The 115,070-nt window shown below is 63.4% G+C and carries 100 protein-coding genes and 2 pseudogenes (1 of these 102 cut by a window edge); 53 read left to right on the top strand and 49 right to left on the bottom strand.

Annotated features, from left to right (window positions below; all coding sequences use genetic code 11):
• Positions 1-35 precede the first annotated feature (35 nt).
• Positions 36-518 (top strand): protein-export chaperone SecB, encoded by a 483-nt coding sequence (secB, locus tag AC07Y9_RS07650; protein WP_007930826.1) that lies wholly within the window; start codon positions 36-38, stop codon positions 516-518.
• Here the strand turns inward: secB and AC07Y9_RS07645 are convergent.
• Both AC07Y9_RS07645 and trmL read right to left on the bottom strand, forming a co-directional pair.
• A complete protein-coding gene (locus tag AC07Y9_RS07645; RefSeq protein ID WP_155500330.1) occupies positions 512-661 on the bottom strand; it encodes a hypothetical protein in 150 nt (49 codons plus the stop codon). The genes secB and AC07Y9_RS07645 overlap by 7 nt on opposite strands.
• A 9-nt stretch (positions 662-670) precedes the next feature.
• Complete coding sequence (gene trmL, locus AC07Y9_RS07640) at positions 671-1,126, bottom strand: tRNA (uridine(34)/cytosine(34)/5-carboxymethylaminomethyluridine(34)-2'-O)-methyltransferase TrmL (RefSeq protein WP_102680687.1); 456 nt, start codon at positions 1,124-1,126, stop codon at positions 671-673.
• On the opposite strand from trmL, the gene AC07Y9_RS07635 reads away from it, so the two are divergent.
• A complete protein-coding gene (locus tag AC07Y9_RS07635; RefSeq protein ID WP_102680686.1) occupies positions 1,125-1,565 on the top strand; it encodes a hypothetical protein in 441 nt (146 codons plus the stop codon). The two genes, trmL and AC07Y9_RS07635, sit on opposite strands and share 2 nt — an antisense overlap.
• 810 nt (positions 1,566-2,375) lie before the next feature.
• Here AC07Y9_RS07635 and ntrC read toward each other — a convergent pair.
• The 4 genes from ntrC to AC07Y9_RS07615 form a co-directional block, all read right to left on the bottom strand.
• A complete protein-coding gene (gene ntrC / locus AC07Y9_RS07630) occupies positions 2,376-3,812 on the bottom strand; it encodes a nitrogen regulation protein NR(I) (protein ID WP_007929941.1) in 1,437 nt (478 codons plus the stop codon).
• Entirely contained in the window at positions 3,809-4,894 is a 1,086-nt protein-coding gene (glnL, locus tag AC07Y9_RS07625; RefSeq protein WP_009041766.1) for a nitrogen regulation protein NR(II), read from the bottom strand. The genes ntrC and glnL overlap by 4 nt, the downstream gene beginning before the upstream one ends.
• A gap of 358 nt (positions 4,895-5,252) precedes the next feature.
• Complete coding sequence (locus AC07Y9_RS07620; RefSeq protein WP_102680685.1) at positions 5,253-6,665, bottom strand: MFS transporter; 1,413 nt, start codon at positions 6,663-6,665, stop codon at positions 5,253-5,255.
• Between the two features lie 196 nt (positions 6,666-6,861).
• Positions 6,862-7,761: a LysR family transcriptional regulator gene (locus AC07Y9_RS07615; protein ID WP_102680684.1), complete on the bottom strand. Its 900-nt coding sequence runs from the start codon at positions 7,759-7,761 to the stop codon at positions 6,862-6,864.
• A gap of 112 nt (positions 7,762-7,873) precedes the next feature.
• On the opposite strand from AC07Y9_RS07615, the gene AC07Y9_RS07610 reads away from it, so the two are divergent.
• The 6 genes and pseudogenes from AC07Y9_RS07610 to AC07Y9_RS07585 form a co-directional block, all read left to right on the top strand.
• Positions 7,874-9,595 (top strand): acyl-CoA dehydrogenase family protein, encoded by a 1,722-nt coding sequence (locus tag AC07Y9_RS07610; protein ID WP_102680683.1) that lies wholly within the window; start codon positions 7,874-7,876, stop codon positions 9,593-9,595.
• Between the two features lie 32 nt (positions 9,596-9,627).
• Positions 9,628-10,815 (top strand): CaiB/BaiF CoA transferase family protein, encoded by a 1,188-nt coding sequence (locus AC07Y9_RS07605; protein WP_102680682.1) that lies wholly within the window; start codon positions 9,628-9,630, stop codon positions 10,813-10,815.
• Positions 10,816-10,886: 71 nt separating this feature from the next.
• Positions 10,887-11,681 carry an enoyl-CoA hydratase gene (locus tag AC07Y9_RS07600; RefSeq protein WP_102680681.1) on the top strand — a complete coding sequence of 265 codons (795 nt, stop codon included), beginning with the start codon at positions 10,887-10,889 and terminating at the stop codon, positions 11,679-11,681.
• Positions 11,678-13,204, top strand: a complete 1,527-nt coding sequence (locus AC07Y9_RS07595) for a 3-hydroxyacyl-CoA dehydrogenase (protein ID WP_102680680.1) — start codon at positions 11,678-11,680, stop codon at positions 13,202-13,204. Before AC07Y9_RS07600 ends, AC07Y9_RS07595 begins: the two co-directional genes overlap by 4 nt.
• 35 nt (positions 13,205-13,239) lie before the next feature.
• Entirely contained in the window at positions 13,240-14,442 is a 1,203-nt protein-coding gene (locus tag AC07Y9_RS07590) for a 3-oxoadipyl-CoA thiolase (protein WP_102680679.1), read from the top strand.
• Positions 14,443-14,475: 33 nt separating this feature from the next.
• Positions 14,476-14,733: pseudogene (locus AC07Y9_RS07585) on the top strand (methylated-DNA--[protein]-cysteine S-methyltransferase); the annotation flags it as partial.
• On the opposite strand, the gene AC07Y9_RS07580 reads toward AC07Y9_RS07585, so the two are convergent.
• The 4 genes from AC07Y9_RS07580 to glnA form a co-directional block, all read right to left on the bottom strand.
• Entirely contained in the window at positions 14,705-15,220 is a 516-nt protein-coding gene (locus AC07Y9_RS07580) for a DUF4124 domain-containing protein (protein ID WP_102680678.1), read from the bottom strand. The pseudogene AC07Y9_RS07585 and the gene AC07Y9_RS07580 sit on opposite strands and share 29 nt — an antisense overlap.
• A gap of 88 nt (positions 15,221-15,308) precedes the next feature.
• Positions 15,309-15,851, bottom strand: coding sequence for a chorismate mutase (locus AC07Y9_RS07575; RefSeq protein ID WP_102680677.1), 543 nt, complete (start codon positions 15,849-15,851; stop codon positions 15,309-15,311).
• An 86-nt stretch (positions 15,852-15,937) separates the two neighbouring features.
• Positions 15,938-17,974: a toxin-antitoxin system YwqK family antitoxin gene (locus AC07Y9_RS07570; protein WP_102680676.1), complete on the bottom strand. Its 2,037-nt coding sequence runs from the start codon at positions 17,972-17,974 to the stop codon at positions 15,938-15,940.
• A gap of 175 nt (positions 17,975-18,149) precedes the next feature.
• Entirely contained in the window at positions 18,150-19,556 is a 1,407-nt protein-coding gene (gene glnA / locus AC07Y9_RS07565) for a glutamate--ammonia ligase (protein WP_102680675.1), read from the bottom strand.
• 330 nt (positions 19,557-19,886) lie between these two features.
• On the opposite strand from glnA, the gene thiI reads away from it, so the two are divergent.
• Entirely contained in the window at positions 19,887-21,341 is a 1,455-nt protein-coding gene (gene thiI, locus AC07Y9_RS07560; protein WP_007929954.1) for a tRNA uracil 4-sulfurtransferase ThiI, read from the top strand.
• 139 nt (positions 21,342-21,480) lie between these two features.
• Positions 21,481-23,301 carry a translational GTPase TypA gene (typA, locus tag AC07Y9_RS07555; protein WP_009041779.1) on the top strand — a complete coding sequence of 607 codons (1,821 nt, stop codon included), beginning with the start codon at positions 21,481-21,483 and terminating at the stop codon, positions 23,299-23,301.
• Between the two features lie 259 nt (positions 23,302-23,560).
• Here the strand turns inward: typA and AC07Y9_RS07550 are convergent, their stop codons facing one another.
• Positions 23,561-24,004 carry a YkgJ family cysteine cluster protein gene (locus AC07Y9_RS07550; RefSeq protein ID WP_023970087.1) on the bottom strand — a complete coding sequence of 148 codons (444 nt, stop codon included), beginning with the start codon at positions 24,002-24,004 and terminating at the stop codon, positions 23,561-23,563.
• A 265-nt stretch (positions 24,005-24,269) separates the two neighbouring features.
• Here AC07Y9_RS07550 and AC07Y9_RS07545 point away from each other — a divergent pair, with 265 nt between their 5' ends.
• From AC07Y9_RS07545 to AC07Y9_RS07535, 3 genes are all read left to right on the top strand, one after another.
• On the top strand, positions 24,270-26,720 hold the full coding sequence (locus AC07Y9_RS07545) for a glycogen/starch/alpha-glucan phosphorylase (protein ID WP_102680673.1): 2,451 nt from the start codon (positions 24,270-24,272) through the stop codon (positions 26,718-26,720).
• A 197-nt stretch (positions 26,721-26,917) separates the two neighbouring features.
• A complete protein-coding gene (locus tag AC07Y9_RS07540; RefSeq protein ID WP_007925933.1) occupies positions 26,918-27,928 on the top strand; it encodes a class 1 fructose-bisphosphatase in 1,011 nt (336 codons plus the stop codon).
• Between the two features lie 3 nt (positions 27,929-27,931).
• On the top strand, positions 27,932-28,534 hold the full coding sequence (locus AC07Y9_RS07535) for a DUF924 family protein (protein WP_053259326.1): 603 nt from the start codon (positions 27,932-27,934) through the stop codon (positions 28,532-28,534).
• A gap of 124 nt (positions 28,535-28,658) precedes the next feature.
• Here AC07Y9_RS07535 and AC07Y9_RS07530 read toward each other — a convergent pair whose 3' ends face one another.
• The 3 genes from AC07Y9_RS07530 to AC07Y9_RS07520 all read right to left on the bottom strand — a co-directional run bounded on the left by AC07Y9_RS07530 (position 28,659) and on the right by AC07Y9_RS07520 (position 31,243).
• The gene (locus tag AC07Y9_RS07530) at positions 28,659-28,991 is read right to left on the bottom strand and encodes a type II toxin-antitoxin system RelE/ParE family toxin (protein ID WP_102680672.1); all 333 of its coding nucleotides are present in this window, start codon (positions 28,989-28,991) and stop codon (positions 28,659-28,661) included.
• Positions 28,988-29,260, bottom strand: a complete 273-nt coding sequence (locus AC07Y9_RS07525) for a type II toxin-antitoxin system Phd/YefM family antitoxin (RefSeq protein ID WP_007925927.1) — start codon at positions 29,258-29,260, stop codon at positions 28,988-28,990. Before AC07Y9_RS07525 ends, AC07Y9_RS07530 begins: the two co-directional genes overlap by 4 nt.
• 90 nt (positions 29,261-29,350) lie before the next feature.
• Positions 29,351-31,243 carry a methyl-accepting chemotaxis protein gene (locus tag AC07Y9_RS07520; protein WP_207240225.1) on the bottom strand — a complete coding sequence of 631 codons (1,893 nt, stop codon included), beginning with the start codon at positions 31,241-31,243 and terminating at the stop codon, positions 29,351-29,353.
• 283 nt (positions 31,244-31,526) lie between these two features.
• Here AC07Y9_RS07520 and AC07Y9_RS07515 point away from each other — a divergent pair, with 283 nt between their 5' ends.
• Together AC07Y9_RS07515 and AC07Y9_RS07510 are read left to right on the top strand one after the other, a co-directional pair.
• Positions 31,527-31,781 (top strand): hypothetical protein, encoded by a 255-nt coding sequence (locus AC07Y9_RS07515; RefSeq protein WP_007925924.1) that lies wholly within the window; start codon positions 31,527-31,529, stop codon positions 31,779-31,781.
• 35 nt (positions 31,782-31,816) lie between these two features.
• Positions 31,817-32,386 (top strand): lipocalin family protein, encoded by a 570-nt coding sequence (locus AC07Y9_RS07510; protein WP_007925922.1) that lies wholly within the window; start codon positions 31,817-31,819, stop codon positions 32,384-32,386.
• 43 nt (positions 32,387-32,429) lie between these two features.
• Here the strand turns inward: AC07Y9_RS07510 and AC07Y9_RS07505 are convergent, their stop codons facing one another.
• Positions 32,430-33,794 (bottom strand): formimidoylglutamate deiminase, encoded by a 1,365-nt coding sequence (locus AC07Y9_RS07505; protein WP_087089734.1) that lies wholly within the window; start codon positions 33,792-33,794, stop codon positions 32,430-32,432.
• Positions 33,795-33,982: 188 nt separating this feature from the next.
• On the opposite strand from AC07Y9_RS07505, the gene hutC reads away from it, so the two are divergent.
• The 19 genes from hutC to AC07Y9_RS07410 all read left to right on the top strand — a co-directional run bounded on the left by hutC (position 33,983) and on the right by AC07Y9_RS07410 (position 57,855).
• Complete coding sequence (hutC, locus tag AC07Y9_RS07500; protein WP_238437480.1) at positions 33,983-34,651, top strand: histidine utilization transcriptional repressor HutC; 669 nt, start codon at positions 33,983-33,985, stop codon at positions 34,649-34,651.
• A gap of 9 nt (positions 34,652-34,660) precedes the next feature.
• Positions 34,661-35,233, top strand: a complete 573-nt coding sequence (locus AC07Y9_RS07495) for a HutD/Ves family protein (RefSeq protein ID WP_102678386.1) — start codon at positions 34,661-34,663, stop codon at positions 35,231-35,233.
• Positions 35,234-35,726: 493 nt separating this feature from the next.
• Positions 35,727-37,409 (top strand): urocanate hydratase, encoded by a 1,683-nt coding sequence (gene hutU, locus AC07Y9_RS07490; protein WP_007925917.1) that lies wholly within the window; start codon positions 35,727-35,729, stop codon positions 37,407-37,409.
• A 117-nt stretch (positions 37,410-37,526) separates the two neighbouring features.
• Positions 37,527-38,990: a purine-cytosine permease family protein gene (locus tag AC07Y9_RS07485; protein ID WP_092418990.1), complete on the top strand. Its 1,464-nt coding sequence runs from the start codon at positions 37,527-37,529 to the stop codon at positions 38,988-38,990.
• Positions 38,991-39,064: 74 nt separating this feature from the next.
• Positions 39,065-40,033: an ABC transporter substrate-binding protein gene (locus AC07Y9_RS07480; RefSeq protein ID WP_102678385.1), complete on the top strand. Its 969-nt coding sequence runs from the start codon at positions 39,065-39,067 to the stop codon at positions 40,031-40,033.
• 71 nt (positions 40,034-40,104) lie between these two features.
• Positions 40,105-40,956 carry an ABC transporter permease gene (locus AC07Y9_RS07475; RefSeq protein WP_102678384.1) on the top strand — a complete coding sequence of 284 codons (852 nt, stop codon included), beginning with the start codon at positions 40,105-40,107 and terminating at the stop codon, positions 40,954-40,956.
• The gene (locus AC07Y9_RS07470) at positions 40,953-41,783 is read left to right on the top strand and encodes a quaternary amine ABC transporter ATP-binding protein (protein WP_007925912.1); all 831 of its coding nucleotides are present in this window, start codon (positions 40,953-40,955) and stop codon (positions 41,781-41,783) included. The genes AC07Y9_RS07475 and AC07Y9_RS07470 overlap by 4 nt, the downstream gene beginning before the upstream one ends.
• Positions 41,784-41,882: 99 nt before the next feature.
• A complete protein-coding gene (gene hutH, locus AC07Y9_RS07465; RefSeq protein ID WP_102678383.1) occupies positions 41,883-43,406 on the top strand; it encodes a histidine ammonia-lyase in 1,524 nt (507 codons plus the stop codon).
• A 152-nt stretch (positions 43,407-43,558) separates the two neighbouring features.
• Positions 43,559-45,097 (top strand): histidine ammonia-lyase, encoded by a 1,539-nt coding sequence (gene hutH / locus AC07Y9_RS07460; protein ID WP_102678382.1) that lies wholly within the window; start codon positions 43,559-43,561, stop codon positions 45,095-45,097.
• 146 nt (positions 45,098-45,243) lie between these two features.
• Entirely contained in the window at positions 45,244-46,653 is a 1,410-nt protein-coding gene (locus tag AC07Y9_RS07455; RefSeq protein ID WP_007925907.1) for an amino acid permease, read from the top strand.
• 16 nt (positions 46,654-46,669) lie between these two features.
• Entirely contained in the window at positions 46,670-47,875 is a 1,206-nt protein-coding gene (hutI, locus tag AC07Y9_RS07450; protein WP_102678381.1) for an imidazolonepropionase, read from the top strand.
• A 10-nt stretch (positions 47,876-47,885) separates the two neighbouring features.
• Positions 47,886-48,689, top strand: a complete 804-nt coding sequence (gene hutG, locus AC07Y9_RS07445; RefSeq protein WP_007925902.1) for an N-formylglutamate deformylase — start codon at positions 47,886-47,888, stop codon at positions 48,687-48,689.
• 255 nt (positions 48,690-48,944) lie between these two features.
• The gene (pip, locus tag AC07Y9_RS07440; RefSeq protein ID WP_007925901.1) at positions 48,945-49,916 is read left to right on the top strand and encodes a prolyl aminopeptidase; all 972 of its coding nucleotides are present in this window, start codon (positions 48,945-48,947) and stop codon (positions 49,914-49,916) included.
• Entirely contained in the window at positions 49,913-50,350 is a 438-nt protein-coding gene (gene dtd / locus AC07Y9_RS07435) for a D-aminoacyl-tRNA deacylase (RefSeq protein WP_007925900.1), read from the top strand. The genes pip and dtd overlap by 4 nt, the downstream gene beginning before the upstream one ends.
• A 277-nt stretch (positions 50,351-50,627) precedes the next feature.
• The gene (locus AC07Y9_RS07430) at positions 50,628-52,421 is read left to right on the top strand and encodes a glucan biosynthesis protein G (protein ID WP_007925899.1); all 1,794 of its coding nucleotides are present in this window, start codon (positions 50,628-50,630) and stop codon (positions 52,419-52,421) included.
• Positions 52,414-54,984 carry a glucans biosynthesis glucosyltransferase MdoH gene (mdoH, locus tag AC07Y9_RS07425; RefSeq protein WP_037034706.1) on the top strand — a complete coding sequence of 857 codons (2,571 nt, stop codon included), beginning with the start codon at positions 52,414-52,416 and terminating at the stop codon, positions 54,982-54,984. Before AC07Y9_RS07430 ends, mdoH begins: the two co-directional genes overlap by 8 nt.
• 233 nt (positions 54,985-55,217) lie before the next feature.
• Complete coding sequence (locus AC07Y9_RS07420; RefSeq protein WP_102678380.1) at positions 55,218-56,015, top strand: transporter substrate-binding domain-containing protein; 798 nt, start codon at positions 55,218-55,220, stop codon at positions 56,013-56,015.
• A gap of 153 nt (positions 56,016-56,168) precedes the next feature.
• Positions 56,169-57,128: an amino acid ABC transporter permease gene (locus AC07Y9_RS07415; protein ID WP_371858164.1), complete on the top strand. Its 960-nt coding sequence runs from the start codon at positions 56,169-56,171 to the stop codon at positions 57,126-57,128.
• Positions 57,121-57,855: an amino acid ABC transporter ATP-binding protein gene (locus tag AC07Y9_RS07410; RefSeq protein WP_087089752.1), complete on the top strand. Its 735-nt coding sequence runs from the start codon at positions 57,121-57,123 to the stop codon at positions 57,853-57,855. The genes AC07Y9_RS07415 and AC07Y9_RS07410 overlap by 8 nt, the downstream gene beginning before the upstream one ends.
• A gap of 119 nt (positions 57,856-57,974) precedes the next feature.
• On the opposite strand, the gene AC07Y9_RS07405 is transcribed toward AC07Y9_RS07410, so the two are convergent.
• From AC07Y9_RS07405 to ubiE, 11 genes and pseudogenes are all read right to left on the bottom strand, one after another.
• Positions 57,975-58,688 carry a methyl-accepting chemotaxis protein gene (locus AC07Y9_RS07405; protein ID WP_371858163.1) on the bottom strand — a complete coding sequence of 238 codons (714 nt, stop codon included), beginning with the start codon at positions 58,686-58,688 and terminating at the stop codon, positions 57,975-57,977.
• Positions 58,689-58,829: 141 nt separating this feature from the next.
• A pseudogene (locus AC07Y9_RS07400) lies at positions 58,830-59,891 on the bottom strand (methyl-accepting chemotaxis protein); the annotation flags it as partial.
• 167 nt (positions 59,892-60,058) lie between these two features.
• Positions 60,059-60,766 (bottom strand): 16S rRNA (uracil(1498)-N(3))-methyltransferase, encoded by a 708-nt coding sequence (locus AC07Y9_RS07395; RefSeq protein WP_102678379.1) that lies wholly within the window; start codon positions 60,764-60,766, stop codon positions 60,059-60,061.
• Positions 60,763-61,557: a twin-arginine translocase subunit TatC gene (gene tatC / locus AC07Y9_RS07390; RefSeq protein ID WP_053259344.1), complete on the bottom strand. Its 795-nt coding sequence runs from the start codon at positions 61,555-61,557 to the stop codon at positions 60,763-60,765. The genes AC07Y9_RS07395 and tatC overlap by 4 nt, the downstream gene beginning before the upstream one ends.
• Complete coding sequence (gene tatB, locus AC07Y9_RS07385; protein ID WP_009041805.1) at positions 61,554-61,994, bottom strand: Sec-independent protein translocase protein TatB; 441 nt, start codon at positions 61,992-61,994, stop codon at positions 61,554-61,556. Before tatB ends, tatC begins: the two co-directional genes overlap by 4 nt.
• 10 nt (positions 61,995-62,004) lie before the next feature.
• Positions 62,005-62,283: a twin-arginine translocase TatA/TatE family subunit gene (locus AC07Y9_RS07380; protein WP_007925884.1), complete on the bottom strand. Its 279-nt coding sequence runs from the start codon at positions 62,281-62,283 to the stop codon at positions 62,005-62,007.
• 25 nt (positions 62,284-62,308) lie between these two features.
• The gene (locus AC07Y9_RS07375; protein WP_007925883.1) at positions 62,309-62,641 is read right to left on the bottom strand and encodes a phosphoribosyl-ATP diphosphatase; all 333 of its coding nucleotides are present in this window, start codon (positions 62,639-62,641) and stop codon (positions 62,309-62,311) included.
• A 2-nt stretch (positions 62,642-62,643) separates the two neighbouring features.
• Complete coding sequence (gene hisI / locus AC07Y9_RS07370) at positions 62,644-63,036, bottom strand: phosphoribosyl-AMP cyclohydrolase (RefSeq protein ID WP_007925882.1); 393 nt, start codon at positions 63,034-63,036, stop codon at positions 62,644-62,646.
• Positions 63,037-63,120: 84 nt separating this feature from the next.
• Positions 63,121-64,722 (bottom strand): ubiquinone biosynthesis regulatory protein kinase UbiB, encoded by a 1,602-nt coding sequence (gene ubiB, locus AC07Y9_RS07365; protein ID WP_102678378.1) that lies wholly within the window; start codon positions 64,720-64,722, stop codon positions 63,121-63,123.
• Entirely contained in the window at positions 64,719-65,342 is a 624-nt protein-coding gene (locus AC07Y9_RS07360; RefSeq protein ID WP_102678377.1) for a ubiquinone biosynthesis accessory factor UbiJ, read from the bottom strand. Before AC07Y9_RS07360 ends, ubiB begins: the two co-directional genes overlap by 4 nt.
• Positions 65,342-66,112, bottom strand: coding sequence for a bifunctional demethylmenaquinone methyltransferase/2-methoxy-6-polyprenyl-1,4-benzoquinol methylase UbiE (gene ubiE, locus AC07Y9_RS07355; RefSeq protein WP_007925879.1), 771 nt, complete (start codon positions 66,110-66,112; stop codon positions 65,342-65,344). Before ubiE ends, AC07Y9_RS07360 begins: the two co-directional genes overlap by 1 nt.
• Positions 66,113-66,267: 155 nt before the next feature.
• Here ubiE and AC07Y9_RS07350 point away from each other — a divergent pair, with 155 nt between their 5' ends.
• The 3 genes from AC07Y9_RS07350 (at position 66,268) to AC07Y9_RS07340 (ending at position 67,999) form a co-directional block, all read left to right on the top strand.
• Positions 66,268-66,543, top strand: a complete 276-nt coding sequence (locus tag AC07Y9_RS07350; protein ID WP_101336615.1) for a polyhydroxyalkanoic acid system family protein — start codon at positions 66,268-66,270, stop codon at positions 66,541-66,543.
• A 207-nt stretch (positions 66,544-66,750) separates the two neighbouring features.
• On the top strand, positions 66,751-67,173 hold the full coding sequence (locus tag AC07Y9_RS07345; protein WP_007925877.1) for a phasin family protein: 423 nt from the start codon (positions 66,751-66,753) through the stop codon (positions 67,171-67,173).
• Between the two features lie 10 nt (positions 67,174-67,183).
• Positions 67,184-67,999: a phasin family protein gene (locus AC07Y9_RS07340; protein ID WP_102678376.1), complete on the top strand. Its 816-nt coding sequence runs from the start codon at positions 67,184-67,186 to the stop codon at positions 67,997-67,999.
• 75 nt (positions 68,000-68,074) lie between these two features.
• Here AC07Y9_RS07340 and AC07Y9_RS07335 read toward each other — a convergent pair whose 3' ends face one another.
• The 10 genes from AC07Y9_RS07335 to AC07Y9_RS07290 form a co-directional block, all read right to left on the bottom strand.
• On the bottom strand, positions 68,075-68,695 hold the full coding sequence (locus tag AC07Y9_RS07335) for a TetR/AcrR family transcriptional regulator (RefSeq protein WP_102678375.1): 621 nt from the start codon (positions 68,693-68,695) through the stop codon (positions 68,075-68,077).
• 57 nt (positions 68,696-68,752) lie between these two features.
• Positions 68,753-70,435: a class II poly(R)-hydroxyalkanoic acid synthase gene (gene phaC, locus AC07Y9_RS07330; protein WP_102678374.1), complete on the bottom strand. Its 1,683-nt coding sequence runs from the start codon at positions 70,433-70,435 to the stop codon at positions 68,753-68,755.
• 108 nt (positions 70,436-70,543) lie between these two features.
• A complete protein-coding gene (gene phaZ, locus AC07Y9_RS07325) occupies positions 70,544-71,401 on the bottom strand; it encodes a poly(3-hydroxyalkanoate) depolymerase (RefSeq protein WP_007925872.1) in 858 nt (285 codons plus the stop codon).
• A 96-nt stretch (positions 71,402-71,497) separates the two neighbouring features.
• Positions 71,498-73,177, bottom strand: coding sequence for a class II poly(R)-hydroxyalkanoic acid synthase (gene phaC / locus AC07Y9_RS07320; RefSeq protein WP_087089764.1), 1,680 nt, complete (start codon positions 73,175-73,177; stop codon positions 71,498-71,500).
• Positions 73,178-73,435: 258 nt separating this feature from the next.
• On the bottom strand, positions 73,436-73,813 hold the full coding sequence (locus AC07Y9_RS07315) for a gamma-butyrobetaine hydroxylase family protein (RefSeq protein WP_007925870.1): 378 nt from the start codon (positions 73,811-73,813) through the stop codon (positions 73,436-73,438).
• Positions 73,814-73,892: 79 nt separating this feature from the next.
• Positions 73,893-75,233, bottom strand: coding sequence for an ATP-dependent protease ATPase subunit HslU (gene hslU, locus AC07Y9_RS07310; RefSeq protein WP_007925868.1), 1,341 nt, complete (start codon positions 75,231-75,233; stop codon positions 73,893-73,895).
• A 57-nt stretch (positions 75,234-75,290) separates the two neighbouring features.
• A complete protein-coding gene (hslV, locus tag AC07Y9_RS07305) occupies positions 75,291-75,821 on the bottom strand; it encodes an ATP-dependent protease subunit HslV (protein ID WP_003186641.1) in 531 nt (176 codons plus the stop codon).
• A 209-nt stretch (positions 75,822-76,030) separates the two neighbouring features.
• Positions 76,031-76,750, bottom strand: coding sequence for an SPOR domain-containing protein (locus tag AC07Y9_RS07300; protein WP_007925864.1), 720 nt, complete (start codon positions 76,748-76,750; stop codon positions 76,031-76,033).
• A 1-nt stretch (position 76,751) separates the two neighbouring features.
• Positions 76,752-78,488 carry an arginine--tRNA ligase gene (gene argS, locus AC07Y9_RS07295; RefSeq protein WP_102678373.1) on the bottom strand — a complete coding sequence of 579 codons (1,737 nt, stop codon included), beginning with the start codon at positions 78,486-78,488 and terminating at the stop codon, positions 76,752-76,754.
• A 195-nt stretch (positions 78,489-78,683) separates the two neighbouring features.
• A complete protein-coding gene (locus tag AC07Y9_RS07290; RefSeq protein ID WP_102678372.1) occupies positions 78,684-80,903 on the bottom strand; it encodes a primosomal protein N' in 2,220 nt (739 codons plus the stop codon).
• A 169-nt stretch (positions 80,904-81,072) separates the two neighbouring features.
• On the opposite strand from AC07Y9_RS07290, the gene rpmE reads away from it, so the two are divergent.
• The 3 genes from rpmE to AC07Y9_RS07275 all read left to right on the top strand — a co-directional run bounded on the left by rpmE (position 81,073) and on the right by AC07Y9_RS07275 (position 83,568).
• A complete protein-coding gene (gene rpmE / locus AC07Y9_RS07285) occupies positions 81,073-81,291 on the top strand; it encodes a 50S ribosomal protein L31 (RefSeq protein WP_007925855.1) in 219 nt (72 codons plus the stop codon).
• A 41-nt stretch (positions 81,292-81,332) separates the two neighbouring features.
• Positions 81,333-82,115, top strand: a complete 783-nt coding sequence (locus tag AC07Y9_RS07280; RefSeq protein ID WP_102678371.1) for a thermonuclease family protein — start codon at positions 81,333-81,335, stop codon at positions 82,113-82,115.
• Positions 82,116-82,299: 184 nt separating this feature from the next.
• The gene (locus AC07Y9_RS07275; protein ID WP_007925851.1) at positions 82,300-83,568 is read left to right on the top strand and encodes a malic enzyme-like NAD(P)-binding protein; all 1,269 of its coding nucleotides are present in this window, start codon (positions 82,300-82,302) and stop codon (positions 83,566-83,568) included.
• A 142-nt stretch (positions 83,569-83,710) separates the two neighbouring features.
• Here AC07Y9_RS07275 and AC07Y9_RS07270 read toward each other — a convergent pair whose 3' ends face one another.
• Positions 83,711-86,146 (bottom strand): penicillin-binding protein 1A, encoded by a 2,436-nt coding sequence (locus AC07Y9_RS07270; protein WP_172963018.1) that lies wholly within the window; start codon positions 86,144-86,146, stop codon positions 83,711-83,713.
• A gap of 216 nt (positions 86,147-86,362) precedes the next feature.
• Here AC07Y9_RS07270 and AC07Y9_RS07265 point away from each other — a divergent pair, with 216 nt between their 5' ends.
• The 12 genes from AC07Y9_RS07265 to AC07Y9_RS07210 all read left to right on the top strand — a co-directional run bounded on the left by AC07Y9_RS07265 (position 86,363) and on the right by AC07Y9_RS07210 (position 102,610).
• Complete coding sequence (locus AC07Y9_RS07265; protein ID WP_102678370.1) at positions 86,363-87,415, top strand: pilus assembly protein PilM; 1,053 nt, start codon at positions 86,363-86,365, stop codon at positions 87,413-87,415.
• Complete coding sequence (locus tag AC07Y9_RS07260) at positions 87,415-87,981, top strand: PilN domain-containing protein (protein ID WP_102678369.1); 567 nt, start codon at positions 87,415-87,417, stop codon at positions 87,979-87,981. Before AC07Y9_RS07265 ends, AC07Y9_RS07260 begins: the two co-directional genes overlap by 1 nt.
• A complete protein-coding gene (locus AC07Y9_RS07255) occupies positions 87,978-88,595 on the top strand; it encodes a type IV pilus inner membrane component PilO (protein WP_087089778.1) in 618 nt (205 codons plus the stop codon). The genes AC07Y9_RS07260 and AC07Y9_RS07255 overlap by 4 nt, the downstream gene beginning before the upstream one ends.
• Positions 88,592-89,119 carry a pilus assembly protein PilP gene (locus tag AC07Y9_RS07250; RefSeq protein WP_087089780.1) on the top strand — a complete coding sequence of 176 codons (528 nt, stop codon included), beginning with the start codon at positions 88,592-88,594 and terminating at the stop codon, positions 89,117-89,119. The genes AC07Y9_RS07255 and AC07Y9_RS07250 overlap by 4 nt, the downstream gene beginning before the upstream one ends.
• Positions 89,120-89,132: 13 nt before the next feature.
• Positions 89,133-91,205, top strand: a complete 2,073-nt coding sequence (locus AC07Y9_RS07245; protein WP_087089782.1) for a type IV pilus secretin PilQ — start codon at positions 89,133-89,135, stop codon at positions 91,203-91,205.
• 4 nt (positions 91,206-91,209) lie between these two features.
• The gene (gene aroK, locus AC07Y9_RS07240) at positions 91,210-91,728 is read left to right on the top strand and encodes a shikimate kinase AroK (RefSeq protein ID WP_009041824.1); all 519 of its coding nucleotides are present in this window, start codon (positions 91,210-91,212) and stop codon (positions 91,726-91,728) included.
• Positions 91,729-91,876: 148 nt separating this feature from the next.
• Positions 91,877-92,977, top strand: a complete 1,101-nt coding sequence (gene aroB / locus AC07Y9_RS07235) for a 3-dehydroquinate synthase (RefSeq protein ID WP_102678368.1) — start codon at positions 91,877-91,879, stop codon at positions 92,975-92,977.
• A 10-nt stretch (positions 92,978-92,987) separates the two neighbouring features.
• Complete coding sequence (locus AC07Y9_RS07230; RefSeq protein WP_053259362.1) at positions 92,988-94,574, top strand: SPOR domain-containing protein; 1,587 nt, start codon at positions 92,988-92,990, stop codon at positions 94,572-94,574.
• A 350-nt stretch (positions 94,575-94,924) separates the two neighbouring features.
• On the top strand, positions 94,925-99,370 hold the full coding sequence (gene gltB, locus AC07Y9_RS07225) for a glutamate synthase large subunit (protein ID WP_102678367.1): 4,446 nt from the start codon (positions 94,925-94,927) through the stop codon (positions 99,368-99,370).
• Between the two features lie 33 nt (positions 99,371-99,403).
• A complete protein-coding gene (locus AC07Y9_RS07220) occupies positions 99,404-100,822 on the top strand; it encodes an FAD-dependent oxidoreductase (protein ID WP_007925837.1) in 1,419 nt (472 codons plus the stop codon).
• Between the two features lie 227 nt (positions 100,823-101,049).
• Positions 101,050-102,117 carry a uroporphyrinogen decarboxylase gene (hemE, locus tag AC07Y9_RS07215; RefSeq protein WP_102678366.1) on the top strand — a complete coding sequence of 356 codons (1,068 nt, stop codon included), beginning with the start codon at positions 101,050-101,052 and terminating at the stop codon, positions 102,115-102,117.
• Positions 102,118-102,262: 145 nt separating this feature from the next.
• Complete coding sequence (locus tag AC07Y9_RS07210) at positions 102,263-102,610, top strand: YgiW/YdeI family stress tolerance OB fold protein (protein WP_007925834.1); 348 nt, start codon at positions 102,263-102,265, stop codon at positions 102,608-102,610.
• Between the two features lie 90 nt (positions 102,611-102,700).
• On the opposite strand, the gene AC07Y9_RS07205 is transcribed toward AC07Y9_RS07210, so the two are convergent.
• Entirely contained in the window at positions 102,701-103,969 is a 1,269-nt protein-coding gene (locus AC07Y9_RS07205; RefSeq protein WP_102678365.1) for an MFS transporter, read from the bottom strand.
• A gap of 121 nt (positions 103,970-104,090) precedes the next feature.
• Here AC07Y9_RS07205 and AC07Y9_RS07200 point away from each other — a divergent pair, with 121 nt between their 5' ends.
• The gene (locus AC07Y9_RS07200; RefSeq protein WP_102678364.1) at positions 104,091-104,984 is read left to right on the top strand and encodes a LysR family transcriptional regulator; all 894 of its coding nucleotides are present in this window, start codon (positions 104,091-104,093) and stop codon (positions 104,982-104,984) included.
• Positions 104,985-105,070: 86 nt separating this feature from the next.
• On the opposite strand, the gene AC07Y9_RS07195 is transcribed toward AC07Y9_RS07200, so the two are convergent.
• The 11 genes in view from AC07Y9_RS07195 to AC07Y9_RS07145 are tightly spaced (at most 41 nt apart) and all read right to left on the bottom strand, a layout consistent with a single transcriptional unit that may run on beyond the window.
• Positions 105,071-105,517, bottom strand: coding sequence for a hypothetical protein (locus AC07Y9_RS07195; RefSeq protein ID WP_007925830.1), 447 nt, complete (start codon positions 105,515-105,517; stop codon positions 105,071-105,073).
• A gap of 41 nt (positions 105,518-105,558) precedes the next feature.
• On the bottom strand, positions 105,559-106,005 hold the full coding sequence (locus AC07Y9_RS07190; RefSeq protein WP_102678363.1) for a hypothetical protein: 447 nt from the start codon (positions 106,003-106,005) through the stop codon (positions 105,559-105,561).
• 23 nt (positions 106,006-106,028) lie between these two features.
• Positions 106,029-107,258: a beta-ketoacyl-ACP synthase gene (locus AC07Y9_RS07185; protein WP_009041833.1), complete on the bottom strand. Its 1,230-nt coding sequence runs from the start codon at positions 107,256-107,258 to the stop codon at positions 106,029-106,031.
• Entirely contained in the window at positions 107,258-107,986 is a 729-nt protein-coding gene (gene fabG / locus AC07Y9_RS07180) for a 3-oxoacyl-ACP reductase FabG (protein ID WP_007925825.1), read from the bottom strand. The genes AC07Y9_RS07185 and fabG overlap by 1 nt, the downstream gene beginning before the upstream one ends.
• Positions 107,983-108,456: a hotdog family protein gene (locus AC07Y9_RS07175; RefSeq protein WP_053259367.1), complete on the bottom strand. Its 474-nt coding sequence runs from the start codon at positions 108,454-108,456 to the stop codon at positions 107,983-107,985. The genes fabG and AC07Y9_RS07175 overlap by 4 nt, the downstream gene beginning before the upstream one ends.
• On the bottom strand, positions 108,453-109,649 hold the full coding sequence (locus AC07Y9_RS07170) for a beta-ketoacyl-[acyl-carrier-protein] synthase family protein (protein WP_102678362.1): 1,197 nt from the start codon (positions 109,647-109,649) through the stop codon (positions 108,453-108,455). The genes AC07Y9_RS07175 and AC07Y9_RS07170 overlap by 4 nt, the downstream gene beginning before the upstream one ends.
• Positions 109,646-110,131 carry a DUF3261 domain-containing protein gene (locus AC07Y9_RS07165; RefSeq protein ID WP_007925820.1) on the bottom strand — a complete coding sequence of 162 codons (486 nt, stop codon included), beginning with the start codon at positions 110,129-110,131 and terminating at the stop codon, positions 109,646-109,648. The genes AC07Y9_RS07170 and AC07Y9_RS07165 overlap by 4 nt, the downstream gene beginning before the upstream one ends.
• Entirely contained in the window at positions 110,128-110,874 is a 747-nt protein-coding gene (locus AC07Y9_RS07160) for a class I SAM-dependent methyltransferase (RefSeq protein WP_102678361.1), read from the bottom strand. The genes AC07Y9_RS07165 and AC07Y9_RS07160 overlap by 4 nt, the downstream gene beginning before the upstream one ends.
• The gene (locus AC07Y9_RS07155; RefSeq protein WP_102678360.1) at positions 110,871-112,118 is read right to left on the bottom strand and encodes an NAD(P)/FAD-dependent oxidoreductase; all 1,248 of its coding nucleotides are present in this window, start codon (positions 112,116-112,118) and stop codon (positions 110,871-110,873) included. The genes AC07Y9_RS07160 and AC07Y9_RS07155 overlap by 4 nt, the downstream gene beginning before the upstream one ends.
• Positions 112,105-113,280, bottom strand: coding sequence for a cation:proton antiporter (locus AC07Y9_RS07150; protein WP_102678359.1), 1,176 nt, complete (start codon positions 113,278-113,280; stop codon positions 112,105-112,107). The genes AC07Y9_RS07155 and AC07Y9_RS07150 overlap by 14 nt, the downstream gene beginning before the upstream one ends.
• Positions 113,277-115,070, bottom strand: the 3' portion of a protein-coding gene (locus AC07Y9_RS07145; protein ID WP_102678358.1) for an MMPL family transporter. It continues 546 nt past the right edge of the window; only the last 1,794 of its 2,340 coding nucleotides appear in the window; the start codon falls outside the window, past its right edge; it ends in the stop codon at positions 113,277-113,279. The genes AC07Y9_RS07150 and AC07Y9_RS07145 overlap by 4 nt, the downstream gene beginning before the upstream one ends.

Below are 115,070 nucleotides of genomic sequence, written 5' to 3'. Positions count from 1 at the left end.
ACCCTACATGACCCCGAGATCAAGAAGGATCTGAGATGACTGACCAACAGAACACCGCTGCGACCGAAGACGAATCCGCACCGCAATTCTCGCTGCAGCGTATCTATGTGCGTGACCTGTCTTTCGAAGCTCCGAAAAGCCCGGCGATCTTCCGCCAGCAGTGGGAGCCGAGCGTCGGCCTGGACCTGAACACCCGTCAGAAGGCGCTGGAAGAAGGTTTCCACGAAGTCGTGCTGACCCTGTCGGTCACCGTGAAGAACGGCGACGAAGTGGCGTTCATCGCCGAAGTGCAACAGGCCGGTATCTTCCTGATCAAGAACCTGGACGACGCTTCGATGAGCCACACCCTGGGCGCGTTCTGCCCGAACATCCTGTTCCCGTACGCTCGCGAAGCGCTGGACAGCCTGGTGACCCGCGGTTCGTTCCCGGCCCTGATGCTGGCTCCGGTGAACTTCGACGCGCTGTACGCGCAAGAGCTGCAACGCCTGCAGGCGGCCGGTGAAGGCACCGTTCAGTAAGAGCTTTGCCCGAGCATGAAAAAAGCGCCGTTAAAGGCGCTTTTTTCATGCTCGGGCGAAACATTCGGGTAGGAGCGAGGCTTGCCCGCGATGGGGCCGACGCGAAACGTCTGAAGCACTGCGTTATCGTTCATCGCGAGCAAGCTTCGCTCCTACTTGAACCCCAGCTGGCGCCAGGCTTCGTAGACGGCCACCGCCACGGTGTTGGACAGGTTCAGGCTGCGGCAGCCTTCGCGCATGGGCAGGCGCAGGCGTTGTTCGGCGGGCAGGGCGTCCAGTACCTCGGCGGGTAGGCCACGGCTTTCCGGGCCGAACAGGAAGGCATCGCCCTCGGCGAAGCTGGCGTCGTGGAAAGGTCGCGAGCCCTTGGTGGTGAAGGCGAACAGGCGCGGATGGCCTAGGCTTTCAAGACAGCTGGCGAGGTCGGTATGGCGCTGCAGGGTGGCGTACTCGTGGTAGTCGAGGCCGGCCCGGCGCAGGCGCTTGTCGTCCATTTCGAAACCCAGCGGTTCGATCAAATGCAGGTGGCAGCCGCTATTGGCGCACAGCCTGATTACGTTGCCGGTATTCGGCGGAATTTCTGGTTGAAAAAGGATGACGTGAAACATGCACGGCTCCGAAGAAAAAGACAGGCCGCATTCTACGCCTGAAGCGGACGTCCGGCCGAAGCTAATGCTGCGGGTATTCGGCTCGCTGGCGATCTTTGGCTTGATGGTCGGGTTGATGATCGGTCGCCTCACCACGCCGGACCCCACCGAATTGCAGGAAGTGCAGGCTCGGCCCAATGCCCTGGTGGTGTGGTTCAACAACGAGCCCAAGGTTCATGGCGAGCACATCGACGGGGCCGTGGCGCTGTTGTTCGAAGCCGAGGGGCGAGCGCAGAAGGGTCAGTTGAAGATCAACGACAAGGATGCCAACTGGCGGGTGCGGGCGGCTGAGGAAGGGTTGCTGCTGAACGTGGTCGCAGCAAGAGCGCTGCACGCCGAGTGGTCGGGCAGCGAGGTCGACGGGCGCTGGCGCCTGGAGATCCGGCTGCGCGAGGAATAAAAGAGGGGATTCCCGGCCTGCCTGTACCAAGGTCCCCAAAAGCGTGAGGGCTGGGCGCTGATTGCGCCGGGCCTGGTGTAAAGAGGGGAAGCCCCGGCCTGCCTGTACCAAGGTTCCCAAAAGCGTGAGGGCCGCGCTGATTGCGCTGGGCCCGGTGTAAAGAGGGAATCCCCGGCCTGCCTGTACCAAGGTTCCCGAAACGGGTGGGGCTCGTCGCTGTGAGCGTGATGAGCCCGGGTGTTAAAGAGGGAATCCCTGGCCTGCCTGTACCAGGGTTCCCCAAACCGGGTGGAACCCGTCGCTGCGAGCGGTATGGGTTCCGGGTGTAAAGAAGGGGATTCTCGGCCTGCCTGTACCAAGGTCCCCAAAACGGGTGAGTGACTGCACTCATGATCTTGTCTTTGCAGGGGGCGTGCCAATTTCGGCTTAAACGGTTAAGCGAATTTTCAAGAAAAGCTGAAAGCCCCGGTTTACGGGGCTTTCGCCGTTTTGCGGATATGTTTTTGCGAGAAAAAAAGAGATCGCCCATGGGGAAATCCCAGGTCCAGCCGCGCATTCGGGCAGTGCAGGCTCACCATTGCGGTGCACAAAAAGCTTCGCGGGCAAGCCTCGCTCCTACAGAACACCTTCATCTGTAGGAGCGAGGCTTGCCCGCGATTGGATCTGTCATTCGGCACAGCTCGAATGCCTTGCACTGTAGCCGCTGCCGAAGGCTGCGCTCGCGACCGAAGGGCGCGCAGGATCTCAAGATCGCTGAAGGCCTTCGGCCTTATCGCAGCCTGCGGCAGCGGCTACAGGGGGTTACGCGGCTCAGCCCTCGTCGCTGTCGTCGTCATCCCCGCCGTCGACCTTCATCCCCAACTCCTTGATCTTGCGCGTCAGGGTGTTGCGGCCCCAGCCCAGCAGCACGGCGGCGTCGCGGCGGCGGCCGGCGGTGTGCTTGAGGGCGGTCTCGATCATGATCCGCTCGAAACTCGGCACCGCGCTGTCCAGCAGGCTCGACTGGCCGCGTGCCAGGGCCTGGTCGGCCCACTGGCGCAGGGCCTGCTCCCAGTTGGTCACCGGTGCCGAATCCTGGGGCAGGCTCAGCAGCTCCGGCGGCAGGTCGCTGATGTGCACCTCGCGACCCGAAGCCATCACGGTGATCCAGCGGCAGGTGTTCTCCAGCTGGCGCACGTTGCCGGGCCACGGCAGGTTCTTCAGGTATTCCTCGGTCTCGCTTTTCAGCAGCTTGGGCTCGACGGCCAGCTCCTGGGCGGCGCGGCTGAGGAAGTGCTTGGCCAGGGTCGGGATGTCTTCGCGACGGTCCGACAGGCGCGGGATATGGATGCGGATCACGTTCAGGCGGTGGAACAGGTCCTCGCGGAACTTGCCGGCGTGCACCAGGGTTTCCAGGTTCTGGTGGGTCGCGGCGATGATGCGCACGTCGACCTTGACCGGCGTATGCCCGCCAACCCGGTAGAACTCGCCGTCGGCCAGCACCCGCAGCAGGCGGGTCTGGGTGTCGGCCGGCATGTCGCCGATCTCGTCGAGGAACAGGGTGCCGCCGTCGGCCTGTTCGAAGCGCCCGCGCCGCAGGTTGGCCGCGCCGGTGAAGGCGCCTTTTTCATGGCCGAACAGCTCGGATTCCATCAGGTCCTTGGGGATCGCCGCCATGTTCAGCGCGATGAACGGCGAAGCCGCTCGCGGGCTGTGGCGGTGCAGGGCGTGGGCCACCAGCTCTTTACCGGTACCGGACTCACCGTTGATCAGCACGGTGATGTTGGAGTGGCTGAGGCGACCGATGGCGCGGAACACCTCCTGCATCGCCGGCGCTTCACCGATGATTTCCGGGGTGCGGGCCAGCGCCGGGATCACTTCCAGGCCCTGCTGCTCCTGGGCGTGCTGGTTGGCGCGCTTGACCAGGGACACCGCTTCGTCGACATCGAACGGCTTGGGCAGGTACTCGAAGGCGCCGCCCTGATAGGAGGCGACAGCGCTGTCCAGGTCGGAGTGCGCAGTCATGATGATCACCGGCAGGCGCGGGTGCTGCTCGCGGATCCGCGCCAGCAGGTCCAGGCCACTGGCGCCGGGCATGCGGATGTCGGAGATGATCACGTCCGGTTGCTGGCGGGCCAGGCGACTCATCACACCATCGGCGCTATCGAAGCTCTGGGTGGTCATGCCTTCCTGTTGCAAGGCTTTCTCCAGAACCCAACGGATAGAACGGTCGTCATCGACGATCCACACGGTTTCACTACGGCTCATGTCGATGGGGCTCCTTGTTCCAGTGGCAGAAAGATCGAGAACGTGGTGTGGCCGGGATGGCTGTCACACTCGATCAGGCCCTGGTGCTGGCTGATGATGTTCTGGGTAATGGCCAGGCCCAGCCCGGTACCGTCCGGACGGCCGCTGACCATGGGGAAGAAGATGGTTTCCTGGAGTTCCGCGGGGATCCCCGGGCCGTTGTCGATGATCTCGATCTTGGTCACCAGGCGGTGGCGCACATGGCCGATGGTGAACTGGCGCATGGTGCGGGTGCGCAGGCTGATGCGGCCCAGGCGCAGCTCGTTCTGGCTGCTGATGGCCTGCATCGCGTTGCGCACGATGTTCAGCACCGCCTGGATCATCTGCTCGCGGTCGATCAACACATCGGGAATGCTCGGGTCGTAGTCGCGCACCAGGGTGATGCAGCCCTGGCTTTCGGCTTCCACCAGGCTGCTCACGCGCTCCAGCACTTCGTGCACGTTGCACATCGCCAGCGACGGCAGCTTGTTGGAGCCGAGCATGCGGTCCACCAGGTTCCGCAGGCGGTCGGCCTCTTCGATGATGACGTTGGTGTAGTCCTTGAGGTTCTCGTCCGGCAGTTCGCGGGCCAGCAACTGGGCGGCGCCGCGAATCCCGCCGAGGGGGTTCTTGATCTCGTGGGCCAGGCCGCGCACCAGCATCTTGCTGGTTTCCTGCTTGGACAGCTGGGCCTCTTCCTTGGTGATCCGCAGCAGGCGGTCACGGGGGTGGACTTCCAGCAACAGCAGGGTGTCGCCATTGCTCAGGATCGGCGTCACCGCGTAGTCCACGGTCAGGGTCTGGCCGGTCAGCGCGGTGAGCATGGCTTCGCGCTTGGTGAACGGGTGCGCCTGTTCCACCGCCTGGCGCAGGGAACTCAGGGCTTCGGCCGACTCGGTGAACAGTTCGCTGATGAATTGCCCATGGCTGCGCTGGCCACTGATGGCCAACAACATCTCCGCCGCCGGGTTCATGTACTCAAGGCGCAGGTCGGCGTTGAGCAGGATGGTCGCGGTGGTCAGGTTGTCGAGTAGCAAGCGGTGCAGTTGATCGCTGATGGTCATGGGTAAATGTTGACCTCTTTTGAAACAAGGCAATCCCGGGCCGGCCCAGGATTGCGCGCGCGAATAAGGCGCTGGTATCGAGAAAATGCAAAAACCAAACCAAGGCTCCGAAAAGAAGCGCTCGAGCCCTGAAACGGACGTTTAAAGTTCTATTTCGCAGCGTTTTGCCGGCTGCGCTGGGTACTTTCGAACCAAAATGGGCTGCGGATGGGTGCAGGTGCAGCTTGATGCACCAATATAGTGCGATTTATCCGAGGCTGCGCTAAAGAATGGCTAGCCGCGCGCTGGTCCAGAATTCGCCGCGCACGCAAAAAGGCCCGCGTGCTGGCGGACCTGGAAGTGTGCGGCGGATAGCGTCTCAGTGGGCGGGATGTGGGGCCTTGTCGATAGCCTGCTGCGTCGCGATCGGCTCCTCGTCCGGTAGCGTGGCGCGGGGTTCCCGGGCCAGTTCGTCGGCGTCCGCCTGCTCGGCGGTGGACAGGTCGGCGGCGTTGTGGCCGATGCGCTTGAGCAGCAGGAGCATGCACACCAGGGACACCAGGGCATAGCCAGCGGAGGCGACGGCCACGCCGAGAATGCTCCCGGTGTTGTTGAGAATGCCCTGGGCCAGGACCGGCGTGGCGCCGCCCACCAGCAAGGAACAGAGCTGGTAGGAAATCGACAGGCCGCTGTAGCGCACCCTGGTCGGAAAGGCGCGGGCCAGGATGCCGCCGACGGCGCCATAGAACATCGAGTGCGGCACGGTGGCCAGGCACATGCCGAGCACGGCAATCCAGTAGACGCCGGTTTCCACGGCGAAGAACATCGCCGGCATCAGGAAGAACTCCGGCAGCAGCATCAGCACCACGGCCTTGCGCATGTCCATCCTCGATACCAGCACCGCGCCCAGGGGCTGGGTGATGAACTGCACCACCAGGGCGATGACGATCACGCTGAGAAAGGTGCTCTGGCTGTAGCCCAGCTCCTTGGTGGCCCAGGATAGGGCAAAGGTGCTCTTGAAGTAGGTGACATGGATGATCGGCAGCACGCCGGCCCCCAGCAGCACGATCTGCCAGTGTTTGCGCAGGACCTCCAGGATCGGCAGCTTGACGGTCTTTTTCTGCTGGATCAGGCGTTTCATGTCGTCCGACTCTTCAAGCTTGAGGCGAATCACCATGCCCACCAGGACCAGTGCCGCCGAGAGCAGGAACGGAATGCGCCAGCCCCACAGCAAAAAGTCCGGCGCGGGCAGGGCACTGAGGCCGAAGAACACCAGGGTCGCCAGCAGGTTGCCAGCCGGCGAGCCCTGCTGGGCGAAGGCCGCATACAGAATGCCTTTGCCCTTGGGCGCGCTTTCGCTGGCGATGAGGATGGCGCCGCCCCATTCGCCGCCCACCGCGATGCCCTGGATGATGCGCAGCACCACCAGGGCAATCGGCGCCCAGATACCGATCTGCAGGTAGGTCGGCAGCAGGCCGATGCAGGTGGTGGCCACGCCCATCATGATCAGGGTGATTACCAGGGTGGTCTTGCGCCCGATCTTGTCGCCCAGGTGGCCGAAGATGATGCCGCCGATGGGGCGGGCGATGAAGCCGGCCCAGAGGGTCAAAAACGACAGCAGGGTGGCGGTGCCCGCAGGCAAGTCGGCGGGGAAGAACACCTTGCCGAAGACCAGCGCGGCGGCGATTCCGTAGGCGTAGAAGTCATACCATTCGATGGTCGTGCCGATGAACGAAGCGATTCCCGCCTTGCGGGCTTTCTTGTGCGCGGCAGCGTGCTGGGCGGCATTCATATTCAATTCCTGCATGTTGTTATTGTTATTTGCGCCGCGGGAGGTTCGTCTGACGACGGCTCCGGATACTCATTGCACGAATGGGCGCATCACGTACTTGCAAGGTCCGACGGCACGGAGCCTATACAGGCAGGAATGAAAAAAATAATGATTAAATCTTATTGTGTGATACGGGATTTCGTATGGTCGACAGCCCTCAAAGTCCCGGCGCCACTGGCTTTTGCAGGGCCTTGAGGACACTCAGAAAACTCTCCGCGGCGGCCGACGGTTTGTCGGCATGGCGGATAGCGTGGACCTCGGACAACGCCCCGTCGCCGCTGATTTCGCAGTAATGCACACCCTCTTTCCAGGTGCCGGCCAGGGTCTGCGGTACCAGGGCCACGCCCATTTCATACGCCACCATCGTCACCACCGTTTGCCACAGCCGGGTTTCGTGGCGGATACGCGGGCTGAACCCGGCCGCCACGCAGCGCGCGATGATCAGGTCGTGGTAGTGTGGCGAGACATTGCGTGGGAACAGGATGAAGTCGTCGTTGGCCAGCTCCGCCAGATCGATGCGCGACTTGCCCGCCAGCCGGTGGCCCTGGGGCATGCAGCAGAGGAAGGGCTCGGCGAGGACCGGCTCGCCGCGGATGCTCTCGGGAAAGTGGCTCCAGTGCACGAAGCCGATATCGATCTGCCCGCGCTGCAGCGCCTGGGCCTGCTCGGCGCTGTTCATCTCCATCAGCACGATCTCGGTGTCCGGATGATCCTGCTCGAAGGTCCTCACCGCCTGCGGCAGGCCGCGATGCAGGATCGAGTTGACGAAACCGATGCTCAGCCGACCGACGAAACCCTGGGCCGAACGCAGGGTCAGGCGCCGCGCCTGCTCGGCCCGCAGCAGCAGGTAGCGGGCTTCGTCGAGCAGCACCTGGCCGGCGTTGGTCAGGCTCACCGACTTGTTGTTGCGGCTCAGCAACTGCACGTCCAGCTGGCTCTCGAGCTTCTTGATGTCGAAGCTCAGGGCCGGCTGGGAGATGAACAGGCGAGCGGCGGCCCGACCGAAATGCAGCTCTTCGGCGACCGCGACGAAGTAACGAAGCTGTTTGAGATCCATGCTGGCGTCCTCGCTTTACGATCTGGTTTTCTTATCGTAGTGGATTGATTTTGTATTAGATACTTATCGATGGCGGCTCTAGTCTCGGGGCACAAGAGCCTGGAGAGACGCCATGACTGCCCTGCCTGAACCCGCCCAAGACACCTTGAATATCCCCGATAGCCGGGGCCTGAACCTGTTCGATTGCGACGCCGGGCTGGCGGCCCTGCTCAAGGTCTACCTGGCGCCGCAACTGTACGCCCAGTGGTTGCCGAGCTTGCGCCAGCTCGGTGCGCGGGCCGGTGGCGAGCTGGATGTGCTGGCGCTCTCGGCGGACAAGAACCCGCCGCAACTGCGGCCGCGCACCCGCCGTGGCGAAGACCTGCAGAGCATTTACAAGCACCCGGATTTCATCGCCCTGGAGCGCGCGGCGTATGCCGAGCTGGGCCTGGCCTCCATGAGTCATTGCGCCGAGCCGGTGCTGCCGCTGGTCAAGTACGCCCTGACCTTCCTTTTCGTGCAGGCCGAGTTCGGCCTGTGCTGCCCGGTGAGCATGACCGACTCGCTGACCCGCACCCTGCGCAAGTTCGGCTCGCCGGAGTTGGTGGCGCGCTACCTGCCGTCCCTGGCTTCGCGGGATTTCGACCGCTTGTTCCAGGGCGCGATGTTCATGACCGAACAGGCGGCCGGCTCCGACGTGTCGCGCACCGAAACCCGCGCGCGCCTGGAGAACGGCGAATGGCGGCTGTTCGGCGACAAGTGGTTCTGCTCCAACCCGGACGCCGACCTGGCCATGGTCCTGGCCCGTCCGGAAGATGCGCCGGAAGGCATGAAGGGGGTCAGCCTGTTCCTGCTGCCGAAGGTCCGCCTCGATGGCTCGCGCAACGCCTACCGGATCCTGCGCCTGAAGGACAAGCTGGGCAGCCGCTCCATGGCCAGCGGTGAAATCAGCCTGGACGGAGCCACCGCCTACCTGATCGGCGAAGTCGGCCGCGGCTTCCAGCAGATGGCCGACATGATCAACATGTCGCGCCTGTCCAACGGGGTGCGGGCCGCCGGGCTGATGCGTCGCGGGATCAATGAGGCGCTGTATGTCGCCCGCCAGCGCCGGGCCTTTGGCCGCCATCTGATCGAGATGCCGCTGATGCAGCGCCAGCTGCTGAAAATGATGCTGCCCGCCGAGCAGGCCCGTTCGATGTTCATGCAGATCGCCACGCTGCTGCCCAAGGCCGATGCCGGCGACGAGGCGGCGCGCAAGTGCGTGCGCATCCTCACCCCGCTGATCAAGTTCCGCGCCTGCCGCGATGCGCGTCGGGTCACCGGGGACGCCATGGAAGTACGCGGCGGGGTTGGCTACATCGAGGAGTGGAGCGATGCGCGGCTGGTGCGCGATGCCCACCTGGGCTCGATCTGGGAGGGCACCAGCAACATCGTCGCGCTGGATATCGCCCGCGCCGTGACCCGCGAGCAGGCCCTGGAGCCGCTGCGGCACTACCTCGCCGGCCTGCTCGCCGAGGCCGACCTGCCGGCGGCCAGCCAGCGCCTGTTCGAGACGGTCCTGCAGCGTGCGGTCGCGGCTATCGAAAAGGTCGCGCAAGAGCGCCGCGACGACCAGGTGCGCCTGGCTGGCAGTGCCCTTTATCACACCGCCACGGCGATTTTCATGGCCTGGGAAGCGAGCCGCCAGGCCCCCGATTACCGGCGCCTGGCCCTGGCCCATCTGCTGCTCCAGCACAAGCTGCTGCCCCGTGATCCGCTGCGTCCGGAGGTATCGATTGAGCCTGAGCTGCTGGCGCTCCTGGCCCAGGAAAGCGCGCTGTCGAAAGCCGATGCGATGCAGCTGTTGCCGGCCTGAGCGGCCCTGTCCATTTTTGTCAGAGAACTGCCATGAACCATTCAAAAGGGGCCCTGGCCGGCCTGAAAGTCATCGACCTCAGCCGCGTGCTGGGTGGGCCCTACTGCTCCCAGGCCTTGGCCGATCACGGCGCCGAAGTGATCAAGCTGGAGCCCCTGAACGGTGACGAGACCCGCGGCTGGGGCCCGCCTTTCGAAGGCGCCGACGCTTCGTATTTCAGGGGCGTGAACCGCAACAAACAGGGGATCGCCGTGGACCTGTCCCGACCCGCGGGCATCCAGCTGCTGATGCGCCTGCTGGAAGACGCCGACGTGCTGATGGAGAACTTCAAGCCCGGCACCCTGGAGCGTTGGGGCATCGGTTATGCCGAGGTGCTGAGCCAGCGTTTCCCGACGCTGATCCACTGCGCGGTTTCCGGTTTTGGCAGTGACGGCCCGCTGGGCGGGCTGCCCGGCTACGACGCGGTGATCCAGGCAATGGCCGGGCTGATGAGCGTGAACGGCGAAGCCGACAGCGGCCCGCTGCGCATCGGCCTGCCGATCGTCGATATGGTCACCGGGCTCAATGCCCTGGCGGGGATTCTCCTGGCACTCAACGAACGCCACCGCAGCGGCCTGGGGCAGTCCCTCGACATCACCCTGTACGACTGCGGCGTGTCCCTGCTGCACCCGCATCTGGCCAACTATTTCGCCGCCGGCAAGACCCCGCAGCGCACCGGCAACGCCCATCCGAATATCGCCCCCTACGACAGTTACCGCACCGGCACCGAGCCGATCTTCCTGGCGGTCGGCAATGACCGGCAGTTCGCCAAGTTGTGCGAACAGCTGGACGCCGGCGCCTTGCTGGACGACCCGCGCTTTGCCGACAACGGCTGCCGCTCGGTCAACCGCGAGGCGCTGAAGCAGGCGCTGGAGGCGCGCCTGGCCGAGCACGACGGCACGGCCCTGGCGCAACGGCTGATCCGCCTGGGCGTGCCCTGCGGCTCGATTGCCTCCATCGACAAGGTGGTCGAGCACCCGCATACCCGGCATCGCGGCCTGTTGGTGGAGATCGGCGACTACCGCGGCGTCGGCTCGCCGGTGAAGCTGTCGCGGACCCCGGCCAGCTATCGCAGTGCTCCGCCGGCATTGGGCGCGAATACCCGCGAGGTTCTTGAAGGCCTGGGCCTCGACAACCAGACGATCGAAAACCTGTTCGAGCACGGCATCGTCCGCGAGTGAAGGGCTGCGCCCAGAGTCCCGGCCGGGCCTCTGGCGCACTTCTCAGGTTCCTATCTGCATCAGGAGACTCCATGAATTCCGAGTCCGTTAGCCCTCAACCCCTGGTCCTGCTGGAGCGCCCCGCGCCGGGCGTGGCGCTGCTGCGGCTGAACCGCCCGCAGGCCCTCAACGCGCTGAACATGGCGCTGCGCGAGGAGTTGGCCGAGCACTTTCGCCGTCTGGATAGCTGCCCGGATACCCGGGTCGTGGTGCTCACCGGCGGCGATACGGTGTTTGCCGCCGGCGCCGACCTCAGCGAGCTGGTGAACGCCAGCGCGCTGCAACTCTATGCCCGGCATGCCGAGCGCCACTGGCAAGCCATCTCGGCGTGCCGCAAGCCGGTCATCGCCGCGGTGAATGGCTACGCCCTGGGCGGTGGCTGCGAGTTGGCGATGCATTGCGACCTGATCGTCGCCGGCCACTCGGCGCGTTTTGCCCAGCCGGAAATCAAGGTCGGGGTGATGCCCGGGGCAGGGGGCACCCAGCGCCTGCTGCGCGCCATCGGCAAGTTCCAGGCGCTGCGCCTGCTGCTCACCGGCTGCCAGGTCCCGGCCGACGAGGCGCTGCGCCTGGGCCTAGTCAGCGAGGTGGTGGCGGACAGCGAAACCCTGCCGCGAGCCCTGGCCCTGGCCGCCAGAATCGCCGGCATGCCGCCGCTGGCCGTGGCGCAGATCAAGGAGGTGGTGCTGGCCGGCATGGACCTGCCGTTGGAGCAGGCGTTGGTGCTGGAGCGCAAGGCTTTCCAGCTGCTGTTCGGCTCCCATGACCAACGCGAAGGCATGCAGGCCTTTCTTGAGAAACGCAAACCGGAGTACCAGGGGAAATGACCACACAACCATTGCAACGCATCGGCCTGGTCGGCACCGGAGCCATGGGCCGGGGTATCGCCCAGGTCCTGGCCATGGCCGGGCTCAAGGTATTTTTGTTCGATGCGCGCCCGGGGGCCGCGGGCACGGCCCGGGAACAGCTGGCGACGATCTTCGCCCAGCAGATCGAGAAGGCCCGCATCACCCCGCAGGACGCCGCGGCGGCCATGCTCAACCTGGAAGTGGTCGACAGCCTGCAAGCGCTGCATGACTGCCAACTGGTGATCGAGGCGATAGTCGAGGACCTGGAGGCCAAGCAGCAGCTGTTTCGGCAACTGGAAGAGGTGCTGGCGCCGAGCGCGATCCTGGCGAGCAATACCTCGTCGCTGTCGATCACCGCGATTGCCTCGGTTTGCCGCCATCCAGAGCGCGTCGCCGGCCTGCACTTTTTCAATCCAGTGCCGCGGATGCGCATTGTCGAGGTGATCGACGGCCTTGCCACCAGCGTCGGCGCTCGCTTGCAGGAACTGGTGCGCGCCATCGGCTACTACCCGGCGCGGGCCAAGGATTCTCCCGGTTTTATCGTCAACCATGCCGGGCGGGCGTTTGGCACCGAGGCGCTGCGCATCCTCAGCGAGGGCGTGGCCCCGGCGTGGCTGATCGATACGCTGCTGCGCGACAGCGCCGGTTTCGCCATGGGGCCGTTCGAGCTGCTCGACCTGATCGGCCTGGATGTCAGCGTGCCGGTGATGGAGTCGGTCTACCGGCAGTTCTATGAGGAGCCGCGTTATCGGCCGCATCCCGTGCTGCGGCTGATGCTGGCGGGTGGGCACCTGGGGCGCAAGAGCGGGCAGGGCTTCTACCTCTACGACGAGCCAGGCGATACGCGGCGCCCGCCACAGGCGGTGCCCCACTGCGTGGCACTGCCGCCGGTGTGGATCGTTGCCGACGACGAGGTCGGCCGGCTGCGTCTGCTGGACCTGCTCGAACGCCTGGGGGCCCAGGTCGAGAACGGCCTGCGACCTTCCACCTCGGCCTTGTGCCTGGTGGCGCCACTGGGCGATGACGCCACCGAGGCGGCCCTGCGCCATGCCACGGACCCGTCGCGCACCGTGGCGATCGACACCCTGACCGCGCTCGACAGCCAGCGCTGCCTGATGCTCAACCCGGCGACCCGCGAAGACATGCAGCACGCCGCCCACGCGCTGTTCAGCGCCGATGGCGGCACGGTGACGATGATCCGCGACAGCTGCGGCTTCATCGTCCAGCGCACCCTGGCGTCGATCGTCAACCTGGCCTGCGATATCGCCCAGCAGGGCATCGCCTCGGTGGCCGATATCGACGCGGCGGTACGCCTGGGTCTCGGCTATCCGCTGGGGCCGCTGGAGTGGGGCGACCAACTGGGCCCCGAGCGCCTGCTGCATATCCTCGAGCGCCTGCACGCACTCACGGGCGACCCGCGTTATCGCCCCAGCGGCTGGTTGCGCCGTCGGGCCCTGCTGGGCCTGTCCCTGCGCCAGCCGGAAAACCCGCTGCCGGCCTGAGGCCTGCCGATCCCTACTGCTGCGAGAGTCCTTTCATGCTCGATGCCTATATCTACAGCGGCTTGCGCACCCCCTTCGGCCGGCATGGCGGCAGCCTCGCCAGCGTGCGCCCGGACGACCTGGTGGGGCCGTTGCTGGTGCGTTTGCTGGAAACCTCGGGGCTACCGGCCGAGGCGCTGGAAGAGGTGATCCTCGGGTGTACCAACCAGGCCGGCGAGGACAGCCGCAACCTGGCGCGCAATGCCTTGCTCAGCGCCGGGCTGCCTTGGCGCGTACCCGGGCAGACGGTCAACCGCCTGTGTGCCAGCGGCCTGTCGGCGGTGATCGACGCGGCCCGGGCGATCACCTGCGGCGAAGGCCGGCTGTACCTGGCCGGCGGGGTCGAGAGCATGTCCCGGGCGCCCTTCATCATGGCCAAGGCCGAGAGTGCCTACAGCCGAAGCCTGGACGTGGCCGACAGCACCATCGGCGCGCGTTTCGCCAACCCGCGGCTGGTGGAGCGCTATGGCAACCACAGCATGCCCGAGACCGGCGATAACCTGGCCCGACTCTATGCCATCAGCCGCGAGGACGCCGATCGCTTCGCCGCCGCTTCCCAGGCGCGTTACCAGGCAGCCTTGCTGGCCGGGGTGCTGGACGGCGAGATCATGGCCGTCGAGGTGACGGCCGGGCGCAAGGGCCCGGCCTCGACCGTCTGTGATGACGAACATCCGCGCCCCGGCTCCGACCTGGCGGCCCTGTCGCGCTTGCCGACGCTGTTCGCGGAGGGCGTGGTGACCGCCGGCAACGCTTCAGGGATCAACGATGGCGCGGCGGTGTTGCTGCTCGGCAGCCGTGAGATCGGGAGGCAACATGGGGTCGCGCCCATGGCGCGAATCCTCTCGTCGGCCTCGGTCGGCGTGGAGCCGCAGTTTATGGGCATCGGCCCGCACAGGGCGATTCTGCTGGCGCTGCAGCGCGCCCGCATCGGCCTGGAGCAGCTCGACCTGGTCGAGATCAACGAGGCATTCGCGCCACAGGTGCTGGCTTGCCTCAAGGCCCTGGACCTGGATTTCGACGATCCGCGGGTCAACCCCAATGGCGGCGCCATCGCCATCGGCCACCCACTGGGTGCGTCCGGCGCCCGGCTGGTGTTGAGCGCCTGCCGCACCTTGCAACGCAACAACCAGCGTTACGCCGTGGTCAGCCTGTGCGTGGGCGTGGGCCAAGGCGTGGCCATGGTGATCGAGCGCGCCTGAGGCGGATCTACCGCTCGGCGTTGTTGCGCGCCGGGCACTAGCCGTAGTTATGCCGAGGTGGCTAGCAGTATCGGCTCGGCCTCCGCCGTGCGGGCCATGGCCCGGGCCAATGGCGCCAACCAGATCGCCATCGTGATTGCCTGTCACCGGGTGATAGGTGCCGACGGTTCGCTCACCGGTTATGGCGGCGGGCTCTGGCGCAAACGCTGGCTGCTCGAGCATGAGCGGCGCCTGTACGCGCAGATTTCGGCGCGACAACACCTCAGGGTCGATGAACCCGTTGCAGGGTGAAGGTCAGCGTCGGGCTTTGCTGGGTCACCCGCTCGCCATCGAGCACCTGCACCGCCAGGCGGTGTTCGCCGCGATCGATATTCACCAGTTGCAGGCTTGGCTGGTTGCCGGGTTGGCCATAGGGTTGGTCGTCCAGCAGCAGGCGCAGGCGATGCTCGTTGTGCAGGGACGGTTGCAGACGGACCTCGATATTGAAGGTGCCGTTGTTGGCGCGGATCACGCCGCCGTTCGGTACGCCGCTCAGCTCCAGGGTGGTATAGGTCGGTGCGTTGGAGGGTGGCGTCTGTTCAGGCTCGACGCCGGGCGGTGTGAGCGGCCGGGGTGCCTCGATGCGATTCAGCGGCGCCAGCTCGACGGCCTGGCCGGACACGCCGGCCGGCGGCTGGTCGCTGTAGGCGGTATTGCCGTGGGCGTCGGTGTAGCGGTAGATCTGCGCGGCGGCCGGCAGGGCGGCCAGCAACAGCAGGTAGAGACAGTGCACACGCATGGCGGCTTTCCTGGGCGCTGGGGTCGGCGGCTTCAAGGATGAAAGTGCCTTCAGCATAGAGCCGCGGACCGGGCCCAGGTTCGCCGCTTTAACCTTTGAACACACAAAGCTCGGCGGTGGCGCGGACCAGCGCCAGTTGGCGCAGTGGTGCCCGATCACCTTCGTGGGTGGCCTGGGCCAGCCATTGTGGGCACTGCGGGTCATTGCGGTGGGGGCTGAAATCCGCCAGTTGCTGCAGCAGGCGTTTTTGTAACCGATCAAGTTGCGGGCGGATCTGCCCCACCAGATCCGGGCGCGGGGCGTCCGGTGCCTGGCCTTGCAGGGTCCATTCGGACAGGTGGGCGTACTGCACCAGCTTGTTGGCTTCGATCTGCGCGGCGAAGAACTGTTCCACCGCCGCGCCGTCGAGCTTGTAGGTCGGCGCCAGGGCCACCGCGCCGGCAATCACCTCGCGCTCGCGCGGGCGGTCTTCCACCGGTTTGTGGCTGTCCCATTTGCTCAGGGCCACCTGGTCGGCGATGGCCAGGCGTTCTTCGATGCTGGCCAACAGAGGGCTGAGGGTGGCAGGGGCGGCGCAGGCATTGCCGGCCAGCAACAGGGTCAACAGGGCAAGGCAGAATCGCGAAGTCATGGGCAGTCTCGGCTTCTTGGGGACAAATCGGCGGCCATGATGCACGCAAAACCGCAGTGCCTGGCAAGCGTCGGGCACAAGATGGGTCATTGGCCGGCCGCGACAGTCGCGGGCGCCCCGCAATTGGTTGGACTGGAAGACAGTCGCTGGCCGCTTTCGTCATAGACGATCCGGCAGGCGCTCAAGCCGTTGTCGATCAGCTCGCGGCTCTTGACCGCGCCGTTGCGGTGATAGCACAGCTGTTCGCCGACCAGTTGGCCGTTGGACTCATGACTTTTCACCTGTTGCTGGTTGATGGTCATCCAGGTGAAACCCACCGAGTTTTTCTGGCACTCGACCTGCCCATTGTCGTAGTAGGTGCGCTGAGTGATCTGGTCATTGTCGCCGATGATCTTCTCGCGGGTCTTTTGGCCTGTTTCATAGTTGTACTCGATGGAGCCTTGGGGGCTGCCAAAGAGAAAGTCCGTTTCCCAGGACAGCTTTCCGTGGGTGAACCGCCGTTGTTTTCCACAGCGTTCGACGGTTGAGCCGAACTTGTCGAAGCGGCACCAGTTGGCTTCCTCATAAAGCACTCCGTCCTGATCGTATTGTTTCATCAGGCCGACAAAGCGCCCTCCCTCGAAGCGCCCGACCGTGGCCGGCGTCCCGTCACGCAGGAAGGTCAGGTGAGGGCCTTCGTACCGATCGTTGTGCCAGGAAATATCGCTGATCAGCTTGCCGTCTTCGCTGTAACCCAGTGAGTGGCCTTCCCGTTTGCCATTCTCATATTGCTGCGAGTACTGCAGGTTGCCGCTGGGGCTATAGCCTTCGCGGGTGCCGGACAGCACATCTGCCTGGTAATGCTCGATCAGGACCAGCACGCCGTTGGCGTCGGTTTCGCGCAACTCGCCCTCTTTTTTATCGGCGACGAAGTTCACGCTCTGGCTATGACCCTTGTCTGTCTTGAGTATCCACGGGCCGCTTTTCAGGCCGTTCTCGAAGTTGCCGCGACCTGCTTGGGTAACCCATGGTCCTTCGCGTTTGTTGTCGCGGTAGCTGCCGCTTTCGGTGAAACCGTCTACCTTCTCTTCGCTCGGGCCGTTGAGCACGCTATGGACATAGGTCTGGAAGCCAGTGACAGCGGGGGGCTCGCCTCCTTCGTCGTAGGACAGCACCCAGCGTCCCTCACGCAGATCGTCCCGATACTCGCCCGTTACGGATTGCCAGCGGTAGGTTTCGGTCCACTGTCCCTGGCGCTTGCCATCGACAAAACGGCCGTGGGTCCAGCCTCCGTCCGGGCTGGAAAAACTCCATTCGCCGGTGCGTTGGCCGTGGGCATAGGCACCCTGGGCGGTGACGGCTCCGCCGGAGTCGGAGTATTCCACATAGGCCCCGTCCTCACTGCCAGTGAAACGCTGCGGTTCGGTCTCCCAGGCAATGCGGCTGGCCCGGTAGTTGTACAGCAGGGGCTCGCCCTCCAGCGCAGGCGTTTCGCCGCACCAGTAGGTGGCGGTGAGAAAGCGTCCGTCCTTTTCGGCGAAGGTCTTTTTGTAGCTGTACTGCTCAGCTCCGGGCGGATGGGCGGTGATGGGCTGCCCGTTCTGGTCGAAGTAACCCACCAGGGTGCCGGCCGAATGGTCGAGCCGGTCGAATTCCTCGATACCCGAGTCTTCGTAGAAGACGCTGTAGTTCAGCGGTGTCAGTTGGCGCAGGGCCTGTTTCACCGTCGGGGCATCGAGTTTCTTGCGGTCTTTGGCGATGCGCTCCAGGGCGGGTTGCAGTTTTTCCAGGCGCTGGTAGAGGTGGTCGCTTTCGTTATAGCGATAGGCATGCAGGCGGTACTGGCCGCGCTGTTTGAACAGCACCAGGCGGGTCAGGGACTCATCATCCAGGGCGATGTTGAACACCGACTCGATGGTTGCATCGCCGAAGTCGTCCAGCAGCTGCGGCTGGCTCTCGTCCGGGTCGACCGAGTAATAACCTTTGACGCCGCCACCCTGCTTGATAAAGGCCAGGGTCGCCGAGCTTTCCGCCAGGCCGGTGATCAGCGGGTGGGCCAGTGACTTGCCGGCATAGAAAGGCGCCGCCTGGGTGCTGCCGAACGCCAGGCAGGCGATCAGGCCGAGAGAACGAGTCCACTGCATACGAATCCCTTCGTCGAGGCGCCGGACAGAGGGCGCGAGAGGCGCGGATTATCCATGGATGAATAACCCGGGGGAATGCTCCGGGGCTATGGGCGGGCAATAAAAAAGGCCTCCCGAGGGAGGCCTTTTTTCTTGTTACGTAGCATGTCGCGCCGCGTGGGGCGGCGCTACCGGATCAGCAGCTGTAGTACAGCTCGTATTCCAGTGGGTGTACGAAGGTACGGACCTTGACTTCTTCTTCGCTTTTCAGGGCGATGTAAGCGTCGATGAAGTCGTCGCTGAAAACGCCGCCTTTGGTCAGGAACGCACGACCTTTGTCCAGCTCTTCCAGGGCTTCTTTCAGGCTGCCGCAAACTTGTGGGATCTCTTTCGCCTCTTCAGGCGGCAGGTCGTACAGGTTTTTGTCAGCCGCGTCGCCAGGGTGGATCTTGTTCTGGATACCGTCCAGGCCGGCCATCAGCAGGGCAGCGAAGGCCAGGTATGGGTTGGCAGCCGGATCCGGGAAGCGTGCTTCGATACGGCGGGCTTTAGGGCTCGACACGTAAGGGATACGGATCGAAGCGGAACGGTTGCGAGCCGAGTAGGCCAGCATGACCGGAGCTTCGAAGCCTGGGACCAGACGCTTGTAGGAGTTGGTCGAAGGGTTGGTGAAACCGTTCAGGGCCTTACCGTGCTTGATGATGCCGCCGATGAAGTACAGGGCGGTGTCGGACAGGCCGGCATAACCTTCGCCAGCGAAGGTGTTCTTGCCATCTTTGGAGATGGACATGTGCACGTGCATACCCGAGCCGTTGTCGCCGTACAGAGGCTTAGGCATGAAGGTCGCGGTGCGGCCGTAGGCATCGGCCACGTTGTGCACGCAGTACTTGAGGGTCTGAACTTCGTCGCCCTTGTTGACCAGGGTGTTGAACTTCACGCCGATTTCGTTCTGGCCGGCAGTCGCCACTTCGTGGTGGTGAACTTCGATGACCAGGCCCATTTCTTCCATGGCATTACACATGGAGGTACGGATTTCGTGGTCGTGGTCGAACGGAGGAACCGGGAAGTAGCCGCCTTTGACGCCTGGACGGTGGCCTTTGTTGCCGCCTTCCACGTCCTGGTCGGACATCCACGAGCCTTGCTCGGAGAAGATCTTGAACATGGAGCCGGAGATGTCGGACTTGAACTTCACTTCGTCGAAGATGAAGAACTCAGGCTCTGGACCTACGAATACGGTGTCGCCGATACCGGTGGACTTCAGGTATTCCTCGGCACGCTTGGCGATGGCGCGTGGGTCGCGATCGTAGCCCTGCATGGTCGAAGGTTCGATGATGTCGCAGACCAGGATCAGGGTCGGCTCTTCGGTGAACGGGTCCAGGACGGCGGTTTCGTCAACCGGCATCAGGATCATGTCGGAGGCTTCGATGCCTTTCCAGCCAGCGATGGAGGAACCGTCGAACATTTTGCCGATTTCGAAGAAATCGTCATCCAGCGCATCACGGGCCGGCATGGTCACGTGGTGCTGAGTGCCTTTGGTGTCAGTGAAGCGCAGATCAATCCATTTGACGTCATGATCTTTGATGAGTTGAACCGACTTCGACATAGTGTCCTCCGGGTGGCTTCGGGCGAGTGTTGGTGTGCCCTTAGAATGTGGGTGATGCCGGCGCAGATACTCTGCCATGGCAACCTGCCTCACAAGGGAGCAAATTGCATGCCAGTGCCCCGAGTTGGGTTTTATGCCCCAAACTCACGCATTCCGGGGGGTATTTGGGCCAGATTGGCAAACCGGCGCACCGCAATGTTGCGTTTTTATCTGACGACGACCCGTTTTGGTGCACGAAAAACCGAGTGCACATTAATTGGTTAAACCTTGAGCAATTTCCGCTATAATCCGCGCCCCCCTTTTTCGGCTGGCCCAGCGCGCGCTGTTTTCATGAAACTAATCGTTAAAGTTTTCCCGGAAATCACCATCAAGAGCCGCCCGGTACGGACGCGTTTCATCCGTCAGCTGGCCAAGAACATCCGTGCCGTGCTCCGCGATCTGGACCCGGCTGTGGTGGTCAATGGTGTGTGGGACAACCTCGAGCTGGAAACCGCCGTCAGCGAGCCGAAAGCCTTGAAGGAGATGACCGAACGCCTGAGTTGCATGCCGGGCATCGCGCATTTCCTGCAGGTCGATGAGTACCCGTTGGGCGACTTCGACGACATCGTCGCCAAGTGCAAGCAGCACTTTGGCGAGGCGCTGTCGGGGAAAGTTTTCGCCGTGCGCTGCAAGCGTGCCGGCAAGCATGAATTCAGCTCCATGGACGTGGAGAAATACGTCGGCAGCCAGCTGCGCCGACAGTGCGGCGCCGCCGGGATTTCCCTGAAAGAGCCGGAAATCGAAGTGCGGATGGAAATTCGCGACCAACGGTTGTTCGTGATCCACAGCCAGCACAACAGCATCGGCGGTTACCCGCTGGGCGCCCTGGAACAGACCCTGGTTTTGATGTCCGGCGGTTTCGATTCCACGGTGGCGGCCTACCAGATCATGCGTCGAGGCCTGATGAGCCACTTCTGCTTCTTCAACCTGGGCGGGCGTGCCCACGAATTGGGCGTGATGGAAGTCGCGCACTATATCTGGAAGAAGTACGGCAGCTCCCAGCGCGTGCTGTTCGTCAGCGTGCCGTTCGAGGAAGTGCTCGGCGAAATCCTCGGCAAAGTCGACAACAGTCATATGGGCGTCATTTTGAAGCGTATGATGTTGCGTGCCGCGTCGAGCATCGCCGACCGCCTGCACATCGACGCGCTGGTCACCGGCGAGGCGATTTCCCAGGTGTCGAGCCAGACCCTGCCGAACCTCTCGGTCATCGACTGCGTGACCGACAAGCTGGTACTGCGCCCGCTGATCGCCAGCCACAAGCAGGACATCATCGACCTGGCCAACGAAATCGGCACTGCCGATTTCGCCAAGCACATGCCGGAGTACTGCGGGGTCATCTCGGTGAACCCCAAGACCCACGCCAAGCGCCATCGCGTGGAGCATGAAGAGAAAGAATTCGACATGGCGGTGCTCGAGCGTGCGATCGAGCGGGCCAAGCTGGTGCCGATCGATCGGGTGATCGACGAACTGGGCCAGGATTTGCAGATCGAAGAAGTCAGCGAGGCGCTGGCGGGGCAGATCGTGATCGACATCCGGCATCCGGATGCTCAGGAAGACGACCCGCTGACACTTTCTGGCATCGAGATAAAAGCGCTGCCGTTCTATGCATTGAATGCACGCTTCAAGGAACTGGACCCTACTCGCCAGTACCTGCTGTATTGCGACAAAGGCGTCATGAGTCGCCTGCATGCTCACCATCTGCTCAGTGAGGGACATGCCAATGTGCGCGTTTATAGACCGAGCTAAGTGCCCGGGGCTGTTTGCCTGTGGCTTGCGTCACCGGCCCCCCGACGCCACCGTCAAGCTGTAACGGCCTTGCCGGACTCTATTGTTAATCGCTGCCAGCAGTTGTCAGCACACCGAATCCTCTGATCGAGATACACAAGTGATCGAAAATCTACGCAACATCGCCATCATTGCTCACGTTGACCACGGTAAAACCACCCTGGTAGACAAACTCCTGCGTCAATCCGGCACCCTGGAGCGCAACGAGCTCAACGACGAGCGCGTGATGGACTCCAACGACCAGGAAAAAGAGCGCGGTATTACCATCCTGGCGAAAAACACCGCCATCAACTGGAACGGCTACCACATCAACATCGTGGACACCCCGGGCCACGCCGACTTCGGCGGCGAAGTTGAACGCGTAATGTCGATGGTCGACTCCGTTCTGCTGCTGGTCGACGCTCAAGACGGCCCTATGCCGCAAACCCGTTTCGTGACCAAGAAGGCGTTCGAAGCCGGCCTGCGTCCGATCGTGGTGATCAACAAGGTCGACCGTCCAGGCGCGCGTCCTGACTGGGTTCTGGACCAGATCTTCGACCTGTTCGACAACCTGGGCGCCACCGAAGAACAGCTGGACTTCAAAGTCGTCTACGCCTCGGCCCTGAACGGTATTGCCGGTCTGGACCACACCGACATGGCCGAAGACATGACCCCGCTGTACCAGTCGATCGTCGACAACGTTCCGGCTCCGGCCGTTGACCGTGACGGTCCGTTCCAGATGCAGATCTCCGCTCTGGACTACAACAGCTTCCTGGGTGTGATCGGCGTTGGCCGTATCGCTCGCGGTCGCGTCAAGCCGAACACCCCGGTCGTCGCTATCGACGTCGACGGCAAGAAGCGCAACGGCCGTATCCTGAAGCTGATGGGTCACCACGGTCTGCACCGTGTGGACGTTGAAGAAGCCGCTGCCGGCGACATCGTCTGCATCAGCGGTTTCGACGAGCTGTTCATCTCCGACACCCTGTGCGACCCGACTGCTGTTGAAGCGATGAAGCCGCTGACCGTCGACGAGCCGACCGTTTCCATGACCTTCCAGGTCAACGACTCGCCATTCTGCGGTAAAGAAGGCAAGTTCGTGACCAGCCGTAACATCAAGGAACGTCTGGACAAAGAGCTGCTGTACAACGTTGCACTGCGCGTTGAAGAAGGCGACTCGGCCGACAAGTTCAAGGTTTCCGGCCGTGGTGAGCTGCACCTGTCGGTACTGATCGAAACCATGCGTCGCGAAGGTTTCGAAATGGGCGTTGGCCGTCCTGAAGTGATCATCCGTGAAGTCGACGGCGTGAAGCAGGAACCGTTCGAAAACGTCACCATCGACATCCCTGAAGAATCCCAGGGCAAGGTCATGGAAGAAATGGGGCTGCGTAAGGGCGACCTGAGCAACATGGTTCCGGATGGCAAGGGCCGTGTACGCCTGGAATACAACATTCCAGCCCGTGGTCTGATCGGTTTCCGTAACCAGTTCCTGACCCTGACCAACGGTGCAGGCATCCTGACCTCGATCTTCGATCGCTACGCTCCGATGAAGTCCGGCCACATGTCCGGTCGTCAGAACGGCGTACTGGTTTCGGTCGAGACCGGCAAAGCCCTGACCTACTCCCTGGAAACCCTGCAGGCGCGCGGCAAGCTGTTCGTCGAGCACGGCCAGGAAATCTACAACGGTCAGATCGTTGGTCTGAACAGCCGTGACAACGACCTGGGTGTGAACCCAACCAAAGGCAAGAAGCTCGACAACATGCGTGCTTCGGGCAAGGACGAAACCATCGCCCTGGTTCCGCCGGTTCGTTTCACCCTGGAACAGGCTCTGGAATTCATCCAGGACGATGAATTGTGCGAAGTGACTCCAAAGTCGATTCGCCTGCGTAAAAAGATTCTTGACGAAGGCGAGCGTACCCGCGCTGCCAAGAAAGCCAAGAACTGATCCTTTAGTTCCGGCTGAATAAAAACGCCCCCGGTCGAAAGGCCGGGGGCGTTTTTTTTGATCTGTGAAAAAGCTCGGGTCCTGTAGCCGCTGCCGAGCCCGCGAGGCTGCGATCGGCCGCGTAGCGGTCGTAAAACGGTGTATCTGAAACTCTGCGGTGGCCCGTACTGCGGCTGCTTTGCAGCCGTTCGCAGCCTCGGCAGCGGCTACAGGGCGGCAGGGTTACGCGGGGAATGGGGTTGCAGGCGCAGGTCGAGGCTCAGAAGCGTTCCAGGGTCCGGCTGCTGGTGTTGGTCGGGCGCTCCACCGGCTTGGGCTTGTACGCGCAATAGCCTGGGCGCGGGCCGATCTTCGGGTGGTTGCGGCAGGTGTCCGGGCGCTTGTCATAAATGGTGCACAGGCGGCTCTTACGATCCAGATACAGGCAGTCGTTGTTGCTCATGCGCTGCAGGGTGAAGATCTCGGACTTCTGGTTGTAGCGCTCGACGATGCCTTCCTTCTGCAGGCGCTTGGCGATGTTCTTCGCCGGCTCGCCGCGCTCGAATTCGTCGACGATGCCGATGCGGATCAGATCCTTGATCTTGACCTCCACCGGCAGGGTGCAGCAGCTGGACATGCAGGAGCCGCACATGGGCGCGGAATACTTGGCCCAGGTATCGAGTCGGTCGATTTCCGCGGCGGCGATCAGGTTGGACTTCATCAGGCTTGTTTCCAGCGTGTGTATCAGGGCGCGCGATCATACCGGTACTGGTGGATTTTTGAACAACCATTTAACGGAATTTGCGCCAGCCCAAGGGGAGTGCGAGGGTCGGCACGGCATCTGCATCATTTTTGCCAACTGCCGCGGGAGACGCCGCCTTTGCTCGGGCAATCGCACGACGCACCGAACCAGAGTCTTTGGCTCCTGTCAGACCGACTAGGCTCAGACAATTCCATGCTCACTGTCTATCTCGCTCGAGGTCGTATTCATGACTCAGGAACTGCAAGTTCGTGACGCTGAGGTGGCCGCTTTTCGCGACGCCGTCCTGACCAAACTCACCTACGCGGTGGGCAAAGACCCGGACCACGCCTTCGACCATGACTGGTTCGAAGCCATCGCCCTGGCGGCGCGCGATCACATGGTCGAGCACTGGATGGACCATACGCGGCAGATCTACCGCAAAGGCCAGAAACGCGTTTATTACCTGTCCCTGGAATTCCTCATCGGCCGCCTGCTCTACGACAGCCTGAGCAACCTCGGGCTGCTGGACGTGGCGCGCGATGCGCTGAACGAGCTGGGCGTCGATATGGAACGCATCCGCCTGCTGGAGCCGGATGCGGCGCTGGGCAACGGTGGCCTCGGCCGCCTGGCGGCGTGCTTCATGGAAAGCATGTCGACCCTGGGTATCGCCGGCCACGGCTATGGCATCCGTTATGAACACGGTTTGTTCCGCCAGGCCATCGTCGATGGCTGGCAGCAGGAGCAGACCGAGCACTGGCTGGACTTCGGCAACCCCTGGGAGTTCGAGCGCCCCGAAGTGATCTATTCGATCGGCTTCGGCGGCAGCGTCGAGACCGTCACCGACGAGGCTGGCCACGCCCGGCAGGTCTGGTGGCCGGCGGAAACCGTGCGCGCGGTGGCCTACGACACCCCGGTGGTCGGCTGGCGCGGCGCCAGCGTCAACACCTTGCGCCTGTGGCGCGCCCGGGCCATGGAAGACCTGCACCTGGAGCGCTTCAACGCCGGCGACCACCTGGGCGCGGTGGCCGAGGTGGCCCGGGCCGAGAGCATCTCCCGGGTGCTCTACCCGGCGGACAGCACCGAAGCCGGGCAGGAACTGCGCCTGCGGCAGGAGTACTTCTTCGTCTCCGCGTCCCTGCAGGACCTGCTGCGCCGGCACAAGAACATGCACGATTCGGTGCTCAGCCTCGGCGAGCATGCGGCGATCCAGCTCAACGACACGCACCCGTCGATTGCCGTGGCCGAACTGATGCGCCAGCTGGTGGACCTGCACGGCATCGCCTGGGAAGCGGCTTGGCAGATCACCGTCGAGACCCTGGCCTACACCAACCACACGCTGCTGCCCGAAGCCCTGGAAACCTGGCCGGTGGGCCTGATGGAACGCATGCTGCCGCGGCACATGCAGATCATTTACCTGATCAATGCCCAGCACATCGATTCGCTGCGGGCCAAGGGCATCCACGACTTCGACGTGCTGCGCGCGGTGTCGCTGATTGAAGAAGACAACGGCCGCCGGGTGCGCATGGGCAACCTGGCGTTTCTCGGTTCCCACAGTGTCAACGGCGTGTCCGGCCTGCACACCCAACTGATGCGCAGCACGGTGTTTTCCGAGCTGCACAAGCTGTATCCGGAGCGGATCAACAATAAGACCAACGGCATCACCTTCCGCCGCTGGCTGTACCAAGCCAACCCCAAGCTGACGGCGATGCTGGTCGAAGCCGTCGGCCCGGAGCTGCTGGACAACCCCGAGGAGCTGTTGCTCAAGCTCGAACCCTTCGCCGAGAAGCCGGCCTTTCGCAAGCAGTTCGCCGAACAGCGCCTGCACAGCAAGCGCGCGCTGGCGGCGATCATCCATGAACGCCTGGGCATCGCGGTCAATCCGGCGGCGCTGTTCGACGTGCAGGTCAAACGGATCCACGAGTACAAGCGCCAGTTGCTCAACCTGATGCACACGGTGGCGCTGTACCAGGCGATCCGCGCCGAGCCGGAAATCGACTGGGTGCCGCGGGTGAAGATCTTCGCCGGCAAGGCCGCGGCCAGTTACCACCAGGCCAAACTGATCATCAAGCTGAGCAACGACATCGCCCGCACGGTGAACAACGACCCGACCGTGCGCGGCCTGCTCAAGGTGGTGTTCCTGCCCAACTACAACGTCAGCCTGGCCGAAAGCATCATCCCGGCGGCGGACCTGTCGGAGCAGATTTCCACCGCCGGTTTCGAGGCCTCGGGCACCAGCAACATGAAGTTCGGCCTCAATGGCGCGCTGACCATCGGCACCCTGGACGGCGCTAACGTCGAGATGTGCGAGCGGGTCGGCGCCGAGCACATGTTCATCTTCGGCCTCAGCGCCCAGCAGGTGGAGGCACGCAAACGCAATGGCGAGTTCAGCGCGGTGCCGGACATCGCCGCCTCCCATCGTCTCAACGATGTGCTGCAGGCGATTCGTGGCGGGGTATTTTCGCCGGACGATCCGGCCCGTTACACCGGGCTGATCGATTCGCTGGTCGACTATGACCGCTTCCACGTGTGCGCTGATTTCGACTCCTACTGGAATGCCCAGCTGCATGTCGAAGAGCGCTGGCGCGACAGCAATCAATGGTGGCGTTCGGCGGTGCTCAACAGCGCGCGCATGGGCTGGTTCTCTTCGGACCGGACCATTCGCGAGTACGCCACACAGATCTGGAAGGCTCTGGAATAGGCCGCTCGGCGGTCCCCGTAGCGTCTAAAGGGCGCAGGCTATCGCAGCCTGCGCCAACGGCTACAGATCGGATTTCGGGCTACGCTCAGCCCCATGCATGAACTCTCTGTGGCGGATCTCGTCTCATAGGAGGAAATGCACCCCGACTCGCGTTAAACTGCGCGGGTTTTTAGCCCCCCATTCCTCCGGAGCCGTCCATGTCCCGCGTTACCCTGAGTCGCTATTTGATTGAGCAGACCCGCAGCAACAACACTCCTGCCGATCTGCGCTTCCTGATCGAAGTGGTGGCGCGTGCCTGCAAGGAGATCAGCCATGCCGTGTCCAAAGGCGCCCTGGGCGGTGTTCTGGGCAGCATGGGCACTGAAAACGTCCAAGGCGAAGTGCAGAAGAAGCTCGACGTGCTCTCCAACGAGATCCTGCTCGAAGCCAACGAATGGGGCGGCCACCTGGCCGGCATGGCGTCCGAGGAAATGGACAATGCCTACCAGATCCCGGGCAAATACCCGAAAGGCGCGTACCTGCTGGTATTCGACCCGCTGGACGGCTCGTCGAACATCGACATCAACGCCCCGGTCGGCACGATCTTCTCGGTATTGCGTTGCCCGAACGAATACCTGAGCCAGAACGAACCGCTCAATGAAAAGGCCTTCCTGCAGCCAGGCACCCAGCAGGTTGCCGCCGGTTACGCCATCTACGGCCCGCAGACCATGCTGGTGCTGACCCTGGGCGACGGCGTCAAGGGTTTCACCCTGGATCGCGAAATGGGCAGCTTCGTGCTGACCCACGAAGACATCACCATTCCTGAAAGCACCCAGGAATTCGCCATCAACATGTCCAACCAGCGTCACTGGGAAGCGCCGGTGCAGCGTTACGTGAGCGAATTGCTGGCAGGCGAAGAAGGCCCGCTGAACAAGAACTACAACATGCGCTGGGTGGCCGCGATGGTCGCCGACGTGCACCGCATCCTGACCCGCGGTGGCCTGTTCATGTACCCACGCGACAGCCGCGAGCCATCCAAGCCGGGCAAGCTGCGCCTGATGTACGAAGCCAACCCGATGTCGTTCCTGGTGGAACAGGCGGGCGGCGCTTCCACCGACGGTCACCAGCGCATTCTCGACATCCAGCCTGAAGGCCTGCACCAGCGCGTAGCGGTGTTCCTCGGCTCGAAGGAAGAAGTCGCCCGCGTCACCGCCTACCACAAGGAATAACCCATGGCCGCGCCCTGGCAGCCCTTGCTCGACTGGTGGTTCGGTTCGGCCGAGAAACCCGCGGATATCAAGGCTGAAAAGGGCAGGCTGTGGTTTGGCAAGCGCGACAGCCAGGATCTCGAGGCGCGCGAGCGTTTCGGGGATCTGGTGGAACAGGCCTTGGCCGGCGGATTGACCGAGTGGGCGCAACGCCCGCAAGGTTGGCTGGCCCTGGTGCTGCTGCTCGACCAACTGCCGCGCATGCTGTATCGCGAAACCCCCAAGAGCTTTGCCGGCGATCTGCGCGCCCAGGCGCTGGTGGCCCAGGGTATTGCCGCGGATTTCGACCGCCAGTTGGCGCCGATGCAGCGCAGCTTCGTCTACCTGGTGTTCGAGCATTGCGAAAACCTGGCGGTGCAGAACGAAGCGATCTCCAGGTTCGCCGCCTTGCACGACGAGCAGCCGCTGGCCGACCAACCGGTGTTCGCCGATCTGCTGGACTACGCCGAACGGCATCAGAAAATCATCGCCCGCTTCGGGCGCTTCCCCCATCGCAACCAGATTCTCGGGCGTGAATCGACGCCGGAGGAACTGGCATTCCTGCGCGAGCCGGGTTCCAGCTTCTAGTTCTTCTGCGTTCTGTAATCGCTATCGCGGGCAAGCCTCGCTCCTACGGATGCTTGGGTTCTTCTGTAGGAGCGGCCGGTCGACGCTCGATTGCCCGCGATAGGGCTTCAGGACCCATGAATACTTAGCGCCTGGCGCGCAGCAGCCGCTTCATCAGCAAGGTTTGCAGGTCTTGGCGGGTATCGGCGATGACATGGATGTAGACGGTAGCGTCTCGTACTTCATAGATGATTCGATTCATCCCCGAGAGTATCTGTCGGTAGTGGCCGACATGCAGTTGTTCGAGTTCTGCGGGAGTCGCCCCGGCGTAGGGCAGGGTGGCCAGTTGGCGAATGGCTTGTTTCAGGCTGCTGTAGCTGTTGTGCCAGGTAGCGGTGGAGAGCCGCTGGGTGAGGTAGGTACGCAACTCGATGAGGTCGGTTTCCGCCGAATGCAGAAGCACTACCTTGAATGTCACGGTTGGTCGGCCTGGTCCAGTTCGTCGAACACGTCCTGGGCATCGCGGAATTGGCCTTCATCGATCTCACGATTACCGAGGGCGAGGATCTTCAGCAGCGCCATGGTTTCTTCCTGCTGCTCGAAGCTTTTCACATCCATGACCACCAGTTTTGCCTCGCCGTTCTGGGTAATGACCATGGGCTCACGGCTTTCGGTGATGGTTTTGACGATCTCGGCGGTGTGGCTTTTCAGGTAACTGATCGGTTTGATCTGAGAAGAAAGCTTCATGGGAGCATCTCGTCTGGGGAAGCAGGACTGATTTTAGTCTTTATTCAGTCCTATGTGCGCCACGCCAGACGAGTTGAGTGTTGCTGATCGTTAAATCCTGAAGCTACCCACCAACTGCTGCAACCGCGCCGCTTGCTGCTCCAGGTCGGCGCAGGCGCGCAGGGTCGCCTGCAGGTTTTCCACGCCTTCCTGGTTGAGGGTGTTGATCTCGGTGATGTCGACGTTGATCGACTCCACCACGGCGGTCTGCTCCTCGGTGGCGGTGGCCACGGACTGGTTCATGCCGTCGATCTCGCCGATGCGCTGGGTCACGCTGCCCAGGCGCTGGCCGGCCTGGTTGGCGATGCCGACGCTGCTTGCGCTCTCGCGCTGGCTTTCGGTCATGGTGTCCACCGCCTGGCGGGCGCCGACCTGCAGTTCCTCGATCATCTTCTGCACTTGCTGCGCCGAGTCCTGGGTGCGGTGGGCGAGGTTGCGCACCTCATCGGCGACCACCGCGAAACCACGGCCGGCCTCACCGGCGCGGGCGGCTTCGATGGCGGCGTTGAGGGCCAGCAGGTTGGTCTGCTGGGAGATGCTGGTGATGACTTCGAGGATCTGCCCGATGTTCACCGTGTTGCTGTTCAGGGTTTCGATATGGCCGCAGGAGTCGCTGATCTTCGCCGACAGCTGCTGCATGGCGGCGATGGTCTGGTCGACCACGGCCTGGCCTTCGCCAGCCAGGTTGCGCGCATCGCTGGAGTGCTGCGATGCCAGGGCGGCGTTCTGGGCGATTTCCTGGGCGGCGGCGCCGAGCTGGTTGATGGCCGCGGCAACGCTGCTGGTGCGCGAGGCCTGTTGGCCGGAGTTGAACATCGACGAGTTCGAGGCACTGACCACCCGCAGGGCGACTTCGTTGACCTGGCCGGTGGCCGAGGCGACTTCGCGGATCGAACCGTGAACCCGTTCGACGAAACGGTTGAACGACACGCCCAGGGTGCCGAACTCGTCGTGGCCATGGATGATCAGGCGCTTGGTCAGGTCGCCTTCGCCCTCGGCGATGTCGTGCATGGCGCGGCCCATCAGGTGCAGCGGCTGCATCAGCACGCGGATCAGCATGCCCAGCAGGCTGATGATGATTACTACGGCAATCAGCATGGCGATGATCGCCGAGGTGCGGAACTCGCTGAGCATCGAGAACGCGGTGTCCTTGTCCAGCACCAGTGCCACGTACCAGTCCGCCGCCGGCACGCCGTTGACGCGGGTGAAGGAGATGAGCTGGGTCTGGCCATCCAGCTCGACTTCCTTCAGGCCCGGGCCGACCTGCGGGGCGCCATTGGGGTAGGCGTCGCTGAGGTTCTTGAGCACCAGCTTGCTGTCCGGGTGGATCAGGATCTTGCCGCCGGCACTGACGATGAACGCCTGGCCATGGCCGCCGAAATTCAGCGAGTTGATGATGGCGCTGACATTGGACAGGTCGATATCGGCCCCAGCGACGCCGATGAAGCTGCCCTGGTGCTGGACCGGGGTGGCGACGGTGATCACCAGCTTGCCGGAAGAGGCGGCGATGTAGGGTTCGGTGACGATGGTCTGCTGGGCCGAGTTGGCCGCCTTGTACCAGCCACGGGCACGCGGGTCGTAGTCGGGCGCGCGGTTGCCCGCCGGGACCGAGAACATCGCGCCGTCCTGGCCGCCGAAGTAGCTGAGCTGGAAGTTGCTGGCATAGGCGGGGAGGCCGACGCTGCGTTTCAGGCCGTCGGCGCCGCTGCCGTCCACGGCGATCTGCTGGGCCAGGGTGTGCAGCAACTGGATGCGGCTTTCCAGCCAGGTCTGGATGTTGCTGCTGGTCAGGCTGCCGAGTTCCTGCATGGAGGACTCGTTGCTGCTGCGCAGGGCCTCGCGCTGTCGATAGTCGTTGAACAGGATAAAACAGGCGAACGCAACGGCGACCACAAGAGCGGCGGCAAGCAGGATCTTATGGCTGAATTTCATGTTTCTGGTCATTAGGTGAACTACCGCGAAAGGGTGGTCAGCGAGGGGGCGTCAATTTGCCATAACGGCAGCTTTTGCGCTGCTTTTATGTCGACTGGCCATCATGAAAAATGAGGCACGCCGACGTCTGCCCGACGAAATGCGTTTTGCCCCCGCAAAGTGGTTGATTCCGGAGGAAATGTTGGGCGCTGCGTCACAATAAATAGGCGTCTGGCTGGGGAACCAGATGGGGCTTTTCTCTTCTAAGCTTCTGGTTGGCAGCATGCCATCCCCCCGTTCGCCCAGGAGTTTCACCATGTCCCTGCGTTCTCTCGCTCTGTTGTCGTTCTGCGTGCTGTTGGCTGCATGCGGCAAGATCAATCAGGAAAACTATTCCAAGCTGTCGGCCGGCATGCCCAAGGCCGAAGTTGAAAAACTGCTGGGCAAACCAACTGATTGTTCCGGCGCGCTGGGCATGTCCAGCTGCACCTGGGGTGACAAGAACAGCTTTATCAGCGTGCAGTACGCCGGTGACAAAGTGCTGATGTTTTCCGGGCAAGGCCTGAAGTAAAAAAACCGGGGCCACGTGCCCACGGGAGAAAAATAATGATGCGTTTGCTAGTCACTCTTCTGGCCGGCCTGTTGTTGGCCGGCTGCGCCACTTCCCGGGACGATTCACTGGCGCCCAAGACCGCGAATCACGTCGATCTCAAGCGTTACCAAGGGACCTGGTACGAGCTGGCGCGTTTGCCGATGTATTTCCAACGTAACTGCGCGCAATCCGAAGCCCGCTACACCTTGCTGCCCGAAGGCAATATGGCGGTGCTCAACCGCTGCCTGACCGCCAACTGGCAATGGGAAGAGGTGCGGGGCACGGCAACGCCGCAGGCGCCGGACAAAACCGACAAGCTGTGGGTCGAATTCGATACCTGGTTTTCCCGGTTGATACCGGGCCTGGCCAAGGGCGACTACTGGGTGCTGTATGTGAGCGACGACTACAAGACCGCCATTGTCGGCAACCCGGATCGTCGATACCTGTGGCTGTTGTCGCGCCGGCCGAATGTCAGCGAGGCGGTTCGCGAGGACCTACTGAGCAGGGCGCGCCAGCAGGGTTATGACACCACCCGCCTGATCTGGCGAGTGTCGGACAAGGCGATGGCCAAGACCTCGAAGTGAATCCATGCGGGAGCCAGCATGCTGGCTCCCGCGGTGACGGGCTTCAGCCGAGCAGGTCGCGCAGCACCTGGGTAAAGGCCCGATTACTTTCTTCTTCGCCTGCGTGACGGCCGTCGCGCACTACCCATTGACCGTTGACCAGCACATCGCGCACCTGGCGATCGCCGCCGGCGAACAGCCAGCGGTTGAGAATGCCGTCGCCCTCGGCGGTGGCCAGGTAAGGATCGCTGCCGTCGAGCACCAGCCAGTCGGCACGCTTGCCCACTTCCAGGGCGCCGATCGGCTGCCCCAGGGCCTGGGCGCCGCCGTCCAGCGCGGCGTCGTACAGGGTCCGGCCAACCATCGGCTGGTCGTTGCGATACAGGCGGTTGCGGCGTTGATCGCGCAGGCGCTGGCCGTATTCCGCCCAGCGCAATTCTTCCACCACACTCAGCGACACATGGCTGTCGGAACCGATGCCCATGCGGCCGCCCTGGGCGAGGAAATCCACCGCTGGGAAAATCCCGTCGCCGAGATTGGCTTCGGTGGTCAGGCACAGGCCGGCAATCGCTCGGCTTTGCGCCATGAGGCTGACTTCTTCGGCATTCGCGTGGGTGGCATGGACCAGGCACCAGCGCTGATCGACCGCGGTGTTTTCATACAGCCATTGCAGCGGCCGGCGCCCGCTCCAGGTCAGGCAGTCATCGACTTCTTTCTGCTGTTCGGCAATGTGGATATGCACCGGGCACTGTTTGTCGCTGGCGGCCAGCACCTCGCTGATCTGCTGCGGGGTGACCGCGCGCAACGAGTGGAAGCACAGCCCCAGCTGCTGGGCCGGTTGCCGGGCCAGCAGCGGTTGCAGGCGGCTTTGCAGCTTGAGGTAGTTTTCCGTGCTGTTGATGAAGCGGCGCTGGCCTTCGTTGGGCGCCTGGCCGCCGAAACCGGAGTGGCTGTACAGCACTGGCAGCAGGGTCAGGCCGATGCCGGCGGCGCTGGCGGCCTGGCTGATGCGCAGGGACAGTTCGGCCGGGTCGGCGTAGGGCTGGCCGTTGGTGTCGTGATGCACATAGTGGAATTCGGCGACCGAGGTGTAACCGGCCTTGAGCATTTCGATGTACAGCTGACGGGCGATGACGCCCAGCTGGTCCGGGCTGATCTTGCCCACCAGGCGATACATCAGGTCACGCCAGGTCCAGAAACTGTCGTTGGGGTTGCCGGCCACTTCCGCCAGCCCGGCCATCGCCCGCTGGAACGCATGGGAGTGCAGGTTGGGCATGCCCGGCAGCAGCGGGCCTTGTAGCCGCTCGGCGCCTTCTGCGCTGGCATCGGCCTGGATGTGGGTCAACAGGCCGTCGGCGCTGACCTCGAGACGTACGTTGTTGGCCCATCCGTTAGGCAGCAGTGCGCGTTCGGCAAAGAAGGCGGACATGGTTCAAGCACCCCGTCGTGTGTTATTTGTATATACATATACAGACGTTTGCCTGCTCGGTAAACTCCGGCAAGCTAGCCTCTTTCTTCAGCCAACAAGGATTTCCCGTGCCGACTCCGCCCGCCAACTCCCCGCTGGCCGCCCATCTGGGCGATAGTCCGGCGCCCCTGTACGCCCGCGTCAAGCAGATGATCACCCAGCAGATCGAGAGTGGAAACTGGCCGCCGCACTACCGCGTGCCCTCGGAAAGCGAGCTGGTCAGCCAGCTGGGTTTCAGCCGCATGACCATCAACCGCGCCCTGCGCGAGATGACCGCCGAAGGCCTGCTGGTGCGCATGCAGGGCGTGGGGACTTTCGTCGCCGAGCCGAAAAGCCAGTCGGCGCTGTTCGAGGTGCACAACATTGCCGACGAGATCGCCTCGCGCGGTCATCGCCACACGTGCAAAGTCATTACCCTGGGTGAAGAGGCGGCCGGTTCCGAGCGCGCCGTGGCCCTGGAAATGCGCGAAGGGCAGAGGGTCTTCCACTCGCTGATCGTGCATTTCGAAAACGATATCCCGGTGCAGATAGAGGACCGTTTCGTCAACGCGCTGGTGGCGCCGGATTACCTCAAGCAGGACTTCACCCTGCAGACCCCCTACGCCTACCTGAATCAGGTTGCGCCGCTGACCGAGGGCGAGCACGTGGTCGAGGCGATTCTGGCCGAGCCGGAAGAATGCAAGTTGCTGCAGATCGAGCGCGGCGAGCCGTGCCTGCTGATTCGCCGCCGGACCTGGTCCGGCCGCCAGCCGGTGACCGCCGCGCGCCTGATCCACCCGGGTTCTCGTCACAGCCTGGAAGGGCGGTTTCATAAGTAAGGGGCATCAATGACTCAGTTGAACGTTTTGCGCGCGGCCAACTACCCGCGCATGCCATGGAAGAACGGTGGCGGCAGTACCGAAGAGATCACCCGGGACGCCGGCGTCGGCCTGGAAGGTTTCGGCTGGCGGCTGTCGATCGCCGATATCGGCGAGTCCGGCGGCTTCTCCAGCTTCGCCGGCTACCAGCGGATCATTACCGTGCTGCAAGGCGCGGGCATGACCCTGACGGTGGACGGCGAGGACACCCGGGCACTGTTACCGCTGGACCCCTTTGCCTTCAGTGGCGCCAGCCAGGTCGCGTGCACCCTGATCGACGGGCCGATTCGCGACTTCAACCTGATCTACGCGCCGGACCGCTACAGCGCTCGCCTGCAATGGCTGTCGGGTGGCCAGCGCTTCTTCACCCAGGCCGGCACGGTGCTGGTATTCAGCGTGGCCGAGGAAATGCGCACCGACCTGGGTGGCGGTGTCGCCGCCTTGCTTGAGCGCCATGACTGCCTGCAACTGCTCGGTAACCCCGGCTTGCGGGAAGTCAGCGTCAGCGGCGCTTGCTGCGTGATCGAGCTGACAGCTATCTGACCTGTAGCCGCTGCCGCAGGCTGCGATAGGCCGGGGTCGCGCTCGACTCGAAGAGCCTCCGGGGCCTGCAAGAGCGTCTCCTTCGGAGCCGATCGCAGCCTTCGGCAGCGGCTACACAAGGCTTGTTTCTCTTCCTTCCTGATGTTGTTTCCCTCGCGCACCAATTTGTTACCGAACGCCCCAGCGTGGCGCAAAGCCCTGGCGAAGTAACAGCTCTCACTCCTCTCGTCATATCCCCCGCGAAAAAATAATCGACGCTGAAACCCTTGATCCAAGGGCCTCTCCAGCATTTCCAGAGATTTTCTTGAAGGCTCATTCAACGAGTTGGCCGATCGATTGCATATGCTTGTATGTACAAGTAAAGACGTATGCGTATGAGTCACTGAAGACTCTTCGCAGCGTCCCCTGATTCGCTTGCTGCGCAGCGCCCTGCGCGCAGGCACGCTCGCCCACTGCCTGGGTTGGTTTGGATTGATCGCTGAGGAGTTTTTTCGTGACTGAGAATAAACCTACGAAATACCGGAACGTCGAAATTCGCGCTGCCCGCGGCAACAAGCTGACCGCCAAGAGCTGGCTGACGGAAGCGCCGCTGCGCATGCTGATGAACAACCTCGACCCGGAAGTCGCCGAGAACCCGAAAGAACTGGTGGTCTACGGTGGCATCGGCCGCGCTGCGCGCAACTGGGAGTGCTACGACAAGATCGTCGAGAGCCTGACCAACCTGAATGACGATGAGACCCTGCTGGTGCAATCCGGCAAGCCGGTCGGCGTGTTCAAGACTCACAGCAACGCCCCGCGCGTGCTGATCGCCAACTCCAACCTGGTGCCGCACTGGGCCACCTGGGAACACTTCAACGAGCTGGATGCCAAGGGCCTGGCCATGTATGGCCAGATGACCGCCGGCAGCTGGATCTACATCGGCAGCCAGGGCATCGTCCAGGGCACCTATGAAACCTTCGTCGAAGCCGGTCGCCAGCACTACAACGATGACCTCAAGGGCCGCTGGGTCCTGACTGCCGGCCTCGGCGGCATGGGCGGCGCCCAGCCTCTGGCCGCGACACTGGCAGGTGCCTGCTCGCTGAATATCGAATGCCAGCAGACCAGCATCGATTTCCGCTTGAAGACCCGCTATGTCGACGAGCAGGCCAAAGACCTGGACGACGCCCTGGCGCGTATCGCCAAGTACACCGCCGAAGGCAAGGCGATCTCCATCGCCCTGTGCGGCAACGCGGCTGAAATCCTTCCGGAAATGGTCCGTCGCGGCGTGCGTCCGGACATGGTCACCGACCAGACCAGCGCCCACGACCCGCTCAACGGCTACCTGCCGGCCGGCTGGACCTGGGAGCAGTACCGCGAGCGCGCCAAGACCGAGCCTGCCGCGGTGGTCAAGGCGGCCAAACAATCGATGGCCGTGCACGTCAAGGCCATGCTCGACTTCCAGAAGCAGGGCATCCCGACCTTCGACTACGGCAACAACATCCGTCAGATGGCCCAGGAAGAAGGCGTCGAGAACGCCTTCGACTTCCCAGGCTTCGTACCGGCCTATATCCGTCCGCTGTTCTGCCGCGGCATCGGTCCGTTCCGCTGGGCCGCGCTGTCGGGCGACCCGCAGGACATCTACAAGACCGACGCCAAGGTCAAGGAACTGATCCCGGACGACGCGCACCTGCACAACTGGCTGGACATGGCGCGCGAGCGCATCAGCTTCCAGGGCCTGCCGGCGCGTATCTGCTGGGTTGGCCTGGGCCTGCGCGCCAAGCTCGGCCTGGCGTTCAACGAAATGGTGCGCAGCGGCGAGCTGTCGGCGCCGATCGTCATCGGTCGCGACCACCTGGACTCCGGCTCGGTATCCAGCCCGAACCGCGAAACCGAATCGATGCAGGACGGTTCCGACGCCGTGTCCGACTGGCCGCTGCTCAACGCCCTGCTGAACACCGCCAGTGGTGCGACCTGGGTTTCCCTGCACCACGGCGGCGGCGTCGGCATGGGCTTCTCCCAGCACTCCGGGATGGTGATCGTCTGCGACGGTACCGACGAAGCGGCCGAGCGTATCGCCCGTGTGCTGCATAACGACCCGGGTACCGGTGTCATGCGCCACGCCGATGCCGGTTACCAGATCGCCATCGACTGCGCGAAGGAACAGGGTCTGAACCTGCCGATGATCACTGGCAAGTAAGCTCCCGGCGGATTGCCGCCAGGATTAGGGAAGAAGCCGTCGCACGCTGCAGTGCGGCGGCTCGGTCCATGTAGCAGTGCTTTGACATGACAAGAATCTCCCGGGAGAACGATAACGATGTCCACGGCCAGCGATAGCTCCAAACCCCTGATCGAACGGCGCTCGATCAACTACATCCCCGAGGCTGAACGCCACGGCAAGCTCTACAGCCAGTTCACCCTGTGGTTGGGGGCTAACCTGCAGATCACCGCCATTGTCACTGGTGCTCTGGCGGTGGTGCTGGGCGGTGATGTGTTCTGGTCGCTGATCGGCTTGCTCATCGGGCAACTGCTGGGCGGCGGTGTGATGGCGTTGCACGCGGCGCAAGGGCCCAAGCTCGGCCTGCCGCAGATGATCTCCAGCCGGGTTCAGTTCGGCGTCTATGGCGCGGCCATTCCGATCGTCCTGGTCTGCCTGATGTACCTGGGCTTCACCGCCACCGGCACGGTGCTTTCCGGCCAGGCGCTGGGCCAGCTGTTCGGCGTCAGCGACAGTGTCGGCATCCTGATCTTCGCCAGCGTCATCGTGCTGGTCACGGTGCTCGGCTACCGGGTGATCCATTTCATCGGGCGTGCCGCCAGCGTCATTGGCGTGATCGCCTTCGTTTATCTGTTCAGTCGCCTGATGAGCCAGACCGACGTTGGCGCACTCCTGGAAATCCGCCACTTCAGCTGGAGCAGCTTCCTGCTCGCGGTGTCGCTCGCCGCGTCCTGGCAGATCGCCTTCGGCCCCTACGTGGCCGACTATTCGCGCTACCTGCCGAGCAAGACCTCCTCGGTGAAAACCTTCCTCGCCGCTGGCGCGGGTTCGGTGATCGGCGCACAGGTGGCGATGATGCTCGGCGTGTTCGCCGCGGCCATGGCCGACGGGCAGTTCGCCGGCCACGAAGTGGCCTACATCGTCGGCCTGGGCGGCAGCGGTGCCACTGCGGCGCTGCTGTACTTCAGCATCGCCTTCGGCAAGATCACCATCTCGACGCTGAACTCCTACGGCAGCTTCATGTGCATCGCCACCATCATCAGTGGCTTTCGTGGCCACCTGGAAGTGACGCGCTTGCAACGCCTGGTGTTCGTGCTGGTCATCGTCGGTACCGCGACCCTGATCGCCTTGCTCGGCCAGCACTCGTTCCTCGGTGCGTTCAAGTCTTTCATCCTCTTCCTGCTGGCCTTCTTCACCCCGTGGAGCGCGGTCAACCTGGTGGACTACTACTGCATCACCCGCGAGCACTATGACGTGCCGGCGCTGGCCGATCCGAACGGTCGCTATGGCCGCTGGAACATCCTCGGTATCAGCGTCTATGTGATCGGTGTGCTGGTGCAGCTGCCGTTCATCGCCACCAAGTTCTACACCGGCCCGCTGGTGGAAACCCTGGGTGGCGTGGATATCTCCTGGATCGTCGGCCTGGTGGTTCCCGCGGCGCTGTATTACGTCTGCGCGAAGAAATGGCATGGCGCTGTACCCGATCGCCTGATCCTGCCGGTAGAGCAGGACTCGATCACAGAACAAAAGCTGAGTGGGGCAGGCCGCGCTACCGCGGTCTAGACCTGATTGGACGTGGACGGGCTGGATGCCTCTTGACTGCCGTAATCCATTTCAATGATTGGGAGCGTCACACAATGAAAATGCATAAGACCCTGCTGACCACTTTGCTTTCCATGGGCCTGCTGGCCAGCGCCGGCGCTACCCAGGCGGCCGGCTGGTGCGAGTCCGGCAAACCGGTGAAATTCGCCGGCCTGAACTGGGAAAGCGGCATGTTGCTGACCGACGTGCTGCAAGTGGTCCTGGAAAAAGGCTACGGCTGCAAGACCGACAGCCTGCCAGGCAACTCCATCACCATGGAAAACGCCCTGAGCAGCAATGACATCCAGGTTTTCGCCGAGGAATGGGTCGGTCGCAGCGAGGTCTGGAACAAGGCCGAGAAGGCCGGCAAGGTGGTCGGCGTCGGCGCCCCGGTGGTGGGCGCCATCGAAGGCTGGTACGTGCCGCGCTACGTGATCGAAGGCGATGCCAAGCGCAAGCTGGAAGCCAAGGCCCCGGACCTGAAGAACATCGCCGACCTGGGCAAGTACGCCAGCGTATTCAAGGACCCGGAGGAGCCGAGCAAAGGCCGTTTCTATAACTGCCCGGCCGGCTGGACCTGCGAGCTGGACAACAGCGAGATGCTGAAAAGCTACGGCCTGGAAAGCAGCTACACCAACTTCCGTCCAGGCACCGGCCCGGCGCTGGATGCCGCGGTGCTGTCGAGCTACAAGCGTGGCGAACCGATCCTGTTCTACTACTGGTCGCCAACCCCGCTGATGGGCCAGGTCGACCTGGTGAAGCTGGAAGAAAAGCCGGGCGTGGACAAGAGCGTGACCATCAAGGTCGGCCTGTCCAAGACCTTCCACGAGGAAGCGCCCGAGCTGGTGGCCGTGCTGGAAAAGGTCAACCTGCCGATCGACCTGCTCAACCAGAACCTGGGTCGCATGGCGAAGGAACGTATCGAATCGCCGAAGCTGGCGAAAATTTTCCTCAAGGAACATCCTGAAGTCTGGCACGCATGGGTGAGCGACGACGCAGCCAAGAAAATCGACGCGGCCTTGTAGGTAGAGCCTTCCCGGCTGCCTGAGCGGTAGCCGGGAGCTTCACCACAACCCACTTGATCGAGAGTCTCTCTATGTTTCCTGAAAGCTTCACCTTTTCCATCGCCGACTGGGTCAACAGTTGGGTCGATTCGCTGGTGACCAACTACGGCGATGTGTTCCGCCACATCTCCGACACCCTGCTGTGGGCCATCGTCAACCTCGAAGGCCTGCTGCGCCTGGCGCCCTGGTGGCTGATGCTGGTGATCGTCGGCGGCATCGCCTGGCATTCGACCCGCAAGCTGGTGACCACCGCGGTGATCGTCGGCCTGCTGTTCCTGGTGGGTGCGGTCGGCCTGTGGGACAAGCTGATGCAGACCCTGGCACTGATGCTGGTGGCGACCTTCATTTCGGTGCTGATCGGCATTCCCCTGGGGATCCTCTCGGCGCGCAGCAATCGCCTGCGTTCGGTGCTGATGCCGCTCTTGGACATCATGCAGACCATGCCGAGCTTCGTGTACCTGATCCCGGTGCTGATGCTGTTCGGCCTGGGCAAGGTGCCGGCGATCTTCGCCACCGTGATCTACGCCGCGCCGCCGCTGATCCGCCTGACCGACCTGGGCATTCGCCAGGTCGACGGCGAAGTCATGGAGGCGATCAACGCCTTCGGCGCCAACCGCTGGCAGCAACTGTTCGGCGTGCAACTGCCGCTGGCCCTGCCGAGCATCATGGCCGGGATCAACCAGACCACCATGATGGCCCTGTCGATGGTGGTGATCGCCTCGATGATCGGTGCCCGTGGCCTGGGTGAAGACGTGCTGGTGGGCATCCAGACCCTCAACGTCGGCCGTGGCCTGGAAGCCGGCCTGGCGATCGTGATTCTGGCCGTGGTCATCGACCGTATTACCCAAGCCTATGGTCGTCCACGCCATGAGGTGAGCAAATGAACGACGCAATCGTGAGCAAGATCGAAGTCAAGAACGTCTTCAAGATTTTCGGCAACCGTTCGGCCGACGCGCTGAACATGATTCGCCAGAACAAGACCAAGGACCAGGTGCTGGCCGAGACCGGCTGCGTGGTCGGGGTCAACGACCTGTCGCTGAGCATCGGCACTGGCGAGATCTTCGTGATCATGGGCCTGTCCGGCTCCGGCAAGTCGACCCTGGTGCGCCACTTCAACCGCCTGATCGACCCGACCAGCGGCGCGATCCTGGTGGATGGCGTGGACATCCTGCAATACGACATGGAAGCCCTGCGCGAATTTCGCCGGCACAAGATCAGCATGGTGTTCCAGAGCTTCGGCCTGCTGCCACACAAGACCGTGCTGGAAAACACCGCCTATGGCCTCAAGGTGCGGGGCGAGAGCAAGGAAGTCTGCACCGAGCGCGCGCTGCACTGGATCAACACCGTGGGCCTCAAGGGCTACGAGAACAAGTACCCGCACCAGCTGTCCGGCGGCATGCGCCAGCGCGTCGGCCTGGCCCGCGCCCTGGCGGCGGACACCGACATCATCCTGATGGACGAGGCCTTCAGCGCCCTCGACCCGCTGATCCGCGCCGAGATGCAGGACCAGCTGCTGGAGCTGCAAAAGACCCTGCACAAGACCATCGTCTTCATTACCCACGACCTCGACGAGGCCGTGCGCATCGGCAACCGCATCGCGATCCTCAAGGATGGCCGGCTGATCCAGGTCGGCACGCCGAAAGAGATCCTGCATTCGCCGGCGGACGAGTATGTCGACCGTTTCGTGCAGCGACGCGCGGCGGTGGTTTAAAGGCTTGGGGCGGGCCTCTTCCCCTGTAGGAGCGAGGCTTGCCCGCGAAGGCGGCGGTAAAGCTGCATCAATGTTCAGGTTGTACCCGTGAGGTCGAAGATGTCGCAGGCTGAAAAAATCGTTATCGCCGACGCCCCGTTGCGTTGGCAGGATGTGGTCGCCGTGGCCCGGCATGGCGCGCAGCTCGAGCTGTCGGCCCAGGCCTGGGCGCGCATCGAGAATGCCCAGGCCATCGTCCAGCGCATTGTCGTCAGCGGCGAACGCGCCTATGGCATCAACACCGGCCTTGGCGCGCTGTGCAACGTTTCGCTGCAGGACGAACAGCTCAGCCAGCTGTCGCGCAACACCCTGCTCAGCCATGCCTGTGGCGTGGGTGCGCCGCTGGCCGACGAGCAGACCCGGGCGATCATGTGCGCGGCTGTCGTCAACTACAGCCACGGCAAGTCCGGCCTGCATCGCCGGGTGGTCGAGGCGCTGCTGGCCCTGCTCAATCGCGGTATCACCCCGCAGGTACCGTCCCAGGGTTCGGTGGGTTACCTGACCCACATGGCCCATATCAGCATCGCCTTGCTCGGTGTCGGCCAGGTCAGCTACCGCGGGCAGGTCGTGTCGGCCGAGCAGGCGCTGGCGGCGGAAGGCCTGGAACCGGTGCAACTGGGGGCCAAGGACGGTCTGTGCCTGGTCAACGGTACGCCGTGCATGACCGGCCTGAGCTGCCTGGCCCTGGCCGATGCCACGCGCCTGCTGCAATGGGCCGACGTGATCGGCGCCATGAGCTTCGAGGCCCAGCGCGGGCAGATCGCCGCGTTCGACGCCGAGATCATCGCGCTCAAGCCGCACCCGGGCATGCAGCAGGTCGGCATCAACCTGCGCGCCTTGCTCGACGGCAGCGAAGTGATTGCCGCCAGCAAAGGCATCCGCACCCAGGATGCCCTGAGCATCCGTTCCATCCCGCAGGTTCACGGCGCTGCCCGCGATCAGCTGGCGCATGCGACGCAGCAGGTCGAAACCGAGCTCAACTCGGTCACCGATAACCCGATGGTGCTGGGCACTCCGGACAACTACCGGGTGATGTCCCAGGCCAACCCCCACGGCCAGTCGGTGGCTTTGGCGGCGGACCTGCTGGCGATCGCCATGGCCGAGATCGGCTCGATCGCCGAGCGCCGCCTGGACCGCCTGATCAACCCCCATGTCAGTGGTTTGCCGGCGTTCCTGGTGAGCAACCCCGGGGTCAACTCCGGGATGATGATCGTCCAGTACGTCGCTGCCTCGCTGTGCGCGGAAAACCGCCAGCTGGCGCAACCGGCGGTGCTCGACAACTACGTCACCTCCGGCCTGCAGGAAGATCACCTGAGCCTGGGCACCAATGCCGCGCTGAAGCTTTCCCGCGCGCTGGAAAACTGCACCCAGATCCTCGCCATCGAATACCTGCTGGCGGCCCAGGCCTTCGAATTTCTCAAGGAGCAGCGTTTCGGTGCCGGCACCGAGGCGGCCTGGAAGCTCCTGCGCCAGCGGGTTCCGGCCTATGACCAGGATCGCTGGCTGGCCCCGGACATCGCCAGCGCGGCGGCGCTGCTCAAGGCTCCGGCCTTGCTGCAGGAGGTTTTACCGGGCGTGCGCTGAAGCGCGCCCTGCAAGAACAGGATTTTCCAAGACAACGGTTTCCACGAAAAACCAGCGTGCCAAGGCGCCACTCGCTCACAAACGGCGGGCTGCGACGGACAACGGAAGCTTCCGGAGCGACTGGTAGTTAATAACAAACTCTCAAAAGGAGCATGAATGTGACTGCGCTAAATCTGATTCCCGGCCAACTGACCCTGGCCCAACTGCGTGCCGTCTACCAACAGCCGGTAACCCTCAGCCTCGATAACAGCGCCTCGGCACAGATCGACGCCAGCGTCGCCTGTGTCGAGCAGATCCTTGCCGAGAACCGCACCGCCTACGGCATCAACACCGGTTTCGGCCTGCTGGCCTCGACCCGTATCGCCAGCGAAGACCTGGAAAACCTCCAGCGCTCCCTGGTGCTGTCCCATGCCGCCGGTGTCGGCGAGCCGATCAGCGACGCCCTGGTGCGCCTGGTCATGGTGCTCAAGGTCAACAGCCTGAGCCGTGGTTTCTCCGGTATCCGCCGCCAGGTGATCGACGCGCTGATCGCCCTGGTCAATGCCGAGGTCTACCCGCATATCCCGCTCAAGGGTTCGGTGGGCGCTTCCGGCGACCTCGCGCCGCTGGCCCATATGTCCCTGGTGCTGCTGGGTGAAGGCAAGGCCCGTTATAAAGGCCAATGGCTGGACGCCACCGAAGCCCTGAGCGTGGCCGGCCTCAAGCCGCTGACCCTGGCGGCCAAGGAAGGCCTGGCGCTGCTCAACGGCACCCAGGTTTCCACCGCTTTTGCCCTGCGCGGCCTGTTCGAAGGCGAAGACCTGTTCGCCGGCGCCCTGGCCTGCGGCGGCCTGACCGTCGAGGCGGTGCTGGGCTCGCGTTCGCCGTTCGATGCGCGGATTCATGCCGCCCGTGGCCAGAAAGGCCAGATCGACGCCGCCGCGGCTTACCGCGACTTGCTGGGCGACAGCAGCGAAGTCTCCAAGTCGCACCAGAACTGCGACAAGGTGCAGGACCCGTACTCCCTGCGCTGCCAGCCACAGGTCATGGGCGCCTGCCTGACTCAGTTCCGCCAGGCCGCCGAGGTGCTGGTGGTCGAAGCCAACGCCGTGTCGGATAACCCACTGGTGTTCGCCGCCGAGGGCGATGTGATCTCCGGTGGCAACTTCCACGCCGAGCCGGTGGCCATGGCCGCCGACAACATGGCCCTGGCCATCGCCGAAATCGGTTCCCTGAGCGAGCGCCGCATCTCGCTGATGATGGACAAGCACATGTCCCAGCTGCCGCCGTTCCTGGTGGCCAATGGCGGGGTCAACTCCGGCTTCATGATCGCCCAGGTGACCGCCGCGGCCCTGGCCAGCGAAAACAAGGCGCTGGCCCATCCGCACTCGGTGGACAGCCTGCCGACTTCCGCCAACCAGGAAGACCATGTGTCCATGGCGCCCGCCGCTGGCAAGCGCCTGTGGGAAATGGCCGAAAACACCCGTGGCATCCTCGCCGTGGAATGGCTGGCGGCCTGCCAGGGCCTGGACCTGCGTGACGGCCTGAAGACCTCGACCAAGCTGGAAAAAGCCCGCACCACCCTGCGTAGCAAAGTGCCGTTCTACGAGAAGGACCGCTTCTTCGCCCCGGACATCAATGCCGCGAGCGAACTGCTGGCGTCCCGTTGCCTGAACGAGCTGCTGCCGGCCAAGTTGCTGCCGAGCCTGTAACGACCATGCCCGTAGCCGCTGACGAGGCACGAGGTTGCGAAGCGGTCCGCAGGACCGCCGTCGGGGGGGGGGGGGGGGGCCTCGTACCTCGGCAGCGGCTACAGGTGGTTCCGGTTTTCTCCGATAAAAATAATTAGGAACGAGAAATGCAACAGCAAGCTCAAGGATTGAAACGCGGGCTGTCCGCCCGACATATTCGCTTCATGGCGCTGGGGTCGGCGATCGGCACCGGGCTGTTCTATGGTTCTGCCTCGGCCATCCAGATGGCCGGTCCCGCGGTCCTCCTGGCCTACCTGATCGGTGGCGCCGCGGTGTTCATGGTGATGCGCGCGCTGGGCGAGATGGCCGTGCACAACCCGGTGTCCGGCTCGTTCGGCCACTACGCCAGCAATTACCTGGGACCACTGCCGGGCTTTATCCTCGGCTGGACCTATGCCTTTGAAATGATCATCGTCTGCCTGGCCGACGTCACGGCCTTCGGCATCTATATGGGCTTCTGGTTTCCGGAAGTGGCGCGCTGGGTCTGGGTGCTCGGCATCGTGTTCCTGATCGGCGGCCTCAACCTGTGCAACGTCAAGGTCTTCGGCGAAATGGAGTTCTGGCTGTCGCTGCTGAAAGTCGGCGCGATTGTCGCGATGATCCTCGCCGGCTTCGGCATCATGTTGTTCGGTATCGGTTCGGCCAGCAACGAGCAGGCCACCGGGGTGGCTAACCTCTGGGCCCACGGCGGCTTCATGCCCCACGGCATCGGCGGCCTGATCGCTTCGTTCGCGGTGGTGATGTTCGCTTTTGGCGGCATCGAGATCATCGGCATCACCGCCGGTGAAGCCAAGGACCCGCAGCGGGTCATCCCCAAGGCGATCAACGCGGTGCCGATGCGCATCCTGCTGTTCTATGTGCTGACCCTGTTCGTGCTGATGGCCATCTATCCATGGCCGCAGATCGGCAGCCAGGGCAGCCCGTTCGTGCAGATCTTCGACAACCTGGGCATCGGCTCGGCGGCGACCATCCTCAATATCGTGGTGATCTCGGCGGCGGTGTCGGCGATCAACAGCGACATCTTCGGCGCCGGACGCATGATGTACGGCCTGGCCCAGCAAGGGCAGGCGCCCAAAGGCTTTGCCCAACTGTCGAAACACGGCGTGCCGTGGATGACCGTGGTGGTCATGGGCGCCGCGCTGCTGGGCGGTGTGCTGCTGAACTACCTGATTCCGGAAAACGTGTTCCTGCTGATTGCCTCGATCGCTACTTTCGCCACGGTCTGGGTCTGGCTGATGATCCTGGTCACCCAGGTGGCCATGCGTCGCTCGATGAGCGCCGAGCAGGTTGCCCAACTGAAATTCCCGGTGCCGTTCTGGCCCTGGGCGCCGGCAGCCGCCATCGTGTTCATGCTGTTCGTCTTCGGCGTGCTGGGTTACTTCCCGCAAACCCAGGCGGCGCTGGCGGTGGGGGCGGTGTGGATCGTGCTGCTGGTGATCGCTTATCTGTTGTGGGTCAAGCCGGCCGCCGGTCAGGCGGTCCAGGTGCACCGCGACCCTTCTTTGTCCCATCGATAACTAACGGAGTCCTCGGATGAAAACTCTCTGGCAACACTGTCACGTCGCAAGCATGGCGCAAGGTGCTTACTCGATCATCGAGGATGCCGCCATCGTGACGTCAGGAGCGCTCATAGAGTGGATCGGCCCGCGCGATCAGGTCCCGGCTGGTAACTATGCCGAGCTGCATGACCTGGCGGGGGCCTGGGTCACCCCGGGCCTGATCGACTGTCACACTCACACGGTATTCGGCGGCAACCGCAGCGGCGAATTCGAGCAACGCCTGCAAGGGGTGAGCTACGCCGAAATCGCCGCGGCCGGTGGCGGTATCGCCAGCACCGTGCGGGCCACCCGCGCGGCGAGCGAGGACGAATTGTTCGACAGCGCCCGCAAACGCTTGAAAAGCCTGCTGCGCGACGGCGTGACCAGCGTCGAGATCAAGTCCGGCTACGGCCTGGACCTGGCCAGCGAACGCAAGATCCTGCGGGTGATCCGGCGCCTGGGCGCCGAGCTGCCGGTCAGTGTGCGCAGCACCTGCCTGGCGGCCCACGCCTTGCCGCCGGAATACGCCGAGCGCTCGGACGACTACATCGAGCACATCTGCCACGAAATGCTCCCGGCCCTGGCGGCCGAGGGCCTGGTGGACGCGGTGGATGCGTTCTGCGAATACCTGGCGTTCTCGCCGGAGCAGGTGGAGCGGGTGTTCATCGCCGCGCACAAGCTTGGCCTGCCGGTGAAACTGCACGCCGAGCAGCTGTCGTCGTTGCATGGCTCCAGCCTGGCGGCGCGTTATCACGCGCTGTCGGCCGACCATCTGGAGTTCATGACCGAGGAGGACGCCATTGCCATGGCCGAGGCCGGCACCGTCGCCGTGCTGCTGCCGGGCGCGTTCTATTTCCTGCGCGAAACCCAGCTGCCGCCGATGGAGGCGCTGCGCAAGCACGGGGTGAAGATCGCCGTGGCCAGCGACCTCAACCCCGGCACTTCGCCGGCGCTGTCCCTGCGCCTGATGCTGAACATGGCCTGCACCTGTTTCCGTATGACGCCGGAAGAAGCCCTGGCCGGCGTGACTCTGCATGCGGCCACCGCGCTGGGCATGGAGCAGACCCACGGTTCACTGGAGGTCGGCAAGGTGGCGGACTTCGTTGCCTGGCAGATTGATCGTCCCGCCGACCTGGCCTACTGGCTGGGCGGTGACCTGGAAAAACGCGTCGTGCGCCACGGCGTTGAAGTGGATTTATAGGAGAAGGGTTGTGGATAAGGTTCTGAACTTCAAACAAGGCCGGGTGCCGCTGCTGATCAGCATGCCCCACGCTGGCCTGCGCCTGACACCGGCGGTCGAGGCCGGGCTGATCCCCGAGGCGCAAAGCCTGCCGGATACCGACTGGCACATTCCCCAGCTCTACGCGTTTGCCGAGGAACTGGGCGCCAGCACCCTGGCGGCCGAGTATTCGCGTTTCGTCATCGACCTCAATCGCCCATCCGACGACAAGCCTCTCTATGTCGGCGCCACCACCGGGTTGTACCCGGCCACGCTGTTCGATGGCGTGCCGCTGTTCCGTGAGGGGCTGGAGCCGTCGAAGCAGGAGCGGGCGACTTACCTGGAGAAGGTCTGGACGCCTTATCACGGCACTTTGCAGCAGGAGCTGGCACGGTTGAAGGCCGAGTTCGGCTATGCCTTGCTGTTCGATGCGCATTCGATCCGTTCGCTGATCCCGCATCTGTTCGAAGGCAAGCTGCCGGACTTCAACCTGGGCACCTTCAATGGCGCCAGCTGCGATGCCGAACTGGCCAGCCAGCTGGAAGCGATCTGCGCCCGCCATGCCGACTACAGCCACGTGCTCAACGGCCGTTTCAAGGGCGGCCATATCACCCGGCACTACGGCAACCCGGCCGAGAACATCCATGCCGTGCAGCTGGAGCTGGCGCAGAGCACCTACATGGAAGAGTTCGAGCCGTTCCGCTACCGCGACGATCTGGCGGCGCCGACCCAGGTGGTACTCAAGCAGCTGCTGCAAGGGCTGCTGGCCTGGGGGCAGAAGCGCTACGGGCGCTGAAGCCGACAGGAAGCCCTGTAGCCGCTGCCGCAGGCTGCGATAAGGCCGAAGGCCTTCAGCGATCTCAAGGTCCTGCGCCTGCTGCGCAGTCGAGCGCAGCCTTCGGCAGCGGCTACAGGTGCGCCTGGCTTTCCGGGGGGAACAACCGCATTTTTTCCAAGGACATGCTCATTGCGTAATTCGGGTTTATGATGCCGGACGGCAGAATAATTGAAGTCCCCCCAGGGATGACCTCGACCCCTTACGGAGCGCGCAATGCAGACTTTGTACCCGCAGATCAAACCCTATGCCCGGCACGATCTGGCTGTCGACGAACCCCATGTACTGTATGTCGATGAGAGCGGATCCCCGGAAGGCTTGCCGGTGGTGTTCATCCACGGTGGCCCGGGAGCCGGGTGCGATGCCCAGAGTCGCCGTTACTTCGACCCGAACCTGTACCGCATCATCACCTTCGACCAGCGCGGTTGCGGGCGCTCCACCCCGCACGCCAGCCTGGAAAACAACACCACCTGGGACCTGGTCGCCGACCTCGAGCGGATCCGCCTGCACCTGGGCATCGAAAAATGGGTGGTGTTCGGCGGCTCCTGGGGTTCGACCCTGGCCCTGGCTTATGCGCAAACCCATCCTGAACGTGTTCATGGCCTGATTCTGCGTGGGATCTTCCTGTGCCGTCCGCAGGAAATCGAATGGTTCTACCAGGCCGGTGCCAGCCGTCTGTTCCCCGACTACTGGCAGGACTACGTGGCGCCTATCCCGCTGGACGAGCGCGACGACCTGCTCAGCGCCTTCCACAAGCGTCTCGTCGGCAACGACCAGATCGCCCAGATGCATGCGGCCAAGGCCTGGTCGATCTGGGAAGGGCGGACCGCGACCCTGCGGCCGAACCCGCTGGTGGTCGATCGTTTCTCCGAGCCGCAGCGCGCGCTGTCGATTGCCCGGATCGAATGCCACTACTTCACCAACCATGCGTTCCTCGAGCCGAACCAGCTGATTCGCGACATGGGCAAGATCGCCCACCTGCCGGGCGTGATCGTGCATGGTCGCTACGACGTGATCTGCCCGCTGGACAATGCCTGGGAATTGCACCAGGCCTGGCCGAACAGCGAGCTGCAGGTGATCCGCGATGCCGGTCACGCTGCGTCCGAACCGGGCATCACCGATGCGCTGGTGCGTGCCGCTGATCAGATGGCCCGGCGCCTGCTCGACCTGCCGCCCGAAGAAGCATGAAGGGGCTGTTGCAGCGCGTGCGCGGCGCGCGGGTCGAAGTGGCGGGGGAAATCGTCGGGGCGGTGGACCAGGGTTTGCTGGTGCTGGTGGCGGTGGAGCCCGAGGACACTCGGGCCAGTGCCGACAAACTGCTGCACAAGCTGCTTAACTATCGGGTATTCAGTGATGCCGAGGGCAAGATGAACCTGTCCCTGGCCGATGTGGACGGCGGTTTGCTGCTGGTCTCGCAGTTCACCCTGGCCGCGGACACCAAGAACGGCCTGCGCCCGAGCTTTTCCACGGCGGCACCGCCGGCCCTCGGTGAAGAACTTTTTGATTATCTGTTATGCAAGGCGCAACAGTTGCATGGCAAAGTAGCATCAGGGCGCTTCGGGGCGGATATGCAGGTCCATCTGGTCAATGATGGCCCGGTAACCTTCCTGTTACAGACCTGAAAGTGCTTGAAACATCTTTTTCGGCCGGAACCGGCCGAAAATAGGCGTTTTTCGCGATAAATACTTGGTCGCCCCTGATGCGTTGTAACGCGGGCTACTAGATAATCGCGCGCTACGGGGATCAGCGTTCGTTGGTCCGTTTTTGACTTAGGTAGAGACTTGTTCGGGACCGTTTGGGGAATCATTTAGCCCCATCGGAGTCGGAACAATGCTCGCCAACCTGGCATATAGATAGCTGGCCGTTGGTTTTTTGATCTGTTTTCGGCGAGGGTTGCTCGTGATTGTTAGTCCCTGTAATGCACCAAAATTGTCTGCCAAACGGTTACGAAACGCACTGGTGACGGGCTCTGCACTGCTTTGCCTGCTTAGCGCCGGCCAACTCTGGGCATTCAATCTGGATGATGTATCGGCCAAGGCTAAGGATCTGGCCGGGCAGAAGTACGAGGCTCCGCGCAGTAACCTGCCGAACGAATTTCGTGAGATGAAGTTCGCGGACTATCAGAAAATCCGCTTCCTGCCTGAAAAGGCCGAGTGGGCCAAGCAGAAAACCCCATTCAAGCTGTCCTTCTATCATCAGGGCATGCATTTCGACACGCCGGTGAAAATCAACGAAATCACCACGAACACCGTCGAAGAGATCAAATACGACTCGACTCGCTTCGACTTCGGCGACCTCAAGTTCGATCCCAAGGCCACCGAGCAGCTCGGTTATGCGGGCTTTCGCGTGCTGTACCCGATCAACAAGGCGGACAAGCAGGACGAAATCATGACCATGCTCGGCGCGAGCTACTTCCGCGTCGTCGGCAAGGGGCACGTCTATGGTCTGTCGGCCCGTGGCCTGGCCATCGACACCGCGCTGCCGTCCGGTGAGGAATTCCCGCGCTTTACCGAATTCTGGATCCAGCAACCCAAGCCGACCGACAAGCACCTGGTGATCTTCGCCCTGCTGGATTCGCCGCGCGCCACTGGTGCCTATCGCCTGACCCTGCGTCCAGGCAGCGACACCATCGTCGACGTCAAGGCCCGGATGTTCCTGCGTGACAAGGTCGGCAAGCTGGGCATCGCCCCGCTGACCAGCATGTTCCTGTTCGGCGCCAACCAGCCGTCGAAAGTCCTCAACTACCGTCGCGAGCTGCACGATTCCAGCGGCCTGTCGATCCATGCCGGCAACGGCGAGTGGATCTGGCGTCCGCTGAATAACCCGAAACACCTGGCCGTGAGCAACTTCTCGGTGGAAAACCCGCGTGGTTTCGGTCTGCTGCAGCGTGGCCGCGACTTCAGCCACTATGAAGACCTCGACGACCGCTACGACAAGCGCCCAAGCGCCTGGATCGAGCCGAAGGGCGACTGGGGCAAAGGCACCGTCGACCTGGTAGAGATCCCGACCGCGGACGAAACCAACGACAACATCGTGGCGTTCTGGAGCCCGGAAAAGCAGCCTGAGCCAGGCCAGCCGTTCGATTTCGCCTATCGCCTGCACTGGACCATGGACGAAGCTTCCCTGCATTCGCCGGACAGCTCCTGGGTCGAGCAGACCCTGCGCTCCACCGGTGACGTCAAGCAATCCAACCTGATCCGCCAACCGGACGGCAGCGTGGCCTACCTGGTGGACTTCGAAGGTCCATCCCTGGCGGCATTGCCGGAAGACACCGAGGTGCGCAGCCAGGTCAGTGTCGGCGACAACGCCGAGCTGGTGGAAAACAGCGTGCGCTACAACCCTGAAACCAAGGGCTGGCGCCTGACCCTGCGGATGAAGATCAAGGACCCGAGCAAATCCACCGAGATGCGCGCGGCCCTGGTCAAGAACGCCACCCCTGTCGAGCCGGCCAAGGCCGTGTCGCCAGCCTCCAGCGCCTCCATTGCCAAGGCCGACAAAGTCGCCGCCAAGCAGCAGGAGAAGAAAGAGGCGGATGCCAAGCAAGCCGACGCCAAGCCGGCCAAGGACGCCAAGAACCACAAAGACGCCAAGCAGCCTGCGGCTGCCGAGGCGGCCCCAGCCACACCGGAATCTGTCCCGACCGAGCAAGTCCTGACCGAGACCTGGAGCTACCAGTTGCCTGCCGATGAGTAACGCTCAAGTACAGCCAGAGACTCTTGCCGAGTATCTGGCGCACCTGCCAATGACCGATGAGCAGCGCGCGGAACTCGCGGGCTGCAAGTCCTTCAGTGAACTGCACGAACGCCTGTCGTCGTCGACGTTCGACGCGCCTGCCGATGCCGCCCAGGCCTCGGTGGGCCGCCGGCTGACCCTGGGTTCCGCCGAGGAACTGATCGATGCCGAGATGCTGGCGCTCGACGCCAGCGGTCGCGTGTGCCTCAAGGCCACGCCGCCGATCCGTCGGACCAAGGTGGTTCCCGAGCCATGGCGCACCAATATCCTGGTGCGTGGCTGGCGGCGCCTGACCGGTCGGACCAATCCGCCGCAGCCACCGAAAGATCAGAACGTGCTGCCGGCCGCCCGCTGGCGCACCGTCGGTTCGATCCGTCGCTACATCCTGTTGCTGCTGATGCTTGGCCAGACCATCGTCGCCGGCTGGTACATGAAAGGCATCATGCCGTACCAGGGCTGGTCGTTCGTCGACCTGGAAGAAGTCATGCATCAGCCATTGATGCAGACCGCCACCCAGGTACTGCCGTATGCCCTGCAGACCAGCATCCTGATCATGTTCGGCATTCTGTTCTGCTGGGTCTCGGCCGGTTTCTGGACCGCGCTGATGGGCTTCCTTGAGCTGCTCACCGGGCATGACAAATACCGCATTTCCGGCAAAAGCGCCGGTAACGAGCCGATCCCCAAGGATGCCCGTACCGCGCTGGTCATGCCGATCTGCAACGAAGACGTGCCGCGGGTATTCGCCGGCTTGCGGGCGACCTTCGAGTCGGTCGCGGCCACTGGTGACCTGGACCGCTTCGACTTCTTCGTGCTCAGCGACAGTAACGAGACCGATATCTGCGTGGCCGAGCAACAGGCCTGGCTGGACGTCTGCCGCGAAACCAAGGGGTTCGGCAAGATCTTCTATCGCCGTCGCCGCCGTCGGGTGAAGCGCAAGAGCGGTAACCTCGACGACTTCTGCCGCCGTTGGGGTGGCGACTACAAGTACATGGTGGTGCTCGACGCCGACAGCGTGATGAGCGGCGAATGCCTGACCAGCCTGGTGCGCCTGATGGAAGCCACGCCGGACGCCGGGATCATCCAGACCGCGCCGAAAGCCTCGGGCATGGACACCCTGTATGCGCGCATGCAGCAGTTCGCCACCCGCGTCTACGGCCCGCTGTTCACCGCCGGCCTGCACTTCTGGCAGCTGGGCGAATCCCACTACTGGGGCCATAACGCGATCATCCGCATGAAGCCGTTCATCGAGCACTGCGCCCTGGCGCCGTTGCCCGGTAAAGGCGCCTTCGCCGGTGCGATCCTGTCCCACGACTTCGTCGAAGCGGCGCTGATGCGTCGCGCCGGCTGGGGCGTGTGGATTGCCTACGATCTGCCGGGCAGCTATGAAGAGCTGCCGCCGAACCTGCTGGACGAGCTCAAGCGCGACCGGCGCTGGTGCCACGGCAACCTGATGAACTTCCGCCTGTTCCTGGTCAAGGGCATGCACCCGGTGCACCGTGCGGTGTTCCTCACCGGGGTGATGTCCTACCTGTCGGCGCCGTTGTGGTTCTTCTTCCTCGTGCTGTCGACGGCGCTGCTGGCGGTCAACACGCTGATGGAGCCGCAGTACTTCCTGGAGCCGCGCCAGCTGTATCCGCTGTGGCCGCAATGGCATCCGGACAAGGCGATCGCGCTGTTCTCGACCACTATCGTGCTGCTGTTCCTGCCGAAGCTGTTGAGCATCATCCTGATCTGGGCCAAGGGCGCGAAAGAGTTCGGCGGCAAGTTCAAGGTGACCCTGTCGATGCTGCTGGAGATGCTGTTCTCCATGCTGCTTGCGCCGGTACGGATGATCTTCCACACCCGTTTCGTGCTGGCCGCGTTCCTGGGCTGGGCCGCGACCTGGAACTCGCCACAACGTGACGACGACTCCACGCCGTGGAGCGAAGCGGTGCGCCGCCATGGTCCGCAGACCCTGCTGGGCTTCTGCTGGGCGCTGCTGGTGATCTGGCTGAACCCGAGCTTCCTCTGGTGGCTGGTGCCGATCGTCGGTTCGCTGATGCTGTCGATCCCGGTGTCGGTGATTTCCAGCCGCGTCGGCCTGGGCCTGAAGTCCCGTGACGAAAGCCTGTTCCTGATCCCCGAGGAATACGCGCCGCCCCAGGAACTGCTGTCCACCGACCAGTACACCCATGAAAACCGTTGGCATGCGCTGAACGACGGTTTCATCCGGGCAGTGGTCGATCCGCAGCAGAACGCCCTGGCCTGTGCCCTGGCGACGTCCCGGCACGGCCTGGCCGAGCCGATCGAGTGGCTGCGTATCGAACGTGTCCGCCATGCCCTGAAAGTCGGGCCGGCGGCGCTGAACAACGGCGAGCGCCTGGCGCTGCTGAGCGATCCGGTGGCCCTGGCCCGCCTGCACGAGCAGGTCTGGAGCGAAGGCCACGCCGACTGGCTGAGCGCCTGGCGGCAATCGGTGGATGAAGATCCTCATGCACCGTTGTTGCCGTTGCGACCGCCAACGACAATCGCCCAACCGGCCTGATGACAACGCCCTTGAGAGTGCTCTCAAGGGCGTTGTTGTTTGTGGCGTCCGTTTTTTGTCGTCCCCTCTGTAACAACAAATCCTGGTCAAGCCCTTGTGCAAATAGGCGGGTGAGTTAGCATCGCACCCCGAATTGCCGCGAGCGGGCCCATGGTGTCCGTATCTGCCGGTTTTCCAAGGGAAAACCGGCCGCGGGTTCACCTCACAATAAAATGGGTTCAGGGGACTTGAAGATGAAGAAGTATCTCTCGATGCTGCTGCTCGGCGTCACGGCAATGCTGGCGGTCAATGCAGCCCAGGCTGGCGCCATCGATGATGCGGTCAAGCGCGGCACGCTGAAAGTCGGCATGGACCCGACCTACATGCCGTTCGAGATGACCAACAAGCGCGGCGAGATCATCGGTTTCGAGGTCGATATCCTCAAGGCCATGACCAAGGCCATGGGCGTCAAGCTGGAGCTGGTTTCCACCGGCTACGACGGCATCATCCCGGCCCTGCTGACCGACAAATTCGACATGATCGGCAGTGGCATGACCCTGACCCAGGAACGCAACCTGCGCCTGAACTTCAGCGAACCCTTCATCGTGGTCGGCCAGACCCTGCTGATCCGCAAGGAGCTGGAAGGCACCATCAAGTCCTATAAAGACCTGAACACCGCCGACTACCGCATCACCTCCAAGCTGGGCACCACCGGCGAAATGGTCGCCAAGAAGCTGATCGCCAAGGCCAAGTACCATGGCTACGACAACGAGCAGGAAGCCGTGCTCGACGTGGTCAACGGCAAGGCCGACGCCTTTATCTACGACGCCCCGTACAACGTGGTGGCGCTGAGCAAGGTCGGCAACGGCAAGCTTACGTTCCTCGACAAGCCGTTCACCTACGAGCCCCTGGCGTTCGGCCTGAAGAAGGGGGACTACGACAGCCTCAACTTCATCAACAACTTCCTGCACCAGATCCACGAAGACGGCACCTACGATCGCATCCATGACAAGTGGTTCAAGAGCACCGAGTGGCTCAAGGACATGGAATAACACTCGGTCAGACAGACCGAGTCGCCCCCATTCGCGGGCAAGCCTCGCTCCTACGGATTCATGCAATCCCTGTAGGAGCGAGCCGGCTCGCGATGGCGTCCTGATCGGCAATACCGAACCTCCCCGCTGCAAACGGCTGGAACCTGCAAAGTGATCAAACATAAAAAAGCCCAATGGCCCTGGCACGTACTGACCGTGCTGGTGCTGATCGGCCTGGCCGGCGCGTTGTACTACGCCACCTCGCTGATGTCCTACGAGTGGCGCTGGAACCGCGTACCACAGTACTTCGCCTACCAGGCCGAGGAATCGCAGCGGGCGGCGGACATCTCCACCGTCAGCGAGCTGGTGCGCAAAGGCGGCAAGGCCGAGGTCACGCTGCGCAACGACGCGGGCGACGAGCAACAGCTGACGGTCGACGAGAACAGCCTGCAAGTTGCCCGTGGCGACGATGTGGCCGAAGGCGATGTGATCGGCGTGACCCGTCACTGGGCGGCCGGACCGCTGCTGCTGGGCCTGTGGACCACCTTGTGGCTGTCGGTGGTGTCCGGGGTGCTGGGGCTGTTCATCGGCCTGGCGACCGGGCTTTGCCGGCTGTCGAACAACCCGACCCTGCGCGATCTGTCGACCATCTATGTCGAACTGGTACGCGGCACGCCATTGCTGGTGCAGATTTTCATTTTCTATTTCTTCATCGGCACGGTGCTGAACCTGTCCCGCGAGTTCGCCGGGATCGCCGCGCTGTCGTTGTTCACCGGTGCCTATGTGGCGGAAATCGTCCGCGCCGGCGTGCAGTCGATCGCTCGCGGCCAGAATGAGGCGGCCCGCTCCCTGGGCCTGAACGCCAGCCAGTCGATGCGCCATGTGGTGCTGCCGCAGGCTTTCAAGCGCGTGCTGCCGCCGCTGGCCGGGCAGTTCATCAGCCTGGTGAAGGACACCTCGCTGGTATCGGTGATCGCCATCACCGAGCTGCTCAAGAGCGGACGTGAAGTCATCACCACCTCGTTCTCGCCGTTCGAGATCCTGTTCTGCGTGGCGGCCCTGTACCTGTTGATCAACCTGCCGCTGTCGAAGATGGCCAGCCGGCTTGAGCGGAGGCTCGCGCAAAGTGATTGAAGTTCGCGATCTGGTAAAAGTCTTCGACACCCGGGGCCAGGTGGTCCGCGCGGTGGATAACGTCACCACCCGCGTGGCCAAGGGCGAAGTGCTGGTGGTGATCGGTCCGTCCGGCTCCGGCAAATCGACCTTCCTGCGTTGCCTCAACGGCCTGGAGCAGTTCGATTCCGGCTCGGTGAGCATCGACGGCCTGCAACTGGCCGACCCGAAGACCGATGTGAATGCCTATCGCCGCGAAGTCGGCATGGTGTTCCAGCACTTCAACCTGTTCCCGCACATGACCGTGCTGGAAAACCTCTGCCTGGCGCAGAAGGTGGTGCGCAAGCGCGGCAAGCAGGAGCGCGAGGCCAAGGCCCTGGCGTTGCTGGAGAAGGTCGGTATCGCGCAGAAGGCCAACGAATTCCCGTCGCGGCTCTCCGGCGGCCAGCAGCAGCGCGTGGCCATCGCCCGGGCGCTGGCCATGGAACCCAAGGTCATGCTGTTCGACGAGCCGACTTCGGCGCTGGACCCGGAAATGGTCGGCGAAGTGCTGGATGTGATGAAGACCCTGGCCCTGGAAGGCATGACCATGGTCTGCGTGACCCACGAAATGGGCTTCGCCCGGGAGGTGGCGGATCGGGTGCTGTTCTTCGATCACGGCAAATTGCTGGAAGACGCCTCGCCAGCGGCGTTCTTCGATGCACCCAAAGACCCGCGGGCCCAGGCGTTTTTGCGTCAGGTCCTGTAGGTTTTCCTCCGGCTGAAACCCATCGCGGGCAAGCCTCGCTCCTACAGATAAAGGTCATCTGTAGGAGCGAGGCTTGCCCGCGATTGTTTCACCCCGATATCAAGCGAAACCGGCTCGGATCAAACCCGGAAGCGCCCGACCAGGGTCTGCAAATGGGTCCCCAGGCGCGCCAGCTCGACGCTGGAGGCCGCTGTCTCTTCACTGGCTGCCGAGGTCTGCTCGGACACGTCGCGCACGTTCAGCACGCTTCTGTTGATTTCCTCGGCCACAGCGCTCTGCTGTTCGGCCGCGGCGGCGATCTGCTGGTTCATCGCCTGGATCGCCGAGACGGTGCGGGTGATGTTTTCCAGCGAGCCACCGGCACGGCGGGTCAGTTCGACGCTGCTGTCGGTCAGGCTGCGGCTGTTGTCCATGATGTTGGCCACTTCCTGGGTGCCGTTCTGCAGGCCGACGATCAGCTCCTCGATCTCTTCGGTGGACTTCTGGGTGCGCTGCGCCAGGCTGCGTACCTCGTCGGCGACCACGGCGAAACCGCGACCGGCTTCGCCCGCGCGGGCGGCTTCGATGGCGGCGTTGAGGGCCAGCAGGTTGGTCTGCTGGGCGACCGACTTAATCACGTCGAGCACGCTGCCGATCTTGTCGCTTTCCTGCTTCAGGTGGCCCATGGCCGCGGTGGAATTGCCGACCTCGGCGGCCAGGCGCTCGATCTGTGCGATGGCCTCGCCGACCACCTTGTCGCCTTCGCGGGCCTGCTGATCGGCGGCGACCGCGGCTTCCGAGGCTTCTTCGGCGTTGCGCGCGACTTCCTGGACCGTGGCGGCCATTTCATTCATGGCGGTGGCGACCTGGTCGGTCTCGACTTTCTGGCTGTTGACCCCGGCGCTGGTCTGCTCGGTCACCGCCGACAGCTGCTCGGCGGCGCTGGCAATCTGGGTGACGCCATCGCTGATGCCGCCGATCAGCTCGCGCAGGCTCAGGGTCATGCGTTGCATGGCCCGTTGCAGCTGGCCGAGCTCGTCGCGCCGCTCGACCTGCAGGTTCTCGCTGAGATCGCCCGAGGCGACACGCTCGACCACCTTGAGGGTCTGGCGCAGCGGGATGACGATCTGCCGGGTGATGCTCCAGGCGGCGACCAGGCCGAACAGCAGGGCCAGCGCGGTGACGATGGCCAGGGTGCTTCTGGCCTTTGCGGCGTCGCTGTCGCGTTTGTGGGTTTGTGCGGCGGTCAGCTGCTTGCTGACTTCCATCAGGCGGTCGCCCTGGGCCGCCATGCGTTTGAGGGCGGCGGCGCTGGCCACCTGGGAGTCGCGGAAGTCGCTGACCGCCGAGCGATAGCCTTTCAGGGCGTCGGTGGCCTGTTGCAGGTTGGCCAGGTGCTGTTCCGGCAGCTTGGCCGGCAGGCTGGCGAGGTTGTTCAGGGCGTTGTCGATGGCGTCCAGCGCCGGCTGTTCGGCCTCGGCCTTGCCGCTGTAGGTGTAGCCGCGGACCTGGAAACGCGCCTGCTGGATCAGCTTGCTCAGGTCGATGACGCTGTTGAATTGCGCCACGCTGTCGCCCTGCAGCATGGATTTCTCCACTTCGGCCACCCGGGCCACGGCGTTATCGGCGGTGGCGCCCAGTTTGGCGCGAGCGGCTTCACGGCTGGCGGTGGCGCGGGTCATGTCGGCGAAGGCCAGCTTGTACTCGCTGACGGCGGCGATCTGTTGGTCGATCATGGCGATGCTTTCAGGCATTTCCAGCATCTTGCGTGCGCGTTGCAAGCCGTCGTCGAGCTTGGTCAGCAGCTCGCTGACCGGCCCCGGGCCTTGTTCGCCACGGCGCATTTCATAGTCCAGGCGCGCGTTGCGCAGGTCCTTGGTCAGCTCGTTGAGGCTGGAGATGTAGCCCAGCTTGTCGCCGCGCTCGATCACATTGCCCAGGCCCAGCCAGCCGGTCGCGGTGATCAACAGGGTCAGTAGCAGCACCAGGCCGAAGCCAACGCCGAGTTTGAGGTTGACGCTCACATTTCCCAGACTCTGGGCTAACCAACGGTACATGCCGCGAACTCCCTTGGGCTATTAATAGGTTTTGTACCAAGGCTATCGGCTGCGTCAGATTAATCTGAAGCATCCGTGCAACAGCAGCGAGGCTTGCCGGCGATGGTGCCGTGTCAGGCACAGCGCTATCGCGGGCAAGCCTCGCTCCTACGAGTAGTGGGGCTAATTTAGAAGAGGCGGGCGAGAAGGGCGGTGACGGCGGTTTCGACCCGCAGGATGCGTTCGCCGAGCTGCACCGGTTGCAGGCCGGACTTGCCCAGCAGGTCGATTTCGTAGGGGATCCAGCCGCCTTCCGGGCCGATGGCCAGGGTCACCGGCTCATCCAGGCCGCGAGGGCAGGCCGGGTACTGGCCGGGATGGCCGACCAGGCCGAGGGTGCCTTCGACCAGCGCTGGCAGACGGTCTTCGACGAAAGGTTTGAAGCGTTTTTCGATGACCACTTCCGGCAGCATGCTGTCGCGGGCCTGTTCCAGGCCAAGAATCAGTTGCTCGCGAATCGCCTCGGGTTCGAGGAAAGGGGTTTGCCAGAAGCTTTTCTCGACCCGATAGCTGTTCACCAGCACCAGCCGGGGCACACCCATGGCGGCGACGGTTTGCAGCACGCGGCGGAGCATTTTCGGACGGGGCAGGGCCAGCACCAGGGTCAGGGGCAGCTTGGTCGGCGGCGGCTGGTCGAGGCTGACTCGCAGCTCGGCCTCCCCGGGCTCCAGGCGCAGTAGTTCGGCCGAGCCCATCAGGCCACCGATACGGCCGACCCGCAGGCTGTCGCCCACCGCGGCACGATGGACTTCCTGCATGTGGGTCAGGCGGCGATCGCGCAGGATCACCCGGTCGGCCGCGATGAAGTCGGCCTCTTCAAGAAGCAGCAGGTTCACGCTTGGGTCGCTGGCGGCTGGTCGTTATGGTCTTCAGCCGGCTGGTCGTCCGGATGGTCGCCACGTTTGCTGATCAGGCTGCCGAACAGGATGCCGATCTCGAACAGCAGCCACATCGGTACTGCCAGCAAGGTCTGGGAGAAAATGTCCGGCGGGGTCAGGATCATGCCGACCACGAAGCAGCCGATGATCACATACGGACGGATCTTCTTCAGGTAGGCGACGTTGACCACGCCGATCCACACCAGCAGCACCACCGCCACCGGGATCTCGAACGCCACGCCGAAGGCGAAGAACAGGGTCATGACGAAATCGAGGTAGCTGGTGATGTCGGTCATCATTTCCACGCCGGCCGGGGTGGCCGCGGCGAAGAACTTGAAGATCAGCGGGAACACCAGGAAGTAGGCGAAGGCCATGCCGATGTAGAACAGCAGGATGCTGGAGACCAGTAGCGGTACGGCGATGCGCTTTTCATGCTTGTACAGGCCGGGGGCGATAAAGCCCCAGATCTGGTGCAGGATCACCGGGATCGCCAGAAACAGCGAGACCATCATCGTCAGCTTGAGCGGCGTCAGGAACGGCGACGCCACGTCGGTGGCGATCATCGTTGCGCCCGCCGGCAGGTACTGGCGCAGCGGCGTGGAGACGATGGTGTAGATCTGCTGGGTGAAGGCGAACAACCCGCCGAAGATCAGGAAGATCGCCGCCACGCAGCGCAGCAACCGGGTGCGCAACTCGGTGAGGTGCGACACCAGCGGCATATGTTGGTCGTTTTCCGGAATATCGCTCATGGGGCTCGCGGCGGCAAAGTAGGGTCGTGGGGGGCTGGCGTGACAGGCGTTGTCACGGGCGCAGCCGGTTCGGCCGGTGCAGTTGCGGCAGTGGGGCTCGCCGTGGTCGCGCTGGCTGGCGCTTCAGGCGCCGCGGCGGGTGCATGAATGCTCTGCTCGGCCACGGGCTCGACCGGTGTCGGCTGTTGCTGGGTCGGATTGAGGATCTTCCGCGCTTCCTGTTCCAGCGACAGAATGTGTTCGTTGTGCAGTTGCCGACGAATTTCATCGGCACCGATTTCCCGTTCAACTTCCTGCTTGATCGCATTGAAGCTGCGCTTCAAGCGGCCGATCCACAGGCCTGCCGTGCGCGCGGCACCCGGCAGACGCTCGGGGCCGAGCACCAGCAGGGCCACCAGGCCGACGAGCAGCAGTTCAGAGAAGCTGATACCAAACATTAGTCAGTGCTCACGAGTCTTTGCGGGTCGGCTCTTCGACTTTTTGCGCCTGCACGTCGATGGTGTGCGGCTGGTTCAACGGAGCGCTTTGCGGCTGGACCGGCGGAGCAGGCTGGGCGGTCGGTGGCACGCCAGGCTCGGCGGGTTTTTCGTCGTCGTTCATGGCCTTGCGAAAGCCCTTGATCGATTCGCCGACGTCGGTGCCGAGGTTTTTCAGTTTCTTGGTGCCGAACACCAGCACCACGACAACCAGGATGACGATCCAGTGTTTCCAGTCAAAAATGCCCATGCTGCGTTTCCTCTCTAAATGATGTTCAGGCGGACGGACGCGAGGCTTTCTCGGCGTGTCCGGACAAACCGAAGCGCCGGTCCAGTTCATCGAGAACGGCCTGCGGATGCTGCCCCAGCTGGGCGAGCATGACCATGGTGTGAAACCACAGGTCGGCGGTTTCGTAGATCACATCGCTGCAGTCGCCGCTGTGGGCGGCGTCCTTGGCGGCGATGATGGTTTCCACCGATTCCTCGCCGACTTTTTCCAGAATCTTGTTCAGGCCCTTGTGGTACAGGCTGGCGACATAGGAAGTGTCGGCGGCGGCGCCTTTGCGCTCTTCCAGCACCTGGGCCAGACGGGTCAGGGTATCGCTCATGTTCAGTGTCCTGCTTGATAGATCGCGTGCGGGTCTTTGAGTACCGGATCGACCGTTTTCCAGTCGCCGTTTTCATAAACGCGGTAGAAGCAGCTCTGGCGGCCTGTATGGCAGGCAATGTCGCCGATCTGTTCGACCATCAGGATGATGACGTCGGCATCGCAGTCCAGGCGCATTTCATGAAGCTTTTGCACATGCCCGGACTCTTCTCCCTTGCGCCATAGCTTGCCACGCGAACGTGACCAGTAGATGGCACGGTTTTCGGCAGCGGTCAGGCTCAGCGCCTCGCGGTTCATCCAGGCCATCATCAGCACGCGCCCGGTCTTGTGATCCTGGGCGATGGCTGGCACCAGGCCGTCAGCGTCCCATTTGATCTCGTCCAGCCAATCTTTCATCTTCGACTCCGACAACAGGGCTCGACGCGCTCGTCGAGCCTCGGCGATGGGAAACAGTGTGCCAGCCGCTAGCCCGGCTGGCTATCAGCGCACGACCAGATACAAGCCCACGGCAATCATGATTCCAGCCGGCCAGTGACCCAGCCCGTTCAGCGGTCCGCCGGCCGCGAGGATCGCGCCACCGCCCAGGTGCGCCGCGCCGAGAAGACGCAGGAACCAGTCGTCCTTGCGCCGTTTCCAGGGCGGCGAAGGGTCCTGGGCATGGGGCTGGGACATGCGTTCGAGCAGGTCGCGGGTCATGTTGGCCAGGTGCGGCAGTTGCTCGACCTGGCTGTGCAGGTTGCCCAGCAAGGCTTTCGGGCTGACGCGCTCGCGCATCCAGCGTTCGAGGAACGGCTGGGCGGTGTTCCACAGGTCCAGCTCCGGGTACAGCTGGCGGCCCAGGCCTTCGATGTTCAGCAGGGTCTTTTGCAGCAGCACCAGCTGCGGCTGCACTTCCATGTTGAAGCGGCGAGCGGTCTGGAACAGGCGCATCAGCACCTGGCCGAAGGAAATATCCTTTAACGGTTTTTCGAAGATCGGCTCGCACACAGTACGGATCGCCGCTTCGAATTCGTTGAGTTTGGTCTCTGCCGGCACCCAGCCCGAATCGATGTGCAACTGCGCCACGCGCCGGTAATCGCGCTTGAAGAACGCGAAGAGGTTGCGGGCCAGGTAGTCCTGGTCTTCCGGGGTCAGGCTGCCGACGATGCCGCAGTCGATGGCAATGTACTGCGGGCTCCAGGGCTGCACGGTGCTGACGAAGATGTTGCCCGGGTGCATGTCGGCGTGGAAGAAACTGTCGCGGAACACCTGGGTGAAGAAGATCTCCACACCGCGCTCGGCGAGCATTTTCATGTCGGTGCGCTGGTCGGCGAGGGTGGCCAGGTCGGTTACCTGGATCCCGTAGATGCGTTCCATGACCAGCACTTTCGGCCGGCACCAGTCCCAGTAGACCTGCGGCACGTAGAGCAGTGGCGAGCCTTCGAAGTTACGCTTGAGCTGGCTGGCGTTGGCCGCTTCGCGCAACAGGTCGAGTTCGTCGTAGATGGTCTTTTCGTAGTCGCTGACCACGTCCACCGGGTGCAGCAGGCGGGCGTCGGCCGAGACCTTCTCGGCGGCCCGGGCGAGGATGAACAGCCAGGCCAGATCCTGCGCGATGACCGGCTTGAGGCCTGGGCGGATGACCTTGACCACCACTTCTTCGCCGCTCTTGAGCTGGGCGGCATGGACTTGCGCCACCGAGGCGGAGGCCAGGGGCTCGATATCGAAGCGGCTGAACACCTCGCTGATTTTCTTGCCCAATTGCTCCTCGATCAGCGCCACCGACTTCTTCGAGTCGAAGGGCGGTACGCGGTCCTGCAGCAGCATCAGCTCGTCGGCGATGTCTTCGGGCAGCAGGTCGCGGCGGGTCGAGAGAATCTGCCCGAACTTGATGAAGATCGGTCCCAGGTCCTGCAAGGCCAGGCGCAGGCGCGCGCCGCGGCTTAGCTCCAGTGGCTTGCGCGGGAACCAGCGCCAGGGCAAGGCGTAGCGCAGCGCCAGGAGGAACCAGGGCAGCGGCAGGGCGAACAGCAGGTCATCGAGGCGGTAGCGAATCACGACGCGCTGGATGCGCAACAAACGGCGGACGGCAAGCAGCTTCATGCGTTATCGCTTGGGTCAAGGGGTCGGGAAAGGCGCTCGAAGCGCGCCTCGAGGCGTTCCAGGTCGAGCTTGACCCGGTCCAGTTCGCTGAAACGGGCTTCGGCTTCGCGCTGGCCCACCAGGGTGCGCGACTCTTCGGCCAGATATTCGGCAAGGTTCTGGTTCAGGCTGGCGAAACCCTGGCGATACCAGCGCGCGCGGCTACGGATATGGCCGCTGAACAGCTGGGTGGCCACCGGGCCGAGCCAGCGCGAGAGTTCGTATTCCCAGTCCAGCTCCAGGTCCTGGAGGACGGCCGCCAGTTCCAGCAGCACGCCGCTGTCGCCTTCCAGCTCGACCTCGGGACCGTGCAGCACCGCGGTCTTGTCCTGGCTCAGGGCCAGGCGCACCAGGCTCGAGGCCGGCGCCCGCAGGGTACAGTCGGCATCGGCGGCCCAATGCGTGGCGAGGGTCAAGCCCTCATCGCCGGGAATGACGAACAACTGCACGCTCGGGCTGCGGCAATCGACGGCAATGACCTTGCCGTTCAAATGCTGCAAGCGTGGCAAAACCGTGCTGTCGAGACGCAGTACACGGTTGAGGCCGTGTTCGACGCTGGCGAGCAGGCCGCTGAACAACATCAGGGTTTGATGCCGCGATGCAGGGCGACGATGCCCGCGGTCATGTTGTGGTAGGTCACGCGATCGAAACCGGCCTCGACCATCATCGACTTCAGGGTTTCCTGATTCGGGTGCATGCGGATCGATTCGGCCAGGTAGCGATAGCTTTCCGAGTCGTTGGTGATCAGCTTGCCGGCCAGTGGCATGAAGGCGAACGAGTAGGCGTCGTAGACCTTGGACATCAGGGCGTTGGTCGGTTTGGAGAATTCCAGCACCAGCAGGCGGCCACCGGGCTTGAGTACCCGCAGCATCGAGCGCAGGGCATCTTCCTTGTGGGTCACGTTGCGCAGGCCGAAGGCGATGGTCACGACGTCGAAATGGTTGTCCGGGAACGGCAGTTTTTCCGCGTCGGCCTGAACGAATTCGATGTTGCCGGCCACGCCCTTGTCGAGCAGGCGGTCGCGACCGACCTTGAGCATGGAGGCGTTGATGTCGGCCAGAACCACCTGGCCGGTAGGGCCCACCAGATGGGAAAACTTGCGGGTCAGGTCACCGGTGCCGCCGGCGATGTCCAGCACCCGATTGCCGGGGCGAACGCCGGACAATTCGATCGTGAAGCGTTTCCACAGGCGATGCATGCCACCGGACAGTACGTCGTTCATCAGGTCGTACTTGGCGGCTACCGAGTGGAACACCTCAGCGACTTTTTCCGCCTTCTGGCTTTCCGGAACGTTTTTGAAGCCGAAGTGAGTGGTGGGTTCGGCATCGCTGCCTTTGCGCTGATCAGTCATATCGCTGTCACCAAAAGAGAATGCGGGACATTCTAATCCCGGTGGCGGTCTTTGTCTTGGCAAGGCTGAATGTAAGATAGTGAAGCGCCGGGGCGTTTTGACGCAGCGCAGCTCAAGACGCTCAAGGCAAGTCCCGATAAATCAGGAGTCATTCAATGGCCCGTATAAGTGTTGAGCGTGCCCACGGCCTGGGTAAGGAGGCAGCCCGCGAAAAGGCTGACCAGTTGGCGCAGAAACTGGCCGATCAGTATGGCCTGGAGCCGCAGTGGTCGGGCGATACCCTGAACCTCAAGCGTTCGGGGGTCAAAGGTGCGGTGCTGGTGGGCGACGATTCGATCAGGGTCGATGTCGAGCTGGGCCTGTTGATGTCCGCCATGAGCGGCATGATCAAGTCGGAAATCGAAAAGGCGCTGGATAAAGCCCTGGTCTGAGGCACTTTCGCGGAAGTCGGCTTGCCGGCGATTTCGGGTGTTGTCATGACGCCTGGGAAAGCATCGTTGGCGAGCTGGTTTCTTCAATAACCGTCCATTCTTTTATGACATTGGTTAGGGTGCCGATTCTAATTTTTCTCACTACTTTGTGCCTGAGCCCACTTTCCTGCGGGCAGTTCCTCAAACCTTCTGCGCGTGAGGTGCACTATGGCCAAAGTAATTCTGAAGAAAAAAGTTGATGCCGCATCAACCACTCTGAGTGAAGTCAAATCCTATGCCCGCAAGATCTGGCTGGCAGGCCTGGGTGCCTACACCAAGGTTGGCCAAGAGGGCAGCGAGTATTTTCAAGAGCTCGTTAAGGCTGGTCAAACTGTTGAAAAGAAAGGCAAAAAAGTTGTGACTGAACAACTTGAGGCCGCCAACAGTCAGATTGATAGTGTGAAGGGGGATGTCACCAGTCTCAGAGGCAAAGTCGAAGTGCAACTGGATAAAGTCGAGAAGGCTTTTGACACGCGCGTCGCAAGTGCCTTGAATCGCATCGGCATTCCGTCTAAACATGACGTTGAGACACTCTCTGCTAAGCTCGATGAGCTGACGGCATTGCTCGAACGTGTCGCGCGTAAACATTAAGGAGAACGGGATGGCTGGTAAAAAGAATACTGAAAAAGAAGGCAGCTCGTGGATCGGGAAGGTCGAAGACTACTCCCGTAAAATCTGGCTTGCTGGTTTAGGCGTGTACTCGAAAATCGACACTGACGGCAGCAAGCTTTTCGAGTCGCTGGTCAAGGATGGCGAGAAAGCCGAGAAGCTCACCAAAAGCGCTGTCGGCAAGAAAGTCGACGCCGCCAAGGACTCCGCGAGCTCGGCAAAATCGCGCATCAGTGGCGTCAAGGACCGCGCGCTGGGCAAGTGGGACGAGCTGGAAGGTGCATTCGACAAGCGTTTGAACAGTGCCATTTCGCGTCTGGGCGTGCCTAGCCGCAATGAAGTCAAGGCGTTGCACAGCAAGGTCGACACCCTGACCAAACAGATCGAAAAACTCACAGGCGCCAAGGTGGCTCCGATCGCGGCCAAGGCTGCAGCGGCCAAACCGGCGGCCAAGCCTCTGGCTAAAGCAGCGGCCAAGCCGGCAGCCAAGGCTCCGGCCAAGGCAGCAGCCAAGCCTGCGGCGAAACCGGCAGCCAAAACTGCGGCGGCCAAGCCGGCTGCAAAACCTGCCGCCAAGCCAGTAGCCGCCAAGCCGGCGGCAAAACCTGCTGCCAAACCCGCCGCGAAACCGGCAGCGAAAAAACCAGCAGTGAAGAAACCGGCAGCACCCAAGGCCGCTGCACCGAAGCCTGCGGTTGCCGCCAAGCCGGCAGCACCGGTCAGCCCTGCGAACTCCGCAGTGGCGCCAACCCCTGCCGTCACCCCGACTGCCGCGCCAGCACCCGCGACGCCAACCAGTCAGTCCTGAGTTTTTCGGGGCATACAAAAACGCCCGGCCTGCAAAGGTCGGGCGTTTTTGTTCGTGGGGCTCTTGCGGCGCCGGTCAATCGTGTTCGTCGAGGTAACGCAGGGCCATCTGCTCGGTGGCCAGTTTCGCCGGTGGCAACAGGTGCGGCGCCACCAGCATCATGATCTGGTAGACCACCACCCGTACCTCGCCCTCGCGATCGAGAATGCGCTGATAGTCCAGTGAGAACAGCAGGGTCATGGTGATCTGTTCCACCAGTTGCCCCAGTGCCTGGGTATCGCTGACCAGTTGGCCCGAAGCCTTGAGCCTGGCCAGCAGCGAGGCCAGGGTGCGCTTCAGGGCGTTGAGCAGGTTGCGAATTCCCTTGGCCAGCTTCGGCAGTCGTCCGGCCAGGTTGGACAGGTCCTGGAACAGGAAGCGGTAGTGCGCCAGGCGCTCGACGATCAGGTGCAGGAACAGCCAGTAGTCTTCGGGAGCCAGGTACACATCGGCGGGCGGATCGAGCAGGGGCGCCAGCTCATTCTGAAAGCGCTCGAACAACCCGAGGACCAGCGGCTCCTTGCCGTGAAAGTGGTAGTAGAGGTTGCCGGGGCTGATCCCCATTTCGTTGGCAACTTCCATGGTCGAGACATTGGGTTCGCCCTTGTGATTGAACAGCAGCAGGGCGCATTCGAGTATTCGGTCGCGGGTTTTCATCCAGTCTTCTTGGTTGTTCAGTCAGGCCGCGACCCTAGGGCCGCGGCGCGGGGAAATTCAGCGGACGCGCACGTAGGTGCCAGGCGCCGCCTCCATCGGTGGGTAATTCTGGTTACCCAGGGTCATCAGGGTTTCGCGCTGGGCACCGGAACGCTGCTGGATCCACTCCAGCCATTGCGTCCACCAACTGCCGTCGACGTGCTTGGCGTCGTAGTACCAGGCTCGCGGGTCGCTGCTGAGCTTGCCGTTTTCGACGTAGTTGGCCTTGGGGTTGCTCGGCGGGTTGAGGATGCTCTGCACATGCCCGCTGTTGGACAGCACGAAGCGCTTGTCGCCGCCCAGCAGCAGGGTTGAGCGATACACCGCATCCCAGGGGGTGATGTGGTCGTTGATGCCGGCGACGCTGAAGCTGTCGACCGTGACCTTTTGCAGGTCGATTGGCGTGCCGCACACTTCCAGGCCCCCGGGATGACTCATCGGGTTGTGCTTGAAGAAATCCAGCAGATCGCCATGAAAGGCAGCCGGCAGCCGGGTGTTGTCGTTGTTCCAGTAGAGGATGTCGAACGCGGGCGGCTCTTTGCCCAGCAAGTAGTTGTTGACCCAGTAATTCCAGATCAGGTCGTTGGGCCGCATCCAGGCGAACACCTTGGCCATGTCGCGACCGTCCAGCACGCCGCGTTGATAGGAGCGGCGCTTGGCTGCCTCCAGGGTCTGTTCGTCGGCGAACAGGGTCGCCGGGCTGTCCAGCTGGCTATCCAGCAGGCTGACCAGGTAGGTGGAGCTGGAGACCCGACGCAGTTGTCGCTTGGCTTGCAGGTGGCCTTGCAGGGCGGCAATGGTCAGGCCGCCGGCACAGGCACCCATCAGGTTCACGTCACGACTGCCGGTGATCGCCCGGCAGGCATTCATGGCTTCCTCCACGGCCTCGACATAGCTCGACAGGCCCCATTCGCGATGCCGGACATCGGGGTTGCGCCAGCTGATGATGAAGGTCTGCAGGCCGTTTTTCAGGGCGAACTGCACGAAGCTGTTGGTGGGGCTGAGGTCGAAGATATAGAACTTGTTGATCTGCGGCGGCACTATCAGCAAGGGCCGGGCGTACTGTTTTTCGCTCATCGGCTTGTACTGGATCAGTTCCAGCAACTCGTTGCGAAACACTACCGAGCCGGGGGTGGTGGCCAGGCTCCTGCCGACCTCGAAGGCCTGTTTGGTGACCTGGCTGGGCAGGCCGTTGTTATGCAGCAGGTCGTCGACCAGATGACCGATGCCGCGGATCACGCTGTTGCCGCCGGAGTTGAAGATTTCCTTGATCGCCAGCGGATTGAGCAGGGTGTTGGACGGTGCCACCGCATCGTTGAGCAAGTTGAAGGCAAAGTGCGCGCGGGCCCGGTCGTCCGCGCTCATGCCGCTGTCGTCGATCCAGTTTTTGATTTGCTTCTGCCAACTGAGATAGGCCTGCAGGCCGCGTCGGTAAAACGGGTTCAGGCTCCAGGTCGGATCGGAGAACCGGCTGTCCTGGGGGTTGGGTTTGTGCAGTGTTTCGCCCAGTAGTACACGGCCCAATTGGCCACCTAGCGCTAAGGCATGGCGGGCGCTGTGCACCGGGTTGCGCAGGCTATAAGTGGCCACGCTGCGCAGAGTCGACAACAAGTCACGGCCACGCAGACCGGTGATGGCACTCTGGGCAGTGATGTAGGTGGCGGGCGTGGGCAGCGAGCCCGCCGTTGGTTTGTCTCGCATGCTTCAACACTCCTTCGTCAAGCCATCAACAAGCACACCAAGACAAACACCATAGTCGGTCCTGAACCATCCTGCGCGCGCGACGATCCTGTCGGCAGACGCTTTTTGCTACGTACCGCTGAACGGCGTCGGATGCGGGTGCATCACTGCCCGTTGTCGTTCCTCCTCGAGGAATTTCATGATGATCGGCGCCACGGCTTCGGCCCGGGTAATCAGGAACAGATGCCCGTCGTCGATGATGTGTAGCTGGGCATTGGGAATGCGCCACGCCAGCATGCGCATGTTGATCAGCGGGATCAGCGGGTCGTCGTCGCCGGCCAGCACCAGGGTCGGCTGGTGGATCTTGTGCAGCCAGTGGATGCTGGTCCAGCCGAGGCCGGCGAACAATTGCCAGTAGTAGCCCAGCTTGCCCGCCGAGCGGACCTTGCTGGCATGTTCGGCTGCGAGGTTGGGATCACGGCGGAACGAGCCGCCGTAGATCAGGGGGGCGATGCGGATCACATGGGAGGGCTGGATGTAGCGCCGTGGGCTGGCCATCATCCACAGCACCTTGGGTTTGCCCGGCACCATGAAGGCGCCTGCGGCGGTGGCGGCCAGCACCAGTTTCTTGCAGCGTTCGGGGTAGTCGTAGGCGAACTGCTGGGCCAGTGCCCCGCCCCAGGACACCCCGACCACATTGACCTGCCCATAGTCGAGGTAATCGAGCATGCGCGCGGTCAGCTTGGCCAGGCCGGGAAACCGGTAGGGGCGGCTCGGCGTCGAGGAGCCACCCACGCCCGGTACGTCGAAGGCGATGACTTCCAGGTCCGGGTCCAGGGCCTGGACGAATGGAAACACCAGCTCCAGGTTGGCGCCGATACCATTGAAGATCAGCAAGGGTGTCAAGTGAGGCTTGCCTGGGCGTACCGCGGTGCGGATGGTCTGGCCATCCAGGTCGACGGTGCGAAAGATGAACGGTTGAGGCATGCCTTGGCCCTGTTGGTGGAATCGTTGCCTGTAGGAGAGAGTCGCTTGCGCAGCCGCATGCTCGCAAGCGGCTCGATCCTACAGGCTTGCTATCGGCTAACGTTCATGAACATAAGTACCCGGCGCCGCCTCGGCCGCTGGATACGCCTTGTTGCCGAGAATGCTCGGCGTCTTTTTCAGTTTGCCCGAACGCTCCGCCTGCCAGGCCTGCCAGTGCAGCCACCAGGAGTCGGTGTGCTTGGTCGAGTTTTCCTGCCAGACGTCGGCGCTGGCCGGCATCTCTTCGCTGGTCATGTAGCGCGACTTGGGGTTGCCTGGCGGGTTGAGGATGCTCTGGATATGCCCGCTGCTGGAGAGGACGAATTCGACCTTGCCGCCGAACAGCTGGGCCGACTTGTAGCAGGACTTCCACGGGGTGATGTGGTCGTTGGTGCCGGCCAGGGAGAAGATGTCGGCGGTGACCTGCTTCAGGTCGATCGGCGTGCCGCACACTTCCAGTGCGTTGGGGCGGATCAGCGGATTGTTTTTGAACATTTCGATCAGGTCGCCGTGGAAGGCCGCGGGCAACCGGGTGGTGTCGTTGTTCCAGAACAGGATGTCGAACACCGGCGGCTCGTTGCCCAGCAGGTAGTTGTTCACCCAGTAGTTCCAGATCAAGTCGTTGGGCCGCATCCAGGCGAAGACCTTGGCCATGTCGCGGCCTTCCAGCACGCCGGCCTGATAGGAGTGACGCTTGGCGGCCTCCAGGGTCTGCTCGTCGACGAACAGCGCCACCTGGGTATCGAGGGTGGTATCGAGCACGCTGACCAGCAGGGTCAGGGCATTGACCTTCTTCTCGCCCAGGGCTGCGTAGTGCCCCAGCAGCGCGGTGCAGGTGATGCCGCCGGAGCAGGCACCGAGCATGTTCACATCCTTGCTGCCGGTGATGGCGGTGACCACGTCGACCGCTTCTTTCAGCGCTTCGATGTAGGTCGACAGGCCCCACTCGCGCTGCGCCTTGGTCGGGTTGCGCCAACTGACGATAAAGGTCTGCAAGCCGTTGCGCAGGCAGAAGCGCGCCAGGCTCTTGTCCGGGCTGAGGTCGAAGACATAAAACTTGTTGATCTGTGGCGGCACCACCAGCAGCGGGCGCTCGTGCACCTGTTCGGTCACCGGGCGGTACTGGATCAGTTCCAGCACGTCGTTGCGAAACACCACTGCGCCTTCACTGGTGCCCAGGTTCTTGCCGATCTCGAAGGCGTCCATGTTGACCTGGCTCGGCATGCCGCCGTTGTGCACCAGGTCCTTGGCCAGATGGGAGAGGCCATCGAGCAGGCTTTTACCGCCGGTTTCGAAGAAGCGTTTGACCGCCGCGGGGTTGGCGGCGGTGTTGGTCGGCGCCATGGCTTCGGTCATCAGGTTGATGACGAAGTGGCCGCGACTGATGTCCTGTTCGGAGAGGTTGCTCTGGCCGATCCAGTCGTGAAGCTCCTTGCGCCACGCCAGGTAGGTTTGCAGATAACGCTTGTACAGTGGGTTCTGGCTCCAGGCCGGATCGTTGAAGCGACGGTCATCGCTCTCCGGTTGCAGCGTCGATTTTCCGAACATCACGTTCTTCAATTCGACGCCGAAATGGGCCACATGTTTGGCGCTGTGCAGCGGTTGTCTGATGGCCTGGGTCAGCACCATACGAGCAGAGGTAAGCAGATCTTTCCGACGTAAACCGATGACCGGATTCAGGCCCAGAGTGTTTTCCGAGGCTTGGCGTTTCAGGTCATCGTTATTCTTGTTACTCATCTACGACGCTCCATTGTCCTGAGACGAGTACCGGACCTGCTGTGTAGTCACACAGCAAAGATGCCAGGTACTACTGCTCGGGTGACCGTTGATTCTGCATTACTGCTTTTTTGTTCAGAGAACACTGCAGGGAACTTGCCAGCTCCATTGGTTACCCGAGTTTAATTTTTTTCGCAAGCAGGCCAATCGTTGGCCATGCAGCCCAGCATTCAAACAGATGAATCTAGAAAATGCCCTCTAAAGCTTCAGAGGTCTGATCTAGAGCATCAGCTTGACGATAGACTCATTTGGATCGCGGGACTTTCCGGCTGCTTGAAGTTCGGCAAGATAATCCTTCCACAGATCGTCCTGACGCACCGCCAACTGGTACAGGTAGTCCCAGGTGAACAGGCCGCTGTCATGCCCGTCGTCGAAGGTCAATTTCAGTGCGTACTGACCGGCCGGTTCGACCTTGGTCAGGCCGACGCCGATCTTGCCAAATTGCAGGATGGGTTTGCCGTGGCCCTGGACCTCGGCGGAGGGGGAGTGCACCCGCAGGAATTCGGCGGGCAGGTGATAGACCTCGTCTGGCGCGTAGGTCAGCGTCAGGGTCTTCGAGGCTTTGTGCAGGTTGATGGCGGTGGGAAGTCTGGTCATGGGGGCAGCTTAAAGCTGCAAGCCGCAAGCTACAAGATGACGGCGGTCAACTTGCAGCTTGAAGCTTATGGCTTGCCGCTTAGAGGATGTAGCGGGACAGGTCTTCGTTCTGCGCCAATTCGCCCAGGTGGCTGTTGACGTAGGCGGCGTCGATGCGGATCGGCTCTTCGTTGTGGGCGCTGGCCAGGTCGCCGGCGCTGAACGACACCTCTTCGAGCAAGCGCTCCAGCAGGGTGTGCAGGCGACGGGCACCAATGTTCTCGGTCTTCTCGTTGACCTGCCAGGCGATCTCCGCCAGGCGCTTGATACCGTCCGCCTGGAACTCGATGACCAAGCCTTCGGTTTTCAGCAGCTCGCGGTATTGCTCGGTCAGGGAGGCGTGAGGCTCGCTGAGAATCCGCTCGAAGTCTTCCGGCGACAGCGCCTTGAGCTCGACGCGGATCGGCAGGCGGCCTTGCAGCTCGGGCACCAGGTCGCTTGGCTTGCTCAGGTGGAACGCGCCGGAAGCGATGAACAGGATGTGGTCGGTCTTGACCATGCCCAGCTTGGTGTTGACGGTGCAGCCCTCGATCAGCGGCAGCAGGTCGCGCTGGACGCCTTCGCGGGATACGTCGACGCCACCGGAGTTACCGCGCTTGGCAACCTTGTCGATTTCGTCGATGAACACGATGCCGTGCTGTTCGACCGCTTCCAGGGCCTTGGCCTTGAGTTCTTCATCGTTGACCAGGCGGCTGGCTTCTTCGTCGCGGATCAGCTTGAGCGCGTCCTTGATCTTGAGCTTGCGGTTCTTGCGCTGGCCCTTGCCCATGTTGGCGAAGAGGCTCTGCAGCTGGTTGGTCATCTCTTCCATGCCCGGTGGCGCGGAAATGTCGACGCCGCTGACTTCAGCCACTTCGATCTCGATTTCCTTGTCGTCCAGCTGGCCTTCGCGCAGGCGCTTGCGGAACAGCTGGCGGGTGTTGGAGTCCTGGGCTGGGGCGGCGTCCTCGTTGCTGAAACCCATGCGCGCCGGCGGCAGCAGGGCATCGAGGATGCGTTCTTCGGCGGCGTCTTCGGCGCGGTGGCGCACGCGAGTCATTTCCTGTTCGCGGAACAGTTTGATCGCGGCATCGGCCAGGTCGCGGATGATCGATTCAACGTCGCGGCCGACATAACCGACTTCGGTGAACTTGGTCGCTTCGACCTTGATGAACGGAGCGTTGGCCAGCTTGGCCAGGCGCCGGGCGATCTCGGTCTTGCCGACGCCGGTCGGGCCGATCATCAGGATGTTCTTCGGGGTCACTTCGACACGCAGCTCTTCAGGCAGCTGCATGCGGCGCCAGCGGTTACGCAGCGCGATGGCGACGGCGCGCTTGGCATCGTCCTGGCCGATGATATGGCGGTTGAGTTCGTGGACGATTTCGCGGGGAGTCATGGGCATAGTAATTGGCGGTCCTCAAGCAAGAATGAATGCCGTGGCGCGATGGCCGAAACAGGCTTATTCCGCGAGATCCTGCTCCTCAATGGTCTGGGTGTGGTTGGTGAATACGCAGATGTCGCCGGCAATGCCCAAGGCGGTTTCGACGATTTCGCGGGCCGACAGGTCGGTTTTCTTCAGCAGGGCGCTGGCCGCGGCCTGGGCGTAGGCGCCGCCGGAGCCCATGGCGATCAGGCCGTCTTCCGGCTCGACCACGTCACCGTTGCCGGTGATGATCAAGGAGGCGTCCTTGTTGGCGACCGCGAGCATGGCTTCGAGGCGGCTGAGGGAGCGATCGGTACGCCATTCCTTGGCCAGTTCGACGGCGGCGCGTACCAGATGCCCCTGATGCTTCTCAAGCTGGCCTTCGAAGCGTTCGAACAGGGTGAAGGCGTCAGCGGTGGCCCCGGCAAAGCCGGCGATGACCTGGCCGTGATACAGGCGGCGAACTTTTTTCGCGTTGCCTTTCATCACGGTGTTGCCGAGGGAAACCTGGCCGTCGCCGCCCATGACGACTTTGCCGTGGCGGCGGACTGAAACGATGGTGGTCAAGGGGAGAGTCTCCACGCTGCGGGGCGAAAATGCCCTGATGGGAACTCATATGGGGGTGACGCGGGGTTTTTCAACTGCGGCGGGGGTTGTAGGACGAGCGGTCTTTGCTGCGGGGAGGCGGTGCCAATGAGGATGCCATCGCGAGCAAGCTCGCTCCTACAGGTTTGGCGCAGGCCTTGTAGGAGCGAGCTTGCTCGCGATCGGCCGCTTTAGCGGCTCTGGCGCTGTTGTAACAGCAGGTTGCTGAAGCCGGCGCCGGCCAGTTGCTTCTGCGCGGTGGTCAGCTGTTCGCGGTTGCTGAACGGGCCGACCAGTACGCGGTACCAGGTCTCGTCCTTGACGGTGCCGGACTCGACGGACACCGATTGCCCCAGCAGGATGATCTGCGCGCGGACCTTGTCGGCATCGGTCTGCTTGCGGAACGAACCGGCCTGCAGGAAGAACCTGGTCACCGGCGCGGCCTTCGCTACCTGCGCCACCGGTGGTGCGGGCGGCGGGGTGATGCCGGCCAGGGCCGCCTGGGCCCGCGCGGTGTCGATCTTCGCCGCTTCCGCCGGGGTTACCGGCGTGGTCGGAACCACCGGCGCGGTCTGCGGCGTTGGCAGGGTTTTTTCCGGCACGGCTTCCGGCGGCACTATCACTTCCGATTCCGGCAGCAGGGTGTAGAAGTCGTACTTCGGCTTCACCGGTTGCTGCGGGCTCGGCGGGGTCTTGTTGGCCTCGGCGATCTTGGTGGTTTTCTGTTGCTCCAGCCGTTCGCGCTTGACGCTGTCACCGCCCTTGCCCGGCTCCAGCTTCATCAGGAACACGATGAAGGCGCCCACGGCCAGGCCGATGGCCATCCACAACCAACCCGGGATCGGTTGCTTCGCAGGAGCTTGGTAACGGCTGGCGCCACGCTTGGGTGCAGGTTTTTTCTTGGCAGCCAACTTACATTTGCTCCAGAACTTTCAGGCCCAGCAATTCCAGACCTTGCTTGAGGGTACGACGGGTCAGCTCGGTGAGGCGCAAGCGGCTCTGCATCTGCGTCGGCGATTCGGCACTGAGGATCGGGCAGTTCTCGTAGAAGCTGGAGAACAGCCCGGCCACGTCGTACAGGTAAGTGCACAGGATGTGCGGCGTACCCTTGTCGGCCACGTTGTTCAGCACTTCGCCGAACTGCGCCAGCTTGGCCGCCAGCTCCAGCTCATGGGCGGCTTCGAGGGTGATCTGGCCCTGTACTTCGCTGAAGTCCTTGCCCAGCTTGCGGAACACACCGGCGGCGCGGGTGTAGGCGTACAGCAGGTAAGGCGCGGTGTTGCCTTCGAAGTTCAGCATCAGGTCGAAGTTGAAGCTGTAGTCGCTGGTGCGGTGCTTGGACAGGTCGGCGTATTTCACCGAGTCGATGCCCACCACCTTGGCTATGTTGCGCAGATCGGCCTCGGCCAGCTCCGGGTTCTTTTCCTTGACCAGGCTGTAGGCGCGCTCTTCGGCTTCGGTCAGCAGGTCGATCAGCTTCACGGTGCCGCCGTCGCGGGTCTTGAACGGACGGCCGTCGGCGCCGTTCATGGTGCCGAAGCCCATGTGCTCCATGTCCATCGGGTGGGTCACGAAGCCGGCCTTGCGGGCCACCGCGAACACTTGCTGGAAGTGCAGGGCCTGGCGCTGGTCGACGAAGTACAGCGCGCGGTCGGCCTTGAGCTTGCCGCTGCGGTAGCGCACGGCGGCCAGGTCGGTGGTGGCGTACAGGTAGCCGCCGTCGGCCTTGACGATGATCACCGGCAGCGGCTCGCCTTCGGCGTTCTTGAACTCGTCGAGGAACACGCACTGGGCGCCGTTGCTCTCGACCAGCATGCCCTTGGCCTTGAGGTCGTTGACCACGTTGATCAGGTCGTCGTTGTAGGCGCTTTCGCCCATCACGTCGGCCATGGTCAGCTTGACGTTCAGCAGTTCGTAGATCTTCTGGCAGTGGGACAGGGAGATGTCCTTGAACTTGGTCCACAGCTCCAGGCAGTCCGCGTCACCGGCCTGCAGCTTGACCACCAGGCCGCGGGCACGGTCGGCGAACTCTTCGGATTCGTCGAAGCGCTGCTTGGCGGCGCGGTAGAAGTTTTCCAGGTCCGACAGCTCGTCGCTGTTGATCGGGTTTTCCTGCAGGTAGGCCATCAGCATGCCGAACTGGGTACCCCAGTCGCCCACATGGTTCTGGCGGATCACGGTATCGCCGAGAAGCTCCAGGACCCGCGCCACGCCGTCGCCAATGATGGTCGAGCGCAGGTGGCCGACGTGCATCTCTTTGGCCAGGTTCGGTGCCGACAGGTCGACCACGGTGCGCTGCAACGCGCCGGCCTTGCGCACGCCGAGGTGGGCGTCGGCGAGGGCGGCATCCAGGCGGGTGGCCAGGACCTGGGTATTCTGGAAGAAGTTGATGAAGCCGGGGCCGGCGATCTCGGCCTTGCTGACCTGTTCGTCGGCGGGCAGGGCGGCGATGATTTTTTCCGCCAGGTCGCGTGGTTTCATGCCGGCCGGCTTGGCCAGCATCATGGCGATGTTGCTGGCGAAGTCGCCGTGGGTCTTGTCGCGGGAGTTTTCTACCTGGATCGCCGGCGTCAGGCCTTCTGGCAACACACCTTCGGTGACGAGTTGGGTGATGGCTTGCTGGATGAGCTGGCGAATGGTGTCTTTCATGGTCTTCTCTTTCAACCGCTGGCGCGGCGGCGCTTCGATGCGCAGGTGGAAAAACTGGGCATTATCCGTTGCGAAGACGGGCTTGCCAACTATAGCCGGCTGTGCGGTGGCTGTTCGGGCCTTATCGCGGGCAAGCCGGATCGCCGCCCGCTCGCTCCTACAGAAGCGTGCTTGCCCAAGATGGCGGTTTTTCTATCAATACAGGTCCACAGGGTCAACATCCAGCGACCAGCGTACCTGGCGCCCGCTGGGCATCTGTTCCAGCACCAGCAGCCAGTGACTCAGCAGCTTGTGCAGCGGCGCCCGGGCATTGGCCTGTAACAGCAGTTGCGCGCGATAACGCCCGGCGCGGCGTTCCATGGGCGCCGGTACCGGCCCCAGCAATTCGATACCGCCCAGGTTCATCTCGGCCAGCAAGCGCTCGGCCTCGCCGCAGGCTTCGTCGAGGAAGCCTTCGGCCTGTCCCGGCTTGTGCGCCTCGGCGCGCAGCAGCGCCAGATGGGCGAACGGCGGCAGGCCGGCGGCGCGGCGTTCGCTCAAGGCCTGTTCGGCAAAGGCGAAGTAACCCTGCTCGGTCAGCTGCACCAGCAGCGGATGGTCGGCCAGGTGGGTCTGGATGATCACCTTGCCCGGCTCTTCGGCCCGCCCGGCGCGCCCGGCGACCTGGACGATCAGCTGCGCCATGCGTTCGCTGGCGCGGAAGTCGCCGGAGAACAGGCCGCCGTCGGCATCGAGGATCGAGACCAGGGTCACCCGCGGGAAGTGGTGTCCCTTGGCGAGCATCTGGGTGCCCACGAGGATGCAGGGCTGGCCCTTCTGGATGGTGGCGAACAACTGGTTCATCGCGTCCTTGCGCGAGGTGCTGTCGCGATCGACCCGCAGCACCGGGTAGTCCGGGAACAGGATTGCCAGCCGCTCCTCGGCGCGCTCGGTGCCGGCGCCGACCGGGCGCAGGTCGACCTTGCCGCATTTCGGGCAATGCCGCGGCACGCGCTCGGAGTGACCGCAGTGGTGGCAGCGCAGCTCGCCGTAGCGCTGGTGCACGGTCATCCGCGCGTCGCAGCGTTCGCACTCGGACATCCAGCCGCAGTCGTGGCACAGCAGGGTCGGCGCGAAACCACGGCGATTGAGGAACACCAGCACCTGCTGGCCTGCTGCCAGGGTCTGGCCGATGGCTTGTTGCATGGGGCCGGAAATGCCGCTGTCCAGCGGCCGGCTCTTCACATCCAGGCGCAGGAAGCGCGGCTGCTTGGCGCCACCGGCTCGTTCGTTCAGCCGTAACAGGCCATAACGGCCGGTGTAGGCGTTGTGCAGGCTTTCCATCGAAGGGGTGGCGGAGCCCAGCACGATAGGGATGTTTTCCTGGCGGGCGCGGACCAGGGCCAGGTCGCGGGCGTGGTAACGCAGGCCTTCCTGCTGTTTATAGGAGCCGTCGTGTTCTTCATCGATGATGATCAGCCCGGGGTTCTTCATCGGCGTGAACAGCGCCGAGCGGGTGCCGATAATAATGTCGGCCTCGCCGTCGCGGGCTGCCAGCCAGGCATCCAGGCGCTCGCGGTCGTTGACCGCCGAGTGCAGCAGGGCGATGCGGGCGTTGAAACGTTGTTCGAAGCGCGCCAGGGTCTGCGGGCCGAGGTTGATTTCCGGGATCAGCACCAGCGCCTGCTTGCCGGCTTCCAGGGTTTCGCGGATCAGCTGCAGATAGACTTCGGTCTTGCCGCTGCCGGTGACCCCGGCCAGCAGGAAGGCGTGATAGCTGTCGAAGCCGGAGCGGATGGCCTCATAGGCGGCGCGCTGTTCGCTGTTGAGTGGCAGTTCCGGCTGGGCCAGCCAATGTTCGTGGCGTTCGCCCGGGGCGTGCCGACGGACTTCCACCTGCACCAGATCCTTGGCCAGCAACAGGTCCAGGCTGTCCTTGCTCAGCATCAGCTTGCTCAGTAACTGATGGGCGACGCCGTGAGGGTGCTGGGCCAGGGTCGCCAGGGCTTCGCGCTGGCGTGGGGCGCGGGCGATGCGAGGGTCGTCGAGACTGGCGCTGGGGCTGACCGACCAGAAGCGTTCCTGCCGGGCCTCGGCCGGCTCGCCCTGGCGCAGCAGGACCGGCAGCGCCCAGCTCAGGGTATCGCCGAGGCTGTGCTGGTAGTACTGCGCGGTCCACAGGCACAGCTTGAACAGCGCGGGCGGCAGCGGCGGGGTGGCGTCCAGCAGGGCCAGTGCTGGTTTGAGTTTATCGGCCGGGACTTCGCTGCTGTCCGTGACCTCGACCAGGATGCCGATCATTTCCCGGCGACCGAATGGCACTCGCAGGCGCATGCCCGGATGCAGCTGGGTGCGCAGTACGCCGGCAGGGGCCCGGTAATCGAACAGGCGGCGCAGGGGGGAGGGCAGGGCGAGGCGCAAAATGGCGTCGGGCACGCGGGGAAATCTCATTGAACGGGCGGTGAAGAAGGCCCGGAGCCTAGCAGACGGTCGGTGCAAGGGACAGCTTGCGTGATCGCAAAGGTCTGGTAGAATCCGCGGCCTAATTACGTGCGGTATTCAACAATAGTGTTGGGTGGCGGCACGCTAGCCTGAGGAAGACACCATGAAAGCCGATATCCATCCAGAATACCCAGCAGTTGCCGTAACCTGCAGCTGCGGCAACAAGTTCGAAACTCGTTCGACCTTCGCTAAGCCGCTGGCGATCGACGTTTGCAACGAATGCCACCCGTTCTACACCGGTAAGCAGAAGACTCTGGATACCGGCGGCCGCGTTCAGAAGTTCGCCGACCGTTTCGGCGCTTTCGGCGCGAAAAAGGCCTAAGGCTGATCGGTCTGGAAAGCTGTTTCAGCTTCTCCTCGCTGATGAAAAAGGCGTCCCTTGCGGGCGCCTTTTTTGTGTCCGCGATTTGGCTCTCCAGCGCCCAGGCGTTCTGCCCGGCGCCGGCCGGGCTGGCCTCTGTGCAGGTCCAGCGGGTGGTCGATGGCGACACCTTGCGTCTCGTCGATGGCCGCAGCGTGCGCATGATCGGCCTCAACGCGCCGGAACTGGGCAAAAAAGGCCGCACCGACGAACCCTTCGCGGTTGCCGCCCGCCAGCGTCTGCAGGCGCTGGTGAAGGCCAGCAACGGTCGGGTCGGCCTGCTTCCCGGTCGGGAAAGCAGGGATCACTATGGGCGGACCCTGGCCCATGTCTATGGTACCGATGGCGCCAACCTTGAGGCGCAATTGCTTGCCGAAGGCCTGGGCTACCAGGTGGCGGTTGCGCCGAACGTCGATTTGTTCAGCTGCCAGCAAGCCGCCGAGCGTAGCGCCCGGCAGGCCCGGCTGGGGCTGTGGCGGCAATCGTCTGTACTGAAAGCGGATCAGATAAAGGCCTCCGGATTTGCGCTGCTCAGTGGTCGGGTGAGCAAGGTGCAACGCAATCGGGGCGGTGTCTGGATCGAATTGCAGGATTCGGTTGTATTGCGCATTGCACCCAATCTGCTTGGCCAATTCGATGGCGTGCAGCTGGATCGCCTGCCGGGGCGGCAGATCGAGGCGCGCGGCTGGGTGCTCGACCGTTCACGCAAGGGTGGTTTGAAATCGGGTCAGGCGCGCTGGATGTTGCCGTTGACCCATCCCGGAATGTTCCAGCTGGTTCAATAAATAAAAAATTGTAGACATTTTTTATTTCGATTGTGAACAGTCTACCCCTTGTGTTCCGTGGCTCTTGGCCCAAAGTCGTAGCCTGCGGGCCTTGACAGGGGTGACTGGTCAGTCTTGTAGGGACTTTGCGACACGCGTATCCTCGGCGGTCCGTCTGTCCAACAGTAAAAAGCGGAATGCCCACATGTCTGATTTGAAAACTGCCGCTCTCGAATATCACGCCAATCCCCGTCCAGGGAAACTGAGTGTCGAGCTCACCAAGGCCACCGCTACCGCCCGCGACCTGTCGCTGGCCTACAGCCCCGGCGTAGCCGAACCAGTACGCGAAATCGCCCGCGATCCTGAACTGGCCTACAAATACACCGGCAAGGGCAACCTGGTTGCAGTCATTTCCGATGGCACCGCGATTCTCGGCCTGGGTAACCTCGGCCCACTGGCCTCCAAGCCGGTGATGGAAGGCAAGGGCGTGCTGTTCAAGCGCTTCGCCGGTATCGACGTATTCGACATCGAAGTCGACTCCGAAAGCCCGCAAGCCTTCATCGACACCGTCAAGCGCATCTCCATCACTTTCGGTGGCATCAACCTGGAAGACATCAAGGCGCCAGAGTGCTTCGAGATCGAGCGCGCCCTGATCGAGCAGTGCGACATTCCGGTATTCCACGATGACCAGCACGGCACCGCTATCGTGACCGCGGCCGGCATGATCAACGCCCTGGAAATCGCTGGCAAAACCCTGTCGGACGCGAAGATCGTCTGCCTGGGCGCCGGTGCCGCCGCCATCTCCTGCATGAAGCTGCTGGTGAGCATGGGCGCCCAGATCGAAAACATCTTCATGGTCGACCGTACCGGCGTGATCCACTCCGAGCGCGACGACCTGAACCAGTACAAGGCGGTCTTCGCCCACACGACCGACAAGCGCACCCTGGCTGACGCCCTCAAAGGTGCCGACGTGTTCGTTGGCCTGTCCGGCCCGAACCTGCTGAGCGCCGAAGGCCTGAGCTCCATGGCTGCCAACCCGATCGTGTTCGCCTGCTCGAACCCTGATCCGGAAATCGCCCCGGAACTGGCGCACGCCACCCGTAGCGACGTGATCATGGCCACCGGCCGTTCGGACTACCCGAACCAGGTCAACAACGTACTGGGCTTCCCGTTCATCTTCCGTGGTGCCCTGGACGTTCGCGCCAAGCGCATCAACGAAGAAATGAAAGTGGCCGCGGCCAACGCCCTGCGCGAACTGGCCAAGCTGCCGGTGCCTCAGGAAGTGTGCGACGCCTACGGCGGCATCAAGCTGGAATTCGGTCGTGAGTACATCATTCCGAAGCCTATGGATGCCCGTCTGATCACCGTGATCTCCGATGCCGTGGCCAAGGCTGCGATCGAGACTGGCGTGGCGACCCTGCCATATCCGAAGAACTACCCGCTCAAAAGCGTGGATGACGTGTTCAACGGCTAAGCCGAAGACGTGTTGAAAAAAAGCCCCGGCTCGCGAGAGTCGGGGCTTTTTTGTGGGTGTCGTTTTGGATCGGTGGGAGATCCGTGGCGGCTTTGTCGCGGGTAGACCTCGTTCCAGTGGAGAGGTCTGCCCGCGAAGGCGGTCAGAACAGATCGATCGGCGCCGACTCGTCCGCCGGCAGCGGGCTGCCAGGGGCGTAACCATTGCCCAGTTCGTTGACCGAAGGCGGCGTGTCTTCGCTCTTGAACAGTTCGAAGTAGGCGTTCGGCGTGCCCGGTGTCGCGGCGCGGCCGCTGACCGGATCGACCCGCAGGCTGAGAATGCCTTCCGGCTCGGCCTGGGTATGGGCCGGCTTGTCCTTGAGGGCGGCGCCCATGTAGTTCATCCAGATCGGCAGGGCCACGGTGCCGCCATACTCGCGGCGTCCCAGGCTTTCCGGCTGGTCGAAACCGGTCCAGACCGTGGTCACGTAGTCGGCGTTGTAGCCGGAGAACCAGGCGTCCTTGGATTCGTTGGTGGTCCCGGTCTTGCCGGCCAGGTCGGTGCGGCCCAGGGCCAGGGCGCGCCGCCCGGTGCCGAGCTTGATCACGTCTTCCAGCATGCTGTTGAGGATGTAGGTGGTGCGGCCATCGATGATGCGTTCGGCCACCGCGGGTGCCTGTACAGGGGCCTGGCTCGGGGTTTCGCCAGGGACGTTGTCCACCGTGAAGCCCTGCTGCGCCGGTGCCGCTATCCCGCTGCTGGCCGTGTCGCCAGCCGGTACGCTCGGCGGGTTGGCGGTGAACAGGGTTTCGCCGTTGCGGCTTTCGATCTTGTCGATGATGTACGGCGTGACCTTGTAGCCGCCGTTGGCGAACACGCTCCAGCCGGTGGCGATTTCCATCGGGGTCAGGGTCGCGGTGCCCAGGGCCAGCGACAGGTTGCGCGGTAGGTCCTGTTTGTTGAAGCCGAACTTGCTGATGTAGTCGATGGTGCGGTCCACGCCCAGGCTCTGCAGGAGGCGGATCGAAACCAGGTTGCGCGACTTGTACAGCGCCTCGCGCATGCGGATCGGGCCGAGGAAGGTGTTGGTGTCGTTTTTCGGACGCCAGACCTTGTCCAGGTACTCGTCGACGAACACGATCGGCGCATCGTTCACCAGGCTGGCGGCGGTGTAGCCATTGTCCAGCGCGGCGCTATAGACGAATGGCTTGAAGCTGGAACCGGGTTGGCGCTTGGCCTGCAGCGCCCGGTTGTAGTTGCTCTGCTCGAAGGCGAAGCCGCCCACCAGCGAGCGAATGGCGCCGTTTTGCGGGTCGAGGGACACCAGTGCGCCCTGAACGACCGGGATCTGGCGGAACTTGAGCGAGTTGTCTGCCTGGCGCTGCACGCGAATCAGGTCGCCGACCTGGGCGACATCGCTCGGCTGCTTGGGAGCGGCACCCATGCTGTTGGTGTTCAGGAACGGGCGCGCCCATTTCATGCTGTCCCAACCTACGTGCTCTTCGCCGGTGCGGGTCAGTACCTGCAGGCCGTTCTTGTCGACCTGGGTGACGATCGCCGGTTCCAGGCCGCTGATGCTGCGTTGCTTGGTCAATTCCTGGGCCCAGGCAGCGTGGGTCTTGCCGGGCAGGCGCGACTCGGGGCCGCGATAGCCATGGCGCTGGTCGTAGGTGATCAGGCCTTCATGGACGGCGGTGTTGGCCAGTTCCTGCAGGTCGCTCGGTACCGTGGTGGTGACGCGGAAACCTTCGGTATAGGCGTCGCTGCCGTAACGACCGACCATCTCGGCGCGGGCCATCTCGGCGATGTACGGTGCGTTCACTTCCGGCGTCGGCACGTGATAGCTGGCGTTCAGCGGCTCGTTGATCGCCGCGGTGTAGTCCGCCTCGCTGATCTTGCCGAGCTTGTACATCCGCCCGAGGATCCAGTCGCGGCGCTCTTTACTGCGCGCCGGGTTGGCCAGCGGGTTGAAGCGCGACGGTGCCTTGGGCAGGCCGGCGATCATCGCCATCTGCGCCAGGCTGACATCGCGAATCGACTTGCCGTAATACACCTGGGCCGCGGCCTCGATGCCGTAGGCGCGGTTACCCAGGTAGATCTTGTTGACGTACAGCTCGAGGATCTCGTCCTTGGTCAGTTGGCGCTCGATTTGCAGGGCCAGGAGGATCTCGGTGGTCTTGCGCGAGAAGCTGCGTTCGCTGCTCAGGAAGAAGTTCTTCGCCACCTGCATGGTGATGGTGCTGCCGCCGGACTGGATGTGCCCGCTCTTGACCAGCTGGGTCGCGGCACGCATCAGGCTGCTGGGATCGACGCCGTAGTGGTTGGCGAAATTGTCGTCTTCAGCACTTAGTAACGCATTAATGAAGTTGGGGGGAATGTCGGCGAAACGGATTGGAGTGCGGCGCATTTCGCCGAATTCTGCAATCAACTTGCCGTCGCTGCTGTACACCCGCAGGGGAATCTGCAACTGGATACTTCTGAGCGCCTCTACCGACGGTAACCCAGGACTAAGATAGAGAAACGCGCCGGAGAGAGCGAGGAGCAGCCCGCAGAACACAGCGACGATGGACCACCCGAAAAACTTCAGCAGACGAATCAAGGCTTTTGGATTTCCAGAGAAAGGAATGAATTGGGCGTCAGGTATTCACAGTCAGGAATCGGCTCACGCAGCAGATAAATCGCGGAAAAATCGCTGGGCATTATAAGCATTTTTCCGCCAAGGGCGTCATTTGCCCGTCTGTCAAGACGTGGTGATTGAACGCAATGGACATTCCAGAGTCCGTAAGTCACGGATAGTCATAGGGAATTGGTAGTGCTAGGACTCTTCAGTAAAAAGGCGAGTTCCCTTCTGGGGATCGATATCAGCTCCACCTCGGTCAAGCTTCTTGAATTGAGCCGTGTCGGTGGCCGTTTTCGGGTCGAGGCCTATGGCGTGGAGCCGTTGCCGGCCAACGCCGTGGTCGAAAAAAACATCGTCGAGCCTGAAGGGGTTGGGCATGCCCTGTCTCGCCTGCTGGCCAGGGCCCGGCCGGGTGCGAAGCACGCGGCGCTGGCGATGGCCGGCTCGGCGGTGATCAGCAAGGTCATCGAGATGGAGGCCGGGCTGTCCGACGACGATCGGGAAAGCCAGCTCAAGGTCGACGCCGACCAGTACATTCCCTATCCGCTGGACGAGGCCGCCATCGATTTCGACGTCCTCGGCTATTCGGCTCGCAATCCCGAACGCGTCGATGTGCTGTTGGCGGCCTGCCGCAAGGAGCACATCGAAGTTCGCGAGGCGGCGCTCGAGCTCGCCGGGCTGACGGCCCGAGTGGTGGACCTGGAAGTCTGCGCGCTGGAGCGGTCGTTCGCCCTGGCGGCCGGCTCGCCGGCTGCCCGGACCGTGGCGCTGGTCGATATCGGCGCCACCCTGACCACCCTGAGCGTCGTGCATGAAGGGCAGATCGTCTATTCCCGTGAGCAGTTGTTCGGCGGACACCAACTGACCGAACACATCCAGCGTCGCTACGGGCTGTCGAAAGAAGAGGCCGGCCTGGCGAAAAAGCAGGGTGGCCTGCCGGACGATTACGCCAGTGAGGTGCTGCAACCTTTTCAGGAGGCGGTTGTGCAACAGGTTTTGCGCTCGTTGCAGTTTTTCCAGGCCTCCGCCCCGCAACACCAGGTCGATTCCATCCTGTTGGCGGGTGGCAGCGCCTCGGTTCCGGGGCTTGTCCCGTTGATCGAGCAGCGCCTGGGCTTGCCTGCGCTGATCGCCAACCCCTTCGCTGGCATGAGCATCGGCGCCAAGGTCGACGCCGCAGCCCTGGCCAGCGAAGCCCCGTCCTTGATGATCGCCTGTGGGCTGGCCTTGCGGAGTTTCGACTGATGGCGCGGATCAATCTTCTTCCCTGGCGCGAGGCGCGGCGCGAACAGCGGCGTCGCCACTTTTTCCTGGCCCTGGCAGCGGCTGTGGCGGTGGCCCTGGGTGTGTTGTTCGCGGGCGACAGGATCATCGACCGGGCGATCGACAGGCAGCTGGCGCGCAACAATCACGTAGGCGCTCAAATCACCTTGCTCGATCAACGGATCGCCAAGATCGGCGAGCTGAAGCTGCATCGCGAGCAACTGGTGGAACGGATGAGGATCATCCAGGACCTGCAAGGCAATCGCTCCACCAGCGCGCGGGTGTTCGACCAATTGGCCCGCACCCTGCCGGACGGGGTGTATTTCACCGATGTCAGGATGAGCGGGCAGACTCTTTCCATCACCGGGGCGGCCGAATCGAACCATCGTGTTTCGGACCTGATGCGCAACCTGGACGCCTCCGACTGGTTCGACGCGCCGAGCCTGACAGAGGTCAAGGCCGCCGGGGCGGACAACGCCGACCAGGTCAATGTGTTTCAGCTGACCGTCCATCAGACCCGGCCCGCCCTGGGCGAGGACGGGCAATGAACCTGTCCGGCGGGTGGGCGCAGATGCGCCGGATCGATCTCGGCGAGCTGGAAATGAGCAACATGGGGGCGTGGCCGGCGCTGGTCAAAGGCGTGGTCGTAGCGCTGGTCATGCTGCTGGTACTGGCCCTCGGTTACAACCTGTACCTCAAGGACCTGTTGCTGCAACTCGACCAGCGCCGGGCGGACGAGGCCGTGCTGAAACAGCAGTTCGCCAGCAAGGCGCGCCTGGTGGCCAACCTCGGGCCTTACACCGAACAGATGAAGGCCATGGAAACCGCCTTTGGCCTCATGCTGCGCCAGCTGCCCAGCGATACCGAGGTGCCGGGCCTGCTTGAAGACATCAGCCGTACCGGGCTTGGCAGCGGGCTGGAGTTCGAAGAGATCAAGCTGTTGCCGGAGGTGGTCCAGCCGTTTTACGTCGAATTGCCAATCCAGATCAGGGTTACCGGCGGCTATCACGCACTGGCGACTTTCGTCAGCGGCGTGGCCGGTTTGCCGCGAATCGTCACCCTGCATGATTTCGAGATCAAACCGGTCACGCCGCAGGTTGGTTCGAACCTGCGCATGAACATTCTGGCCAGGACTTACCGCTACAAGGTGCCACGCCCATGAAGCGCGCTCACGGCTTGTTGCTGGTGCTGGCATTTGTCGGGCTGGCTGGTTGTGGCAACGATGACGACTTCAGTGATCTGGATGCCTACATGAACGAGGCGCGGTTGCAGTCGCCCGGCGAGATTGAACCAATGCCGGCATTCGGGTCTTACCCAACGTTCACCTATAACGCCGCACCCTTGCGCAGCCCGTTTCAGCCTGCGGTCAGGGTGGACCTGGCGGCACGTCGGGCAGGCTCGCCTGCGGTCAAGCCGGATCCGAACCGTAGCAAGCAGTATCTCGAGGGCTTCAGCATCGAACAGTTCGAGATGGTGGGCACTCTTTCCAATGCTTCCGGCTTCTTTGCGCTGTTGCGTGGCGCCGGTGGCGTGCATCGGCTGAAGGTCGGCGATTACCTGGGGCGTAACGACGGGCGGATTGTCGCGATCAGCGATTCACAGGTCGAGGTGGTCGAGATTGTTCCCGATGGAGCGGGAGCGTGGCTGGAGCGACCACGGACCATTCCATTAAAAGAACACTCATAGTGGAACTCGCATCATGAACAGGATCTTTTCAGCCTTCGGTATTGCGCTATGGATGGCGCTGCTTTCACCGATGGCCATGGCGGCCAGCCTCAAGGCCCTGGATGTCGCGGCACTGCCGGGGGATCGCCTGGAGTTGAAACTCACCTTCGATGGGCCGGTGCCCGAGCCGCGCGGCTATACCACCGACCAGCCGGCGCGGATCGCCCTCGATCTGCCCGGTGTTGTCAGTCAGCTGGCAGACAAGAGCCGTGACCTGGGCAATGGCAATGCGCGCAGCGTGACGGTGGTCGAATCGGGGCAGCGTACCCGGGTCGTCGTCAATCTGGTCGCGCTGGCGCCCTACAGCACTCGGGTCGCCGGCAATCAGCTGTTTGTGGTGATCGGCCAGGGGGCGACGGCGGTGCTGAGTGCGCCGGGGCAGCCGGCTGTCGCGTCCGGGCGGGCCAAGGCCGTGGCTTCCGTGGGGCGGTCGATTCGCAGCGTGGATTTCCAGCGCGGCGAGCAAGGCGAAGGTAATGTGCTGATCGACCTCTCCGACTCGGGAATGAGCCCGGATATACAGGAACGCGGCGGCAAGCTCGTCCTCACCTTCGCCAAAGCCCGCCTGCCCGAGCCCCTGCGGGTCAGGCTGGACGTCAAGGATTTCGCCACCCCCGTGCAGTTCGTCAGCGCCCGGGCGGAGTCCGGCAAGGCCATCGTCACCATCGAGCCCGGCGGCACTTTCGATTACTCGACCTACCAGACGGATAACAAACTCACGGTGAGCGTCAGGCCGATGACCTCGGGCGACCTGCAGAAACGCAACGCCGAGCGCTCGGCCTACAACGGCGAAAAGCTCTCACTGAACTTCCAGGACATCGAGGTCCGCTCGGTGCTGCAATTGATCGCCGATTTCACCAACCTCAACCTGGTGGCCAGCGATACGGTGCAGGGCGGCATTACCTTGCGCCTGCAGAATGTGCCGTGGGACCAGGCCCTCGATCTGGTGCTCAAGACCAAGGGGCTGGACAAGCGCAAGGTGGGCAACGTGTTGCTGGTGGCGCCGGCCGATGAAATCGCTGCCCGCGAACGCCAGGAACTGGAGTCGCAGAAGCAGATCGCCGACCTGGAACCATTGCGGCGCGAACTGCTGCAGGTCAACTACGCCAAGGCCGCGGAGATCGCCAAGCTGTTCCAGTCGGTCACCCGCGCCGAGGACAAGTCCGACGAACGCGGGTCGATCACTGTCGATGAGCGGACCAACAACATCATCGCCTACCAGACCCGGGAGCGCCTGGACGAGCTGCGTCGGATTGTCAGCCAGCTGGATATCCCGGTGCGCCAGGTGATGATCGAGGCGCGGATCGTCGAGGCCAACGTCGACTACGACAAAAGCCTGGGCGTGCGCTGGGGCGGCTCGATCCAGAACCAGGGCAACTGGAATGCCTCGGGGGTCAGCAACGGCACCAACGGTTCCTCCACCATAGGCACGCCGGGCAGCACCAGCAGCAACTCACCGTTCGTCGACCTGGGCACTACCGCCAATACCTCCGGCCTGGGTATCGCCTTCATCACCGACAATGTGTTGCTGGACCTTGAGCTGACAGCCATGGAAAAGACCGGTAACGGGGAAATCGTCTCCCAGCCCAAGGTCGTCACGTCCGACAAGGAGACGGCGAAGATCCTCAAGGGCACGGAAATCCCCTATCAGGAAGCCGCCTCCAGCGGGGCGACCTCGGTGTCGTTCAAGGAGGCCTCGCTGTCCCTGGAGGTGACGCCACAGATCACCCCGGATAACCGCATCATCATGGAGGTCAAGGTCACCAAGGACGAGCCGGACTACCTGAACAAAGTCCAGGACGTGCCGCCGATCAAGAAGAACGAGGTCAACGCCAAGGTCCTGATCAACGATGGAGAGACCATCGTCATCGGTGGAGTTTTCTCCAATACGCAAAGCAAGGTTGTAGATAAGGTGCCATTTCTCGGCGATGTGCCGTATCTTGGCCGCCTTTTCCGGCGTGACGTGGTGTCGGAGAAAAAATCCGAGCTGCTGGTATTTCTCACTCCGCGTATCATGAACAACCAGGCGATTGCTGTGAGTCGTTGATTCTGTGCGAAATTTGATTCTTGTTGGGCCAATGGGGGCTGGAAAAAGCACCATTGGTCGCTTGCTGGCCAAAGAGCTGCGCCTGCCATTCAAAGATTCCGATAAGGAAATTGAGTTGCGCACGGGTGCCAATATCCCGTGGATCTTCGATAAAGAAGGTGAGCCGGGCTTTCGTGATCGGGAACAGGCCATGATCGCCGAGCTGTGCTCCGCCGATGGCGTGGTCCTGGCGACCGGCGGCGGCGCGGTGATGCGCGAAGCCAACCGTCTGGCGCTGCATGCCGGGGGGCGTGTGGTCTATCTGCATGCTTCGGTGGAGCAGCAGGTCGGTCGCACCGCACGGGATCGCAATCGACCGCTGCTGCGCACGGCCGATCCGGCGAAGACCCTGCGGGACCTGTTGGCGATTCGCGATCCGCTTTATCGGGAAATCGCCGACCTGGTGGTTGAAACCGATGAACGGCCACCGCGCATGGTGGTGCTGGACATACTGGACCGCCTGCAGCAACTGCCTCCCCGTTAATGCGCAGCGTGAAATGCGCTATCCTCGGCGCCTTGCCATGATCGCTCGCGGTTGTGGCGCATGGCTATTGCGCGGCGTCAGAAAGCCAGGCGATGCCAGTCGTTAATGCAAGGCAGGACACCAGCTTCCATCTTCACTGTGGGGACACATGCAGACACTTAAGGTCGATCTAGGCGAGCGCAGCTACCCGATTCATATTGGCGAAGGTTTGTTGGACCGGCCCGAGTTGCTGGCTCCGCACATCGCCGGGCGACAAGTGGCGATCGTTTCCAATGAAACCGTAGCGCCGCTGTACCTTGAGCGTCTGAAACACAGCCTCGCGCAGTTCTCGGTGATCTCGGTGGTTCTTCCCGACGGCGAAGCGTTCAAGAACTGGGAAACCCTGCAACTGATTTTCGATGGCCTGCTGACCGCACGCCACGATCGCCGCACCACGATCATCGCCCTCGGCGGCGGGGTGATCGGCGACATGGCCGGCTTTGCCGCCGCCTGCTACCAGCGCGGCGTCGATTTCATCCAGATTCCTACCACCTTGTTGTCCCAGGTCGATTCGTCGGTGGGCGGCAAGACCGGTATCAACCATCCGCTGGGCAAGAACATGGTCGGTGCCTTCTATCAGCCGAACGTGGTGCTGATCGATACCGCCTCGCTCAATACCCTGCCGCCTCGCGAGCTGTCGGCCGGCCTGGCGGAAGTCATCAAATACGGTCTGATCTGCGACGAGCCCTTCCTTGCCTGGCTCGAAGACAACGTCGACCGCTTGCGAGCCCTGGACCAGCAGGCGCTGACCTATGCCATCGAACGCTCCTGCGCGGCCAAGGCGGCCGTGGTGGGCGCCGACGAGCGTGAGTCCGGTGTGCGCGCCACGCTGAACCTGGGGCATACCTTCGGCCACGCCATCGAAACCCACATGGGCTATGGTGTCTGGCTGCATGGTGAAGCGGTCGCCGCTGGCACCGTAATGGCACTGGAGATGTCCGCACGCCTTGGCTGGATCACCGCCGAGGAGCGTGACCGCGGCATTCGCCTGTTCCAGCGCGCAGGCTTGCCGGTCATTCCGCCCGAGGAAATGACCGAAGCGGATTTTCTCGAACACATGGCAATTGACAAGAAAGTGATCGATGGTCGTTTGCGTCTGGTGTTGTTGCGCCGCATGGGCGAAGCCGTAGTGACCGACGATTATCCGAAAGAGGTTTTACAGGCCACGCTGGGAGCGGATTACCGCGCCCTGGCTCAGCTTAAAGGTTAATAAGATCCCCATGACTAGTTTGCATGCCGACGAGGCCTTCCTCGGCCACTATCAATTGAGCCATGACCCTTTCGCTCCACGGGTGCCGGGCTTCAAGTTTTTCCCCGCCCAGCGCAAGCCGGTGCTGGGGCAGCTGCATCACCTGGCGCGCTACAGCCAACTGCTGCTGGTCGTGACCGGCCCGCAAGGCAGCGGCAAGACGCTGCTGCGTCAGGCCCTGGTAGCCAGCACCAACAAGCAGTCGGTACAGAGCGTGGTGGTTTCCGCCCGTGGTGCCGGCGACGCGGCGGGCGTGCTGCGGCAGGTGGCCCAGGCGCTGAACGTCGAGCAGGCCGAAATCGGCCCGATCCTGGCGCAAGTGGTGCAACTGGCCCTGACCGGCCAGGAAGTCTATCTGCTGGTGGATGACGCCGAGCAGCTCGACGAGTCGGCGCTCGAGGCACTGCTGGCGCTCGCTGCCGGCGCACCGGAAGGTCGCCCGCATGTGTTCCTGTTCGGCGAGTCGTCGCTGATTGCCGGCCTGGAGCAGCTGAGCGCGGAAGAAGAGCGCTTCCATGTCATCGAACTGCAGCCTTACACCGAAGAGGAAACCCGCGAATACCTGGCGCAGCGTCTCGAAGGCGCAGGACGGGGTATCGAACTTTTCTCCGCGGATCAGATCAGTGATATTCACGAAGGCTCCGATGGCTGGCCTGGCAACATCAACCAGGTCGCCCGGGATGCAATGATCGAAGCCATGATTGCCAGCCGCTCAGCGGTCAAGCGTCCAAGTATGGGGTTCAACATGCCGAAGAAACACGTATTGGCGATATCCGCAGTCGTAGTGGTGGCCGTTGCCGCTGCCTGGCTGATGCCGGGTCGCAGCAAGGCACCAAGTACCGGTGCGCCAGCCAACGAACAGGCGCAGCTGCCGCTGGGCCAGACACCGCAACCGAACAGCAATGGCAGCCCGGCTGTCGAGTTCGCCGGTTCTTCCCAGCCAATGCCGCTGCCATTGGTCGGCCAGTCGCAACCGGTGATGCGCGGCCCTCTGGCCGAAGCCGCCGGCGGGATCACCGAGGGGGACGATGGTGTGCCGGTGGAAGGCTCCAGCGCCACGCCGCCGACCGTGACCACCATTGCACCGCCAGCCGGCGTGCCAGCCGGTCCGGCGCCGACGCCTGAAGCCCGTCCGACCCCGGCACCGACCCAGGTCGCTGCCGCCAAGCCGGCTCCAGTGGTCAAGCCTGCGCCTGCTCCGGTCAGCAAGCCGGCTGCACCGGCCGCCAAGCCAGCCGAGAAACCTGTCACCGTAGCCAAGGCCGCCACCGGCGGTAGCTGGTACGCCGGTCAGGCGCCAGGCAACTACGTCGTGCAGATCCTGGGTACCAGTTCCGAAGCCGCGGCGCAGAGCTTCGTCAAGGAGCAGGGCGCTCAGTACCGTTATTTCAAGAAAGTCCTCAACGGCAAACCGCTGTATGTGATCACTTACGGCAGCTTCAGCAGCCGTGATGCAGCCGTTACCGCTATCAAGGCCTTGCCAGCGAAGGTTCAGGCTGGTAAACCTTGGCCTCGCACTGTCGCCAGCGTCCAACAGGAACTGGCAGCAACTCGCTGAAGATTCGGCGGCCTTACCCAGGCCGCCTCTCCCAGCACCTCAAAAAAATCCGCATGCGCATGCTGCCTTCAAGGCCGCGTGCCTTGTGGTGTCTGCGTCACAGTAGCTTTTGAGTCGTCGCGGTCCGAACTAAAAAAGTTTTGACTAGCACAGCATATCGCTTTAAACCTTTCATAAATGCGACATAGATTTGCGACATTTCGTCGCCAAATTTGTGAGCGTCTGTGTCGGTGTGTACAATGACCTCCCTTTTGCCCCCGCAAAGCCGGCGTACGTTCGGCGTGGATGGTAACTGGTTGAATTGAAAAGAAATTTGTCTCGACAAGAGGCAGCCTGGTGAGAAAGTGTCTATGAAAGCAGGTCTGTACCAACCAGATGAATTCAAGGATAACTGCGGTTTCGGTCTGATAGCCCATATGCAGGGCGAACCCAGTCATACCCTTTTGCAAACGGCCATCGAGGCCCTGACCTGCATGACCCACCGCGGTGGGATCAACGCGGACGGCAAGACCGGCGACGGTTGCGGTCTGCTGATTCAGAAGCCTGACGCGTTCCTGCGAGCCATTGCCCAGGAAACCTTCAGTGTCGAATTGCCCAAGCAATATGCCGTGGGCATGGTCTTCTTCAACCAGGATCCGGCCAAGGCCGAAGCCGCTCGCGAGAACATGAACCGCGAGATCCTGGCCGAAGGCCTGCAACTGATCGGCTGGCGCAAAGTGCCGATCGATACCAGCGTTCTCGGCCGCCTGGCCCTGGAGCGCCTGCCGCAGATCGAACAGGTCTACATCGGCGGCGAAGGCCTGAGCGACCAGGACATGGCGGTCAAGCTGTTCAGCGCCCGTCGTCGTTCGTCGGTAGCCAACGCCGCCGATACCGACCACTACATCTGCAGCTTTTCCCACAAGACCATCATCTATAAAGGCCTGATGATGCCGGCGGACCTCGCCGCCTTCTATCCGGACCTGGGTGACCCGCGCCTGCAAACCGCGATCTGCGTGTTCCACCAGCGCTTCTCCACCAACACCCTGCCGAAATGGCCGCTGGCGCAGCCGTTCCGCTTCCTCGCCCACAACGGCGAGATCAACACCATCACCGGCAACCGCAACTGGGCCCAGGCCCGGCGCACCAAGTTCACCAACGACCTGATGGATCTGGAAGAACTCGGCCCGCTGGTCAACCGCGTGGGTTCCGACTCCTCGAGCATGGACAACATGCTGGAGCTGATGGTCACCGGCGGCATCGACCTGTTCCGTGGCGTGCGGATGATCATTCCGCCTGCGTGGCAGAACGTCGAGACCATGGACGCCGACCTGCGCGCGTTCTACGAATATAACTCCATGCACATGGAGCCGTGGGACGGCCCCGCGGGCGTGGTCATGACCGACGGCCGCTACGCCGTCTGCCTGCTCGACCGTAACGGCCTGCGCCCGGCGCGCTGGGTCACCACCAAGAACGGTTTCATCACCCTGGCTTCGGAAATCGGCGTCTGGAACTACCAGCCCGAAGACGTGATCGCCAAGGGCCGTGTCGGCCCGGGCCAGATCTTCGCCGTGGATACCGAAACCGGGCAGATCCTCGATACCGACGCTATCGACAACCGCCTGAAGTCCCGTCATCCGTACAAGCAATGGCTGCGCAAGAATGCCCTGCGCATCCAGGCGACCATGGAAGACAACGACCACGGTTCGGCGTTCTACGACGTCGACCAGCTCAAGCAGTACATGAAGATGTACCAGGTCACCTTCGAGGAGCGTGACCAGGTGCTGCGTCCCTTGGGCGAGCAAGGCTACGAGGCGGTCGGCTCCATGGGCGACGACACGCCGATGGCCGTGCTGTCCCAGCGTGTGCGCACGCCGTATGACTACTTCCGCCAGCAGTTCGCCCAGGTCACCAACCCGCCGATCGACCCGCTGCGCGAAGCCATCGTCATGTCCCTGGAGATCTGCCTCGGTGCCGAGCGCAACATCTTCCAGGAATCGCCTGAGCACGCTTCCCGCGTGATCCTCAGCTCGCCGGTGATCTCGCCCGCCAAGTGGCGCTCGCTGATGAACCTCGACCGCCCGGGCTTCGAGCGCCAGGTCATCGACCTGAACTACGAGGAAAGCCTCGGCCTGGAAGCGGCGATCCGCAACGTCGCCGACCAGGCCGAAGAAGCCGTGCGCGCCGGTCGTACCCAGATTGTCCTCAGCGACCGCCATATCGCCCCGGGCAAACTGCCGATCCACGCGTCCCTGGCCACCGGCGCGGTGCACCACCGCCTGACCGAGAAGGGCCTGCGCTGCGACTCCAACATCCTGGTGGAAACCGCCACCGCGCGCGATCCGCACCATTTCGCGGTGCTGATCGGTTTCGGCGCCTCGGCGGTCTATCCGTTCCTGGCCTATGAAGTGCTGGGCGACCTGATCCGTACCGGTGAAGTGCTGGGCGACCTCTACGAGGTGTTCAAGAACTACCGCAAGGGCATCACCAAGGGCCTGCTGAAGATCCTGTCGAAGATGGGTATCTCGACCATCGCGTCCTACCGCGGTGCGCAGCTGTTCGAGGCCATCGGCCTGTCCGAGGAAGTCTGCGAGCTGAGCTTCCGTGGCGTGCCGAGCCGCATCAAGGGCGCGCGTTTCGTCGACATCGAAGCCGAGCAGAAAGCCCTGGCTACCGAAGCCTGGAGCCCGCGCAAGCCGATCCAGCAAGGCGGCCTGCTGAAGTTCGTCCACGGTGGCGAATACCACGCCTACAACCCGGATGTGGTCAACACCCTGCAAGCCGCCGTGCAGCAGGGCGACTACGCCAAGTTCAAGGAATACACCGCGCTGGTGGACAACCGCCCGGTGTCGATGATCCGCGACCTGTTCAAGGTGAAGACCCTGGACACGCCGATGGACATCAGCGAAGTCGAGCCGCTGGAATCGATCCTCAAGCGTTTCGACTCCGCCGGCATCTCCCTGGGCGCGCTGTCGCCGGAGGCCCACGAAGCCCTGGCCGAAGCCATGAACCGCCTGGGTGCGCGTTCCAACTCCGGTGAAGGCGGCGAAGACCCGGCGCGCTACGGCACCATCAAGAGCTCGAAGATCAAGCAGGTGGCCACCGGCCGTTTCGGCGTGACCCCGGAATACCTGGTCAACGCCGAAGTGCTGCAGATCAAGGTGGCCCAGGGCGCCAAGCCCGGCGAAGGCGGCCAGCTGCCGGGCGGCAAGGTCAACGGCTTGATCGCCAAGCTGCGTTACGCGGTACCGGGCGTGACCCTGATTTCGCCACCGCCGCACCACGACATCTATTCCATCGAAGACTTGTCGCAGTTGATCTTCGACTTGAAGCAGGTCAACCCGCAGGCGCTGGTTTCGGTGAAGCTGGTGGCGGAAGCCGGCGTCGGCACCATTGCCGCCGGCGTGGCCAAGGCCTACGCCGACTTGATCACCATCTCCGGCTACGACGGTGGCACCGGCGCTTCGCCGCTGACCTCGATCAAGTACGCCGGTGCGCCGTGGGAACTGGGCCTGGCGGAAACCCACCAGACCCTGCGCGGCAACGACCTGCGCGGCAAGGTCCGGGTGCAGACCGACGGCGGCCTGAAAACCGGCCTCGACGTGATCAAGGCGGCGATCCTCGGCGCCGAAAGCTTCGGCTTCGGCACCGCGCCGATGATTGCCCTGGGTTGCAAATACCTGCGCATCTGCCACCTGAACAACTGTGCCACCGGCGTCGCCACGCAAAATGAGAAGCTGCGCAAGGACCACTACATCGGCACCGTGGAGATGGTGGTGAACTTCTTCACCTACGTCGCCGAGGAAACCCGTGAGTGGCTGGCCAAGCTGGGCGTGCGTTCGCTGGAAGAGCTGATCGGTCGCACCGATCTGCTGGAAATCCTCGAAGGCCAGACCGCCAAGCAGCATCACCTGGACCTGACCCCGCTGCTGGGCAGCGACCATATCCCGGCGGACAAGCCGCAGTTCTGCCAGGTCGATCGCAACCCACCGTTCGACCAGGGCCTGCTGGCCGAGAAAATGGTCGCCATGGCCAAGCCTGCGATCGCCGACCTCAGCGGTGCCGAGTTCGCGCTCGACATCTGCAACTGCGACCGTTCCATCGGTGCGCGGATTTCCGGTGAAATCGCCAAGGTCCACGGCAACCAGGGCATGGCCAAGGCGCCGATCACCTTCCGCTTCAAGGGCACTGCCGGTCAGAGCTTCGGCGTGTGGAACGCCGGCGGCTTGAACCTCTACCTCGAAGGCGACGCCAACGACTATGTCGGCAAGGGCATGACCGGCGGCAAGCTGGTGATCGTTCCGCCCAAAGGCAGCGCCTACAAGACTCAGGACAGCGCGATTATCGGCAACACCTGCCTGTACGGCGCTACCGGCGGCAAGCTGTTCGCCGCCGGCACCGCGGGCGAGCGTTTCGCCGTGCGCAACTCCGGTGCCCACACCGTGGTGGAAGGCACTGGCGATCACTGCTGCGAATACATGACCGGTGGTTTTGTCTGCGTGCTGGGCAAGACCGGTTACAACTTCGGCTCAGGCATGACCGGCGGTTTCGCCTACGTGCTCGATCAGGACAACACCTTCGTTGACCGGGTCAACCACGAGCTGGTGGAAATCCAGCGGATCAGCGGCGAAGCGATGGAAGCCTATCGCAGCCACCTGCAGCGCGTGCTGGACGAATACGTCGAGGAAACCGGTAGCGAGTGGGGCCGTAACCTGGCCGAGAACCTCGATGACTACCTGCGTCGCTTCTGGTTGGTCAAGCCGAAGGCTGCCAGCTTGAAATCGTTGCTTTCCAGCACCCGTGCCAACCCGCAGTGATATGCGCCTGAAGAGTTTGATGAGGTTTTAACTATGGCTGAACGTCTGAATAATGACTTCCAGTTCATCGAGGTCGGGCGCAAGGATCCGAAGAAGAAACTGTTGCGTCAACGCAAGAAAGAGTTCGTGGAGATCTACGAACCCTTCAAACCCCAGCAGTCGGCCGACCAGGCCCACCGCTGCCTGGGTTGCGGTAACCCGTACTGCGAATGGAAGTGCCCGGTGCACAACTTCATTCCCAACTGGCTCAAGCTGGTGGCCGAGGGCAACATCCTCGCCGCCGCCGAGCTGTCGCACCAGACCAACACCCTGCCGGAAGTCTGCGGCCGGGTGTGCCCGCAGGACCGCTTGTGCGAGGGTGCTTGTACCCTCAACGACGGCTTCGGCGCGGTGACCATCGGTTCGGTGGAGAAGTACATCACCGACACCGCCTTCGCCATGGGCTGGCGCCCGGACATGTCCAAGGTCAAGCCGACCGGCAAGCGGGTCGCGGTGATCGGCGCGGGCCCGGCGGGCCTGGGCTGCGCCGACGTGCTGGTACGCGGTGGCGTGACCCCGGTGGTGTTCGACAAGAACCCGGAAATCGGCGGCCTGCTGACCTTCGGCATCCCCGAGTTCAAGCTGGAAAAGACCGTGCTGAGCAATCGTCGCGAAGTCTTCAGCGGCATGGGCATCGAGTTCCGCCTCAACACCGAGGTGGGCAAGGACGTGACCATGGAGCAACTGCTCGAAGAATACGATGCGGTATTCATGGGCATGGGCACCTACACCTACATGAAGGGCGGCTTTGCCGGCGAGGACCTGCCGGGCGTGCACGACGCGCTGGACTTCCTGATCGCCAACGTCAACCGCAATCTGGGCTTTGAAAAGTCGCCGGAAGACTTCGTCGACATGAAGGGCAAGAAGGTCGTGGTCCTCGGTGGCGGCGACACGGCGATGGACTGCAACCGCACGTCGATCCGCCAGGGCGCCAAGGCGGTGACCTGTGCCTATCGTCGTGACGAGGCGAACATGCCCGGCTCGCGCAAAGAGGTGAAGAATGCCAAGGAAGAAGGCGTGAAGTTCCTCTACAACCGCCAGCCGATCGCCATCGTCGGCGAAGACAAGGTCGAAGGCGTGAAGGTGGTCGAGACCCGTCTCGGCGAGCCGGACGCCCGTGGCCGTCGCAGCCCCGAGCCGATCCCGGGTTCCGAAGAGGTCATCCCGGCCGACGCCGTGGTCATCGCCTTTGGTTTCCGCCCGAGCCCGGCGCCGTGGTTCGAGCAGTTCAGCATCCAGACCGACAGCCAGGGCCGCGTCGTGGCGCCGGAACAGGGCCAGTACAAGCACCAGACCAGCAACCCGAAGATCTTCGCCGGTGGCGACATGGTGCGCGGTTCCGACCTGGTGGTGACGGCGATCTTCGAGGGCCGCAACGCCGCCGAAGGCATCCTGGATTACCTGGGCGTGTAAATCTGCTTGATCGGCGTCGCTCCATTCGCGGGCAAGCCTCGCTCCTACAGGAATGCCACCGGACCTGTAGGAGCGAGGCTTGCCCGCGAAGAGGCCGGCCGAATCAACACAGAATTAGCCGATGTAGTGCGCGACAAATTGACCCGATAGATAAAAGGCACGGCTCTCGCCGTGCCTTTTGCGTCGCGCTCTGAGAAAATGCCCGCACTTTTTTTCCGGATGCCGACATGACTGCCCTGAAGAACGACCGTTTCCTTCGTGCCCTGCTCAAGCAACCCGTAGACGTCACCCCGGTGTGGATGATGCGTCAGGCTGGGCGCTACCTGCCTGAATACCGCGCCAGCCGTGCCAACGCCGGTGACTTCATGAGCCTGTGCATGAACCCGGAGTTCGCCTGCGAAGTCACGCTGCAACCGCTGGACCGTTATCCACAACTGGATGCGGCCATCCTCTTCTCCGACATCCTGACCATCCCCGACGCCATGGGCCAGGGCCTGTACTTCGAAACCGGCGAAGGCCCGCGTTTCAAGAAGGTCGTCAGCACCCTGGCCGATATCGAGGCCCTGCCGATCCCGGATCCGCACAAGGACCTGGGCTATGTGATGGACGCGGTCAGCACCATCCGCCGCGAGCTTAACGGCCGCGTGCCGCTGATCGGCTTCTCCGGCAGCCCCTGGACCCTGGCCACCTACATGGTCGAGGGCGGCTCGTCGAAGGACTTCCGCAAGACCAAGGCGATGCTCTACGACAACTCGCAAGCCATGCACCTGCTGCTGGACAAGCTGGCGCAGTCGGTCGTCAGCTACCTCAACGGCCAGATCAAGGCCGGCGCGCAAGCGGTGCAGATCTTCGACACCTGGGGCGGCAACCTGTCGGCAGCGGCCTACCAGGAGTTCTCCCTGGCCTACATGCGCAAGATCGTCAGCGGCCTGATCCGCGAGCACGAAGGGCGCAAGGTGCCGGTGATCCTGTTCACCAAGAATGGCGGCCTGTGGCTGGAAAGCATTGCCGACGCCGGTGCCGACGCCCTGGGCCTGGACTGGACCTGCGACCTCGGCGAAGCGCGCCGGCGGGTCGGCAACAAAGTCGCCTTGCAAGGCAACATGGACCCGACGGTGCTCTACGCCAAGCCGGAAGCGATCCGTGCCGAAGTCGGGCGCATCCTTGCCAGCTACGGCAAGGGCAGCGGCCATGTGTTCAACCTTGGCCACGGCATCACCCCGGAAGTCGACCCGGAGCACGCCGGCGCTTTCCTGCGCGCGGTGCACGAACTGTCGGCGCAGTATCACCAGTGATCGCGACCCGATAACCAGGTCCGGCATTCGCCGGGCCTTTTTTTTGCCTCTGCACACAGTCACGGGAAACGGCCTGGCGGATTAAGTTTCAATTCAGCCTGACTGGTTAATCTGGCGCTATCGAAACCCACATTGGATCACTGCCATGAAAACCCGTTACCTCGTTCTGTTGCTCGCTCCGCTGTTCAGCACCGCCGCCCTGGCTGTCGGCTACACCGGCCCTGGCGCCCAGGCCGTCACCAGCGTCGCGGCGGCCAACGATGCCGCGGACGATACGCCGGTGGTGTTGCAGGGCCATGTGGTCAAGAAGCTGAACAATGACGACAAGTACGAATTCAAGGATGCCAGCGGCACCATCACCGTCGAGATCGACGACGAAGACCTGCCGCCAGTGGCGTTCAACGAGAAGACCCAGGTCAGGCTGACCGGTGAGGTCGAGAAGGGGTTGATGAAGCGTGAGATCGACGTCGACCTGGTGGAGATCGTCAAGTAAGCCGATCGACAGTCTTCAGCTATCGCCATGCCGGCGACCGGCCCCTGCATATGGATCGCGGGGGTTGGTCGCCGGCATGTTGGTTTGCGACTACCGAGTGGCCAATGGCGGCAGTTTGGCCAGCTTCAACGCCACCAGCAGCGCCACCACCAGCAGGGCGCTGATAAACAGGCCGATGCCGTTCCACCCGGCCATGTGCCAGAACACCCCGCCCGCCGTCCCGGCGATGCTCGACCCGGCGTAATAGCTGAACAGGTACAGCGATGAGGCCTGGCCCTTGGCCTTGAGGGCGCGCCGGCCGATCCAGCTGCTGGCGACCGAGTGGGCGCCGAAGAAGCCGAACGTGAAGATCAGCATGCCGATGATCACCACCGGCAACGCGCTGAGCATGGTCAGGGCGAGGCCGGCGAGCATCAGCGAGATGGTGGCCCAGAGCATTTTGCGCCGCCCCAGGCGGTCGGCCAGGGCACCGATTTTCGCCGAGCTGTAGATCCCCGACAGGTACACCACCGACAGCAGGCCAACGAAGGCCTGATCCATGTGATACGGCGCGGCCAGCAGGCGATAGCCGATGTAGTTGAACAGCGTGACGAACGCGCCCATCAGCACGAAGGCTTCGAGGAACAGCAGCGGCAGGCCGGCGTCGCGAAAGTGCATGACGAAGCCGTCCAGCAGGCTGCGCGGGTGCAGCGAGCGGGCGCGGAAGTTGCGCGATTCGGGGAGGATTCTCCAGAACACCGCCGCCGCGATCAGCGCCAGACCACCGATCACCAGCATCGCCGTGTGCCAGCTGACGAAGTCGATCAGCACCCCGGTGATCAGGCGTCCGCTCATGCCGCCAATGGCGTTGCCACCGATGTACAGGCCCATGGCCAGGCCGATGTGCTGTGGGTGGATCTCTTCGCTCAGGTAAGTCATCGCCACCGCCGCCAGGCCGCTCAGGGACAGCCCTACCAGCGCGCGCATCAGCAGCACCCCGTGCCAGCTCGGCATCAGGGCGCTGGCGAGGGTGCACAGCGCGGCGGCGAACAGGGCGGCCACCATCACCGGCTTGCGGCCGATGCGGTCGGAAATCGGCCCCGTGACCAGCAGACCGATGGCCAGCAGGCCGGTGGCGACCGAGAGGATCAGGCTACTCTGCGCGGCGTTGATGGAAAATTCCCGGGACAGCAGCGGCATCATCGGTTGTACGCAGTAGAGCAGGGCGAAGGTGGCGAAACCGCCGCTGAACAGCGCCAGCACCGTGCGCATGAACATCGGCGTGCCTTTTTCGATGTAGACCTCGTTCAGTTGCGCGACGACCTCATCGAGGGCGGAGGGAGGGAGTTCGTGGGCGAGTGGAGCGACAGCGGTTTTCACGGGGGACCTCGGGGGGAGCGCGGCCGGTCAGGCAATGGAAAAAAGCATATAGCTGGCTAATGTTTCTTTCCAATATATTGTTCGACCTGATTGATATGTTTTACGACCTAATTAGGCGATCATGGAATTGCGTCACCTGCGTTACTTCATCGCGGTGGCCGAAGAGCTGCATTTCGGCCGCGCCGCCCAGGTCCTGGGCATCTCCCAGCCGCCCTTGAGCCAGCAGATCCAGGTGCTGGAGCAGGAGGTCGGCGCGCGTTTGTTCGAGCGTACCAATCGCCGGGTCGAGCTCAGCGAGGCCGGCAGGCTGTTCCTGGATGAGGCACGACAGGTGCTGGCCCAGGTCGACAAGGCCGCGGATGTGGCCCGTCGGGCGCAGTTGGGGGAGCTGGGCGAGCTGAAAATCGGCTTCACCTCGTCGGCACCTTTCAACTCGAGCATCCCCCAGGCGATCTTCGCCTTTCGCCAGCGCTTTCCCGACGTGCACCTGAAGCTGCGCGAGATGAGCAGCACCCAGGTGGCCGAGGCGCTGCTGGACGAGTCGATCCAGGTCGGGATCATGCGGCCGTTGCCGCTGCCGGATTCCCTGAGCGTGGTGGAGTTGCTGCGCGAACCGCTGGTAGCGGTGCTGGGCTCCAAGCACCCGCTGGTGGCCGGCAGCGAAGCCGGCCTGGCGCTGTCGGCCCTGGCCCACGAGCCCTTCGTGTTCTTCCCGCGCAGCTACGGCAGCGGCCTGTACGCGCAGTTGCTGACCCTGGCCCGGGATGTCGGCTTCACCCCGCACTTTGCCCAGGAAGCGGGCGAGGCCATGACCATCATCGGCCTGGTGGCGGCGGGGCTGGGTGTCTCGGTGTTGCCGGCGTCCTACCAGCGCATGCGCATCGACGGCGTGGTCTACCGACCGCTGCTGGACCCCGAGGCGGTCTCGGCGGTGTGGCTGGCGCAGCGCACCGACCAGCGCTCGCCAATGGCCAAGGCCTTTGTCGAACTGCTGACCCGCAAGGCCGAGTTGTAAGTGAAAGGGCGCCGAAAGGCGCCCTTTGTCGTTTCCGGGGGAGGGAAACTGTGGATCAGGTCATGCCGATCTCACCGGCAGGCGCCTTACTCCACCTTCGCCAGGTCGCCGCGCAGCGCGACGCCTGCCATCAGGGCGCCCGCGTGGCATTCGTAGGTTTTCGCGTCCTTGCGCTCGTTGCTCTTGTAGAAGCTGGCGATGTCGGTCACGGCATTGGCGCCGACTTTCTTGGCTGCCTGGTGCAGGGTGATCAGCGCCGATTGCAGGACCCATTCGCAGGCCACTTCGTCGCTCTTGTTGAAGGCATTGGTCTTCTTGTTGGTGACCGCGCCGGCGCTGACCACCGTGACCTTGCCGGCTGGCTTGTTACCGGCCAGGTAGAACTTCACGCTGCCGTCGATCTTGCCGGTGCTGATGGCTTCGGCGACGACCTTGTCGAACGGCAGGTACAGCGCGGTATCACGGGCCTGGCTGACGCCGGGCAGGGTGCAGAGCAGCAGGGTGGCGGCAGCGGCCAGGGTCTTCAGTTGCATGGTGGTCTCCTTGACATAGAAAGGGGGGCGGCGGCTGGCGCTCAATTAGGCGCGGCAACCGCCTGGGCCGAGCTGGACAGCTGTTGCGCGGTCCGCTCGTTCTGGTTGTCCTTCAGCTCGCGCAGGATGCCCTTGTCCAGCAGGCGCACCCAGCGGATGTAGTTCTTGTGGATCTTGCCGTCCGCGTAGTTCATGCCACGGCTGTCGCGGTAGAGGATCTTGTAGTGAGTCGGTGTGTACTGGATGTCGATTTCCACGTGGTACTGCTCGCGCACGGTGATCTCGGCCTGGATCAGCTCCGGGCTGATGCGCTGCACGGTCCACTTGCGGGCGACCAGGTTTTTCAGGATCGCCTGTTTCATTTCCTCGTGGTCGGCCTTGAGGGTGGCGGGCAGGACCCGGTCCGGGGTGTACATGCGCTTGCTGGTGCACGAGACACAGGTCAACAGGGCCAGCACGATCAGGCATGCGCGAAGCAGGGAAGACATTCCATTTTCTCCGGGGAGTAACGTCATTGAGGCCAGCGGCGGAAAATCAGCGAAGTGTTGACGCCGCCAAAGGCAAAGTTGTTGTTCATCACGTACTCGCAGCTCATCTGCCGGAATTCGCCGCGCAGGTAATCCAGCTCGCCGCAGCGCGGGTCCACCGTGTCGAGGTTGAGGGTGTGCACGTAGAGGTCGCGGTTGAGCATCTCGATGCTGAACCAGGACTCCAGCGCGCCACAGGCTCCCAGGGTGTGGCCGAGGAAACTCTTCTGCGAACTGATGGGCATCCGGCTGCCGAACAGGCTGCTGGTGGCCAGTGTTTCGGCAATGTCGCCCTGTTCTGTAGCGGTGCCGTGGCCGTTGACGTAACCGATGGCCGAAGGCTCGAGGCTGGCGTCTTCCAGGGCCAGCTCCATGGCCCGGCGCATGGTGGCCTGCTCCGGACGGGTGGTGTGCTGGCCGTCGGCGTTGCTGCCGAAGCCGACGATCTCGGCATGGATATGCGCGCCACGGGCCAGGGCGTGCTCCAGCTCTTCGAGCACCAGCATGCCGCCGCCCTCGCCGATCACCAGGCCGTCGCGGTCGCTGTCGTAGGGCCGCGGGCTGGTGTGCGGGGCATCGTTTTTCAGGCTGGTGGCGTAGAGCGCGTCGAACACCATGGCTTCGGTCGGGCACAGCTCTTCGGCGCCGCCGGCGAGCATCAGCGGCAGGCGGCCGAACTTGATCGCCTCATAGGCGTAGCCGATGCCCTGGCTGCCGCTGGTGCAGGCGCTGGACGTCGGGATCAGCCGGCCGGTGAGGCCGAAGAAGATGCTGATATTGGCCGCGGTGGTGTGCGGCATCATGCGCACGTAGGAGTTGGCGTTGAGGCCTTCGGCCACCGAGTTCAGCAACATGTTGCCGAATGCCTTGATCTCGTCGGTGCTGCCGGTGGACGAGCCACAGGCCACGCCCATGCGCCCATCCTTGATCGACTCGTCGCCCAGCAGGCCGGCATCGGCCAGGGCTTGCTCGGCGGCACCCACCGCGAGCCGCGACACCCGGCCCATGCTGCGCAGCTGCTTGCGGGTCCAGTGCGCCGGTACCTTGAAGTCGTCCACGGGGCCGGCCAGGCGGGTATTGAGCTCGCTGAAGCGATCCCATTCGTCCATCCGGCGAATGCCGCTGCGGTTGGCGCCGAAGTTGGCGACGATGGTGTCCCAGTCGCTGCCCAGCGAAGTGATGCCGGCCATGCCGGTGACGACCACACGTTTCATCAGACCAGGCCTCCGTTGACCGCCAGCACCTGGCGGGTGATGTAGGCGGCCTCGGCGGACATCAGGAAGTTCACCGCGCCGGCGACTTCTTCCGGGGTGCCCATGCGCTGGGCCGGGATCATCTTCAGCAGCTCGTCCACCGGCACGTTCTCGTCGAGCATGGCGGTGTCGATCAAGCCTGGCGCCACGCAGTTGACGGTGATCTTGCGTTTGCCCAGCTCGATGGCCAGGGCCTTGGCCGCGCCGATCAGGCCGGCCTTGGAAGCGCTGTAGTTGACCTGGCCACGGTTGCCGACCTGCCCGGACACCGAGGCGATGCAGACGATGCGCCCGGCCGCGCGGCGCCGGATCATCGGCATGATCAGCGGGTGCAGCACGTTATAGAAACCGTCGAGGTTGGTACGCAGCACGGTGTCCCAGTCGTCTTCGCTCAGGGCCGGGAACGCGCCGTCGCGGGTCAGGCCGGCGTTGAGCACCACGCCGTAGTAGGCGCCATGGGCTTCCACGTCGGCTTCGAGAGCGGCCTTGCAGCTGGCGCGGTCGGTCACATCGAATTGCAGGATGCGCGCCTGGCGCCCCAGGGCCTCGACTTCGGCCTGCACGGCCTCGGCTTCGCCGCGGCCACTGCGGCAATGCAGGATCAGGTCATAGCCGGCTTGGGCCAGGCGCAGGGCGATGGCACGGCCGATACCGCGGCTGGAGCCGGTGACCAATATGGATTCAGTCATGGCTGGACTCCTGTTGATAAAGCGGATGATTCGTTCAGGTAGCTGTCCGCCTGTGGCGGACAGAACACGTTGAGGCGGGCGACGGCCTGAATGCCAGGGGCACTCAGGTGGCATTCGAATACGCCCATGCCGTTGTCGTCTTGCAGGGAGCGCAAGGCGTGAATCTGCAGTTCGCTGCCGGCGGGGAAGTGTTCCACATTGCATTCGAACTTGCGCGTGCCGAGCAGGAACCCCAGCTCGACAGCCTGGCCTTTCTGGCGCGCATGGCAACCGGCGTAGGCGGCGACGCTCTGGGCCATCAGCTCGATGCCGACCCAGGCCGGCAGGCTGCCGTCGGCACGGTTGAACAGGCCATCGGGCTTGACGGTGAGGCGGGTGCGGATCTGCTCTTCATCGAACCCCAGGACCTGATCGATCAGGATCATGTCGCCCGCGTGGGGCAGCAGTTCGGCGAGCGGCCAGTCAATCATGGGGCGTCTCCGATAATCAGGCTGACGTTGTTGCCGCCGAAGGCAAAGGAGTTGCTCATCAGGCAGCGCGGAGCGTTCTGCTCCAGACGTGTGGTGGCGGTGACCCAATGCAGCGGCGGCAGTTGCGGGTCGGCCTGGGCGTCCCAGACATGGGGCGGCAGGGCATGTGCGGCGTTGTCGCTGGACAGGCTCAGCCAGCAGAACGCCGCTTCCAGGGCCCCGGCCGCGCCCAGGGTATGGCCGCTCATGGGTTTGGTCGACGAGCAAGGCACACCGGCCGGGAACAACTGGTCGACCGCCAGGCTTTCCATGGCGTCGTTGTGCTGGGTGGCCGTGCCATGCAGGTTCAGGTAGCCGATCTGTGCGGCGTGCAGGCCGGCGTTGTGCAAGGCCTTCTGCATGGCTTGCAGGGCGCCGCGGCCACTGGGTTCGGGGGCGGAAATATGGTGCGCGTCGGAGCTGGCGCCGCCGCCGAGCAAGGCGATCGGTTGCGCGCCGAGGGTTTCCTTGCTCATCAGGAACAGCACGGCGGCTTCGCCGATATTGATGCCGTCGCGGTTGACCGAGAACGGATTGCAGCGCTGCGCGGACACTGCCTCCAGGGCCGAGAAGCCGTTGAGGGTCAGCTTGCACAGGCTGTCGACGCCACCGCACAGCACCGCGTCGCACAGGCCCAGGTCGAGCAGGCGGCGGGCGCTCATCAGCGCCCGGGCGCTGGAGGTGCAGGCGGTGGAAATCACATAGGCCGGGCCACTGAGGTCGAGCCAGTCGGCGAGAAAATTCGCCGGCGCGCCGAGTTCCTGCTGCCGGTAGTCGTAATCGGCCGGGAAGTGCCGGTCGCGCAGGTAATGGGCGATGCCGCGGCTGGCTTCGTCGATGCCCGAGGTGCTGGTGCCGAGGACGATACCGATGCGGCTGTGGCCGTAGCGGGCGATGGCCTGGTCGATGTCGCCACGGATCTGCAGGGCGGCCTCCAGCAGCAGCTGGTTGTTGCGGCTGCCCTGCTGCCCCAGCGGCGGCGGAATGCTCGCCAGCGGCCCCTGGACGGCGGCGACGGGCACGCTGCGCTCCGGCACCCAGCCGGCTTCGGCGCGCATGCCGGAGCAGTCGCCGGCAAACAGGCTGCGGGCCACTTGCTGTTTGTCGCGCCCAAGGGCACAGATCACCCCGAGGGCATTCAGGTAGGCCGTCATGAGGCGTTCTCGGCGGTCAGCGGGCTGATGTGGTAGTGCAAGCCACGAGGCAACTCCAGACGGAAATCCAGAGCCTGGCGATAGCGGACCTGCCAGTGCGGGACGAGGTCACGCTGCGCGCCGTGCTGCCGGGCGGCTGGATAATTATCTCGCAGTTCGCCCGCGGGCGTCAGGGCGAACAGCAATGCGGCGAACAGTTCGCGGGCCTCCGGGTTCGGCGGCAACAGGCCGTCGGCCTGCCAGCGACCGGCGATCAATTGCTGGCGCGCCAGGGGAATGCCCAGCGGGTCGATCAGCGACCAACGGATGCCCGGCCCTTCGGCCTGGATCACCAGCAGCCAGTCCTGGCGCTGCCCGGCCTGTTGCCGCTCGACGTGCAGTTGCAGCGGCAGGGCCAGGCTCGGGGTTTTCTCGGGCAGCGGCGGCTGGCTGGCGCAGGCGCTCAGCAACAGCAGGCAGCCGACGAGCAGGGCACGGATCATCCAGCAGCACCTTCGTGCAGGGGTTTGCGGGCAACCACATTGACCAGGGTTTCTTCCCGTTGGCCAAAGGGTTTCGGGCGGCGCAGGCCGAAGCGTTCGAGCAGCCCGAAATCCTTGGCACGGCTCCACCACAGATAGGGATAAGACACATTGCGCGGGGTGAATTCAAAACCCTGTCGGCGGATCATTTCCAGGTACTGCGCGGCGCTTTTCTGCACATGCATCGGGTGGCGGAACAGCCAGCGGATTACCCAGGTGTCGATGTAGGCCTCGGTGGATTCGGCGAACAGCAGGTAACCGCCCGGCTTGAGCACGCGATAGAACTCGACCAGGGCTTTTTCCTGTTCCACCAGGTGGTGAAAGGTCTGGTGGCAGAACAGCAGGTCGACGCTGGCATCGGCCACGTCCAGGGTCGCGCAGTCGCTGCCGATCAGCTCGACCTGCAAGCCCTGGTGCGCCGCTTCTTCGCTGCTGAGCCTGAGGCTGTGCGGGTCGGCGTCCAGGCCGATCAGGCGCCGCGGGGCGAACACCTGGCGCAGGTACTGGAACGACTTGCCCTGGCCGCAGCCGGCATCCAGCAGCACCGGGTTGCTCGGCGGCTGGTTGTCGAACAGGCGGCGCAGGTCGTTGATCGCCACCCGCAGCACATGGTGCTGCCAGGTATGGCTGCGCAGGAACCAGAAGCCGAAGCGGGTTTCCTCGACGTAGCTGGCGCTCAGGTACTGCGGCTGGGCGTCGCTCATGGAGCCTCCATGGCGCAGATTTCCGAGAGCATGCGCAGCCGGCGCTTGGGTTCGCTGACGAACGGGTTGCGTTCGTCCCAGGCATAACCGGCGAGGATCGAACTGATCATCCGGCGAATTTCCGGCGAGCTGCCCGGGTGGTAGATCACGTCCTGGAAGGTGCCGGCGTACCAGCCTTCGACGTAGCAGCGGAAGGTGTCGACGCCGCGCTTGAGGGGGGTGGCGAATTCGCTTTCCCAATCCACGCTTTCGCCCTGCAACTGCCGATGCAGCACGGCGGCGGCCATGCTCGCCGAACGCATGGCGATGGTCACGCCGGAGGAGAACACCGGGTCGAGGAATTCCGCGGCGTTGCCCAGCAGCGCGAAGCCCGGGCCGTGCAGGGTCTTGACGTTGGCCGAGTAGCCGCCGATGGCCCGCGCCGGGGTGTCCCAGACGGCGTTGTGCAGGACCTTGGCCAGGCTCGGGGTTTCCTCGATGAAACCGCGCAGGCACTGGTCCAGGTCGTCGCCACGACCGTCGAAATGCTCCTTGGCCGCCACCACACCGACCGAGCAGCGCCCGTTGCTGAACGGGATGGTCCAGAACCACACGTCGCGTTTGCTGGGGTGAGTGGTGATGAGGATCTTTTCCCGCTCAAAGGCCGGGCTGTCGATACGGTCTTCAATGTGGGTGAACACCGCCTGGCGGACCGGGAAGTTCGAGGGCGCCTCCAGGTCCAGCAGACGTGGCAGCACGCGGCCGTAGCCACTGGCGTCGAGGACGAAGTCCGCTTCCACGCGGTACTCGCTGCCGTCTTCGCGCAGGACCTGCAGCTGCGGCCTGGCCAGGTTGAAGTCGGCGCTGACGATGGCCTCGCCATAACGCAGTTCAACGCCTTGCAGGGCGGCCTGATCGGCCAGCAGCTTGTCGAAGTCGGCGCGTTGTACCTGAAAGGTGGTGGGCTTGCCCTCGCTGAAGGTGTCGCCGAAATCAAAAGCGCTGTAGCGCTCGCCCCAGGCGAACGCGGCGCCGTTCTTGCGCTGGAAGCCCGCGGCGTTGACCGCCTCGAGCATGCCGGCCTCTTCGACGAAATCCAGGCAGTGGGACAGCAGGCTTTCACCGATCGAAAACCGTGGGAAATGCTGGCGCTCGACGATCAGCACGTCGTGGCCTTTGCCCTTGAGCAGCGCGGCGGCGATGGCGCCCGATGGGCCAGCGCCGATCACCACAATCTGGCGGCGTTCCATTTCAACTGTTGGCACTGGGGCTCCTTGCCGGTTCGGCGATGTTCTGATTCAAAGGGACCAAAGGTGTTCGGTGCAGCCCGGCCAGGGCCGGCATCAGGGTGGCGATCAGGCCCATGAGCATCAGCGCGAAGTACAGCGCCGGGCTGATCAGCTGTTGTTGCAGCAGCAGGTTGAGAAAGACGATCTCGCTCAGCCCGCGAATGTTCAGCAGCAGGCTTTCCCGCCAGCGGCTGGCGCCCTTGAAGGAGGCGCCGGCCCAGCCCAGGCCGAGCCAGTTGCCGAGCAGCTTGCTGGCAATCGGCAACAGCAGCAAGGCCCCCAGCTGCACCCAGCCGAGGCTGTCCATGGCGCTGTGCACGTTGATCTGCACGATGCCGAACGTAAGGATCAGCGGGATGGCGATAAAGGTCTGCAAACGGCTCATCCAGGCTGCCTTTAACGGCAGCACCAGCGGCACCTTGAGGGCGGCCATGCACAGCAGGTAGCCGATGCCGAAAATCAGCGCGTTGAGCTTGTAGTGCTCGGCCACCACCAGCAGGCCGAAGAAACCCAGGCTGTGCAGCAGCGGTTGGCGCAGACCGAGGCCGCGCAGGAGCAGCGGCAGGCAGGCTCCGGCCAGTGGTAGCAGCAGGCTGCTCAGGTGCAGGCTGCCCTGGGCGATGCCGAACAGGGTCCAGCAACTGAGGTCGATGAGGATCGCGGTCTGTACCAGGCGTCGGGTGGCGAGCGGCGGGTAGTCGATGTGCCGCAGGTACAGGTACAGCACCGGAATCGCGGTAATGGCGAACAGCAGGCCGACCGCCAGGGAGCTCAGCCAGGGTTGCGCCGGCAACAGCCAGACCGCCGTGGCCAGGCCGCAGGCGAAGGGAATGGCGAAGCTCGGCAGGGCGATCTTCAGGCTCTGGCGGTCCAGGCGCAGGTCGATCACATCGCTGAGGATATGCCCCAGCAGCAGGGCGAAACTCAAGCCGTAGAGGTTCTTCAGCCAGGTTGGCGAGACCAGTTGGGCGCCACTCAGCTGCCAGTGTGGTTCGATCCAGAACAGCATCAGCAGCGGCAGGCCGAAGGTCGCCAGCAGCAACTGGCTGACGATCGGGATCAGGCCAAAACGGCTGCCGATACGGGTGGCGAGCGCGAACAGCAGCAGCGCCATGAGCCAGAACAGGGCGGTCATCACAGGACGGGCTCCGTAACGGGCTGGCGATGGCGCTGGCGACCGGCCCAGGGCGCCAGGATAAAACTGAAGGCCAGGCCCAGGCTCACCGACAAGCCGAAGTTGCTGACCGCCGGGGTGCTGGAGATCGCCAGCAGGCCGAACGACAGCCAGGTGGTCAGCGCTGCAAGTAAGGTGCCGAGCAGGCTCACGGCGGCCCCGCCGACCTGTTCGCGCATGAGGATGGCGTAGTCGACGCTGATGGCGGTCACCAGCAACAGGCCGAACAGGCTGAACAGGGTCAGCGGTTGCCCCAGCCAGCCCAGGCTGGCGAGGCTGCACAGGGCTGCCAGCAGCGGCAGGGCGACAAGGCGCAGGGCGCCACCGAGGCCGAACGGCAGGATCAGCAGCAAGACGATCAGCCCGCAGGAAGCGAGCTTGAGCTCGGCGGCGCTGACCTGGGTGGCGGCGAACACTTGGTTCAGCTCGCCCAGGCGGTCCACCAGTTGTACCCCCGGCAGATCCTGCGCCTGTATCCGCAGCAACTGCGGGTTGTTCAGCCCCTGCAGGCTGACCATCGCCGCCACGCCGTTATCGGTGGGGCCTAGCCACAGGGTGCGGTAAGGCTCGGCCAGCGGGCCTTGCAGGGCGCTGTCGATGTCTTCGTTGGGCAGCGCGCGCAATTGCGCGAGTTCCGCGTTCAGGGCCGCCACCGGGACTCCGAGATCCAGCAGCGGCTGCCAGTGCCGCGGCAGCGCGTCCAGGGCCTGGCGCAGGCGCTGTTGCTCGCTGGGCAGGCTTACCAGCTGGTTGAGCGACAGGTAGCCCTGGAGTTTCTCCAGGTTGACCAGTTGCTCCAGGCGCTCGCTCAGGGCGCCGAGGCGTTCGAGTAGCTGTGGCTGATCGGCGCCGCGCACCAGGAAGAACTGGCTGGTGGGCTGGTAGCCGGTGATCCGCGCAATGGCCTGGGCTTCGTTGAGCAGTTGTGGCGGCGCTCCGATCCACTGGCGGATATCGTTTTTGCTCTCCAGCTGCCACAGGCCGCCGGCGCAGAAGGCGATCACCAGCGCCAGCAGCCAGGGGCTGGACACGCGCTTGAGCAATTGCGTGCGCAGGTTCAGCAGCCACTCGGCTACGCGCAGCGGCCATTGCGCCGGTTGCAGTTCGACGCCGCGCAGCAGCGCCGGCAACAGGCACACCGCGCTCAGGTAGGCGCCCAGCAACCCGGCGGCGGAGAACACGGCGATCTGGGTCAGGGCCGGGAACGGCGTCCAGGCCAATGCCAGGTAGCCGATGCAACTGGTGGCCAGGCTCAGGCTCAGCCCCGGCAGGGTCAGGCGCAGCGCCGGCCAGCTGTGCCAGGGACGCAGGCTCCAGCTCTTGGACAGGTAGTGCAGTGGGTAGTCGACGGCGACGCCGATCAGGCTCGAACCCAGCACCAGGGTCATCACGTGCATATGGCCGAAGAGGGCGACGCAGGCCACCGCGCCGAACAGCATGCCCACCAGCACCGGCACGAACGCCAGCAACACCCGCCAGCGCCGGAAAGCCAGCAACAGCAGCAGGAGGATGCCGACGGTGGCACCGCCGCCGACCCAGGTGATCTCGCGGGAGGCCTGTTGCTGGCCGTTGGCGGCGTAGAGCAGGCCGCTGGCGGCCAGCAACTGGACGTCGGCCTGGGCGGCCTGTTCGCGGCTGTGCTGGAGCAGGGTCGCCACCTGCAGCGGCAGTTGCATGTCAAAGGCGTTGCCGGTGGTGCGTGCTCGCAGCAGCACCCAGCTCTTGCCGTCGGCATCGGCGACCAGGGTGCCGCT

The organism is Pseudomonas sp. GW456-L12 (genome assembly GCF_059424045.1).
Note: the sequence above shows the minus strand (reverse complement) of the source record. Positions and strands in the feature narration are given on the sequence as shown.

Bases quoted from the DNA above. Each gene is read 5' to 3' on its own strand.
- hutH (WP_102678383.1), top strand. From the start codon at position 41,883: ATGTCGCAGGCTGAAAAAATCGTTATCGCCGACGCCCCGTTGCGTTGG.
- argS (WP_102678373.1), bottom strand. From the start codon at position 78,488: ATGAAAGACACCATTCGCCAGCTCATCCAGCAAGCCATCACCCAACTC.
- AC07Y9_RS07340 (WP_102678376.1), top strand. From the start codon at position 67,184: ATGGCTGGTAAAAAGAATACTGAAAAAGAAGGCAGCTCGTGGATCGGG.
- AC07Y9_RS07505 (WP_087089734.1), bottom strand. From the start codon at position 33,794: ATGTCCGCCTTCTTTGCCGAACGCGCACTGCTGCCTAACGGATGGGCC.
- AC07Y9_RS07250 (WP_087089780.1), top strand. From the start codon at position 88,592: ATGAAGCGCGCTCACGGCTTGTTGCTGGTGCTGGCATTTGTCGGGCTG.
- AC07Y9_RS07335 (WP_102678375.1), bottom strand. From the start codon at position 68,695: ATGAAAACCCGCGACCGAATACTCGAATGCGCCCTGCTGCTGTTCAAT.
- trmL (WP_102680687.1), bottom strand. From the start codon at position 1,126: ATGTTTCACGTCATCCTTTTTCAACCAGAAATTCCGCCGAATACCGGC.
- gltB (WP_102678367.1), top strand. From the start codon at position 94,925: ATGAAAGCAGGTCTGTACCAACCAGATGAATTCAAGGATAACTGCGGT.
- hutI (WP_102678381.1), top strand. From the start codon at position 46,670: ATGAAAACTCTCTGGCAACACTGTCACGTCGCAAGCATGGCGCAAGGT.
- ubiE (WP_007925879.1), bottom strand. From the start codon at position 66,112: ATGACTGATCAGCGCAAAGGCAGCGATGCCGAACCCACCACTCACTTC.
- AC07Y9_RS07255 (WP_087089778.1), top strand. From the start codon at position 87,978: ATGAACCTGTCCGGCGGGTGGGCGCAGATGCGCCGGATCGATCTCGGC.
- AC07Y9_RS07200 (WP_102678364.1), top strand. From the start codon at position 104,091: ATGGAATTGCGTCACCTGCGTTACTTCATCGCGGTGGCCGAAGAGCTG.
- secB (WP_007930826.1), top strand. From the start codon at position 36: ATGACTGACCAACAGAACACCGCTGCGACCGAAGACGAATCCGCACCG.
- hemE (WP_102678366.1), top strand. From the start codon at position 101,050: ATGACTGCCCTGAAGAACGACCGTTTCCTTCGTGCCCTGCTCAAGCAA.
- AC07Y9_RS07580 (WP_102680678.1), bottom strand. From the start codon at position 15,220: ATGCGTGTGCACTGTCTCTACCTGCTGTTGCTGGCCGCCCTGCCGGCC.
- AC07Y9_RS07175 (WP_053259367.1), bottom strand. From the start codon at position 108,456: ATGATTGACTGGCCGCTCGCCGAACTGCTGCCCCACGCGGGCGACATG.
- AC07Y9_RS07610 (WP_102680683.1), top strand. From the start codon at position 7,874: ATGACTGCCCTGCCTGAACCCGCCCAAGACACCTTGAATATCCCCGAT.
- mdoH (WP_037034706.1), top strand. From the start codon at position 52,414: ATGAGTAACGCTCAAGTACAGCCAGAGACTCTTGCCGAGTATCTGGCG.
- AC07Y9_RS07345 (WP_007925877.1), top strand. From the start codon at position 66,751: ATGGCCAAAGTAATTCTGAAGAAAAAAGTTGATGCCGCATCAACCACT.
- phaC (WP_087089764.1), bottom strand. From the start codon at position 73,177: ATGAGTAACAAGAATAACGATGACCTGAAACGCCAAGCCTCGGAAAAC.
- AC07Y9_RS07600 (WP_102680681.1), top strand. From the start codon at position 10,887: ATGAATTCCGAGTCCGTTAGCCCTCAACCCCTGGTCCTGCTGGAGCGC.
- AC07Y9_RS07615 (WP_102680684.1), bottom strand. From the start codon at position 7,761: ATGGATCTCAAACAGCTTCGTTACTTCGTCGCGGTCGCCGAAGAGCTG.
- aroB (WP_102678368.1), top strand. From the start codon at position 91,877: ATGCAGACACTTAAGGTCGATCTAGGCGAGCGCAGCTACCCGATTCAT.
- AC07Y9_RS07540 (WP_007925933.1), top strand. From the start codon at position 26,918: ATGTCCCGCGTTACCCTGAGTCGCTATTTGATTGAGCAGACCCGCAGC.
- AC07Y9_RS07605 (WP_102680682.1), top strand. From the start codon at position 9,628: ATGAACCATTCAAAAGGGGCCCTGGCCGGCCTGAAAGTCATCGACCTC.
- AC07Y9_RS07595 (WP_102680680.1), top strand. From the start codon at position 11,678: ATGACCACACAACCATTGCAACGCATCGGCCTGGTCGGCACCGGAGCC.
- thiI (WP_007929954.1), top strand. From the start codon at position 19,887: ATGAAACTAATCGTTAAAGTTTTCCCGGAAATCACCATCAAGAGCCGC.
- AC07Y9_RS07275 (WP_007925851.1), top strand. From the start codon at position 82,300: ATGTCTGATTTGAAAACTGCCGCTCTCGAATATCACGCCAATCCCCGT.
- AC07Y9_RS07485 (WP_092418990.1), top strand. From the start codon at position 37,527: ATGTCCACGGCCAGCGATAGCTCCAAACCCCTGATCGAACGGCGCTCG.
- AC07Y9_RS07525 (WP_007925927.1), bottom strand. From the start codon at position 29,260: ATGAAGCTTTCTTCTCAGATCAAACCGATCAGTTACCTGAAAAGCCAC.
- AC07Y9_RS07260 (WP_102678369.1), top strand. From the start codon at position 87,415: ATGGCGCGGATCAATCTTCTTCCCTGGCGCGAGGCGCGGCGCGAACAG.
- AC07Y9_RS07210 (WP_007925834.1), top strand. From the start codon at position 102,263: ATGAAAACCCGTTACCTCGTTCTGTTGCTCGCTCCGCTGTTCAGCACC.
- dtd (WP_007925900.1), top strand. From the start codon at position 49,913: ATGAAGGGGCTGTTGCAGCGCGTGCGCGGCGCGCGGGTCGAAGTGGCG.
- AC07Y9_RS07620 (WP_102680685.1), bottom strand. From the start codon at position 6,665: ATGAATGCCGCCCAGCACGCTGCCGCGCACAAGAAAGCCCGCAAGGCG.
- AC07Y9_RS07165 (WP_007925820.1), bottom strand. From the start codon at position 110,131: ATGATCCGTGCCCTGCTCGTCGGCTGCCTGCTGTTGCTGAGCGCCTGC.
- AC07Y9_RS07495 (WP_102678386.1), top strand. From the start codon at position 34,661: ATGACTCAGTTGAACGTTTTGCGCGCGGCCAACTACCCGCGCATGCCA.
- tatB (WP_009041805.1), bottom strand. From the start codon at position 61,994: ATGTTTGGTATCAGCTTCTCTGAACTGCTGCTCGTCGGCCTGGTGGCC.
- phaC (WP_102678374.1), bottom strand. From the start codon at position 70,435: ATGCGAGACAAACCAACGGCGGGCTCGCTGCCCACGCCCGCCACCTAC.
- AC07Y9_RS07570 (WP_102680676.1), bottom strand. From the start codon at position 17,974: ATGCAGTGGACTCGTTCTCTCGGCCTGATCGCCTGCCTGGCGTTCGGC.
- AC07Y9_RS07315 (WP_007925870.1), bottom strand. From the start codon at position 73,813: ATGACCAGACTTCCCACCGCCATCAACCTGCACAAAGCCTCGAAGACC.
- ntrC (WP_007929941.1), bottom strand. From the start codon at position 3,812: ATGAGCCGTAGTGAAACCGTGTGGATCGTCGATGACGACCGTTCTATC.
- AC07Y9_RS07405 (WP_371858163.1), bottom strand. From the start codon at position 58,688: ATGAATGAAATGGCCGCCACGGTCCAGGAAGTCGCGCGCAACGCCGAA.
- AC07Y9_RS07160 (WP_102678361.1), bottom strand. From the start codon at position 110,874: ATGAGCGACGCCCAGCCGCAGTACCTGAGCGCCAGCTACGTCGAGGAA.
- AC07Y9_RS07470 (WP_007925912.1), top strand. From the start codon at position 40,953: ATGAACGACGCAATCGTGAGCAAGATCGAAGTCAAGAACGTCTTCAAG.
- hslU (WP_007925868.1), bottom strand. From the start codon at position 75,233: ATGCCCATGACTCCCCGCGAAATCGTCCACGAACTCAACCGCCATATC.
- AC07Y9_RS07185 (WP_009041833.1), bottom strand. From the start codon at position 107,258: ATGAAACGTGTGGTCGTCACCGGCATGGCCGGCATCACTTCGCTGGGC.
- hutH (WP_102678382.1), top strand. From the start codon at position 43,559: ATGAATGTGACTGCGCTAAATCTGATTCCCGGCCAACTGACCCTGGCC.
- AC07Y9_RS07170 (WP_102678362.1), bottom strand. From the start codon at position 109,649: ATGACGGCCTACCTGAATGCCCTCGGGGTGATCTGTGCCCTTGGGCGC.
- AC07Y9_RS07375 (WP_007925883.1), bottom strand. From the start codon at position 62,641: ATGAGCGATACCCTGACCCGTCTGGCCCAGGTGCTGGAAGAGCGCAAA.
- AC07Y9_RS07245 (WP_087089782.1), top strand. From the start codon at position 89,133: ATGAACAGGATCTTTTCAGCCTTCGGTATTGCGCTATGGATGGCGCTG.
- AC07Y9_RS07230 (WP_053259362.1), top strand. From the start codon at position 92,988: ATGACTAGTTTGCATGCCGACGAGGCCTTCCTCGGCCACTATCAATTG.
- AC07Y9_RS07350 (WP_101336615.1), top strand. From the start codon at position 66,268: ATGGCCCGTATAAGTGTTGAGCGTGCCCACGGCCTGGGTAAGGAGGCA.
- hisI (WP_007925882.1), bottom strand. From the start codon at position 63,036: ATGAAAGATTGGCTGGACGAGATCAAATGGGACGCTGACGGCCTGGTG.
- AC07Y9_RS07220 (WP_007925837.1), top strand. From the start codon at position 99,404: ATGGCTGAACGTCTGAATAATGACTTCCAGTTCATCGAGGTCGGGCGC.
- AC07Y9_RS07590 (WP_102680679.1), top strand. From the start codon at position 13,240: ATGCTCGATGCCTATATCTACAGCGGCTTGCGCACCCCCTTCGGCCGG.
- AC07Y9_RS07280 (WP_102678371.1), top strand. From the start codon at position 81,333: ATGAAAAAGGCGTCCCTTGCGGGCGCCTTTTTTGTGTCCGCGATTTGG.
- AC07Y9_RS07520 (WP_207240225.1), bottom strand. From the start codon at position 31,243: ATGACCAGAAACATGAAATTCAGCCATAAGATCCTGCTTGCCGCCGCT.
- AC07Y9_RS07510 (WP_007925922.1), top strand. From the start codon at position 31,817: ATGATGCGTTTGCTAGTCACTCTTCTGGCCGGCCTGTTGTTGGCCGGC.
- hutC (WP_238437480.1), top strand. From the start codon at position 33,983: ATGATCACCCAGCAGATCGAGAGTGGAAACTGGCCGCCGCACTACCGC.
- rpmE (WP_007925855.1), top strand. From the start codon at position 81,073: ATGAAAGCCGATATCCATCCAGAATACCCAGCAGTTGCCGTAACCTGC.
- tatC (WP_053259344.1), bottom strand. From the start codon at position 61,557: ATGAGCGATATTCCGGAAAACGACCAACATATGCCGCTGGTGTCGCAC.
- AC07Y9_RS07480 (WP_102678385.1), top strand. From the start codon at position 39,065: ATGAAAATGCATAAGACCCTGCTGACCACTTTGCTTTCCATGGGCCTG.
- AC07Y9_RS07515 (WP_007925924.1), top strand. From the start codon at position 31,527: ATGTCCCTGCGTTCTCTCGCTCTGTTGTCGTTCTGCGTGCTGTTGGCT.
- AC07Y9_RS07380 (WP_007925884.1), bottom strand. From the start codon at position 62,283: ATGGGCATTTTTGACTGGAAACACTGGATCGTCATCCTGGTTGTCGTG.
- fabG (WP_007925825.1), bottom strand. From the start codon at position 107,986: ATGACTGAATCCATATTGGTCACCGGCTCCAGCCGCGGTATCGGCCGT.
- phaZ (WP_007925872.1), bottom strand. From the start codon at position 71,401: ATGCCTCAACCGTTCATCTTTCGCACCGTCGACCTGGATGGCCAGACC.
- AC07Y9_RS07420 (WP_102678380.1), top strand. From the start codon at position 55,218: ATGAAGAAGTATCTCTCGATGCTGCTGCTCGGCGTCACGGCAATGCTG.
- glnL (WP_009041766.1), bottom strand. From the start codon at position 4,894: ATGACCATCAGCGATCAACTGCACCGCTTGCTACTCGACAACCTGACC.
- ubiB (WP_102678378.1), bottom strand. From the start codon at position 64,722: ATGAAGCTGCTTGCCGTCCGCCGTTTGTTGCGCATCCAGCGCGTCGTG.
- AC07Y9_RS07545 (WP_102680673.1), top strand. From the start codon at position 24,270: ATGACTCAGGAACTGCAAGTTCGTGACGCTGAGGTGGCCGCTTTTCGC.
- AC07Y9_RS07635 (WP_102680686.1), top strand. From the start codon at position 1,125: ATGCACGGCTCCGAAGAAAAAGACAGGCCGCATTCTACGCCTGAAGCG.
- AC07Y9_RS07360 (WP_102678377.1), bottom strand. From the start codon at position 65,342: ATGTTGTTCAGCGGCCTGCTCGCCAGCGTCGAACACGGCCTCAACCGT.
- AC07Y9_RS07575 (WP_102680677.1), bottom strand. From the start codon at position 15,851: ATGACTTCGCGATTCTGCCTTGCCCTGTTGACCCTGTTGCTGGCCGGC.
- AC07Y9_RS07195 (WP_007925830.1), bottom strand. From the start codon at position 105,517: ATGCAACTGAAGACCCTGGCCGCTGCCGCCACCCTGCTGCTCTGCACC.
- pip (WP_007925901.1), top strand. From the start codon at position 48,945: ATGCAGACTTTGTACCCGCAGATCAAACCCTATGCCCGGCACGATCTG.
- AC07Y9_RS07475 (WP_102678384.1), top strand. From the start codon at position 40,105: ATGTTTCCTGAAAGCTTCACCTTTTCCATCGCCGACTGGGTCAACAGT.
- glnA (WP_102680675.1), bottom strand. From the start codon at position 19,556: ATGTCGAAGTCGGTTCAACTCATCAAAGATCATGACGTCAAATGGATT.
- AC07Y9_RS07535 (WP_053259326.1), top strand. From the start codon at position 27,932: ATGGCCGCGCCCTGGCAGCCCTTGCTCGACTGGTGGTTCGGTTCGGCC.
- AC07Y9_RS07190 (WP_102678363.1), bottom strand. From the start codon at position 106,005: ATGTCTTCCCTGCTTCGCGCATGCCTGATCGTGCTGGCCCTGTTGACC.
- AC07Y9_RS07455 (WP_007925907.1), top strand. From the start codon at position 45,244: ATGCAACAGCAAGCTCAAGGATTGAAACGCGGGCTGTCCGCCCGACAT.